This is a genomic window from Flavobacterium sp. MMS24-S5 (assembly GCF_050320125.1).
In the GTDB taxonomy this organism is placed as follows: Bacteria; Bacteroidota; Bacteroidia; order Flavobacteriales; family Flavobacteriaceae; genus Flavobacterium; species Flavobacterium tyrosinilyticum.
The window spans coordinates 3,751,182-3,866,524 of the sequence record NZ_CP190016.1 but is presented as its reverse complement, the minus strand read 5'-3'; the positions used below and the strand labels follow the sequence as shown (position 1 = coordinate 3,866,524).

The 115,343-nt window shown below is 33.1% G+C and carries 109 protein-coding genes, 2 tRNA genes and 10 pseudogenes (2 of these 121 cut by a window edge); 50 read left to right on the top strand and 71 right to left on the bottom strand.

Translation table 11 applies throughout. The annotated features are described in order from the left end of the window. Positions 1-658, bottom strand: partial view of a formylglycine-generating enzyme family protein gene (locus ACPWTF_RS17920; protein WP_427872383.1) — the 5' portion only. 5 nt of this gene lie to the left of the window's left edge; 658 of the gene's 663 nt are visible here — the first part of the coding sequence; it begins with the start codon at positions 656-658; the stop codon falls past the left edge of the window. Positions 659-1,026: 368 nt separating this feature from the next. On the opposite strand from ACPWTF_RS17920, the gene ACPWTF_RS17915 reads away from it, so the two are divergent. From ACPWTF_RS17915 to ACPWTF_RS17870, 10 genes are all read left to right on the top strand, one after another. After that, positions 1,027-1,359: a hypothetical protein gene (locus tag ACPWTF_RS17915; RefSeq protein WP_427872382.1), complete on the top strand. Its 333-nt coding sequence runs from the start codon at positions 1,027-1,029 to the stop codon at positions 1,357-1,359. A 275-nt stretch (positions 1,360-1,634) separates the two neighbouring features. Next, positions 1,635-2,165 (top strand): helix-turn-helix domain-containing protein, encoded by a 531-nt coding sequence (locus ACPWTF_RS17910; protein ID WP_427872381.1) that lies wholly within the window; start codon positions 1,635-1,637, stop codon positions 2,163-2,165. An 88-nt stretch (positions 2,166-2,253) separates the two neighbouring features. Beyond that, a complete protein-coding gene (locus tag ACPWTF_RS17905; RefSeq protein ID WP_427872380.1) occupies positions 2,254-2,808 on the top strand; it encodes a porin family protein in 555 nt (184 codons plus the stop codon). 233 nt (positions 2,809-3,041) lie between these two features. Beyond that, positions 3,042-3,581 carry a DUF3575 domain-containing protein gene (locus ACPWTF_RS17900; protein WP_427872379.1) on the top strand — a complete coding sequence of 180 codons (540 nt, stop codon included), beginning with the start codon at positions 3,042-3,044 and terminating at the stop codon, positions 3,579-3,581. Between the two features lie 270 nt (positions 3,582-3,851). Next, positions 3,852-4,949 carry an exopolyphosphatase gene (locus ACPWTF_RS17895; RefSeq protein ID WP_379799018.1) on the top strand — a complete coding sequence of 366 codons (1,098 nt, stop codon included), beginning with the start codon at positions 3,852-3,854 and terminating at the stop codon, positions 4,947-4,949. Between the two features lie 226 nt (positions 4,950-5,175). Then, positions 5,176-6,576, top strand: coding sequence for a DUF1254 domain-containing protein (locus ACPWTF_RS17890; RefSeq protein ID WP_427872378.1), 1,401 nt, complete (start codon positions 5,176-5,178; stop codon positions 6,574-6,576). A 58-nt stretch (positions 6,577-6,634) separates the two neighbouring features. Then, positions 6,635-7,735 carry a DUF1254 domain-containing protein gene (locus tag ACPWTF_RS17885; RefSeq protein ID WP_427872377.1) on the top strand — a complete coding sequence of 367 codons (1,101 nt, stop codon included), beginning with the start codon at positions 6,635-6,637 and terminating at the stop codon, positions 7,733-7,735. A 123-nt stretch (positions 7,736-7,858) separates the two neighbouring features. Next, on the top strand, positions 7,859-8,185 hold the full coding sequence (locus tag ACPWTF_RS17880) for an ArsR/SmtB family transcription factor (protein WP_111362835.1): 327 nt from the start codon (positions 7,859-7,861) through the stop codon (positions 8,183-8,185). A 59-nt stretch (positions 8,186-8,244) separates the two neighbouring features. Next, positions 8,245-8,718, top strand: a complete 474-nt coding sequence (locus ACPWTF_RS17875) for a DUF6428 family protein (protein ID WP_427872376.1) — start codon at positions 8,245-8,247, stop codon at positions 8,716-8,718. 131 nt (positions 8,719-8,849) lie between these two features. Beyond that, positions 8,850-9,269: an arsenate reductase ArsC gene (locus ACPWTF_RS17870; RefSeq protein WP_427872375.1), complete on the top strand. Its 420-nt coding sequence runs from the start codon at positions 8,850-8,852 to the stop codon at positions 9,267-9,269. Between the two features lie 203 nt (positions 9,270-9,472). On the opposite strand, the gene ACPWTF_RS17865 is transcribed toward ACPWTF_RS17870, so the two are convergent. The 11 genes from ACPWTF_RS17865 to ACPWTF_RS17815 all read right to left on the bottom strand — a co-directional run bounded on the left by ACPWTF_RS17865 (position 9,473) and on the right by ACPWTF_RS17815 (position 19,807). Continuing rightward, the gene (locus ACPWTF_RS17865; protein ID WP_427872374.1) at positions 9,473-9,778 is read right to left on the bottom strand and encodes a hypothetical protein; all 306 of its coding nucleotides are present in this window, start codon (positions 9,776-9,778) and stop codon (positions 9,473-9,475) included. Between the two features lie 425 nt (positions 9,779-10,203). Then, a complete protein-coding gene (locus tag ACPWTF_RS17860; protein WP_427872373.1) occupies positions 10,204-11,268 on the bottom strand; it encodes a hypothetical protein in 1,065 nt (354 codons plus the stop codon). Positions 11,269-11,344: 76 nt separating this feature from the next. Continuing rightward, positions 11,345-11,824 (bottom strand): hypothetical protein, encoded by a 480-nt coding sequence (locus tag ACPWTF_RS17855; protein WP_427872372.1) that lies wholly within the window; start codon positions 11,822-11,824, stop codon positions 11,345-11,347. Between the two features lie 54 nt (positions 11,825-11,878). Next, on the bottom strand, positions 11,879-12,358 hold the full coding sequence (locus ACPWTF_RS17850) for a YybH family protein (protein ID WP_427872371.1): 480 nt from the start codon (positions 12,356-12,358) through the stop codon (positions 11,879-11,881). Positions 12,359-12,441: 83 nt separating this feature from the next. Then, on the bottom strand, positions 12,442-13,137 hold the full coding sequence (locus ACPWTF_RS17845) for a hypothetical protein (RefSeq protein ID WP_427872370.1): 696 nt from the start codon (positions 13,135-13,137) through the stop codon (positions 12,442-12,444). 249 nt (positions 13,138-13,386) lie between these two features. Next, the gene (locus ACPWTF_RS17840; RefSeq protein WP_427872369.1) at positions 13,387-13,731 is read right to left on the bottom strand and encodes a hypothetical protein; all 345 of its coding nucleotides are present in this window, start codon (positions 13,729-13,731) and stop codon (positions 13,387-13,389) included. 50 nt (positions 13,732-13,781) lie between these two features. Beyond that, a complete protein-coding gene (locus ACPWTF_RS17835; RefSeq protein WP_427872368.1) occupies positions 13,782-14,921 on the bottom strand; it encodes an amidohydrolase family protein in 1,140 nt (379 codons plus the stop codon). Positions 14,922-14,933: 12 nt separating this feature from the next. Then, complete coding sequence (gene glsA, locus ACPWTF_RS17830; RefSeq protein WP_379798994.1) at positions 14,934-15,947, bottom strand: glutaminase A; 1,014 nt, start codon at positions 15,945-15,947, stop codon at positions 14,934-14,936. Positions 15,948-16,002: 55 nt separating this feature from the next. After that, positions 16,003-17,025 carry a type II asparaginase gene (locus ACPWTF_RS17825; RefSeq protein WP_427872367.1) on the bottom strand — a complete coding sequence of 341 codons (1,023 nt, stop codon included), beginning with the start codon at positions 17,023-17,025 and terminating at the stop codon, positions 16,003-16,005. Positions 17,026-17,095: 70 nt separating this feature from the next. Further along, positions 17,096-18,544, bottom strand: coding sequence for an aspartate ammonia-lyase (locus ACPWTF_RS17820; protein WP_427872366.1), 1,449 nt, complete (start codon positions 18,542-18,544; stop codon positions 17,096-17,098). Positions 18,545-18,583: 39 nt separating this feature from the next. Beyond that, positions 18,584-19,807, bottom strand: a complete 1,224-nt coding sequence (locus tag ACPWTF_RS17815; RefSeq protein ID WP_427872365.1) for a DcaP family trimeric outer membrane transporter — start codon at positions 19,805-19,807, stop codon at positions 18,584-18,586. A gap of 428 nt (positions 19,808-20,235) precedes the next feature. Here ACPWTF_RS17815 and ACPWTF_RS17810 point away from each other — a divergent pair, with 428 nt between their 5' ends. Both ACPWTF_RS17810 and ACPWTF_RS17805 read left to right on the top strand, forming a co-directional pair. Next, complete coding sequence (locus ACPWTF_RS17810) at positions 20,236-21,288, top strand: hypothetical protein (RefSeq protein ID WP_427872364.1); 1,053 nt, start codon at positions 20,236-20,238, stop codon at positions 21,286-21,288. Between the two features lie 104 nt (positions 21,289-21,392). Beyond that, entirely contained in the window at positions 21,393-21,815 is a 423-nt protein-coding gene (locus tag ACPWTF_RS17805; protein ID WP_427872363.1) for a hypothetical protein, read from the top strand. A gap of 84 nt (positions 21,816-21,899) precedes the next feature. Here the strand turns inward: ACPWTF_RS17805 and ACPWTF_RS17800 are convergent, their stop codons facing one another. Next, a complete protein-coding gene (locus ACPWTF_RS17800) occupies positions 21,900-22,145 on the bottom strand; it encodes a hypothetical protein (protein ID WP_250833938.1) in 246 nt (81 codons plus the stop codon). A gap of 295 nt (positions 22,146-22,440) precedes the next feature. On the opposite strand from ACPWTF_RS17800, the gene ACPWTF_RS17795 reads away from it, so the two are divergent. The 3 genes from ACPWTF_RS17795 to ACPWTF_RS17785 are packed head-to-tail and all read left to right on the top strand — an operon-like array spanning position 22,441 to position 24,478. After that, on the top strand, positions 22,441-23,697 hold the full coding sequence (locus ACPWTF_RS17795) for a putative DNA modification/repair radical SAM protein (RefSeq protein WP_427872362.1): 1,257 nt from the start codon (positions 22,441-22,443) through the stop codon (positions 23,695-23,697). A 5-nt stretch (positions 23,698-23,702) separates the two neighbouring features. Beyond that, positions 23,703-24,062: a hypothetical protein gene (locus ACPWTF_RS17790; RefSeq protein WP_427872361.1), complete on the top strand. Its 360-nt coding sequence runs from the start codon at positions 23,703-23,705 to the stop codon at positions 24,060-24,062. Between the two features lie 20 nt (positions 24,063-24,082). After that, the gene (locus tag ACPWTF_RS17785; RefSeq protein ID WP_427872360.1) at positions 24,083-24,478 is read left to right on the top strand and encodes a TIGR03915 family putative DNA repair protein; all 396 of its coding nucleotides are present in this window, start codon (positions 24,083-24,085) and stop codon (positions 24,476-24,478) included. A 149-nt stretch (positions 24,479-24,627) separates the two neighbouring features. Here the strand turns inward: ACPWTF_RS17785 and ACPWTF_RS17780 are convergent, their stop codons facing one another. Next, a complete protein-coding gene (locus ACPWTF_RS17780; protein WP_427872359.1) occupies positions 24,628-26,094 on the bottom strand; it encodes a glycoside hydrolase family 130 protein in 1,467 nt (488 codons plus the stop codon). A gap of 177 nt (positions 26,095-26,271) precedes the next feature. On the opposite strand from ACPWTF_RS17780, the gene ACPWTF_RS17775 reads away from it, so the two are divergent. Next, positions 26,272-26,811, top strand: a complete 540-nt coding sequence (locus ACPWTF_RS17775) for a helix-turn-helix domain-containing protein (protein WP_427872358.1) — start codon at positions 26,272-26,274, stop codon at positions 26,809-26,811. Positions 26,812-26,899: 88 nt separating this feature from the next. Beyond that, entirely contained in the window at positions 26,900-27,838 is a 939-nt protein-coding gene (locus tag ACPWTF_RS17770; RefSeq protein ID WP_427872357.1) for a hypothetical protein, read from the top strand. Positions 27,839-27,849: 11 nt separating this feature from the next. On the opposite strand, the gene ACPWTF_RS17765 is transcribed toward ACPWTF_RS17770, so the two are convergent. Next, positions 27,850-28,107: a hypothetical protein gene (locus ACPWTF_RS17765; RefSeq protein WP_379798974.1), complete on the bottom strand. Its 258-nt coding sequence runs from the start codon at positions 28,105-28,107 to the stop codon at positions 27,850-27,852. Between the two features lie 421 nt (positions 28,108-28,528). On the opposite strand from ACPWTF_RS17765, the gene ACPWTF_RS17760 reads away from it, so the two are divergent. Continuing rightward, positions 28,529-29,077, top strand: coding sequence for a DUF4494 domain-containing protein (locus ACPWTF_RS17760; RefSeq protein WP_250833945.1), 549 nt, complete (start codon positions 28,529-28,531; stop codon positions 29,075-29,077). 67 nt (positions 29,078-29,144) lie between these two features. Here the strand turns inward: ACPWTF_RS17760 and ACPWTF_RS17755 are convergent, their stop codons facing one another. Beyond that, positions 29,145-29,564 carry a hypothetical protein gene (locus tag ACPWTF_RS17755; protein ID WP_427872356.1) on the bottom strand — a complete coding sequence of 140 codons (420 nt, stop codon included), beginning with the start codon at positions 29,562-29,564 and terminating at the stop codon, positions 29,145-29,147. 230 nt (positions 29,565-29,794) lie between these two features. Here ACPWTF_RS17755 and ACPWTF_RS17750 point away from each other — a divergent pair, with 230 nt between their 5' ends. From ACPWTF_RS17750 to ACPWTF_RS17740, 3 genes and pseudogenes are all read left to right on the top strand, one after another. Next, positions 29,795-31,327: a glycosyltransferase family 39 protein gene (locus ACPWTF_RS17750; RefSeq protein WP_427872355.1), complete on the top strand. Its 1,533-nt coding sequence runs from the start codon at positions 29,795-29,797 to the stop codon at positions 31,325-31,327. Positions 31,328-31,390: 63 nt separating this feature from the next. Further along, a pseudogene (locus ACPWTF_RS17745) lies at positions 31,391-31,846 on the top strand (DUF4269 domain-containing protein). A gap of 91 nt (positions 31,847-31,937) precedes the next feature. After that, positions 31,938-32,010, top strand: a tRNA-Met gene (locus ACPWTF_RS17740). Positions 32,011-32,352: 342 nt separating this feature from the next. Here the strand turns inward: ACPWTF_RS17740 and ACPWTF_RS17735 are convergent. The 5 genes from ACPWTF_RS17735 to ACPWTF_RS17715 form a co-directional block, all read right to left on the bottom strand. Beyond that, entirely contained in the window at positions 32,353-33,525 is a 1,173-nt protein-coding gene (locus tag ACPWTF_RS17735; protein WP_427872354.1) for a recombinase family protein, read from the bottom strand. Further along, complete coding sequence (locus ACPWTF_RS17730) at positions 33,482-33,754, bottom strand: hypothetical protein (RefSeq protein WP_427872353.1); 273 nt, start codon at positions 33,752-33,754, stop codon at positions 33,482-33,484. The genes ACPWTF_RS17735 and ACPWTF_RS17730 overlap by 44 nt, the downstream gene beginning before the upstream one ends. Before the next feature lie 219 nt (positions 33,755-33,973). After that, on the bottom strand, positions 33,974-34,291 hold the full coding sequence (locus tag ACPWTF_RS17725) for a hypothetical protein (protein WP_427872352.1): 318 nt from the start codon (positions 34,289-34,291) through the stop codon (positions 33,974-33,976). An 18-nt stretch (positions 34,292-34,309) separates the two neighbouring features. Further along, a complete protein-coding gene (locus ACPWTF_RS17720; RefSeq protein WP_427872351.1) occupies positions 34,310-34,564 on the bottom strand; it encodes a hypothetical protein in 255 nt (84 codons plus the stop codon). Between the two features lie 103 nt (positions 34,565-34,667). After that, on the bottom strand, positions 34,668-35,525 hold the full coding sequence (locus ACPWTF_RS17715; RefSeq protein ID WP_427872350.1) for a hypothetical protein: 858 nt from the start codon (positions 35,523-35,525) through the stop codon (positions 34,668-34,670). A 173-nt stretch (positions 35,526-35,698) separates the two neighbouring features. Here ACPWTF_RS17715 and ACPWTF_RS17710 point away from each other — a divergent pair, with 173 nt between their 5' ends. From ACPWTF_RS17710 to ACPWTF_RS17695, 4 genes are all read left to right on the top strand, one after another. After that, positions 35,699-36,106, top strand: coding sequence for a helix-turn-helix domain-containing protein (locus ACPWTF_RS17710; RefSeq protein ID WP_427872349.1), 408 nt, complete (start codon positions 35,699-35,701; stop codon positions 36,104-36,106). 93 nt (positions 36,107-36,199) lie between these two features. Continuing rightward, complete coding sequence (locus ACPWTF_RS17705) at positions 36,200-36,481, top strand: hypothetical protein (protein ID WP_427872348.1); 282 nt, start codon at positions 36,200-36,202, stop codon at positions 36,479-36,481. 404 nt (positions 36,482-36,885) lie between these two features. Then, positions 36,886-37,281, top strand: coding sequence for a plasmid mobilization protein (locus ACPWTF_RS17700; RefSeq protein WP_427872347.1), 396 nt, complete (start codon positions 36,886-36,888; stop codon positions 37,279-37,281). Next, entirely contained in the window at positions 37,266-38,510 is a 1,245-nt protein-coding gene (locus ACPWTF_RS17695) for a relaxase/mobilization nuclease domain-containing protein (RefSeq protein ID WP_427872346.1), read from the top strand. The genes ACPWTF_RS17700 and ACPWTF_RS17695 overlap by 16 nt, the downstream gene beginning before the upstream one ends. A 100-nt stretch (positions 38,511-38,610) precedes the next feature. On the opposite strand, the gene ACPWTF_RS17690 is transcribed toward ACPWTF_RS17695, so the two are convergent. Further along, the gene (locus ACPWTF_RS17690) at positions 38,611-39,489 is read right to left on the bottom strand and encodes a S1 family peptidase (protein WP_427872345.1); all 879 of its coding nucleotides are present in this window, start codon (positions 39,487-39,489) and stop codon (positions 38,611-38,613) included. Positions 39,490-39,796: 307 nt separating this feature from the next. Between ACPWTF_RS17690 and ACPWTF_RS17685 the strand changes: the two genes are divergently transcribed. After that, positions 39,797-40,666: a hypothetical protein gene (locus ACPWTF_RS17685; RefSeq protein WP_427872344.1), complete on the top strand. Its 870-nt coding sequence runs from the start codon at positions 39,797-39,799 to the stop codon at positions 40,664-40,666. Positions 40,667-40,792: 126 nt separating this feature from the next. Here the strand turns inward: ACPWTF_RS17685 and ACPWTF_RS17680 are convergent, their stop codons facing one another. From ACPWTF_RS17680 to ACPWTF_RS17650, 7 genes and pseudogenes are all read right to left on the bottom strand, one after another. Then, positions 40,793-41,407 (bottom strand): hypothetical protein, encoded by a 615-nt coding sequence (locus tag ACPWTF_RS17680; protein WP_427872343.1) that lies wholly within the window; start codon positions 41,405-41,407, stop codon positions 40,793-40,795. A 9-nt stretch (positions 41,408-41,416) separates the two neighbouring features. Further along, positions 41,417-41,689 carry a DUF2188 domain-containing protein gene (locus ACPWTF_RS17675; protein ID WP_427872342.1) on the bottom strand — a complete coding sequence of 91 codons (273 nt, stop codon included), beginning with the start codon at positions 41,687-41,689 and terminating at the stop codon, positions 41,417-41,419. 23 nt (positions 41,690-41,712) lie between these two features. Then, positions 41,713-41,838, bottom strand: a pseudogene (locus ACPWTF_RS17670) (hypothetical protein); the annotation flags it as partial. A gap of 150 nt (positions 41,839-41,988) precedes the next feature. Next, complete coding sequence (locus tag ACPWTF_RS17665; protein WP_427872341.1) at positions 41,989-43,317, bottom strand: hypothetical protein; 1,329 nt, start codon at positions 43,315-43,317, stop codon at positions 41,989-41,991. Between the two features lie 92 nt (positions 43,318-43,409). Next, the gene (locus ACPWTF_RS17660; RefSeq protein WP_427872340.1) at positions 43,410-44,363 is read right to left on the bottom strand and encodes a hypothetical protein; all 954 of its coding nucleotides are present in this window, start codon (positions 44,361-44,363) and stop codon (positions 43,410-43,412) included. Between the two features lie 25 nt (positions 44,364-44,388). Beyond that, positions 44,389-45,525, bottom strand: a complete 1,137-nt coding sequence (locus ACPWTF_RS17655) for an HNH endonuclease (protein ID WP_427872339.1) — start codon at positions 45,523-45,525, stop codon at positions 44,389-44,391. A 14-nt stretch (positions 45,526-45,539) separates the two neighbouring features. Then, complete coding sequence (locus tag ACPWTF_RS17650; protein ID WP_427872338.1) at positions 45,540-46,829, bottom strand: hypothetical protein; 1,290 nt, start codon at positions 46,827-46,829, stop codon at positions 45,540-45,542. Positions 46,830-47,511: 682 nt separating this feature from the next. On the opposite strand from ACPWTF_RS17650, the gene ACPWTF_RS17645 reads away from it, so the two are divergent. Both ACPWTF_RS17645 and ACPWTF_RS17640 read left to right on the top strand, forming a co-directional pair. Then, positions 47,512-48,249 (top strand): trypsin-like serine protease, encoded by a 738-nt coding sequence (locus ACPWTF_RS17645; protein WP_427872337.1) that lies wholly within the window; start codon positions 47,512-47,514, stop codon positions 48,247-48,249. A gap of 160 nt (positions 48,250-48,409) precedes the next feature. Further along, on the top strand, positions 48,410-49,303 hold the full coding sequence (locus tag ACPWTF_RS17640; RefSeq protein WP_427872336.1) for a hypothetical protein: 894 nt from the start codon (positions 48,410-48,412) through the stop codon (positions 49,301-49,303). 812 nt (positions 49,304-50,115) lie between these two features. Here the strand turns inward: ACPWTF_RS17640 and ACPWTF_RS17635 are convergent. Then, a complete protein-coding gene (locus tag ACPWTF_RS17635; RefSeq protein ID WP_427872335.1) occupies positions 50,116-50,553 on the bottom strand; it encodes a hypothetical protein in 438 nt (145 codons plus the stop codon). Between the two features lie 1,015 nt (positions 50,554-51,568). Next, the gene (locus tag ACPWTF_RS17630; RefSeq protein ID WP_427872334.1) at positions 51,569-52,168 is read right to left on the bottom strand and encodes an REP-associated tyrosine transposase; all 600 of its coding nucleotides are present in this window, start codon (positions 52,166-52,168) and stop codon (positions 51,569-51,571) included. A 219-nt stretch (positions 52,169-52,387) separates the two neighbouring features. Between ACPWTF_RS17630 and ACPWTF_RS17625 the strand changes: the two genes are divergently transcribed. Beyond that, a complete protein-coding gene (locus tag ACPWTF_RS17625; RefSeq protein WP_427872333.1) occupies positions 52,388-52,657 on the top strand; it encodes a helix-turn-helix domain-containing protein in 270 nt (89 codons plus the stop codon). 183 nt (positions 52,658-52,840) lie between these two features. Here ACPWTF_RS17625 and ACPWTF_RS17620 read toward each other — a convergent pair whose 3' ends face one another. The 7 genes from ACPWTF_RS17620 to ACPWTF_RS17590 form a co-directional block, all read right to left on the bottom strand. Then, entirely contained in the window at positions 52,841-53,374 is a 534-nt protein-coding gene (locus ACPWTF_RS17620; RefSeq protein ID WP_427872332.1) for a hypothetical protein, read from the bottom strand. Continuing rightward, complete coding sequence (locus tag ACPWTF_RS17615; RefSeq protein ID WP_427872331.1) at positions 53,352-56,585, bottom strand: DUF6443 domain-containing protein; 3,234 nt, start codon at positions 56,583-56,585, stop codon at positions 53,352-53,354. The genes ACPWTF_RS17620 and ACPWTF_RS17615 overlap by 23 nt, the downstream gene beginning before the upstream one ends. A gap of 395 nt (positions 56,586-56,980) precedes the next feature. Further along, positions 56,981-57,580 (bottom strand): hypothetical protein, encoded by a 600-nt coding sequence (locus ACPWTF_RS17610; protein ID WP_427872330.1) that lies wholly within the window; start codon positions 57,578-57,580, stop codon positions 56,981-56,983. Positions 57,581-57,732: 152 nt separating this feature from the next. Further along, complete coding sequence (locus ACPWTF_RS17605) at positions 57,733-58,110, bottom strand: nuclear transport factor 2 family protein (protein ID WP_427872329.1); 378 nt, start codon at positions 58,108-58,110, stop codon at positions 57,733-57,735. A gap of 242 nt (positions 58,111-58,352) precedes the next feature. Continuing rightward, the gene (locus ACPWTF_RS17600) at positions 58,353-58,541 is read right to left on the bottom strand and encodes a bacteriocin (RefSeq protein ID WP_427872328.1); all 189 of its coding nucleotides are present in this window, start codon (positions 58,539-58,541) and stop codon (positions 58,353-58,355) included. 241 nt (positions 58,542-58,782) lie between these two features. Next, positions 58,783-59,484, bottom strand: a complete 702-nt coding sequence (locus ACPWTF_RS17595; RefSeq protein ID WP_427872327.1) for a M23 family metallopeptidase — start codon at positions 59,482-59,484, stop codon at positions 58,783-58,785. Between the two features lie 3 nt (positions 59,485-59,487). Next, a complete protein-coding gene (locus ACPWTF_RS17590) occupies positions 59,488-60,192 on the bottom strand; it encodes a hypothetical protein (protein ID WP_427872326.1) in 705 nt (234 codons plus the stop codon). A gap of 365 nt (positions 60,193-60,557) precedes the next feature. On the opposite strand from ACPWTF_RS17590, the gene ACPWTF_RS17585 reads away from it, so the two are divergent. The 5 genes from ACPWTF_RS17585 (at position 60,558) to ACPWTF_RS17565 (ending at position 64,737) form a co-directional block, all read left to right on the top strand. After that, positions 60,558-61,712, top strand: coding sequence for a helix-turn-helix domain-containing protein (locus ACPWTF_RS17585; protein WP_427872325.1), 1,155 nt, complete (start codon positions 60,558-60,560; stop codon positions 61,710-61,712). Between the two features lie 74 nt (positions 61,713-61,786). Then, on the top strand, positions 61,787-62,329 hold the full coding sequence (locus ACPWTF_RS17580; RefSeq protein WP_427872324.1) for a DUF3575 domain-containing protein: 543 nt from the start codon (positions 61,787-61,789) through the stop codon (positions 62,327-62,329). Positions 62,330-62,483: 154 nt separating this feature from the next. Then, positions 62,484-62,888, top strand: coding sequence for a helix-turn-helix domain-containing protein (locus tag ACPWTF_RS17575; protein WP_427875766.1), 405 nt, complete (start codon positions 62,484-62,486; stop codon positions 62,886-62,888). Positions 62,889-63,241: 353 nt separating this feature from the next. Beyond that, positions 63,242-63,313, top strand: a tRNA-Glu gene (locus ACPWTF_RS17570). A 167-nt stretch (positions 63,314-63,480) separates the two neighbouring features. Beyond that, positions 63,481-64,737 carry a PQQ-binding-like beta-propeller repeat protein gene (locus ACPWTF_RS17565; protein ID WP_427872323.1) on the top strand — a complete coding sequence of 419 codons (1,257 nt, stop codon included), beginning with the start codon at positions 63,481-63,483 and terminating at the stop codon, positions 64,735-64,737. A 73-nt stretch (positions 64,738-64,810) separates the two neighbouring features. On the opposite strand, the gene ACPWTF_RS17560 is transcribed toward ACPWTF_RS17565, so the two are convergent. Together ACPWTF_RS17560 and ACPWTF_RS17555 are read right to left on the bottom strand one after the other, a co-directional pair. Then, positions 64,811-65,116: a hypothetical protein gene (locus ACPWTF_RS17560; protein ID WP_248729545.1), complete on the bottom strand. Its 306-nt coding sequence runs from the start codon at positions 65,114-65,116 to the stop codon at positions 64,811-64,813. Between the two features lie 260 nt (positions 65,117-65,376). Continuing rightward, entirely contained in the window at positions 65,377-66,219 is an 843-nt protein-coding gene (locus ACPWTF_RS17555) for a leucine-rich repeat domain-containing protein (protein WP_427872322.1), read from the bottom strand. Positions 66,220-66,397: 178 nt separating this feature from the next. Here ACPWTF_RS17555 and ACPWTF_RS17550 point away from each other — a divergent pair. Together ACPWTF_RS17550 and ACPWTF_RS17545 are read left to right on the top strand one after the other, a co-directional pair. Further along, positions 66,398-66,885: pseudogene (locus ACPWTF_RS17550) on the top strand (DUF1761 domain-containing protein). Positions 66,886-67,004: 119 nt separating this feature from the next. Next, positions 67,005-68,149, top strand: a pseudogene (locus tag ACPWTF_RS17545) (GNAT family N-acetyltransferase). Between the two features lie 238 nt (positions 68,150-68,387). On the opposite strand, the gene ACPWTF_RS17540 reads toward ACPWTF_RS17545, so the two are convergent. Beyond that, complete coding sequence (locus ACPWTF_RS17540) at positions 68,388-69,257, bottom strand: diacylglycerol/lipid kinase family protein (RefSeq protein WP_427872321.1); 870 nt, start codon at positions 69,255-69,257, stop codon at positions 68,388-68,390. A 61-nt stretch (positions 69,258-69,318) separates the two neighbouring features. Between ACPWTF_RS17540 and ACPWTF_RS17535 the strand changes: the two genes are divergently transcribed. Beyond that, positions 69,319-70,281, top strand: coding sequence for an App1 family protein (locus ACPWTF_RS17535; RefSeq protein WP_427872320.1), 963 nt, complete (start codon positions 69,319-69,321; stop codon positions 70,279-70,281). A 344-nt stretch (positions 70,282-70,625) separates the two neighbouring features. Here ACPWTF_RS17535 and ACPWTF_RS17530 read toward each other — a convergent pair whose 3' ends face one another. From ACPWTF_RS17530 to ACPWTF_RS17445, 18 genes are all read right to left on the bottom strand, one after another. Continuing rightward, positions 70,626-72,548 (bottom strand): ABC-F family ATP-binding cassette domain-containing protein, encoded by a 1,923-nt coding sequence (locus ACPWTF_RS17530; RefSeq protein WP_427872319.1) that lies wholly within the window; start codon positions 72,546-72,548, stop codon positions 70,626-70,628. Positions 72,549-72,778: 230 nt separating this feature from the next. Beyond that, positions 72,779-73,777 (bottom strand): TerC/Alx family metal homeostasis membrane protein, encoded by a 999-nt coding sequence (locus ACPWTF_RS17525; protein ID WP_379796441.1) that lies wholly within the window; start codon positions 73,775-73,777, stop codon positions 72,779-72,781. 30 nt (positions 73,778-73,807) lie between these two features. Beyond that, complete coding sequence (locus ACPWTF_RS17520) at positions 73,808-75,319, bottom strand: helix-hairpin-helix domain-containing protein (RefSeq protein ID WP_427872318.1); 1,512 nt, start codon at positions 75,317-75,319, stop codon at positions 73,808-73,810. Between the two features lie 2 nt (positions 75,320-75,321). Next, positions 75,322-76,731, bottom strand: a complete 1,410-nt coding sequence (locus ACPWTF_RS17515; RefSeq protein WP_427872317.1) for a PP2C family serine/threonine-protein phosphatase — start codon at positions 76,729-76,731, stop codon at positions 75,322-75,324. 5 nt (positions 76,732-76,736) lie between these two features. After that, a complete protein-coding gene (locus tag ACPWTF_RS17510) occupies positions 76,737-77,606 on the bottom strand; it encodes a TerY-C metal binding domain-containing protein (RefSeq protein WP_427872316.1) in 870 nt (289 codons plus the stop codon). Further along, positions 77,575-77,790, bottom strand: a complete 216-nt coding sequence (locus ACPWTF_RS17505; protein WP_427872315.1) for a vWA domain-containing protein — start codon at positions 77,788-77,790, stop codon at positions 77,575-77,577. The genes ACPWTF_RS17510 and ACPWTF_RS17505 overlap by 32 nt, the downstream gene beginning before the upstream one ends. Positions 77,791-78,042: 252 nt before the next feature. Then, positions 78,043-78,501: a hypothetical protein gene (locus tag ACPWTF_RS17500; protein ID WP_427872314.1), complete on the bottom strand. Its 459-nt coding sequence runs from the start codon at positions 78,499-78,501 to the stop codon at positions 78,043-78,045. A gap of 9 nt (positions 78,502-78,510) precedes the next feature. Then, a complete protein-coding gene (locus tag ACPWTF_RS17495; protein WP_427872313.1) occupies positions 78,511-79,146 on the bottom strand; it encodes a vWA domain-containing protein in 636 nt (211 codons plus the stop codon). 81 nt (positions 79,147-79,227) lie between these two features. Continuing rightward, complete coding sequence (locus ACPWTF_RS17490) at positions 79,228-79,866, bottom strand: vWA domain-containing protein (RefSeq protein WP_095928646.1); 639 nt, start codon at positions 79,864-79,866, stop codon at positions 79,228-79,230. A gap of 177 nt (positions 79,867-80,043) precedes the next feature. Then, positions 80,044-80,703, bottom strand: a complete 660-nt coding sequence (locus ACPWTF_RS17485) for a TerD family protein (protein ID WP_427872312.1) — start codon at positions 80,701-80,703, stop codon at positions 80,044-80,046. Between the two features lie 19 nt (positions 80,704-80,722). Next, the gene (locus tag ACPWTF_RS17480) at positions 80,723-81,274 is read right to left on the bottom strand and encodes a TerD family protein (RefSeq protein WP_379796429.1); all 552 of its coding nucleotides are present in this window, start codon (positions 81,272-81,274) and stop codon (positions 80,723-80,725) included. A 7-nt stretch (positions 81,275-81,281) separates the two neighbouring features. Continuing rightward, positions 81,282-82,247, bottom strand: a complete 966-nt coding sequence (locus tag ACPWTF_RS17475; protein WP_427872311.1) for a hypothetical protein — start codon at positions 82,245-82,247, stop codon at positions 81,282-81,284. Positions 82,248-82,282: 35 nt separating this feature from the next. Next, positions 82,283-83,368 carry a toxic anion resistance protein gene (locus ACPWTF_RS17470; RefSeq protein WP_250833968.1) on the bottom strand — a complete coding sequence of 362 codons (1,086 nt, stop codon included), beginning with the start codon at positions 83,366-83,368 and terminating at the stop codon, positions 82,283-82,285. A gap of 5 nt (positions 83,369-83,373) precedes the next feature. Continuing rightward, a complete protein-coding gene (locus tag ACPWTF_RS17465; RefSeq protein ID WP_095928641.1) occupies positions 83,374-83,982 on the bottom strand; it encodes a TerD family protein in 609 nt (202 codons plus the stop codon). 3 nt (positions 83,983-83,985) lie between these two features. Beyond that, the gene (locus ACPWTF_RS17460; protein WP_095928640.1) at positions 83,986-84,540 is read right to left on the bottom strand and encodes a TerD family protein; all 555 of its coding nucleotides are present in this window, start codon (positions 84,538-84,540) and stop codon (positions 83,986-83,988) included. 3 nt (positions 84,541-84,543) lie between these two features. Then, complete coding sequence (locus tag ACPWTF_RS17455; protein ID WP_427872310.1) at positions 84,544-85,350, bottom strand: phosphoribosyltransferase family protein; 807 nt, start codon at positions 85,348-85,350, stop codon at positions 84,544-84,546. Between the two features lie 2 nt (positions 85,351-85,352). After that, positions 85,353-86,018 (bottom strand): HAD family hydrolase, encoded by a 666-nt coding sequence (locus ACPWTF_RS17450; RefSeq protein ID WP_427872309.1) that lies wholly within the window; start codon positions 86,016-86,018, stop codon positions 85,353-85,355. 9 nt (positions 86,019-86,027) lie between these two features. Continuing rightward, a complete protein-coding gene (locus tag ACPWTF_RS17445; protein ID WP_427872308.1) occupies positions 86,028-86,603 on the bottom strand; it encodes a TerD family protein in 576 nt (191 codons plus the stop codon). 338 nt (positions 86,604-86,941) lie between these two features. Here ACPWTF_RS17445 and ACPWTF_RS17440 point away from each other — a divergent pair, with 338 nt between their 5' ends. Continuing rightward, positions 86,942-87,325 carry a DUF983 domain-containing protein gene (locus ACPWTF_RS17440; protein WP_095928636.1) on the top strand — a complete coding sequence of 128 codons (384 nt, stop codon included), beginning with the start codon at positions 86,942-86,944 and terminating at the stop codon, positions 87,323-87,325. Here ACPWTF_RS17440 and ACPWTF_RS17435 read toward each other — a convergent pair. From ACPWTF_RS17435 to topA, 8 genes and pseudogenes are all read right to left on the bottom strand, one after another. Further along, positions 87,306-88,379 (bottom strand): NAD(P)/FAD-dependent oxidoreductase, encoded by a 1,074-nt coding sequence (locus ACPWTF_RS17435; protein WP_427872307.1) that lies wholly within the window; start codon positions 88,377-88,379, stop codon positions 87,306-87,308. The two genes, ACPWTF_RS17440 and ACPWTF_RS17435, sit on opposite strands and share 20 nt — an antisense overlap. Positions 88,380-88,457: 78 nt before the next feature. Then, positions 88,458-89,448 (bottom strand): annotated as a pseudogene (gene gldN / locus ACPWTF_RS17430) (gliding motility protein GldN). 181 nt (positions 89,449-89,629) lie between these two features. Beyond that, positions 89,630-90,620, bottom strand: a pseudogene (gene gldN, locus ACPWTF_RS17425) (gliding motility protein GldN). Positions 90,621-90,664: 44 nt separating this feature from the next. Further along, positions 90,665-92,204: pseudogene (gene gldM, locus ACPWTF_RS17420) on the bottom strand (gliding motility protein GldM). A gap of 51 nt (positions 92,205-92,255) precedes the next feature. Further along, positions 92,256-92,903: pseudogene (gene gldL / locus ACPWTF_RS17415) on the bottom strand (gliding motility protein GldL). A 56-nt stretch (positions 92,904-92,959) separates the two neighbouring features. After that, positions 92,960-94,355 (bottom strand): annotated as a pseudogene (gene gldK, locus ACPWTF_RS17410) (gliding motility lipoprotein GldK). Between the two features lie 261 nt (positions 94,356-94,616). Beyond that, positions 94,617-95,768: a formimidoylglutamase gene (locus ACPWTF_RS17405; protein WP_427872306.1), complete on the bottom strand. Its 1,152-nt coding sequence runs from the start codon at positions 95,766-95,768 to the stop codon at positions 94,617-94,619. 6 nt (positions 95,769-95,774) lie between these two features. After that, a pseudogene (gene topA / locus ACPWTF_RS17400) lies at positions 95,775-98,293 on the bottom strand (type I DNA topoisomerase). A gap of 551 nt (positions 98,294-98,844) precedes the next feature. On the opposite strand from topA, the gene miaB reads away from it, so the two are divergent. The 9 genes from miaB to ACPWTF_RS17355 all read left to right on the top strand — a co-directional run bounded on the left by miaB (position 98,845) and on the right by ACPWTF_RS17355 (position 108,595). Beyond that, positions 98,845-100,290 (top strand): tRNA (N6-isopentenyl adenosine(37)-C2)-methylthiotransferase MiaB, encoded by a 1,446-nt coding sequence (gene miaB / locus ACPWTF_RS17395; protein ID WP_427872305.1) that lies wholly within the window; start codon positions 98,845-98,847, stop codon positions 100,288-100,290. Positions 100,291-100,377: 87 nt separating this feature from the next. Next, positions 100,378-100,749: a GxxExxY protein gene (locus ACPWTF_RS17390; RefSeq protein ID WP_320492851.1), complete on the top strand. Its 372-nt coding sequence runs from the start codon at positions 100,378-100,380 to the stop codon at positions 100,747-100,749. Between the two features lie 52 nt (positions 100,750-100,801). Continuing rightward, the gene (locus ACPWTF_RS17385; RefSeq protein ID WP_095928623.1) at positions 100,802-102,061 is read left to right on the top strand and encodes a sigma-54 interaction domain-containing protein; all 1,260 of its coding nucleotides are present in this window, start codon (positions 100,802-100,804) and stop codon (positions 102,059-102,061) included. Between the two features lie 81 nt (positions 102,062-102,142). Next, positions 102,143-102,646 (top strand): LptE family protein, encoded by a 504-nt coding sequence (locus ACPWTF_RS17380; RefSeq protein WP_095928622.1) that lies wholly within the window; start codon positions 102,143-102,145, stop codon positions 102,644-102,646. Between the two features lie 99 nt (positions 102,647-102,745). Next, the gene (locus ACPWTF_RS17375) at positions 102,746-104,575 is read left to right on the top strand and encodes a hypothetical protein (protein WP_427872304.1); all 1,830 of its coding nucleotides are present in this window, start codon (positions 102,746-102,748) and stop codon (positions 104,573-104,575) included. A gap of 3 nt (positions 104,576-104,578) precedes the next feature. After that, a complete protein-coding gene (gene secG / locus ACPWTF_RS17370) occupies positions 104,579-104,923 on the top strand; it encodes a preprotein translocase subunit SecG (protein ID WP_095928621.1) in 345 nt (114 codons plus the stop codon). A gap of 144 nt (positions 104,924-105,067) precedes the next feature. Then, positions 105,068-105,343: a co-chaperone GroES gene (locus tag ACPWTF_RS17365; protein WP_008467105.1), complete on the top strand. Its 276-nt coding sequence runs from the start codon at positions 105,068-105,070 to the stop codon at positions 105,341-105,343. Between the two features lie 76 nt (positions 105,344-105,419). Next, positions 105,420-107,051 carry a chaperonin GroEL gene (groL, locus tag ACPWTF_RS17360; protein ID WP_427872303.1) on the top strand — a complete coding sequence of 544 codons (1,632 nt, stop codon included), beginning with the start codon at positions 105,420-105,422 and terminating at the stop codon, positions 107,049-107,051. A 344-nt stretch (positions 107,052-107,395) separates the two neighbouring features. Then, positions 107,396-108,595, top strand: a complete 1,200-nt coding sequence (locus ACPWTF_RS17355) for an ectonucleotide pyrophosphatase/phosphodiesterase (RefSeq protein ID WP_427872302.1) — start codon at positions 107,396-107,398, stop codon at positions 108,593-108,595. 386 nt (positions 108,596-108,981) lie between these two features. Here ACPWTF_RS17355 and ACPWTF_RS17350 read toward each other — a convergent pair whose 3' ends face one another. The 4 genes from ACPWTF_RS17350 to ACPWTF_RS17335 form a co-directional block, all read right to left on the bottom strand. Next, a complete protein-coding gene (locus ACPWTF_RS17350) occupies positions 108,982-109,821 on the bottom strand; it encodes an oxidoreductase (RefSeq protein WP_427872301.1) in 840 nt (279 codons plus the stop codon). A gap of 93 nt (positions 109,822-109,914) precedes the next feature. Continuing rightward, positions 109,915-110,823, bottom strand: coding sequence for a helix-turn-helix transcriptional regulator (locus ACPWTF_RS17345; RefSeq protein WP_320492846.1), 909 nt, complete (start codon positions 110,821-110,823; stop codon positions 109,915-109,917). Positions 110,824-111,167: 344 nt separating this feature from the next. Then, positions 111,168-112,697 (bottom strand): SulP family inorganic anion transporter, encoded by a 1,530-nt coding sequence (locus tag ACPWTF_RS17340; protein ID WP_427872300.1) that lies wholly within the window; start codon positions 112,695-112,697, stop codon positions 111,168-111,170. A gap of 247 nt (positions 112,698-112,944) precedes the next feature. After that, positions 112,945-113,190 carry a hypothetical protein gene (locus tag ACPWTF_RS17335; RefSeq protein ID WP_427872299.1) on the bottom strand — a complete coding sequence of 82 codons (246 nt, stop codon included), beginning with the start codon at positions 113,188-113,190 and terminating at the stop codon, positions 112,945-112,947. A gap of 83 nt (positions 113,191-113,273) precedes the next feature. Here ACPWTF_RS17335 and ACPWTF_RS17330 point away from each other — a divergent pair, with 83 nt between their 5' ends. The 3 genes from ACPWTF_RS17330 to ACPWTF_RS17320 all read left to right on the top strand — a co-directional run. Further along, complete coding sequence (locus tag ACPWTF_RS17330) at positions 113,274-114,356, top strand: sensor histidine kinase (protein ID WP_427872298.1); 1,083 nt, start codon at positions 113,274-113,276, stop codon at positions 114,354-114,356. Continuing rightward, entirely contained in the window at positions 114,332-115,045 is a 714-nt protein-coding gene (locus ACPWTF_RS17325; RefSeq protein ID WP_427872297.1) for a LytR/AlgR family response regulator transcription factor, read from the top strand. The genes ACPWTF_RS17330 and ACPWTF_RS17325 overlap by 25 nt, the downstream gene beginning before the upstream one ends. 204 nt (positions 115,046-115,249) lie before the next feature. Continuing rightward, positions 115,250-115,343, top strand: partial view of a hypothetical protein gene (locus ACPWTF_RS17320; RefSeq protein ID WP_427872296.1) — the beginning only. It continues 419 nt past the right edge of the window; 94 of the gene's 513 nt are visible here — the first part of the coding sequence; the start codon lies at positions 115,250-115,252; the stop codon falls past the right edge of the window.

The window sequence follows — 115,343 nt, the reverse complement described above, 5'->3', positions numbered from 1 at the left end:
TGATCCTTCTCCTTCTGGTGGTCACTTGAGGATTTTGTTTGCTTACTAAACTATCCTTTTCAGGATTATACCAATCAGAAACCCATTCCCCAACATTTCCAGTCATATCGTAAATTCCTAGTTCATTAGGTTTAAGAAGTCCCACTTTATGAAAAATACTATCTGAGTTTTCTTTTACCCAACCAATTTCAATTGGATTATTACTGCCGCTATACTTGTAGTTTTTAGTTTTCTTTCCACCTTTAGCAGCGTACTCCCACTCTGCTTCTGTTGGTAATCTTCCTCCTGCCCATTTTGCATAATCATTTGCTTCATCCCAAGTGGCAAGCATCGGATTTTCGTCTATCCATTTATAATATACTTTTACTCCATGTGCATTTTCTGTAGGTGCGTCTGGCATTTTTCTTCCCGTTTTTTCACAAAACTCCCTAAACTGTTTAACCGTTATTTCATATTTACTTATATAAAAATCATCCAGTTCAACCATTCTGTGCGGACTCGTAAAACCATTTATGGTGTCTCCTTTGGGGCTAATGACCATTTGGTTTTTGCCTTGTTCAAAAGTGCCCCCCTCTACGAAAATCCACTCAACATTGTCTTCTTCACAGGAAGTAAACACCAAAAGTCCAAGAAAGATTATAAGTAATTGTGTTTTCATATGGTTTGCTTAAAATTACTGTCACTATATCTGACAACTACACAAATCTATCCAAATTTTTATAATACGACGATACTTTAAAGAAACAAAATTCGTTGCGACAAAGACAAAATCTCTTAAAAAAATCCTAAACTTTTTTGCCTTTTCCAAATAAAAATTTCCCAATAAACCTCCATGTCGCCCTAGACCAAAATATCTTATAATTCTTTCATAATTTTAGTTAATCATTTCTTAATCTGCTAAGAAAACAATTTGCATTACTATAAATTCGTCCTGTGATTTAGTATGAAATTAGCTATCTTTTAGAAATTAGCGTCATTCAAATTACAATCCAAAAGCAAAACTTAAAAACAACTAAATACCAAAACGTGATTTATACCACACTTTTAAATATTGCGGTTTTTCAGGGAATCGTTTTAGGCTTTATTATTTTAAAGTCTTCCATTTTCAATAGTAATTCAAATAAATATCTGGCAGGTTTGCTTTTTACACTTTCCATTATTTTACTGAATCATGTTTTTGAGGTTGAAGATGCATTTATCCCATATCCTTTCCTTCGCTTTATTGATCATATCGAATGGACATTTCTAATACCCGCTTTTATATTCCTATTTATTATAAACAGAATTGATGATTCTGTAAAAAAGCAAGCAAAAATCTTATTTGTGTTTTATTCCCTTTGCGTATACCGTGATACTTAATATTGCTTGCGATCTGGATCGTGTTGCAGGACTTTATACTATTCCTGAATCGGGTTCTGGTTTACTCAAAATACTGGGTCTGATTCATCTTGTGTTAGCCATTACATTCATGCCTTTTTTGCTGTGTTACTCTTATTTTATGCTAAGACATTTAAAAGATCCTCAGGAAAAAAAATTGGATCTTTATTCTTTTAACAATTGTTTCTTCATCGCTATTTGCTTTTCTTATTATTGCTTTAGCTAACAAATTTATTCCATTTGACCTTTCTGCAACAATGAGCATTTTGGCTTTTTTTGCCACATTCATAATTCATTGGACTGCTTATATCGGTATTTATAAATACAAACTGGCCAAAGACCACGAAGCTGTTTACAATTTTTTAAACAGAGATTTAGCCATTTCGTCCGCCCATGTTCAAATTATAGAAAATGACACTCAAGAAGAGTATTGCGAATCTATCACCGCAGATAATCTTTACTTTCAAGAACTAGAACTTTTTTGCAAGGAACAGCACATTTATACTGACAGTACATTAAACAGAGAAAAAGTTGCCGAAAAATTAGGTATAAGCCCAGGATATGTTTCTTTAATTGTAAACACCATAACAGAAGATAACTTTGCCAACTACATCAACAAATATCGGGTTGAAGCGGTTAAGGAAATGATTTCAAATTCTGAATATGAAAACTATAATTTGCTTGCAATGGGTCTAGAATCTGGCTTTACTTCCAAAACCACTTTTTACAAAGCTTTTAAAAAAGTTACTGGTCAAACACCAAATGAATATAAAAACAACCTCAAATAAGTACCAATTTATCCACTTTTAAGCTTTTGAAACCTCTGCTAATTTTGCTTTTTTGAATTTTGGCATCAAATAATTCAAAACACTTTTTATGAAAAAAAATTTATTGTTAGCTGTTTTTACAGTTTTAGGATTTGTGAATATAAATGCCCAAGAAATTAAATTTGGAGCTAAAGCGGGTTTAAACTTTGCAACTATCAGTGAAGATAATACCGAAAATGCTGATTTTGTAACATCGTATAACATTGGTGTTATGTCAGAAATTCCAATTTCTGAAAAATTTTCTTTTCAACCCGAAATAATGTATTCTCGCCAGGGATATAGTTTCAGTAATGACATAGTTGCCTTAAATTATTTAAACATTCCTTTAATGGGAAAATATTATGTAACAAAAGGGTTAAGTATTGAAGCTGAACCGCAGATAGGTTTTTTGCTTTCTGCTAAAAATGAAAAGATAGATGTAAAAGATTCGTTTAATACTTTTGATTTTGGCGTTAATTTTGGCTTAGGCTACAAACTAGAAAATGGACTAAATTTTGGTGTAAGATATAATTTGGGTCTAACTAATATTAATAATTTGGAGAACTCGTCTGATAAAAATAAAAACGGAGTATTTCAAGTATCTGTTGGTTACTTCTTTTTCTAAAACATCATAATCTTAAAAAAGACACCGCTTTCGAGTGGTGTCTTTTTTGTTTATTAAAGTCAGAAAAGCAAAAAATGCATTCTAATAATACTTCGTAAATATCTCTGGATTTGTTCTTTACTATCAAATATAATTTCATAAATAAGTGCCGATTTATCCAATTTCGAGTTTTTGAAACCCTTCCTAATTTTTCTTATATGATTTTTGGAATCAAATAATTCAAATCTCTTTTTATGAAAAAAAACTATTTACTCCTTATCATTTTGTTTGCTTTTTATTCGGTCAATGCCCAAAATGAAATCGATCCTTATCAGAAAAATAATGAAATCAAATTAAATGCACTTGCTCCTCTATGGCAATCTTTTCAGGCCACTTACGAAAGACATTTAAATCATAATTCATCATTAGGACTTTCTTTTTATTATGTGTTTGATAATACAAAAAATGAAAAGGATTTAAATTATGCAATATCTCCATACTACAGAAGATATTTTGGCGAAAAATACGCGTCGGGCTGGTTTGTTGAAGGATTTGGAATGCTGGCTTCAACAGATGGCAAAAAAATATACGCTTCAGAAGATCACTCGATATATACCGAGAATCCCGACGCTATTAATTTTGCTCTCGGTGCTGGCGGAGGCTGGAAATGGGTCAGTAAAAGCGGATTTCTTTTGGAAGCCAATCTTGGCTATGGCGGTATATTAATCAATGCTGATAAAACAGATCATACTATTGTTGCAAAATTTGGCTTGAGTGCTGGATATAGGTTTTAATAAAATATAAACCTACTAAAAGCTTCGGAGAAATCTGGAGCTTTTTTATAAATATACTTTATCTATATAAAACCCGTTATTTCTTTACAATAATTTAATATCATGTTTTCTTAATAACTGATTTTATATTATTAAATGTTTTCTTAAATTTGCAATTCCGTAATGAAACGATTAGTTTTTATTCCAAAATTGTGATTTTCATATCAATACCACAAAAACAACTTTAAAATTTCTTAAAAACAAATTATATTATAATTACAATTCAACACAATGCAAAACAAACACAACCCCAAATTCTTATTTTTTGCCGTTTTAGCCTTATTTTTTTCTGTCAATTTATTTTCTCAAAAAAGTGTTTACGCTGGAATCGAAATTGGACGTAGAGCCATAAAAGTTTCTGTAATTGATGTAAATAACATCAGAAAAGCTGATTATAAAATTCTTTCTTTCTGGACAGAAAGAATTCCGTTTGCTGACCATATTACTGCTAACGGCGAACTTACACAAGAAGATATCACTAGAACTAGTGTTATCGTTACTAACCAATTGCAAAGAATTAAAGCTGAAAACAAAATTCTTGAGGAAAACATTTTTGTTGTAGCGGCTCCTGTTTTTGCTTCTGCACGTAACTTAGATGTTTTAAAAAATAAAATTGCGATTTTAACTGGAAAACAATTAGAAGTATTAGATGTTAACGAAGAAGCAAAAACACTTGTAAAAGGTGCTATACCGCCTGTTGACTTTGCTAATGCTTTCCTTCTAGATATTGGTGCTCAAACTACAAAAGGAGGTTATATTGACGAACTTAAAGACGGTAAATTAGAATTTATTCCTTTAGAGCTTAGTTTTGGTACGATGACACTTACTGATGCTGTAGAAAAAACGGTGGTAAACAAAAGTCAGGTAAACGATATGTCGACTTACCAAGAGAAATCTTTTGATTATAATGTAATTCTACGTAAAAAGACAAAAGAATTATTTGATGCGAATCCTCCTTTGGCTAAAAAGGATAAATTATACTTATCTGGTGGCGCTGTTTGGGCGTTTTCAACTCTTTTCTATGACGAAAATGTGAATAAAGAGCATTATGTTGCCTTAACTCTTCAAGATGTTATCGATTATGATGCTATTCTTAAAAACAACTTTAACAAGTTTACTAATCTTGCCAAAACAAATAAAGAAGCTGCGAGAGTTTTAAGCACTTACGACCAAAAATACTTGATTTCGGCAAACAACATCCTTGTAACTTGTCTTGAAAGTATTCCAGACTATGCAACAAAGAAAATTTTCTTTGTAAAAGAAGGACAGGTAATCTGGTTAATCTCTTACATTGCAGATCGTTCTAAAAAAATAAATACTAATTTCTAAAAAGTATTTTTTCAATATTATAAAGCCTCAGAGAAATCTGGGGCTTTTTTTATTGCTTCACATTTCAATTTAAAACATACCAGTATTTTTAACTTCTACTATTTCAAAATGGTTGCAACTTATAATTTGCAACCACATTTACCATTCAAAAAAGCATAATTTTTCTTTTAAACTCTAATTTTAAAAATCAGGAAAAAATCTTATACAACATAAAAATCTCCCGATTATGAAAAATTTAACCGCTTTTTTTATCGTCACACTTTTAGCAGTAACTGCCTGTAAAAAAGAACCATCAAAAGATAATCAAGAAACAGCAAATGCATTGTCTACTGACTCCATAACTGCTATTGCAAAAGAAGCTTGGATATACGGCTATCCAATATTTTATAATTACAAAGCCATTTACTCCAGTGCAATCAACAAAGAAGCGAAAGAATATTCAGGATTTAACAAATTCAAAAGCGTCGCTGCAAGCGCAACTCCCGCAGATACTTTAATCATAACCATCAATAATGATACTCCGTATTCAATGGCACCAATTAATGTTTCAGACGAACCTGTTATTCTTGAAGTGCCAAAAATAGAAAACGATCGATATTATGTAATGCAGTTTGTAGACCTCTACACCTTCAATTTTGAATATGTAGGATCGCGAGCCACTGGCAATAATGCAGGTAAATATCTCATTGCAGGGCCAGATTGGAAAGGAGAAACTCCTAAAGGCATTGATAAAGTTTTACATTCTGAAACCAATTTAATATATCTCGTAGGCCGTACTCAGTTACACGATCCTGCCGATGTATCAAATCTTAAAAAAATACAGGCACAATATAAATTAATTCCTTTGCATGAATATACAAAACAGCCTGCTCCTCCTATAAAAAAATACAATCTCCCTCTGCCAGTCTGGAAAGAAAGTGATTACAACTCGCTTCAATTTATCAGTGCGCTAAATGCTTTATTACAATATGCAAACGAAGACAGCAGCGAAAAAGAACTGAGAAAACGTTTTGCCAAAATTGGAATTGTGCCTGGAGAATCTTTTGACAGTTCAAAATACTCGCCTGAAACGATAAAAGCAATTGAAAAAGGAATTGCCGAAGCCAAACAAGAACTGAACTCTAAAATAGATAATGTCAAAGATGCGGGAAGTCTTTTTGGTACACGTGCAGAACTTAAAAACAATTTTCTGAACCGTGCAATTGCCGCAGCTGCCGGAATTTATGGAAACACTAAAGAAGAAGCCGTTTATACCGGAAGCAGTGTCGATAAAAATAATCAGCAGCTTTTAGGAAACAATAAATATGTATTAAAATTTACTAAAGATCAGTTGCCTGAAGCCAAATACTTTTGGAGCATCACGATGTACAATCTTCCAAAACGTTTTCTGATTCCAAACCCAATAAACAGATATTCTATTGGCAATAAAACCAAAGGTTTAAAATATGAGTCAAATGGAGATTTAGTTATTTATCTCCAAAGTACTTCGCCTGGAAAAGACAAAGAAAGCAACTGGCTTCCGACACCTAAAGATGAAAAATTCATGTTTGTAATGAGAATTTACGGTCCGCAGCCAAACGTTATTAATAATATCTGGAAAATGCCTCTTCCAGAAATTGCAAAATGAAAATCATAATTTCAGAAATAAAATCATAACCATTTTTCTAATTTTAATTTCAAATAATATGAAAAATTACAAATTACTATCGGGAATATTTCTAGTTACGATATCATTACTAATTTCTTCCTGCAAACAGAATAATGACAAATCAGAAACCGATTCTTCAACATTAAAAGATTCAACTGCTGTAAATGAGGATTCAGTCGCACAAAAAAACAGTGTTCCAGTAACTGCGGCAAATTTCAATCGTGCAGAAACAGATCTTTATTTTACGACTTCGGTTAAAGATGCTGGTGGTATTGGTAATATACATCATTATAGAACTTTAATGCCAATTGACAAACAAACTGTAATTCGCGCTAACAGAGATGTATTGTATTCTTCTGGAGTTTATGATCTCGATGCTGAACCAATAACCGTTACACTGCCAGATCCAGGAAAACGTTTTATGTCCATGCAGACTATCGACGAAGATCACTATTCTGAAACGTATTACGCTCCCGGAACTTTTACTTTTACAAAGGAAAAAATCGGGACACGCTATCTGATGTTAGGAATAAGAACTTTTATTGATCCGAATGATCCGAATGATTTACCGAAAGTTACAGCATTGCAAGATGCAATTAAAATTAGCCAAAAAGATAAAGGAACTTTTTCGGTTCCAAATTGGGATCTAGTGAGTCAAAAGAAAGTTAGAGATTCTTTAATTGATGTTTCTAAAAAATTATCTGATACAAAAGGAATGTTTGGAGTAAAAGGTAAAGTCGATGAAACACGCCATTTATTAGGAAGCGCAACAGGATGGGGCGGAAATCCAGAAAAAGATGCACTTTATCTTTCTGTTTATCCTAAAAAAAATGACGGAAAAACGGTCTATAAACTTAAAGTTAAAAATGTTCCTGTTGATGGATTTTGGTCTATAAGCGTATACAATAAAGAAGGTTACTTTGAAAAAAACGATCTCAATATGTATACCTTAAATAACATTACCGCGAAAAAAGATGCTGACGGATCGATCACTATCCAGTTTGGAGGTTGTGACGGAAAAACCCCAAATTGTATTCCTGTTGCTGCAGGCTGGAATTACTGGGTTAGACTATATCGTCCGCACAAAGAAATACTTAATGGCTCATGGAAATTTCCTGAAGCGGTTGAAGTTAAATAAATACCAGCATCAATAAAATTAAGGCTTCAGAGAAATCTGGAGCTTTTTTATTTAAATTTATCTGTTAAAAATTTCATCACGTCAAAACTATATCGTAATATTGCAATATTAATATAATTCAATATGGGAGCAACTAAGACTGAACATTTTACAGACGCACAAAATCAAATTGCTACAATTGCTAAAGCCTTGGGGCATCCTGCAAGAATTGCCATAATCGAATATTTATTGAAAGTAAATGAATGTATTTGCGGTGATATTGTAAACGAGCTGCCTCTTGCCCAGCCTACCGTTTCTCAGCATCTAAAAGAGTTGAAAAATGCTGGAATCATTAAAGGAAATATTTCTGGAAATGCAATTTGCTATTGTATTGACGAAAAAACAATTGATATTTTAAACTCCTATTTTTTAAACATCACACAAACCATTTCAAAATCAAAATGTTGCTAAAACATTTTTTTTGATTAACTATATCGCAATATTGCAATTAACAAATAAATAAAAACAAGATGAAATTATCAGAAATAAAACAGATTTTACCAACATTAGATAATGTGGAATTTCAATTAGAAAACGGAACTTTTGTGCCAGAACATTTTCATGTAACAGAAGTTGGAGTAGTTACCAAACATTTTATTGATTGCGGCGGAGTAATCAGAAATGAAAAAGCAGTAAACTTTCAGCTTTGGGATGCTAACGATTTTGAACATCGTTTAAAACCTAATAAACTATTGAACATCATTCAATTGTCTGAAGATAAACTAAACATTGAAGACTTAGAAATTGAAGTGGAATACCAAAGCAATACAATTGGCAAATATGATTTAGAATTTAATGGAAAAACTTTTGTCCTAAAAAACAAAACCACAGCTTGTTTAGCCCAAGATGCGTGTGGTATTCCAGCTGAGAAACAAAAGATCAATCTTACTCAACTAACCAATGACAATGCTTCATGCTGTACTCCAAATTCAGGATGTTGCTAAAAAATGAAAGAACAAATCTTTAAATACAAGAAACCAATTATAATAACCTCATCTGTTATTTTACTGCAGCTCATTTTCGGTTTTGAACCCAAATTCTGCATCATAAATATCATTTGGTTATTTGTTTAATTATGAAAAAGAAAATATTAATACTTTGTACAGGAAATAGCTGCAGAAGCCAAATTGCCGAAGGCTACATGAAATTCTTTGCAGGAAATAAAGCTGAGGTTTACAGCGCGGGTGTAGAAACTCATGGCGTTAATCCAAAAGCGATTTCGATAATGAAAGAGGATGGAATAGACATTTCGAATCATACATCGAATAATATTGATGAATATACTCATATCGATTTTGATTTTGTGATTACAGTCTGTGATAATGCTAAAGAGCGATGCCCGTTTTTTCCAACAAAAGCAGTCAAATTTCATTATAATTTTCCAGATCCAGCAAAAGCAACAGGAACAGATTCTGAAATCATGGAACAATTTAGAGCCGTGCGAGAACAGATAAAAGAGTATTGCAGAAATTTTGCTACAGAACACGTAAATTAGCATTATTGAATATTCCGTTAGGAATATCTCGTCGGTAGAAAAAAAATAATATCGTTTTGCATTGTGTCTTGTACGGACACCTAATTTGCGAAAATTTTACCAACGAGACGTTCCTACGGAACGTGTAATCGTGATTTAAATTTCGTTTCTACCGACGAAACATTCCTACGGAATGAATAGCTCCAGGTTTCTTTGGAGCTTTTTTATTTAACCTCAGCATAAGATTCTTTAATCTGCATTTCATTAATTATATCCAACAATTCCATTTCATCGGTTGGAAATAATTGAAGCGCTTGTTCTAAAACCAATCCAACATCTATAGATAACTTTTTTCCATTATCTTGTTCTAATCCCAAAATACACAGTTTTAGCATATTTGTTATTACACAACCTAATTCGGAGTAATTTAAAACCTTGATTTCTGCGTTGTAACCTTTATCAGTCGATTTTAAAATATTTAAATATTGAGCTGATTGTTTTTTTAGATACTCTATTTCTACCGCTTCCATTCTTTGAATTTTATATTATTTTCAATAATTCAAATGTCATAATATATTTTCACTAATCGGTTATCTTATATGATAACAATGCTTAATATTCCGTTAGGAATATCTCGTCGGTAGAAAAAAAAATAATATCGTTTTACATTGTGTCCTGTAGGGACACCTGATTTGCTAAACAATTACCGATCAAACGTTCCTACGGAACGTATAATCATGGTTCATGCTAATTTTTACCAATGAGACGTTCCTAGGGAACGTATATTCATGATTCAAATCTCGTTTCTACCGATGAAACATTCCTACGGAATGAGTTGCTTCAAAAATCTTGTGTGCATTTTTAAACATGACTTCATTAGATATAAAAACCAAAAATGCGTAAATCCAAAAGGACTTACGCATTTTTTCTGATGAAACATTATAAAAAACGCCGTTTATCTTCTTCTTCCGCCGCCGCCACCGAAGCCACCGCCTCCCATACTACGAGAACCGCCTCCCATTTGGCCAGCGCTTGGTCGTGACGAAGCACCTCCTCCTCTATTAAAATTGGATCCTGAAGAGCTTCCTCTATTTAGATTTGAAGTCCCTGCACTTGGTGATGCACTTTGTCTCGTTCTTCCAGATGCACTAGTATTTCCTGCCCGATTTGTATTTCCTGTTGATGGTCGTGTGCTTGCAGAATTACGCGAACCTTCACGATTGGTATTATATCGGTTATTAACAGAATTGTCTCGCACTGTATTAGATCTCATTTTATTATTGTTGTAATTATTGAAGTTGTTTCTGTTATTAATATACACATTGTTACCGCCATGATAATGTCCGCCATGATACCCATGATGATGGTAATAATGGTTGTGACGATAAATACCAACCGCCATTACGGTAAAAGCAGCGAAGTAAGGCGGATAAAATCCGTAATGATATGGTGGATAGTACGGCACATAAGCTGGTGAATATACATATTGTACAATGGGCACCGTTTCTACTACAACCGCTGTTACGGCTGGCGCGCTTTGTACGGGTTCATCTCCTGTATAGGCAGGATTTGCTGTTTTTGCTGGTGAAGATTTAGCAACTGGCTCAATGACATAATCTTTTCCATACAGCAGCTCATCGCCGACAATCTGCATTTTTACCTTTCCATTTTTGTCTTTATCAACCAAAATAACGGCAACATCTTGATTTTCTTTTTTGTTTACAGCAACTTGAAGAATAAAAGTAAACGAATTTCCGTTTTTCTTTGTGACTACTTTTATAAAGTCCACTTTTTTATCCAGATTCAAATCCAGATTATTGATTCCTGTTTTCTCCAGATTCAGATTTTTTTCAAATTCTTCAATGGTTTTTGATTTCTGAAACAAGCTCATCACAGCATAAAGATCAAGATTGTCTCCAGGAAGCCCAAGTTCTGGTCCATCATTATCGGCTTGACAAAAAATCAACTGGGCAGACATGATTAATGCAACTGTCAAATATTTTGTAAATATCTTTATCATAGTAAGAGTATAAAATATTAATAAGAAGAGTAGAAAATCATTCTTTTAAACTTTCTATTCTGTACCCAGAAATTTTCTAATGTACTTTGGTTTTATCCAATTCGCCAATAAAAGGAATGGCATTCTGAATTTCGGCTCGTATGGTTACTTGCAGATACTGTTCGAGCTGTACAAATTTTGCAGCATTGATTCCGCCAATAGCTTTAACCAATTTAGAATGTGTTTTAGCAAGCAGTTTTTCAGAATCTTGATTGTACTTTAAATTGGATGAGGTTAATTCTGTGGCTTTAGCATCGCTCAAAGTGGCATAATTTTTCGCATAATCTTCTAGAATTTGAATCTTCTTCTGACTTAAAGCTTTACGTTCTGTTTCGTATTTGTCGTAAATAGGCTGAAATGCAACTGCCTGTACATCGGTCAAACCCAAATATTCTTTAACCACTTCTGCCTTAGATTTTCCGTAAAGGTCTTGTATTAATTTAATCTCATCAACAGAACCTTGCGCATTGGCATTTAATCCAAAAGCCAACAAGAGTATAAATAGTATCTTTTTCATAATTTTTATTTTATAGTTTATTATGCAGAATGTTGTTATAAAGGAAATCCTTAATTATTCTACTAATCCATCAGAAGCACTCATGTCTCTTACGCACACATATTTGCCATCTCTTTTTTCAAAATAACTCATATAATTTCCCGTATTAATTGGTGTTTTGGTAGAATCTGTCACTTTATAATAGCCTACTTCTAAAACCATATTACCATCGCGAGAGACAAAAACTTCTTTGGTTTCAAATGATATTACATTGGTATTATTGGCCAAATCTGATTTTAAAAATTCGTATCTCGCTTCTTTACCAATTAGTGGAGGTCTGTTTTGATAAAATGTAATAGCATCATCTGCATAGTAACCAATCTCTTTTAGCTGGCCAGCGTTGTATGTTGCCGCATATTCATTTTCTTTTGCCTGAATTTCTTTCTTGACCTGTTTTAAGTCGATCACAACATTCTCTTCTTTTTTTGTATTGCAGGAAACCAATAAAAAACAGAACCCTGCTAAAACCGCTCTTGTTATTATTTTATTTTTCATATGCATGTAAATTTTCAAGTTGATATAAATTTTATTTTCCATTACAAGCCACTTAAAAAAATAGGTTTGTAAATACAGTCTTTTTAATAATTCAATTCGACATTCAGCATCCCAATTACTCCTTTTGATCCCACTTGAGTAGGATAACTTAAATACCCTACTGGCGAATGACTTTCGTACATTACTTCTGGGTTTATGCGGAAAAATTTGGTTTTAAACGGAAACCAGTTTAGTCCGCAGGTTACTTCCCACGGTTTACCGTAATCTCCATTTATATAAGAATAAGTGCTGTACAATTGCAGTTTTTTATCCACAAGCATTGCAGAACCCTGAAGCGAAAAACCAGAATCATAGAGTTTGGTTACCGGAATTTGTCCAGATGTTTCAAAATCTGACAGCCAGCGCATAAACAATTCTACATCAAAAGAAAAACCGTTGTATTTAACTCCAGTATTAAAAGATGCCATCTGATACTTTGCATTGATTACCTGCGTATTTGGAGCAAAAGCATTTAAAGAAAAAATACCTGTACCATCAGATAATCTTATTTGGGAGTTTTCGGGTGCGTCTGTATCAGGCTGAGACTGGCGATTTTCGGTGCTTCGCGTAAAAGCTCCTCCAAGAATAGTGGCCACTTTATCGTGTTTTTCGTAATCGCCATAGGTTGGTATTTTCCCGAAATTATGGGTTGTCCACCAGATGGCTCCACTCCAAGTATCTAATTTATTGTCTAACTGACCAGCATCTACACCTAACTGGCTAAGGTTGTTGCCTAACATTACTTTATAATAAACATTTTTTGCAATTTCTCCCTGCGCATAAATACCAGTTGTAAAAGAACCTCTGAAATATTCATCAGCAATTGGTCTGGCATCAGATCGGAGCCATTCTGGCCATTGACCTAAAATAGAACGAACAGACGGCAGACCATTAATGCCAATTCCTAATTCAAAATATTTATTAAACTTATATTGTAAATTTCCTGCTACAACAACCTGTGCGCCTTGCCCTAAAGTTGCGTTTGAGGTTCAGACGAAAACCGTATATCTTATTTTTGGATCGGCAACCCAGCCTCGAAAATAAAGGTTGGCCTTTTGAAACTGCATGTCTTGACGTCTATCAATAGCAATAACGTCTCCATTATGATTGGTATAACTGTCATCTATACCCATCTGATTTAGATATCGGCCTAAAACATAAAAAGAAAGGGTCATTGAACCATATTTGCCGTCTGCGATCTTAAAACCAGTGCCTCCGCGATGTCCTTCATCGGATTCTTTTACAATAGTACTATCTGGCATGGTGGTATTCATAATTTGTCCCCACGAAAAATGGTATACAAATAATACTATTAGAATATATCTTGATTTCATATTAATGGCTTTTAATTATTTTTAAGAACACTTAACTTTACAAATAAAAATTACTGCTTAACATTGGCCGCTTCCCAGGCACGTACTTTTTTACGCGCGGCATCAAAAAGTTTTATATAATTCTGTTTTCTAATTTTTTCGCTTGTTTCAGGTTTGAGAGCTTTCCAAAGTGGCTGATACTTCTCGTAAACCGCCATGTAAAATTTTTGATCTGGTGGTGCAACGACATCTGTTCCAAATAAAAATCGGTCGGGATATTGATCCATTAACTCGGCGCATTTTTTAATGATTTCTGGCGATGATACGATGTATTTGGCAACCTCATCCCAAGAAATATCAAAATAAACGTTTGAATACGCTGGGTCGTCCAGTATGCTTTTCACAATATCCGTATGATTTGGCGGTCTGTCGGTTGAGGAATCAGATCCGTAACCTGCAGGATAAACAATTCTTCCGAGCCCGATGTGCGCCCAGATTATGGTGGTTTTAGAATGACGTTTGAGCAAATCTCTCATATCATTCAAATAAACCGGCTCTGTTTTTTGTTTCGCCATCGGCATATCCATATCGTTATGCAGAATAACTACCAGACCAACTTTTCCAGCAAAATCCATAATGCTGTCTAAAGCAGGATTTGTTAAGCTGGCAACTTCGCCCGATACTTTTGCAGATACAAATTCTTTGTGTATCGAAAATTCTCCAATTCCTGTAAAAACCCCTGGAAAAGTTTTCAGCACACGCTCAATATGTTTGTACGCATACATATCTGACGGATTAAATCCTGTAATCATCGGATCAAATCGAGCCTGTTTCTCTTTACTTAACGATTTATACTGCATGGCAATAAAGGCATCAGTAAAAGAATAATAGTACAAAGGAGCATCGGTCTGCAAATAATACGTCGGACTATAATTACCCGAATTTTGGTAAGACCATTGCTGCTGCAACGGAATACCGAATAAAGTAGAACGCCCAACTTTATTTCCCATAATTACCAAGAACTTATCAATAGAAATTCCTTCTTGTATATAATTGGTCAAATGAAAATGACTGTCATTAAATAAATAGTCCTCTTTTTTTGTCCAAACAAGACGATAGACTGTATGCATAAAAGAAACAGCGTCAAAATCAGTTTTATTTTCGTCTGCATACTTATTCGGGTTTTGATTTAACTTAAGTTGTGATTCCAAATCTCAAAAGGCTTATTTTTTGGGAGTAACGATATACGGGTTTACACCAAGATCTTTTGCTATATCAAAAATGGCTTTTTGAGCTTTTACACTATTTCCTGCTGCATTAAGCGGAGGCGAAATAACTGCAATTCCGAATTTACCCGGACAGACCGCAATAAGGCCACCACCAACACCACTTTTTGCGGGCAGACCTACAGCGTAGAGCCATTGTCCAGAATCGTCATAAAGTCCAGCTGTAGACATAATTCCCATTGTAAATGCACAAGTTTCTGGCGAAACCACTTTCTCTTTCGTAATCGGGTTTACACCTCCATTGGCCAAAGTTGCTGCCATAACCGCAAGTTCTTTTGCATTAACATTAATAGCGCATTGTTTGGTGTAGATATCGGTAGATTGAACGGGGTCAAAATACATTCGACCATACGCCAATAATAAGTGCGCAATAGCTTGATTTCGCAAATTGTCTCCTGCTTCACTAATATAAACAGGCATATTCAATTTCAGTTTGGTTCCTGCAAAAGCATTATGTGTATCTAAGATGTTTTTCCATTTGGCAAGAGAATCATTTCCTTTTATAAGACTCACCGCTGCAATTGCTCCCGGATTTACCAAAGGATTAATTTCTTTTCCTTTCTGAAGTTCAACGGCTACAATCGAATTAAAACGAAGACCAGTTGCATCAACTCCAATTTTGTCTGCCACAACTCTTGCCCCTTGTTCTTCTATAAGACGCGCGAGCGTAAATACTTTTGAAATAGATTGGATAGAAACACGCTGGTTTAGATCGCCTTTACTATACACTTTACCTTCAGCTGTAACAATAGCAATTCCAAAAATGTTCGGATCTACATTGGCCAATTCTTTTATATAATCTGCATTTTTACCTTCTTTCAGATCTTTGAATTTATCATAAGCGCGATCGATAACGGCCTGATAGGATAATTCTTTCTGAGCAGCTGCTTTAAACGATGGGTTTATCAGCATCAAGAGTATTAGGATTACTAATTTTAGATTTGTTTTCATTTTGTTTTTTTTAATTGGTTTGTTTTTTTAATCCTTTCAGAATTAAAAACAATGCTTAATATTCTTCAAATATCTTTTGAAGTTCAGCAAGACTTCTCTGTTTCAGCAATGCTATTGACAATAAGATTCTAGATTTCTGCGGATTCAAAGCGTATGAAGCAATTAATCCAAGTTCATCATCATTGCATTCCACATTACGACTTACAAGTCCAGTCGCAACGCGTGTGCTTCGAACTACAATAATTCCTTTTTTACTGGCTCGTGCGCAAGCATCTAGAGAAGCTTTGTTCATATTTCCATTTCCTACACCCGCTATAACAATTCCTTTAGCCCCTCGTTCTATCGAAGCATCAATTAAATCTGGTTTCATATCTGCATCGGCATAAATAATATCGACGCGTGGAAAAGTGCTAACGCCTTTCACATCAAACTCTGAAGATTTCCCAAATTTTTGACTAGGATAATTAAAGAAATCATTGGTTCCGTAAGAAGTAATACCGATAAGTCCGCGAAGCGGAGACATGAAAGTCTGAACGGCTGTTGTGCTCACCTTTGTTAAAGATTGTGCCGAATGAATCCAATCGTTCATTACTAAAAGCACTCCGCGTCCTTTTGCTTTAGGATCACCAGCCACCGCGATAGCATTATAAAGATTCAAAGGTTCGTCTGCACTAATGGCTGTTGATGGGCGCATCGACCCTACAAGTACTATTGGTTTATCTGTTTTTGTAGTTAGATTTAAAAAATAGGCCGTTTCTTCCATTGTATCGGTTCCGTGTGTAATTACAAAACCGTTTACATCATTGCTATTGGCCAATTCGTTAATTCTATTGGCTACTTTCATCATAATTTCAAACGACATGTCTTGAGATCCGACATTTGCAATTTGTTCACCTTTTATATCTGCCACTTTTAAAGCATCTGGAATTGCATTTACCATTGCATCAATGGTAACTTGACCCGAAGTATATCCTGACTGTACTCCAGTTTTAGCAGAACCCGCAATTGTTCCTCCTGTTGCCAAGATTAGAACTTTAGGTTTAGTCTGCCCGAACATACTAATACTAAGTGACAACATTATCACTAAAAATATTTTACTACAAAAGTTTATATTTAATTTCATGGGTATTTTAGTTTAAGTTTGATGGTTATTTTTGACCTGTTAAGGTTGCTGGATCAAGAAGTTTCTTAATCTGATCTTCTGTCAGCAATTTCTTTTCGCGTATCAGCTCCAAGATTCCCTTATTGGTTGCCAGTGCTTCTTTGGCCAGTTCAGTTGTTTTTTCATATCCTAAAATAGGATTCAGTGCCGTTACAACACCAACGCTTCTGTCCATATAATGCGCTAAAATGTCTTTGTTTACTGTAATACCATCGATACAGTTTTTTCTAAAGAGGGGCATTGCTTTAAAAAACAATCCTTGCGATTCCATCATGGCAATGGCTTCAACAGGTTCAAAAGCATTTAATTGCAGTAATCCAGATTGGGCAGCCATTGTTACCGTCAGATCATTTCCTATCACTTTAAAGCACAACTGATTCATAAGTTCTGGCATAACCGGATTTACTTTCCCTGGCATAATCGAAGATCCTGGCTGAAGTGCTGGCAAATTGATTTCGAAAAATCCTGTACGTGGTCCAGAAGCCAAAATGATCAAATCGCTGCTTATTTTTGCCAATGCAACGGCCATACTTTTAAGTGTCGAAGAATACATTACAAAACCTTGTTGGCTAGTTGTTGCGGCAATAAGATCTTTGCTCATTACGATTGGTTTTCCTGTAATTTTTGCCAGATACGTAGCAACTTTCTCAGCATAACCTGGAGAAGCAGTAATTCCTGTCCCAATAGCAGTAGCCCCCATATTTTGTTCGCACAGATAAACTTCCGATTTTTTTAAAGCGCTAATCTCCGCATCTAGTTGATTCCCAAAAGCATGAAATTCCTGACCTACCGTCATTGGTACAGCATCTTGCCCTTCGGTTCTTCCCATTTTTAGGATGTCTTTAAATTCATCACCTTTTTTATGGAAAGCTTTAGCCAAAAGGTCGGCCTCTTTAAGCAGTTTATCATTATGAAGCAGTAAGGCTACTTTTATAGCTGTTGGGTACACATCGTTTGTAGATTGCCCCATATTAAGATCATCATGAGGTTCGATGTATTGATATTCTCCTTTTTTATGACCGCTTAGTTCAAGCGCGATATTGGCCAAAACTTCGTTCACATTCATATTGGCAGAAGTACCGGCTCCACCTTGATACAAATCAACTAAAAACTGATCATGATATTTGCCGTCGATTACCGCTTGACAAGCTTTTTCGATAGCAGCCAACCTGTCTTTTTTAAGTCGGCCTACATCAGCATTGGCACGTGCAGCGGCCAGTTTAACCATTGCAAAAGCTTTTACATAGTCAGGATAAGATTGCGTAGTCAAGCTACTTATCTGAAAATTTTCTAAAGCACGGGCAGTTTGCACACCGTAATAAGCATTTGCTGGGATTTGTTTTTCTCCTAGAAGATCTTTTTCAGTTCGAGTCTGAGCATTCAAAGTACTTACAGACAATCCGAACAGTATCAGGTATTGTACAGTTTTATACATAATTTCTTTTTTTAATGATTCAAAAGCAGGAGGCTTTTATTAATTCTTTTTATAAAATGATTGTGAGAAGTTATATTTGAAAGAAAACTGCAGCTTGTTTATAGAAGTGCTCCATCCATCGTTAAAATTTTCACGATTACCCCACTGAAACTCCACTCCTACCATACAGTTTTTAACGGGCGTATATAAAAGGTTTCCTAATATATATTGTCCCTTTTTAAAAGCATCGTCTGTCTGTCCGTCTGAATTATCGATATCAATCATAGAATATCCTATTGCGGTACTAAATTTTTCGCTCCAAGTATGATCTAAAAAAGCTACAACACCAATTAAAGGGAGCGTAACACCTTTTACAGGCGTTACCGGATTACCAAAATTGTTTTGAATACCAATATCGACTGGAGCGTCGTTCATGTAGTTTTGTATTCCTTCTCCGTACACAACCTGTCCTCTAAAAACATCATTTTTACTAAAATTAATGTTCGTGCTTAAATTAAGCCCCCAGCCTACAGCATCTCCAGACAAATCATACTGATCATTATTCAGATCTTTCCATTCAATTTTTCTTACGATACCTGCCAACTCCACATATCCCCATTTTGTTCCAACGTGATATTCTGCTGAAAGGTCTGGCAGCGGAAATCGCGCTTTTACATCTTGCAGTTCCACACGATTGGCATAATCTCCCTGATCGGCACTTGCTCCGGGTCTTTCTAATGCAATGGTTAAACGGGTATCGCCTTGAATTGGCATATAGCGTATTTGTATATTTCTAAAAAACACCATTCCAGTTGGTCCCCAATATTCTAGCGAATTTGGGAATACGCCAATATCCATAAAAGGGCTCCAGGTTTGTCCTGCTCCAAATTTTCCTAACTCCGCATAGGCATGACGCAAACGAAAAGTAGTTTGTCCAGCATCGACACCCGTACCGAACAATTCAAATTCAAAATGAGTTTTTAATTCGCCAATCCCTGTATCAAAATAATTTTTGAAACCTAATCTGGTCTGGCGCACAGAAGCGTAGTAACTGCCATCTGGTCCGTATTCGTCTTTAAAAGCGGGCAATTTTGTAGGTCTCACTACATCGTACCAATCTGGCTGTATCTGATTAAAATTATAACCAATATCAGTCATAATAAAACCGTAAATTTCCATGCTCTTATTTCCTTCATCTTGAGCTTGGGCAAAAGTTGTTATGAGAAAACAAATTATAATGGCCAGATGCTTCATCTTCGCCATTTGCAAAAACTTTTTTTTCATAATGATTATAGTTTGTTTAGTATGGGATACAACCTTAATCTGATTTTTGCAGTCCTGGCTTAAAATAAAAATCACATTATTTTAAAAAATCGATAATGTCAGTACAATTTTTTTTCGCCTCAAAATCTTTTATCTGATCCTAAAAGTTTTAACGTAGAATGCAAAAACTCCAACCTTAATAATACAGTCTTTTTTTGTTAAAAAAAGAGAACAAACGCAGTTACTACCTGATTGTCAAACAAATGTAATTAATACAAATGCACCATTAGAGTTATTAACGGTTACATTTAACGGTTAAATTATCAGATAAATAATACTAACATGTTAAATATTTTCATAAATTTATAACTTCATAACTATTAGGTCTTTAACATTTTTATACGCCTCAGTGACTTTTTTTTGACATTAATAATTTTTAATAATTTATTATGGAGTCTATAAAAAAAATCCCCACGGATAAAATCTATAATGAGCTGGAAAATGTTTTAAAATTTTATTCTTTTAAGAACTCTACACTTTTAAGCAATTTTCTACGCTATATTGTCACAGAAACTGTAGATGAAAGGCAGAAGCATATTAAAGAATATTCTATAGCTGTAAATGCATTAAGCAGACCTTCCCATTTTAATCCTCATGATGATGCAATGGTTCGCATTCATGCAGGCCGATTACGAAAACTACTTAATGAATATTATTCTTCTGAAGGAAAAGATAATTCGGTTATTATACATGTCCCAAAAGGCGGCTATATTCCTGAATTTATTCATAACGACAAAAAGAAACACGTTGAGGTTCCTATCAGCATTAATAAAACAAATCCAGTTATTACGGTTTTCCCTTTTAAATCATCTGTTGAGAGACCCGATTTACAAACTTTTGCCAAAATTCTATCTGACGAAATAAGCGCAGAACTCTCAAGATTTCAGGATATATCAGTAATTGGTCATTTTTCTTCCGATGTCATTTCGAAAATTAATGAAAATGTTCTTGAAGCGGCCAGTCTACTTGGAGCCGATTTTATTATTACCGGTCACGTTCAGGTTATTGGCAGCAAACTGCAGCTACGTGTAAATCTAGTAGATTCATCTTCTGGAAAATACTTATTAACTCAATTGTTTACACCAGCCACTGTCGATGATGGCATTAAAATTCAAAATGAAATTGTAAAAGATATTGTATCTGCTATAGGTGGTTATTATGGCAGTATTTTTAAAGAAATTGCGAAGACTGCACCTTCCAAAATATCAAACAACGCTGCTATTTTAAAAGCGATTTGCAGCTATCATGAGTATCAATGTTCTTTTTCTATAGAAAATTATGCTAATGCATTATCCAGTTTAACTGATGCAGTAGAATTAGCTCCAAACCATGCTCTTACCTGGGCCATGCTGGGCGAAATTCATCTGGCTTCTTTAGGTCTAGGAATAGACAATTCGAAAAAAAATATTGAAAAAGCAGCCATTGTGTCTCGAAGGCTTTAAATATAGATCCGCACTGTCAGCAGGCTTGGTATGCGCAGGCTCTAATATATTGTTTTAGAAAAGATCAGGACAATTGTCTTTATGCAGCAGAGCAATGTATCAAGATGAATCCGAATTCATCGGGTATTGCTTCAGGAATAGGCTGTATGCTAATTTTTGCCGGTTATTTTGAAAAAGGCTTTAATTTATTAGAGAATGCCAGTCGGCTAAATCTTTCACATCCATGGTGGATTAATATTGGCTATTGGTATTACTGCATGCATAAAAAAGAGTATCAAAAAATGCTGTACTGGGCAGAGAAAATGGATTTTAACGAAACCATTTGGGATCCTTTGCTAAAAGCAGTTTCTCTATCGCTGCTCAATGAAGAAGTTGCCGCAAAAATACATTTAAACAACCTTGTAGAACTACAACCTCTAATTGCGACTGAAATAAAGGAAATCCTTTCCAACTTTATGTTCTCTGATGAAATCGTATTCAGGATTGTAAACAGCTTGAAAAGAATTGGTTTAAAAGATGAGGTTTGATTTTTTTATAAAACAAAGCCACTTTATAGTAATAAAGTCCTATAAATTGCAATAGAAAAAACGCCTCATTATTGCGCTTTATCGTTAAGCCGCTTTCTTTGCTGCTCGTTTTTTCTTTTCTAATAATTTAAGATGATTTTCGGCACACAAAATTTTCTCGGTCGTGCCGTTCTTTTGTATTTCGATGAGATAATGAAAATCTCTTTCTTTTGAAGTAGATTTTATTATAAGCCCCTTTTTAAAATCCATTTTTCTTTCGATAATGGTTCCCTTGTAAGATCTCCCACTCAATGCTGTGTAGGAAACATCTTGTCCTTTTACAAATTTCATTGTTTTAGCCTTTTGTTCCTAATATTTGCTAACACTTCTAAATTTGAAAAACCAATGTTAAGGGGGGAAATCAGTTTTTCTATTTCGGCGAATGTATAAAGTTTTGACAATTTACAACCCCGTATTTATACCTGTTTTTTGAATTTTAAATATAATTAATTTTTTAATGTAAAAATTACCTTCCAAAAAAAAAATTGATACAATTTAGAACAGCTTCTTTTGCTTCTTTTTTAGCTTGAATTCCTAGTTTTGAAAGAATGAATTTTTGTTTCAAAAACAACTAAAAAAGAGCAAAATGGTACAAGAAAGAGTGATGGAGAAGTTGGCAATTTTAGCAGATGCCGCAAAATATGATGTTTCTTGCTCATCGGGACAAAGCACGCGCAAAAATAAAAATAAGGGATTAGGAGATACTGGGGGCGGAATCTGCCATGCCTTTACGGAAGACGGACGCTGTGTTTCGCTTCTAAAAATTCTTCTTACCAATCATTGCATTTTTGATTGTGCTTATTGTGTAAGCCGAAAAAGCAACGACATCAAACGGGCTGCTTTTACCGTACAAGAAGTTGTAGACTTAACAATTGGTTTTTACAGAAGAAATTATATTGAAGGACTGTTTCTTAGTTCTGGAATTTTTGACAATGCAGATTATACAATGGAGCGTTTGGTTAGAATTGTCAAAAAACTAAGATTAGAAGAAAATTTTAATGGCTATATTCATCTAAAAGCAATTCCAGGTGCCAGCGAAGAATTACTAAAAGAAGCTGGATTATACGCCGACCGTTTGAGCGTAAATGTCGAAATGCCGACAGAACAAAGCCTCAAATTACTTGCTCCAGACAAAAACCATAAAGATGTGATTAAACCAATGCAATATCTAAAAAATGAGATTATTGGTTATCAGGAAGAGAAAAAAACGAATTATAAAACACCGCTTTTTGCTCCTGCAGGACAAAGCACGCAAATGGTAATTGGCGCAACAAAAGAAAATGATCTGGAAATTCTTGGAATGGCCAATTACTTTTACGAACAAATGAAAATGCGTCGGGTCTATTATTCTGGCTATGTACCAATAAGTTATGACAACAGGCTTCCTGCAATTGGAACTCCAGTACCTATGATTCGCGAAAACCGTTTATACCAAGCCGATTGGCTCATTCGCTATTATGGATTTAATGTAAATGAAATTGTTGGTTTTGACCAGCCGAATCTTGACTTGGATATTGATCCAAAATTAGGATGGGCTTTGCGAAATCTTCATCAGTTTCCTGTTGATATTAATACGGCCGATTTAGAAATGATTCAACGTATTCCGGGAATAGGATTTTTGGGCGCGAAAAAGATTGTTGCTGCTAGAACTTTCAAAAAATTACAGCCTGATGATTTAAAGAAACTTGGCATTTCGTACAGCAGATCCAAGTATTTTTTAGCTTTTTCTTCACCTTTTTATTTACAAAAAGATTTGACTCCGATTCAAATAAAAAATCAGATTTTGAATTTGCAAAACAGTAAATACAAGAATAATTTTTCGAATCAGCTTGCTTTATTTTAATTCAAATGACACAAATTCTTTATGATGGAAGTTATGAAGGCTGGCTTACAGCTATTTTTGAAATCTACGAGTACAAACTTAAAGATGTTGTTTTTGCCAAAGAAGAGATTTCAAACACTTTGCTTTTCTCCAATACACATTCTGTAACAACTGATGAGGTAAAAGCCAATCGGGTTTTGAATGGTTTGCAGGAACGTCTTTCTCATCATGGCTTCAACAATCTTTATTTTGCTTTTTTATCTGAATTGGATCAGATTGAAGAAATTTTGTTCCGATTTATCGAATATGTTTTTGCAAGTAAAATTAATATTGAAGGAGATTTAAGCCGAAGCGAAGTATTAAACGTAAAAAAGCAGCACACTTAACAGGAAAAGAAAGTCATAGAATGAAAGCTTTTGTTCGTTTTAAACTAACAAAAGACGGATTATATTATGCCATAATAGAACCAGATTGCGACGTTTTACCACTTATCGAACAGCATTTTAAAAACCGTTACGCCGACCAGCGCTGGCTCATTTACGATTCTAAACGCAAGTACGGAATTTATTACGACCTTGAAAATGTTTCTACGGTCGAAATGCAATTTGAGTCAAATCCGTCCTCTAGTTTTCTAGCGGAAATCAACGATGAAAATGAAGAATTTTTCGAGAATTTATGGCGTAATTATTTCAAAAGTGTAAATATCGAATCTAGAAAAAACACCAAACTTCATATCAAACACATGCCAAAACGATATTGGAAAAACCTGACGGAGAAAATACCAAACCTCAACAAAAGATAATGTCGCCTAAGCTATTAGTCAAAATCAAAAAATTACTCTTTAACACATAGAAACATAGATAAACTGTGCATTTAAATTAGTGAAGCGCCTTTTTTTTAAGTCTCCAAAAACTATGTTTCTATGTATTAAATACTTCAAATAGAGTGTTATTATTTGCTTTTCTTAAGCGCGTCCAACAACTCTACCATATCTACCACAGCATAAGTTGAGCAATAATCTGATACGGCATAAGGCAAAATTAAGCTGTTGTTATGAATAATCGCTCCACAAGAATATACTACATTAGGAACATAACCTTCCCTCTCGTCTTCCAAAGGAGAAAGCAACGGTTCTGTCAATCTTCCTATTTCTTTAGACGGATCATCCAGATCAAACAACGAAGCGCCAATACAATAGCGTCGCATTGTACCCACTCCATGCGTGATAACAAGCCAGCCTTCTTCTGTCCATAATGGAGAACCGCAATTTCCTATTTGAGTCAATTCCCAAGTAAATTTAGGTTTTTGCAATAAGATTGGTGTATTCCATTGTGTGACACGCTCAGAATACATAATGTAATTATTAACGCCATCAATTCTTGCCAGCATAGCATACTTTCCTTTTATTTTTCGAGGAAATAATGCCAGATTTTTGTTCTGTGCGCCTTCTCCATGCAATGGCATAACTCTAAAACTATAAAAATCTTCGGTAGAAATTAATTTAGGAAGAATGGTGTGTCCGTTATAAGCCGTATAGGTTGCCATAACTCTAGCCGAACCATTGTCGTCAACAAAACGTACAAAACGGGCATCTTCTATTCCGCGGCTCTCAGAATCAGAAATTGGGAATATTACTCGTTCTGTAATATCAGAGTCATGTTTAAACTGCAAATCGTAAAAAGAATTGGCCAGCCACAAAATTTCTTCCAGTGCCACTTTTCTTTCTTCGCGAATTAAAGGATCTTTTAAAGCTTCAACCAGCATATTTTTAAGAATAGCAAATTCAAATTCTTCTGGAAGATCTTGCATAATCTGAGCGATATATTTATCAGTAGTATGCATTTCATACAATTTGCTCAAAAATCGCTCTTTATTAAACAGCGTTTTATGCTCAATTTCTGCCTTATCAATATGATTTCCTATTTTCATGATATGCAGATTATTATCGCGATCTAAAATTGCTCTTCTAAAAACAATCGACGAAATATGTCCTTCTCCAGTTGCACGAAAAGAAATAATAACGCGTTTCTCTCCTGCCTCTAATCCCGTTTGATCAAAATCTTCTACAATTGAAGGATTAAAAATCGCCGCCGATTCTATGGCATATTCCATTGTGCAATACGAACCAATGAGCATTTTTCGATCTAGCGACATCGCTTCATAATCGATTTGCATTCCTTCTATTATAGGTCTGATTCTTTCGCAGTGTCTAAAGAATACTGCCGAAATATTTCGATGTCTTCGGGCAAATTCCCTAAGCGTCTGTTCCAAAGTCTGCAACACCTCCTTTTCGTCTAGCATCATAATCCGAAGTACCATTTGTTGGGTTCTTTCCTGCCCATTCATAAAATATCGGGCAACAACTCTTTTGGAATCTGGTAATAGTTTTATATTTTTTCGGACTACGGATACTCGCATAATTGGAAATTTTATGATAAAGAATTATTTATTTCCAACAAGTTAGTGATTTTTGTTAAAGTAAAAAACTTAATTTTTTATTAAAACTTAGAATTAGCCTATAATACTAGGTTCTTTTATACCGATTTCATCAAAAGTTTTTTCATAAATTCGTCTCTGGACATCCAACTTAAAACAATGAAGAATAAAGTTAAATTTTTGAGAGAAGAGAAAAACATGACTCAAAATGAACTTGCCGAAAAATCGGGTCTTTCATTGCGAACCATTCAGCGAATTGAAGCTGGAAATATTCTGAAAGGCTTTACCTTAAAAACAATTGCCGAAGCTCTAGAAACCAATCCAGAAAATCTCATCATCAAAAAGGAAAATATCCAAATCGAAAGAGCCAAACTCATTAACCTTTCTGTTTTATCTGGACTTATTATTCCGTTTGGAAGCGTTATTTTTCCTTTAGTTTTAACCTATAAAACACAAGATGCAACAAATAAAGAAATAGGAAAACAAATTGTAAGCCTTCAAATTGTTTTAAGTCTTATTCTTTCGGTTTTAATGATTGTGAGTCCGTTTATTCAACGTTTATTTACTTTCAAATTTCCGCTTTTCATCATTCCTTTAATTGCCTTTCTTAGCATAAAATTTCTGATCGTTATTTTGAACGGAATCAGTTTAAACCAAAAACAAGAATTAGCTATAAAACTGAAAAACAAATTCTTATAATACAAGTCATAAAAATGGCGTAAAACTGTCGTATTGTTTTTGCAAGAAAATCGGAATCGAAACCCGAATCTTGCAGAAAAAATAAACCATGAAAGTATTTAAGAAAATTGCAACCGTATTTTTAATCGTTATTGTTTTATTCTTGTTGGGAGGATATTTTTATTTTCAAAAGAAATTCACTCCGCCAGAGAACTATTTGAAGGTTTCGGGAATTATAGAAAATATTCCGACAAAATGGATTTCGAGCGACGGAAACCCCCATTCTGCTTTGCTTTTGCCCATAAAAGTAAACGGAGTAAACCACACTTTTTACATGCAATTTGATTCAGGTTCTGCTGTTACTGTGTTCTATAAAAAATCATTGGAATCTATTGCTCAAAAATTTCACAATCAGATTACAATTGATGCTGCAAACAATTTCATTTCGACTGCTTTTACAATCGGAAATATGAAAGTTGCATCCAATACTTTTGAAGTTTTAAATTATGGCGAAAAAATCAATTTTGATGATCCAAAAGCTGAAAATATAATCGGAACAATTGGAACCGATTTATTAGAAAAACGAATTACGATTTTAGATTTCAAAACCAATCAATGTTCCTTCATCAAAAAAATTAAAGAAGATGATTTTTCCAATTTTGAATTTAAAAAACGTAAAATTTTAATTCCATCAAATATCGAAAATGAAAAACTAAAACTGCTTTACGATTCTGGATCGAGCGGTTACGAATTGATTACGACAAAAGAAATCTGGCAGCAATACCGTAATAAAAACAGTGCTGTAAAAACCGAAAAAGGAAATTCGTGGGGAAATACTTTGAGCATTTACTCTGCTTCTGCGAAAAAGAAAATACAATTTGACAAAGTGATTTTAGACCTCTCTGAAGTTACGCATATAGAGGGCACTTCTGACCTTCAAAAATTCTTAATGAAGCGTTCGGGAATGCAAGGAATGATTGGCAACAAACTATTCCTGAACCACAAATTGATTCTAGATTGCAGAAACGAAAAATTTAAATTGAAATAAAAAGTAAAAATCTACAATAAAAAATGGTTTAAAGAATTGATTTTGATGATATTTTTGACATTTTCGATAAAAGTTTCCGTGTCTTTGATTTCTTGTTTTATCAATTGATGATGATCAGATAAATCGTGCTGTTCCATCATATCTTTTTTTAAATATTTAATCATTGATTCTAAACTTCGCGTATCGCTTTGATTTTGTTTTTTTAATTCGCGCTGTTTGCTTTCCAAGTATTTTAAAGTCTCTTTTAACTTCTGAACGTTTAATTTCACCAACCTATTCTTTTAATAATTATAAAAACAATAGCTGGAAATGCGACAAAATTCAATATGCTCCAAAAACCAATACCATTTGAATTCAACTCCGTTCCCAGCCATTGTTATTGGTACTTACGAACAAATTGATTTTTTGGATTTAGAAATTTTCTTATTTTTTTACTAATTTTTAAATCAAGAAAATAAACAATTGAATTACAAATATTTAAATTAAAAATATGAATGAATTATTTTTAATTTTAATCAAAACAGAAAAGAATGAATGTGATTACAAATCATTTTTACCATTAAAAAACACAACTTTCAGAATCTCAAAACATTAGAAAAAATCATCTAAAATTGTGAATATCTATTTAAAGATTTAACTATTTATTTTGCAGTAAGATTTATCTTTGGCATCCTTAAAATTTAAAAAGAGATGAGCGCAACTTGGTACGAATGCAAAGTAAAATATAGAAAGACAGATGAAACTGGAGGACAAAAAGTTTTAACAGAGCCTTATTTGGTTGATGCTTTGTCTTATACAGAAGCTGAAAAAAGAATGACTGAAGAAATGGCCGCGTATACGAGTGAAGAATTTAAAATCACGGCTATCAAAGTGGCAAATTATGCCGAAATTCATCCTTTTGAGAATGCAGACAGATGGTTTAAATCTAAAATCACCTTAATTGCTTATGATGAAGAAAGCGGTAAGGAAAGAAAAACAAGCATGTATATGCTGGTTCAGGCAAATGATGTTCGCGAAGCCTTTGACAATACCCTTCACATCATGAAAAATACAATGGGCGAATATTCTATTCCGGCCATTTCAGAAACGGCAATTATGGATGTTTTTCCTTATTTCAGCGGTGAGGAAGGCGAATCAGAAATGCTGGAAAGATTCAATGCTTTGAAAGCGTCTAAGCCAGAAAAACCTGAGGCAGAAATGATCGATCACATGGAATTTGAAACGGCTGTAGAGGAGTAATATCCTAAAATGCATAAAAAACGAAAAGCTTCAGAATGGTCTGAAGCTTTTTTTATTTTAGACTATTTCAATAAAGCATTTTGGCCAATGGCGTTACTGCCGAAGCCGATTTTGGCAGTAAAGACGTAAGTGCATCAAATTGTGTTGGACTTATATTCTTTTTCATTTTGGCTATAAAAGACTCTCTAGTGTTGGTCATTTTAGAAGTATAACCTGCTTTGTCAGTAGCCATTGTAGGTAAAATGTTTTTCTTTTTATTTAGCGTTTCATTTACCAACGAATTTACAATCGGTTTTTGAGCATCGGTTAATTTCAATTTTGGAGACAGTACGCCCATAACCTGATTTGCAACACTAGCAACATCAAAAGCAGGCACTGCTGTTGTCGATGCCTTACTGGCTGCTTTTGTCACGTCTCCTATGCTTTGTGCATTTGCAAATGAAATTGTCCCTAAAAAGAGAGCTAAAATCAATAATTTCTTTTTCATGGTATTTTCTTTTAAAGTTATTTGCTTGATACTAAAGGTAATAAAAATGTAAACTCATCTGACATTTTAAAACCATAAACATCTAAAAACCTGTACTTTATACCATTTCAGGAAGAAACATTGCAAATCTTCATAAACCAAAATAAGTCCTATCTTAGCTACAGAATTGCGCGTTGATTTAAAACCACTTACAGCACCAAAGCCCAAAAACCTAAGAAACCAAAATCTATATGACCAGAAAGAACCTGATTTTAGTCGGATTTATAATTTTAAAATTCATTTTGCAATATGTATTAATTAGTCCTGAATACGATTTACAGCGTGATGAATATCTGCATCTGGATCAAGCAAATCATTTGGCTTGGGGCTATCTATCTGTTCCACCACTTACCTCTTGGTTTTCGTATATCATTTTACTGCTTGGAAATTCGGTTTTTTGGGTTAAGTTCTTCCCTGCCCTATTTGGCGCTTTAACACTTTTGATTGTCTGGAAAGCTATCGAACTTTTAAAAGGCAATCTTTACGCGTTAATTCTTGGGGCTTTATGCGTTTTGTTTTCATGTTTACTGCGTTTAAATATGCTTTATCAGCCAAACTCATTTGATGTTTTATGTTGGACTGCATTTTATTATGTTTTACTGCAATACCTGACTTCAGAAAATAAAAAATGGTTTTATTGGGCAGGCGTAATTTTCGCTTTGGGTTTCTTGAACAAATACAATATCGTGTTTTTATTACTCGGATTAATTCCTGCTATTTTAATTTCTAAACAGCGAAAAATACTCGCAAAAAAAGAGTTTTACTTTGCTCTGATTTTAGGATTAGTTCTAATTCTTCCTAACCTTTATTGGCAATACAGCAACCATTTTCCAATTGTCCATCACATGAAGGAATTGGCCGAAACGCAATTGGTTAATGTTGATTTAGGTGATTTTGTAAAAGATCAAATTCTATTTTTTATTGGCGGATTATTGGTTATTTTGACTGGACTTTTTGCCGTTTTATTGTATAAACCTTTTCAAAAATACAGACTCTTTTTTACCTCTTTCGTTTTTACAATGCTGATCTTTATTTACTTTAAAGCAAAATCGTATTATGTAATTGGCTTATATCCTATTTATATTGCTTTTGGCTCTGTTTTTCTATCTCAAATTTTAAACAACGGATGGAAACGATATTTAAAACCTGTATTTATAGCGCTGCCCTTATTGTTTTTTATTCCGATGTACGAAATGGCTTTTCCAAATAAAAGTCCAGAATATATGGTGGCACATTCGGAGAAATATAAAAAAATGGGAATGCTGCGCTGGGAAGACGGAAAAGATCATCATCTGCCTCAAGATTTTGCCGATATGCTGGGTTGGAAAGAATTGGCCAGAAAAACAGATTCGCTTTACGCTTTACTGCCTAATCAGAAAGAAACTATTGTACTCTGCGATAATTACGGACAAGCCGGAGCTATTAATTATTATTCTAAAAAAGGAATCAAAGCCGTTTCTTTCAATGCCGATTATTTGAATTGGTTTGATCTCAGCATTAAATACAAAAACTTGATCCGTATTAAGGATTTTGAAGAAAATGACGAAGAAATGAAAGAAACAAGTCCGTATTTTGAATCTGCGGTTATAGGCGGTGAGGTTACAAATCAATATGCTAGAGGATACCGTGCTACGATTTTTGTTTTCACGAATGCCAAAATCGATATCAATAAAAGGTTAGAACAGGAAATCAACGAGGAAAAAAGCGCTATTATAAATGATTAATTTCAAGCGAACTTATCGTATTTAAAAACTGGAAATCTTAAACAGCAAGCTGCATTTCATCTTTTGACTAAAAATCAAGTTTTGGAAAACCTTTCTGAATTTGATCCTATTTTGGTTGGTACGATTCCGATAAATATTGATGTTGAAAATAGCGATTTGGATATTGCCTGTTACTGGAAAAGCAAAGCTGATTTTATTGAAAGAATTAAATCTTTATTTGAAAAAGAAAACAATTTTACCATTCAAGAAATCGTGATTGATAACCAGGAATCTGTTGTGGCAAACTTTTTTATTGAGACTTTCTAAATAGAAATCTTTGGACAAAATATCCCCACCGAACTTCAAAATGGTTACAGACATATGCTCATTGAGCACCAAATTCTAAGCTCAAAAGACGAAAACTTTAGATTAGCCATCATAAAACTGAAAGAAAAAGGCATAAAAACCGAACCAGCATTTGGCTTGCTATTAGGCTTAAACGGAAACGTTTACCAAGAATTACTGGATTTTAAATTATAAGAAAAATCGTCTTTTCTAAAAATTATAAAAAATAAAGTACTAAAATTGTTTGCATAACCGCATTTAGTGTGTATCTTTGCACCCGAAACATCGCGGGATAGAGCAGTAGGCAGCTCGTCGGGCTCATAACCCGAAGGTCACAGGTTCGAGTCCTGTTCCCGCTACTAATTGGGACAAAGAAGAAAATTTCTTCTTTGTCCCTTTTTTATTTAGCCCTATAAGCCTGTTAATACTGTAGATCAGATGCACTACTTCGTTTACCCTAGCGGTTCGAAACCCGTTTTCTGAGATCGTAAAATTCTCAGGAAAAATCGAACCTAATAAATCTCTCGATTCAATCCAGTTGCCATTTTCATAATATTCGTTAAGCTTCATCAGGTTGTCTACTCCTGCTTTTAAAAGCTCTTCGATATCTTTATTCTCATCATCGATACCAGATAATTTTAATTCAAGTCTCCTCACCATCTCTCCGTAATCTGACTTCATATCTCGGTAGTCTGAAGCATCTATCTGTTTTGTTGCAAGAGATCCCTTGCATTTGAGATTCTGGTTTCATAATCTTTGATCTGGCTTATGATTTTAGTTTTTTCCTCCAACACATCCTTAATCTGTTCTTTATAACAGTCGCCTATAACATTGGCATAGATATTTTTGATTTCGGGAATCGGAACATACTTTTTAAGGTTCTGTATAAATATCTCATTGGCTGTTTCCGAATTTATCCTGTATCTGCATCCTGAACTGCAGTGGTAATAAGGATAATATTTATGGCGTCCTTTAGATATGCTCCCTGTCAGTATTTTTCCGCAGTCGGGACATATAAAAAATCCTCTCAGCGGAAAAGGCTTCGCTGAAAGAGTTTTTGGAAGATATTTGCGGGATCTTCCGTCAAGCACATCCTGAACTTTATAGAAAAGTATTTCCGAAATTAAAGCTTCGTGCTGTCCTCTCACTAAAGTGCGTTCCTCATCCTTATATTTAGGAACTTCTATCTTTCCACAGTAAAGAGGATTGCGGATCGCTCTCCAAAAATGGTTCTTGCCTGCTTTAAGTCCCTTTTCTTTTGCCATTTGAAGCACCTGTTCCGTATTGAAAATTCCTTTGGAAAGTTCTTCAAAAGCCCATTTTAAAATAGAGGCTTCTGGCTGGTCGAATGCAATATATTTTGTGCCATCTTCTTTTACTCGGTTAACATATCCAATGGGAGCAATTCCCATGTATCTTCCCTCTTTTCTAGCTCTTCTCATTCCGTGAAAGGTATTCAGGGCTCTACGGTCATTCTCCACCTCGGGAGCAGCCAGATAAAAAGCCAGCATCATTTTATTCTCAGGTATTGATAGATCCAAAGGCTGTTCTATTGCCTGAGGTTCAACTCCCAATTTTCTGAGGATACTGATCATCTGGTATGCATCTCCCGCATTTCTGCTGAACCTGTCCCATTTGGTAAACAGGAGAAGATCGGTTTTATTCTTATTCTTCTTTAAATCCGCAAGCAGTTTCTTCCACTGCGGACGGTTAAATGTCTTTGCCGAATGGTCTTCATAAATAACGTGTCTTATTTCAACTGCATTTATTTCGCAGTACTTGCGAAGCATTTCTTCCTGATTTCTCTGTGAGTAGCCCCTGTCTGCCTGCTCATCGGTACTCACTCTCACGTATAGGTCTGCTATTTTTCTCATCTTTTCTCTTTAAATAGTTTGAAACTGCCAAATTTGCCAGTTTTCTTAAAAATTCTAAAATCATTCCCGCCTGTTCCAGCGTCACTTCCACTCCTTCATCTTTCAGCATTTTTCTGGTCTTTTCTGCCGTCATTTTTCCTCTTTCTTCTCTTCCATCTTTCTCCATTTGAAATTCCTCTTCATTAAAAAAAGACCGAGCCTCGGTCTTTTTTGTTCCACAATCATTCATCGCTATAAAGTTAAAACACTTTTTTCATTTTATCCTGCGTAAAATTTGGGTAGGATAACACAAATATAAAACCTAATCTATTGTGTATCATAGGCAAAATTTACTTATCATCACTCCATCCAATTTTAGATTCTAACAAAGATAAAATGCTTTTCTCTCACTGTCATGGACATAATATGTACGTGAAAGCGGTACTTAAACCATTGATATGCACAGTATTCATTTATCTTCTTTCTTTTCATTGAGCATTCTGTATATTTCATCCAGAACCTCTATTTCTGCGCTTGGAATAAGCTGAAGGGCAAGCTCCAGAACAGAACCCATGTATATTTCTCTGTTATCAATTTCATCCGAATAGATGATATTCAAACACATGCGGATTAGATTCACTGCCAGACATGTCATATCTGCATAACCATAAAATCTTATCTCACGTATTGATTCCCCGTCTTTGTCTTTGGCAGGCTTCAGAAGCTTAAAATGATAGGATGCAAAATCTTTAAATTCTTCCAGTGTTTTTATTTTATCAGTTTCCATAATTTTGAAATATTAAATTTACTCTTGCTGTTCTATTTCTTCCTTATTTTCTGAAAACAGATCCGTAATCTCATTTAAAAATTCAAGTTCGTCAACTGGAAACAGCTGAAGTGCAATTCCCAGTATAAGCCCAACATCAATGTATTGGTTTTGAATCGTAGGCGGAACTTCTGCGCTGTCCTGATCTAAAGCGATAATGCACAGCTTCATCAGGTTTCTGACAACAGAACCAAGTTCGCAATAGCCATAAACCCTGATCTGTGCATTATACATCCCTCTTTTATCCTCTGCTTTTTCAGGGTATTAAGCAGTTTTCCGCTTAACACCCTGATGTCTTTCAGTTTTTTGATTTCATCGGTTTCCATAACTTCTGTTTTTATGCTGATAAAGCTTCCTGCTGATGAATTCCCTCAAGCCTCTCCAGTTCCTTCTGAATCAGGACTTCCGCTTCTTTCATAAAATCACGGCATCTGCCTTCCATTATTCCATAGTAATCGTAACCAAAACTGTTGTTTCTGCTGAATCGAAGCGTGTTTGGATTCTTTTTCAAAATCTTGAACATGTTTTTTTCATCACTGCTGTTTCGGGGAAAATACTCCGAAGTCAAGCTTGTGAAATATTCGCAAAGCTCAAATAAGTAGCCCAGTGAGAAGTGATTCGGGGTATATCCCAGAAATACCCTTATAAGGGAAAGGCAGGTCTGTTCCACTATCTGGTGAAGGGAACACATTCTTACTTCATAGGAAAAATACTGGTCGTTATTGTAGATAAGATCCCAGATCGATTCGCTGACATTTCTTCTGTCTCCTGCGTATGCTGAAGTGCTTTTCACATATCTTCTTTCTGGATTTTTTGCCCAGATTATCGGCGACTTGTAAGCATCTATATGAATTCTCTGCGCATTCTTAAAAATGTTCCAGAAAAAATACTGCTGGTCTCCGTATAATTTTACGATATTTCTAAGGCTGTGCATGAGAATGGTTACCGTTATCTGTCCTCTTGATCTGCTTTTTATTTTATCGGTGAGGTCGTTGCCGATATTATCCTCGAACTCTTCGGCTATGACCAGCAGATAAAGATGTACATGCTTTTCTTTTTGGACGGGCTTCTGAAAAGGCTCATTAAAAGTATAACTGCTTTTCTTCTCTGCAAAACAGTAAATGCCTATCGGATCGATGTTCTGTGAAATAACTCGATAAATCAAGTCGGATGCGGTGTTTTGAATTGCTTTCATAATTTTACTCATTTTAGTTAATACTTGTCTGAAAAATTGTATTTTTGCTAAACACACTGGCAAGTAAGTGATTACCTGTATGGTACGCTATCAAATTGTTCCGTACCGTACATGAGAAAATATGTATCATACATAAATCTGGCTTTTTTATCCTTAATTATTATCTTTGAACTATGAGTACACTAACAAAACCAAACCACATGGGGCGCAAAATCAGCCGTATCCGTGAACTGAAAGACATGAAACAGGAAGCACTCGCACAGGCTATGGGCACGAACCAGCAGGCTGTTTCTATTTTGGAAAACAGTGAAACCATTGATGATGATAAATTAAAAGAAGTGGCAAAAGCTCTAGAGGTAAGTGTGGAAGCAATTAAAAACTTTTCGGAAGAAGCGGTCTTTAATTATTTCAATAGTTTTTACGATAATAGTCAGGGAACAGTAGGTAACTACCACTGTACTTTTAATCCCTTAGATAAACTTATAGAAGCCCACGAACAGCAGATCAAATTATTTGAACGTTTGGTTCAAGCAGAAAAAGACAAAGTCGAATATTTGGAAAAACTTCTAAAAGCCAAATAAGCTTTTATAAAAAGATATATTAATTCCAAAAAGAGGCTTTCAAGTCTCTTTTTTGTTTTCCAAACACCCACAAAATACGAAAATACGCAAACCATGAATAAAACTGTACATCTTAGAGTTAAAAAGGAAATTGACAGAATGAGTGAGGTTAAGGTGTTAAAACTTAAAGGCTCTTTAATTGCAAAAGGCTACACTGAAATTATCCATATCAAAGACGAAAACGAAGATTTCTATCTCAATACATTTTCAACTGATCCAGACAGGAAAAAAGAAGCTGAAAATTATGTACTGGAATTCATTTCTTCTAACAAACTAAATGAAAGCGTATCGTTGATCGATAATCCACAAAGTAATTTTACACTGCTTTCTTTCTAAGACCATTTCTAAAAGAAAAAAAAAAGAAAAGCAAGGTATTGGACACAGCCAGAGAAGTGCGCATAACGAATTTTTCTCGTTCCTCAAAAATCCGCCCTTCGGGACTTATAGCACTTCAACTGTCTGACTGTCCAATTAAGGACTGCTTTCTTTTTTCCCTTTTTCTTTTTTAAGTATTTCATTGTCACATTCTACAGCCATCATGCACATATTTTGCGCATGATACATATAAATATTTTCCCTAAATTAGAAGCCTGCTTTTAAAAATCTCCAGAGATCACCTCGTTCCTGTGATCAGCAAGATGTACGGTTGTCTGACAACCGCCTATCTTGCCACCTATGGCCTCGGAACTCGGCGGTGGAGAAACTTAAAAGAAGAGAGTTTGAAACAATGAAAAGGAAAAATGATGGAGAGAGAAAATTCAAACAGATCACGCAGGATAACCCTGCGTCTGACAGAGAAAGAGTATGCAAAAATTGAAAGCCAGTTCAAGGCAAGCACCTGCAGAAAACTAAGCGACTATATCCGTAGGCACATATTCGGCAGACCAATCACAACCACTTACCGCAACCAGTCATTGGATGATTTAATGGAAGAAACCGTCGTGCTTTCTTCAGAACTCCGTTCAATTGGAAACAACATCAACCAGATTGCCAGAAAAATAAGTACGGTGAAAATGATTCCCGAGTTTAAGACACAGCTGTTTTTATTTGATCTGGAAAGAAAAGCACTTTCCAATAAATTAGAAGCAATCAGCAGTCACACCCAGAAAATGTCGGAACAATGGTTGCAGTCATAAAAACCAGCCGTTCGATAAACAGCATTCTCAACTATAACGAAAATAAAGTTAAGGAAGGAGTGGCTGAGTGCATTAACGCCATGAACTATCCTCTTGAATTAGAGAAATTAAACTTTACCCATAAGCTGAACCGTTTTTTAAAACTGTCTTCGTTGAATGAAAATGCAAAACGGAACAGCGTTCACATATCGCTCAATTTTGATCCTTCAGAAAATCATTCTAAAGAAAAGCTGATTGAAATTGCAGACACATATATGGAGAAAATAGGTTTTGGAAAACAGCCGTATTTGGTCTATCAGCATCATGATGCAGGGCATCCGCACCTGCATCTGGTCACAAACAATATTCAGAGAGACGGTAAAAGAATTGATCTGCATCTGATAGGCGTTAAAAAATCAGAACCAGCCCGAAAAGAAATTGAAGAAATATTCGGACTGGTAAAAGCCGAAGGAAGAAAACAGAAAGAAGATTTCTCTTTAAAACCGATAAATGTTGCCAGAGTCCAATACGGAAAAGCAGAGTCCAGAAAGGCGATAAATTCAGTTTTAAACAAGGTTTTATTTGACTATAAATATTCGAGCCTGCCTGAACTCAACGCGGTTTTAAACCTCTATAATGTCCACGCTGACAGAGGAAGCGAGGATTCGAGAGTTTTTAAAAACAACGGACTACTTTACAAGATACTTGACCAGAATTCAAAACCGATAGGCGTGCCGATAAAAGCCAGCGAATTCTACAGCAGACCTACCTTAAAATTTCTGGAAGAGAAATTTAAAACTAATGACACAGAAAAAGAGTCTTTCAAAAAATATGTGAAGAATGCCATAAAACTGGCTTTATTTCGTGAAACGATAATTTCTCCAGAAAAATTATCCAAGATATTGGAACGAGAAAGCATTCACATAATACTAAGAAAAAGCAAAGAAGGACAGCTTTACGGAATAACATACGTTGACCATAAAACCAGATCCGTTTTCAACGGAAGCAGTCTGGGAAAAGAATTCAGTGCAAAAGGAATTCAGGAAAGCTGTGCCTTCAACATTCTTGCATTTGAAAGAAAGAATCAAAACTCTATTACAGCAGATTCAGAGTACTTTCAAGATCCTGAATCAAGAGAGTATGTAAAAGAAAATCTTGCTAATATACTGCTTCGTGGGGAAAAAATAAATGATTATGTTTCTAAACAATTTAAACAAAAAAAGAAAAGGAGGTTTTACAAAGGTATTTAAATTGTTAAGGATGCAAACGGCACCCTTAACTTTATAGACAATTTTTCTTTGCATGTACTTAATTAGAATGCATCTTTATCAAGGATCAAATTCTAATCCATTATCTCCCATTTAGCAAAGCTTCAAATGCTAATATCTCACTAGCTTTAATAACATATCCTAAATTCATAGGTATTTGAGACTCTGTCTTATCCGCTTGAGAGCCAGGTTGAGATTTTGTTACAGTCCCATTTATTGAATATTGTGGTCCTGAATATAATACCCCTAATAAATACAATCTGGAACCACCTACATTTATACCTCCTGATTTATCAGAGTAACCGGAGTTATTATACATAAAAACTGGTGAACCACTAAATCCACCAAAAGCTGCTATGTCAATTAAAAATTCTCTACTTCCATTATAGTCTAAATAAGGAGAAGTTGCTGTAATTCCTTCACGTACAATTGGCATGTTATTAATTTCATCCCATAATCCTCTTGGATAGCCAATCATATAAATTTCTTCAAATGCTTTAAATTCTTTTTTTTGAAATTCATCAGAGGGGACTTCTTTTTCAGTAAAACCAACTGTAAAAGGGACTACTCCATTGATAGCTAATTGATTTATAATGGATGCTATTGGAATAGCTACTAAATCAATTTTAGGATTCGGATGTGCAATAACATTTTTCACCGTATTATGTATCTCAACTACAAATGCTGAACCGTTTTCAGGCTGACCATTTATAGATTTTCTAAAATAAAGAAAAATCTTATTCGCTCCATTAATCACATGTCTATTAGTAATTATAGTCGGGATATGCATTTTAGAGAGAGAATCATTTTTAACTTTAAAGTTGAAAAAAAAACCTGTACCTGTAGCGATTTCAGTTGAAATTCGTATCGTGTTATATGTCAGCATTTCTGTTAAATGTAAATTTTGACAAAAACATACTTTTGTAATAAGAAAAAATAAAATGACCTTAATTGTTTTCATAAAATTGTTTTTTATTATATAGAGAGCTTTTAGATTGAAAAGGTTGGATTAGTATTATTATTTTATCAAGATTGAATTTATAAGCTTACTTGATTAATTCTACTTCGGTGTAATTAAATTGTAAATATAATCTATTTTGAATTAATTTTACAGATTTTTCTTATTTTTTTATTTATAATAAAGTATATAATATTGTCTAACAAATATTAAATGAAAGTCCATTTTATGTAAATCCGTAAAATTATATAAAATTAGTTTTTTAATATAGCAACAATATTCATACTTTTTAAACTTAGATCTTATCTGAATGGAACAAAAATTTTTTACAATAAATAGTTTGTTTTTTGTATTAATTATCGCAGTACTGACTTTTTGGTTAACTATGGTTACCGCGAAAGGAGGGTTAACTAATAACAGATTTCGTAGCTGGTGGAAAAAATATACCAAAAGGGGATGGCAAGCTATTGCAATTGGAACATTAATTGGGCTAGTTTTAACTTTACAGGAAGTAAACAATCAACGTATTTCAAAGAATAACGAATTTCTACTAAAAAAAGAACAGAATTCTAGAGATAGTGTAATTACAATCGGTATAAGTAAAGGTGTTGATCGATCTACCGAAAAACTTTTTAATAATCTCTCAATTGCATTTAAAAAACAAGGATTGCAATATGACACGATTAAGAATCAAGTTTTAAAATTAAAAGACTCAATAAGAATTACACAAATTAATAATGAAACTCCTTTAATTTCATTAACAAGATTAGAAATAAAGGACAGTACATATTTTGAAAGAAAAACTTACAAGGTAGAATACGATATTAATTCGCATGACGCCAAAAGTCTTAATATAGATCTCAGATTTGATATTTTTGCCTTTATACCCAATGGAGATATTAGAACTATTGAAAAAAATTATCGAGTATTTTATAAAGGGGAAACAATAAGAAAGGAGGAAAAGCAAACGAATACATTGTCTATCCCTAAAGATAATTCCTATTATCTTATGTATGCATTTAGATTAAAAGGGTCATATTATTCGAGTGATAATAAAAAAATTTTTATAGATAAATTTTATCTTTTAACTCCACGAAAGAAAACGAATTATTTTGGATATCCAATCCAATCTCATGAAGATCTATTAAGAGCGCATTTGGCTAAGTTTTATATCGATTAAAAAAACAAATTTACCATGATATTAATAAAATAAAGTATAACCTTTATAATTTGTTTTGATTTTTAAACGTTCAACGCTACGAATAAAGAACTAAAGCCACAGTTATGACAAAAGACTACGAATAGTTTAATTATTTTTAAAACTTGGAATCCAGTCTTTGACAAATTTAATATAATCACCAATTGGCATATCTTCTATATCTTCAGGTGTATGAGTTGCGAGAAGAGTAATTTGTAAATCCTCCGTGAATTGATTAAAAGCAATCCAAATTTCTGTATAAGGAGAAACTGTGTTTGTCGTATTAGCAGACATCCAATTACGTACTTTTTTAATTAGTGTTTTAGGATCATCATCATGATTTGAAATATCTTGTCCTGCAATGTCAGAGATAACTTTTTGATAATGGTAACGTTCTGTTTCTAAAATGAGTATTTTTTTTGTTCTCAATAATTTATTGCCATATTCACTTGCGCCAATATCTAATCCCAATTCGTATGGCATATTGAATCTTGGTAATTCTCCTTTAACCATTGCTTTACTTCTTGATAAATCATGGATTCCATATTTACAAGACTTGATATGATGCTTAATTTGATTTATCCGAATGTTAGAAGACGAAAGAGTTTGAGATAAAAAAGGTTGTAGTTCAAGATAAAGAGTTGAAAAAACTAAAGCCCGCAATAAGGGGCTATATTCACTATCAAATGGACAATTTATAAAAACATTATTTTCAAAAGCCATAGCGTAGCACTATTTATTATGACTGTAAGAAATGCGGTCTTTAATTTGACCAGTATTTGCATGCACCACAACTTCACCTGTTTTTTCTGAAGCTTTTTCTTTAGCAAAATCTACAGCTTGCTCAACGGTTCTAAAAGAACGTGTAGCTCTTACATTTCCTTCTGATACTACTGACCAATTTGAGTCAATAGAAATCACATGATACTTCGCAATACCCAAGGAATGAGCTTTTGAAGCTACAGACTGACCAAGTTTTTTTGTATAAATTGACTTCCTTTTCATATACCAAAGATATTAAATAATTTTCAATTATTTAGGGATATAAATTGTTTGCCTTTCAACTGCACAAAAAAATTCATACCTGTAACAGCTTTATCAATTACTACTTCACAATTTAAATCAGTTCCATAATCTAACTGTAACTTATTTACAACCCAATTTACAGGAACTTGGTTATTAAAAAATCTTTCCTATAAAGTTTCAATCTCGTGATTTCTATGTCTTTTAGATAGATCTTTCAAGGTTATTTATTTTAAAGCTATTTAACAGCTGTAATATTAAAACAGTATTAATTTAAAAAATTACTTTAAGGTGATCTCACACCTAGGGATAGACAGAAAACCTAATGCTTGAAAAGCGTGTGGAAAAAGATTAAAATAGTAAATGGTAAAATAATCATCATTAAAACTAAATTCCATATTATAAAAATATTCAAATTTTGAATATTCATGCAACATTTTTTTTGCCTCATCATCAGCATGCTTATCTATCATTTTTTCCAGAAAATCTTCCAAATTTTTGTAGCCACTATAGTCAATTATATCGTACAGTGTAATTTTTCTATCGGGATTGAACTCAAAATTTAATGTATATATGTAATGATTTGGATGAAAACTACCTAAAAAATCTTGTCTATTAATTATTAAACTCAAATATTTATCATTATTAGTTTCAATTACGTAACTTACATCCAAAGAAAATTGCATCTCATTACTACGTGTAACTGCATAACCTTCATCCTGTGCTATAAAAACTCTTATGTCGTTAATAATTGAAAAACCTAATTGCTGTACAAAAGCATTGATAAATTGGGAGTTAAAAATTTTATTCTCATTAAAAAAAGGGATTTCGAAACTGCTTTCAATTTTAACATCAGTATTTAAATCTAAAGGAATTTGCAAAACAGTTATGATTTTTTCTTCTTCACTTTTCTTAAGGTTAAAAAAATAAGCTCCTCCATTATCCCCTGAACTTGCTAAAGCTCCGTATGCAGGCGTCTGCTTAGTGGTAGAATTAAAGCTCAATATTAAATTTTCAGCTAGTGTATTAAATGAAAGACTTTCTAATTTATTTTCAAGTAATATTTTTTTTAGAGTAACATTAAACAAACTATTCTTCCCCATTTCTCCATCAAGAACTTTCTCAATCCCGCCAGATGTTAATGCTTGCCTAGACCTTTTATTTTCTAAAGCATTTAAACCTCCCCCTCTACTTATCTCAAATATAGCCCCAGAAAAACAACTATCCGAAATTAGCGCAATATGATTTGCCTCTGAAGCATCAAAGAAGCTTAATAAATCGCTTAGATTAAACCATGTAGTAACACTATTCTTATCTGAATCTGAGCATAACCAATAGGATTTTTTAAGCCTTGAATTAAATTCTCCATGGCCAGCAAACAAAATTAGAATTTTATCTTCTTCTAAAGCATTAATTAATTCGTTTTGAATCTCATTATACAAGAATGATAGAGTTGTTTGTTGAGGCTTCGCATATAATTCTACTTCGTCAAATTGATACGCTCTAGTCAAAACATCAATCAAGGAATTTAAATCTCTTACACAATTACTTAAGTTCGTAATTTTTGGATCGTTATATTCATCTATGGCAATTGCAATTATTTTATTCATTACTACTTAGAGAATTAGCATATTAAAGTAGAATCGTTTTTATTTCAGCACTCAATTTTTCAAATATTATTACATTTTTATCCGACAAATCCTTACACTATCCTATCTTTTGTGTCTTTGTAAAATAAGTCTTTAACTTGATAAAATAAATCAGTTACTTCATTTTGATAATCATATCCTGAATTATAGTCTGAAATAATTTTACTTAATATCTTCCATTCCCAATTTATTTCCTCTTCATTTTTATTCTCATTTATAAATTTTTGATAGGAAAAAACAACTTTAGATGTTCCCAAAATAACACTTTCATAATCATCAATAATTGAATCAGTCCTAACTTGCATTACACCAAGAGTATGACTTTTATTAGAAAACTTATGTTTTAAATTCTCAACAATCCTAATAACTTTTGGTCTATTGAAATTCTCATAAATTAAAATCGCAAAAACAACAGATTCAAGAATTTCATTTTTAGTGATTTCCCTAATCGATGCTCCATATAATTTATTAAAATATAAATATTGTGCTTTTAAATAATTAGCTCTCCTTTTTTCAGTTCCTTTTTCGGAGAATTTTATTTTATTAGATACCTGAAACAAGAAAACTAATATTATTATCCACAATTCATTGGCTATTGTAGTAAAATCAGGTAGGATATTTTCTTTAATTTTTATTATTTTTTCATAGAATAAATACGATAAAAAAATTATGAAAATCCAGTAAAGAAATTGTTCATACCAATTAAGCAATCTTCCTCTAAATGTTATAAGATTAACGATCAATCTAAAAACTAGATAATAAATATTTACTAAATAAATATTCTTAACAAAAACATCTAATCCTAAATAATACAAAATTGACGATATAATAATTATGTATACAATCGGTGATAATACCCTAATCAAAAAATTCAAAGCTGGTGCTTCTGTTGATTTTGTAAAAATTGTTATCCCAATATAACCAATTGAGTATGAATGTTTACCTATCCAATTAATAATAAGAAAAAGTATAATTGCAAAAAAGATATGCGCTAAAAAAACTTCCATAATAATACTTAGATACTTAATTAAATTATATAAATTCTTTATAATCGATTTGCTCTATTAAATGTTTTTCTGAAAGCTTCGTGAGAATGCTTGTAAATCCAAAACCAAGAGTTCCTGTTGTTGCTCTGACCCAGCCTCTAACAAATATTTCCTCAACTCCATCATTATTAAAATCTGCCCTAAACTGCTCTAGTAAAGATGTTTCGATTCCTTCAAATTCTAGACTTATTTTAAAATTACCTGATGAATTGACTTTTACAATTCCATTATTAACTAAATCTTTAATTGACAACCCCATTTTAGTATATTCTATTAATCTTCCTTCAAAGTCAATTAAAATATTAGGAGACAGAAATTCAAGCATATCGATATCAATCCATGGATTATTTATAAAAGATATCTTTGGCATTCTTGCATTTTTTAAAGCATGAATTAATTCCCCAAAAAATGTAAATGTTGCTGATGTTTTGATTGCATAAGTGGTAAATGGATAAAAATTATTTTTGGTGGCATCTTTCCACTCATTCAATGTTGATACATTTATTTTTTCATCCTTATCATTAACTAATTCTAAGAATTGTTCATCATTACCAAGTAATAGTTTCTTATTAAGCAAAGTAGAAAAGTCACTATTAAGATAAAAAACATCATAAACTTCATCAATAAAATGCATTCCAATTGGTAGGGTTATCTTTTTAATATCCCAATCATTTTTTTCAATTTCGATTAATACCTTTTTTAGATCTTTAACACTTAATGTATTTTCAGAAATTGCACATTGTAATTTTGCAAGAATTTGACCTTTGCTCTTGTTTTTTCGTAGTCTTTCAATTTCTATTTCAATTTTTGAGACCTTTTGAGTAGTAATTGAAAGATAAAACAAAGTGGTACTTTTACTAAACAAATTATCGCTCTTTCTATGATTACATTTACTATGTGATGGCACTAAATTGTGTAAATCATTTAGAGAAAACTCTTCATTGAGTTCAAAATCTTTTTTAACTTTTACAAATACTTCTATTTTTTTTGAGATAGATTCAGGAATTATATGATCAATATGCAAATCTCCCCAGTCCAATGGTCGATTACAGTAAAAACAAGTATTCTTGTAAGTTGTCCAAATTGCACTTCTTACTAAATTATCAAATGTTGTTTTTGCCATTGCATTTTTAAAAATTACTGAAGTCCATCTGGAATCGTTAAATCATCAGAGACTTCTTCTCTATTACAATTTTTAATAAAAAAATAAAAAGTTGAATCAATAACCTTTACAGAACTTGTACTATTATCATAATCAAAAATAGGGGGAGAAATACCTTTTAAAACTTGACTAGACACTATGTTTTTTAGAAAGTATCCCATATCAGATGGTCTTACATCATCAGGTCTGTGATGTAATGCTTTTATCTGTTCCTGAAGTGGTTTCCTTTTAAGTCCTTGAATTATGTTCTCAATTGACTCCCTAAATAAAACCTTAACAAAATAGTAAGGAATGTAGAGAGGAATTTCTTGTGAACTACGTGCCTTTTGTTCTATAAAACTTTCTAGACATCTAGAATGTCTACTTGAATAATCTTCTAATTTCTTTTTAATTGCAAGATCAACATGATATTGCGTTATTTCTATCAGTACTTCTTGTGTTTGATGTACACCTGCTGAATAACATGCTTCTTTACAAATTTCTTGAAATACACCAACACTATCAAAACAACTTTCAATAATATAATCAACTATATTTCGTAAGTCAACATTTAATAATACCAAACCCTCATTTACAATTCTTTTTAAATCATCTTTTTCCCATGGCTCTACAGGTACTTCAATTACTCGATCTACAAGATCTCCATTAAATTGAGCTAATCTGTTTTTTTCTCTCCAGATTCCTAAAATGATAAACAGTATATTATAATCTTCAAAGATTCTCAAATCGATAGCAAGCTGTTTCTGAACTTCCTCACTTAAATAATGAAAATTTTCTAAAATTATTCTTTTTTTAAAATTTATCTTTCTCAACAACTCTGATAGATCTTGAGCTAAAGCTAAATTGTAATCAATAATTTTATAAGACTTTGCATTTTCATTTTCTCTGGTAATAGCTGCTTCACTTTCAGCGTCTGCGCCTCCAAAAAAGGGAAAACGTATTTTCGCTTTTAAACCAATTTTCGCTTCGCCTCCAATAGTTGTAGTTACTTCATAAGACTCCACTATATCGACGTTTAATTGTCTAGCAATAGAATTATAAATATCAAGTGTTGAAGAAGTAGGAGAACAATTTACCTTGATATAAGAGTTCTCATCTAAATGCTTATTAGTTAGAGATGTTTTCCCTTGCTTTGAAGCCCCATAAACTATGATATGCTTATTTTTTTGCAAACCTTTCGTAAAAGCCTCATCTACACTTTCTCTCTCAATATAAGTATCAATCAATTCATTTGACACTCCATATACTTGATTAGTTAATCTCATTTTCTCTTGATTAAAAGTTCCTTTAATCTTACTTAAATTTTATTTTTAATAATTCTTGCTAATGTGTCTTTTTTTACACTTATTCTACTAACACCATAAAATTTAAATCTTGATTTATCTTTATCAAAAATATAAATTATTAATCTATAAATTGTCAGGTATATATACCTAATTATTTAACGATAGGGTTATAATAGAAATGATTACTATGATACAGTACAACTATAAAGAAAGGTTTTAGTCCCATTAATCAATTCTTATTAACTAAATGTTGACTAAAATCTTTAAAAACCCTTTAAAACAATGCTTTTTGTGACCTTGACGGTACAGAATTCGAACCATTTAATGGAAGATTTGAAAATTTTAAATGATGTTTATTTTTTTGATTCGACGTTAATATTATTATTGAAAAACCGAGTTAACGTTGATTCTATTAAACAGCAAGTCCATTGAATTTTATACACTGTCATTACCAAAAGCATTCAACGAACTAAAAGTTCTTTTGATTATTTATAAGTTTATTATTATATATTTGATAATAAATAAACCCTGACCCTTGTCAGACATATCTACCGAATTTTGGGATGATAAGTCTGATGTTGTCAGTAGTATATACAAGTTGTCAGCAATGACCGCACAGAGCTGGAGAATTCAAGAATCTAATGCAATTTTCAATCAAAAAATGAAAAAGTATATATTATCAATAATTTTAATAATTTATTTTATGACTAATGCTGAGGCACAAATAGACAATTCAGTTTTTGCAGTTGTCAAGATTTCATACAATACACCTGGAGAAACGCCTGTAACAGGTGGTATTTGCGGTACAGCTTTTTTAATAAAAGACTCAATAGCTCTAACGGCAAATCACGTACTAAATGCAATTAATTACCAACCAAATCCTGGTTACAAATTTGTGCAGTTCTGGTTACTTAAAAGGGGTACAAAATTAATTATACCTCTTTCAGCAGACTATCTAGAATCAATGGAAGAAATAGAATCCACTATTATTAAATTACCGGAATTACAAAAATGTAATTTACTAATATCTGAAACTAACGCTAAACAAAACGATGCCGTTGAAAATTTTGGACATTTAATTAATATGCCAATAACTAATGCACATTGGGAAAATAATATTTTAATAATTGACGATTACAATTTAGAGAACAGTAAATCTGATGCATCAGGACAGATTGTTGAAATTAGAAAAATTTCAGTAAATGCAAATGATGTAAAATTAAATAATATAACAGTAATTCAGCCATCCTTTAAAGCAAATGTTGGAATGTCAGGTGGCCCATTAATTTGCAATAATAAAGTCATAGGACTGATGTCATTTGGACTTCCAGCTGATTCAGATATTAAAGATGTTGTTTTTGCAATTTCAATTGACCAAATAATTGCAAAACTAAAATAAACAAAGCTGCCAACACACGCTACAAGCAAATTGGGGATTTGGTTTGATTTAAATATGGTTTTGTATTTGGAAGATTAGGCAAATCAGAATAATGGGTTTAATTTAGTTCAAAACCTCTGTAGTGCTTGAAGTGCACAGTAAATAACAGAAACGCCAAACAATGGAAATTCTCATAATATTATTAAGTATAATTGCAGGATTAATAATTTTGTATTTTGGATTAGCATTTATTTTAATTCAAATCCGCAGACCAAAATTCAATAGAAAAGGTTATACGAAACTCGAAAAAAAACTTTTGGATATTTTTATATCTATGTTTGATCCTGATTTAGCTGAAAAAATCAAGAAGCAAATTGAATACTTCGAAAATAAGCGTAAATGGAGGCAGTACTGGGAGAAGAGTATGTCAATAGAACTATATGGAGATAAAAAAATGTCGCCTGACTTAAAATACTCAAGACAAGATGATAGTAAAATTGTAACGATTAGATTTAAAGTAAATGAAGAAAAATACAGCATTGAATTTAATAGTTATGACGGTAGGATTTGGGGATGGAAAATAAGACCAAATCCCAAGCGAATTCAAAAAACCGACAATATAGAAGTAATTAGTAAAAAGATTAACAATGATCCAAATGAGAAAGTTGTAATTAGTATCGAAAAAACAGAATTCAAGACGATTCCAAATTTTAATGGCGTGATTGGAGAGATTGCAAAAGTGAAACCAATTAAAACTGCGTATAATCCGTTAATTCCACAGCAAATTGAGATATTTAAACGGAAAATTGACTCATTCCTTCCACATGGTTACATACAAATCATTGAGCAAACCGAGGGCTTGGAATTTCAGGAATTTCGAATTTCAGGTATCTCTGAAATACAGAGAACAGGATTGGATGATGGAGATTATTTTCATTTAGCGGAATTTGACGATGGTATAATTTCCATAAAAGAAAATGATAAAAACGGCGAACTTTATTTTTGCCATTTTTCGGGGTTGATTGATAAAGTGGGAACAGATTTCGACAAAATATTAAAAGAAAGAACTACATAACTGCACACCAAAATAACTATTATAACGTTAATTATGATTTTGAATTTGAAATAAGCTGGAGGCGAATTTAAAAATTATATTATCCGTATAATTAATGTAAAAAATAAATCCTTGATGGGCTTCGAACCAAAATTCCCTGTAAATATAGGCATTTTCAAAACTAGGAAAAAGATCATATAAATTTTAGAACCAAAAAAAGCCTGCAAAATATACACTTTGCAGGCTTTTAAATTTTATAGTGACCTACATGAGATTTGAACCGAATAATTTAATATTGCTTGATATTTATTTTATTTAAATCATCTGTAAAATGGTTCGAGAATTGTCCCGTTAGGGCTACTAAGTAAAACACCACTTGAAAAAGTTGGTGTTTTTTTTATTCAAAATTTTAACCGCTCGTCGGACTCATATCCGCCGCGGCGGACACAGGTTCGAGTCCTGTTCCCGCTACTAAGACAAAAGCTTCAGAGAAATCTGGAGCTTTTTTTGTTTACATACCTTTCTGATTCTCTGTGCGGGTTTTTACTCATTTTAGCTTATTTAAATTATTTTTACTGATTTTTATTCTATTTCAATACATTAGAAATCTAAAATCTCATATCACTAAATTTGAAATACTACCCGCGCTAGCAGAGGAGTATGTAAAAGAAAATCTTGCAGATATTCTACTCCGTGGAGAAAAAGTAAATGATTATGTTTCGAAACAATTTAAACCAAAAAAGAAAAAGAGACTTTACAAAAGGATTTAAAAATAATTTCGGGTTCAAAAATGCACCCGTAATTATTTTGATATTTGCTTTTCAAGCTAACGTCTAATTAAACTTGTCATCAATAATCTTTGTAATCATTATATATTCACAAGTATCAGTTTTATATGATTTTTTTAAACCATCATATTTATACTTTTTAAGTTCATTATCAGACAAATTAATTTCATCCCATTTATCAATCTGTTTCTGTAGTGCTATTGATTTAACACTATTGTTAAATAAGACTACAATTATTTTTTTTGAGATTGGGCTTTCGCCTTTTGGTTTTTCAATCTCAATTAAATAAAACTCATTATACGGATCATTATACTCAGATTTTTGCATAAACATAAAAAAATTCTCTCTGTGGAAAAAATCAATTTTAGCATTAATAAAATGTTGCAAATTACTATCCTTTAATGTTTCGTCATTAAATTTGACCCAACTCGTATTTCTGAAAAATAAACCTATATTATATTTTTCATTTTTATCCTTATCCATTTTACAACTAATGCACATTACTAGTGCAAAAAATAATATATATCTATGTCTCATTTTAATTGGTTATTTGTGGAATCGCTCTTTCCTTAGCCCCTTTCTCATTTCTTATTGGATTATCTATATTTTTCATAACATCTAGTTCATCCCCCGCTCCGCATAGTCTTATTAATTAGTACTGCTGCGCAAATGTCTCTGACTTTGCGCTACTCAAAACAAATATATCTAAAAAACATAAGCGTCTCAAAGTCTCCGACTTTAGAACAAAACTCCTAACAAGAGACAAACAAAAAAAGTCAGCAGACTTTTGAGACGTTTTTGTATTCAATATGAGGAAAAAAATGCGCAAAGTCAGAGACATTTGCGCAGCTTTTTATGAGGAACTCTTCGGAGATTGGACTAGCTATTTCATTAGCAATTTATATTTTAATTTAGCATCATTGTCTTCTGGCTCTTTTTCAATGTATAACTTTAGATATTCAATCGCTTGCTTTTTTTGACCTGAAAACCTATATGCCTCACTTATATAATAATAGCCATAGGTGGAGTCTGGAAAAAGGTGATTATTTAGCTTAAATAAATCTATTGCCTGATTCGTCTTTTTTTCGAACAATAGCTTACAACCATATCTTTCAATAAGATTTTCCCTGCTCCGCATAATCTTCTTCATTAGTACTGCGCAAATGTCTCTGACTTTGCGCTACTCAAAACAAATATATCTAAAAAACATAAGCGTCTAAAAGTCTCCGACTTTATAACAAAACTCCTAACAAGAGATAAACAAAAAAAGTCAGCAGACTTTTGAGACGTTTTTGTATTCAATATGACAAAAAAATGCGCAAAGTCAGAGACATTTGCGCAGCTTTTTATGAGTACCTCTTTGGAGATTGGACTAGCTATCTCCTGCTCCGCAAAGTGTTCTTCACTAGCGCTGCGCAAATGTCTCTGACTTTGCGCCACCTCATCTTCGTCTTAAAAACCGTAAACTTCTAAAAGGTCTCCGACTTTAAAGCTAAACTTAATACAAGTTATAAAGATTTACCGATTTTGAATCTAATACATCAATTACTGGATTATCAGCTTTCACAATTTCTAATAATCCCGAATCATTTACATAACTACTTGCACTTGAATAAATGTAATCTGAAGCTTTTGCCACCAATCCAGCTCTAACAGGATTCAAATGTATATAATGGAGCTTTGACCACATAAAATTTATTGAATAAATTTCTTCTGCATGATTTCCGTATTGCCAAAATTGATATTTTTTATTTCGCTGATGGCTTTGCGTGGCAAGTTCAAATCGCTGTAGCATCCATTCTCGTCTGCTTTCAGGACTGCTTTGAATTTTTTCTAAGATACTTTTTGCTATAAACTTTTTAAAATCTCTAATTAAATCTGACAATTTTCCATTCTCCGATTGTATTACCAAATGCATATGATTACTCATAATCACATAACCATATAAAATCATTCCCTTATTTTTAATGCAGTAATCTAGACATTCAATAACTATGTCGCGATAACATTTACGCGTAAAAATATCAATCCAGTCTACAACTGTTGGGGTAATAAAATGGGGCAAGTTTTGATCTCGAATAATATAACCTTCTTTCATTTCTTTTTTGCTTAAAAGTAATAATTTTCTTTCTTATTTTATTTTTAAGAAACAATCGTAAAAAGTCGGAGACTTTTATCACGTTTACAATTTCTAAGGCAAAAAAATTGCGCAAAGTCAGAGACATTTGCGCAGCTTTTCATATGGAACTCTTCGGAGAGCGGGGGTTACATAATTTAAAGACATTTAATTGATTTGCTCTATAAAAAGAGTAGTAATATGGCTTTAAAAAAAGGTGATAATAGTAAGGGAAAAACAGAAAATGATGAATCTCTATATCTCAAAAAAATTGGTGCTAGATTAAGACATTTCAGAAAAAAAGCTGGTTATACGAATTCAGAAAATTTTGCATACGAAAATAATATCAGCAGACCTCAATATGGAAAATATGAAGCTGGAGCAAATATTCAGTTAAATACGCTTATTAAGATTCTCAAAGCAATGAATGTTACATTAGAAGAATTCTTTACTGGTTTCAATGAATATTAGAAGGCGTATAATAATTAACATTAGTTAAAAAACAAAAGCCACTCCGTACGGAGTGGCTTCGTTTTACTAAACTTACACAACAAAATTAGAGCAAATATTCATACATGTAATTCTCTTCTTGTAATTGATAGATTGAAAAATATATTCAAAATATAATTTGGCAGTAGCAAATAATTTTAATCACTATTCTATTTGTTCAAAAAAATTAATAAAGAAAAGTTCTTTTTTAATTAAATTAGAATCAATATTTTTTACTTGGTTATTAGCCGTAAATGTCATGACAATCTTATTTTCTTTCTTTACAAAAAATCTATATAGATAATTTTGAGATTTTTTACTACTACAATTTATTAATGATTTAATTTCATTACATTCCAAAAAAGCTTCTTGTAATTGCTTTGAATTTAATTTTACTTCGTGAATAGTTTTGTTGTCTTCAATTATAAATACCTTGTCATCTTCGATAAAAATCCTTTTAAAGTTCTCCTTATATTCATATCCTGTTGTACTAGATACACGTATTATATCTAGTGTTTTATTAGATTTTGAATTAAAATCAGAAAAATTATTTAAAATAATTTGACTATTTCCACTGTATTCATTCTCGGATTCAATATTAACTTTTTTACAAATATCGTTTTGAGATTGTTTTTGCGTGGAGCATCCGATAAAAATTATTGCAATAAATAATATCTTACTTCTTTTTATAATAGTCATAACTTTCATTTTTAACGTTGATAGTTTTATTTTTAACTCCAGCCTTACCAGAAAAAGGGCTGATATATTGTACTTCCAAAGTATATGTTTCTCGTAAAGGAACTGTAACTCCCCTTGAATTACTTACTTCTCCTCTTACAATGTTTTCAGTATGAGATGCGCTTCTCTCATTGACTTCTTTGTTTTGATTATTAGTGTCAAATGTTTTTTGAACTACATCATTAGGGTTATCCTTTATAGATACACTAGGCATTTCAATTGGAGAATCTACTCCGTTATCAATATCTACTCCATGACCGACTTCGTGAGCAACAACAAATTCATTTTCTGAACCTTTCTGACTCAAGTCAATATTCATATTTGTTCCATTTCCTCCATTTCGATTTATATCCCCTACAGTTTCCGTTACTGAACCACCACTTCTACTAAAAGTAATATTATGTACGTTTTTCGAGTCTTTTAATTGATTAAAATTATCCCGATGGGTTTTTGAATCTTTCATGAGTTGTCGATTCTCTCTCTTAAATTCCCTTTTCATCTCTCGGAATTCTTTTCGAGTTTGTCCTTCTTGGCGCACATATTTAACCTCCATACCATTTGGGTCAAATAATTCAATTGGATTATTAAAAACATATGCATATGGATTAATTCCATAATATCTTTCTGCTAGTGGGTCAATGTTCATCCAGCGACCAAGTGCAGGGTCATAATTACGTGCCCCATAATCGTACATGTTAAGTCCTAGCTCGTCTTGCAATTCTTTTCCATTATACTTGAACTTATTTGCTGTCGGCAGATAATCATTATATCCCTTATGCTTTAATCCGAAAGGATAATAGTTATTCTCTTCAATAATTTCAAGATTCTGCGTTGCGGGGTCTTTAGCATAGCTTAATCGAACGTTTCCTAAATGGTCTTTGTACTGGAAAACGTAAGAGAGGACTCCTGCCGCATTCTTTACATATCCTTCTGCTGTCGGGAAAAATTCCAAAACATTATCTTTGTACTGATAGCCACCCAAATAATCTGTCGCTGCTGCAACAGTTCCTTCAGTCACAATTTTACTCAGCTTCTGTCCTGCCGAGTTGTAAATATACTCAATGCTTCCAGTTGTTCCAAATGTTATTTTCTTTGGCAGATTTAAATGATTATATGAAATGGCTGTGATGTTCTTGTTCTTATCGGTAATCATATTTCCGTTGCCATCATAGCTGTAGTCATCGTCTGTTTTATTAAAATCATTAAATCCGCTGATGTTATTTGAATTGTCAGCCACTTTATTCAGCTGGTTCGAATTGTTTGCATAGGTGTACACCAGATCATCGATGTCTATATTTCCCACCTGCTGGTCATAATCTCCTTTACGGCTTAATGTTTTGATATTGCCGTTTTTATCATAGGTCAGGTTTTCATCGTAAGCACCCGTTGTCAGGCCATTCTTTTGGTACACCGCGTTTTTAAGACGGTTTAAGTTGTCATATTTATAGCCATATGTTCTTACATTTACATCTGAAATCGTTTGCCAGAATGTCTCCGAAATATTTCCGTTATAAAGCGGCATTGCTCCCGCGACATCGCTTTGCAACGTATCATAATTAATTTTAAATGCAAAGAAATCAGGTGGATATATACCCTGATGCAAGTTGTTTATTTTATTAATTTCTTTAAGCCACCCCCTTATATTGTATTGGAAGTCTACTTTCTGAAGTGGATTTCCTATATCGCCGCCTGTTTTTTTACTCATCAGTTGCCCTAAAGCATCGTAGCTATTATCTGCCAAAAGCTCAGCTGTTCCTCCATTTATCTGGTGCGTGTGTGTCAGCAGTCGGTCTTGTGGCGAATACGTAAATTCTTCTCGCACAACAATTTCAGCATCGCCAGATGTTCTCTTGTGTTTGGTAATGATGTACAATGTTTTTCCTGCAAAATCAATTTTGCTTTCGCTTGAAGTGTACCCGCCCAAATGATTCTGAAGATAGTTTTTTATGGGTCTTGCCTTATCATCATAAAATATTGTGCTGGTTTCTCCTGCTGTTGAAGATGCTGTAGTGATAGCTCTTGTCCAGCTACCTGTAGTTAGTGTTTTTACATTGCTTAAAACATCTTGCCCTTCAATAGAAGTCGGTACAGGCTGCGCGTTTGGAAATGCATAGCCATCATAGTAATTAACGGTTAAAAGCTTAAAGTTTACCGGTTCAATAGTGTTGCTGTAATACGCTTCTATCCCGTCAATAGTGCCTGAAGTCTGTTTCGTTTCAAATATCACAGTCTTACTGTTTTGAGCATCCTGCAGCGATTTTCGTATTGCCGAATTTGAAGCCTGATTGCTCCATCCTGTATAAATTGGTCTGCCAAATGCATCGTATTTGGTAATGATCCAGCCTTCTGTGTTTTCATCTTTAAAAGGAGAAAATGCAGGTCCTGTTGCTACAGGACGGTCTAATTTATCGTAAACAATAAATTCCCATTGTTTGCCAGGAAGTTTTTTCTCTGCCAAACGGTTTTTATTGTCATATTTGTATTGGTAGCACAAACCATTCAAGATATCTTGATTAATACTTCCTTCTGCTTTTGGCGGAATCACATAGGTAAGATTTCCGTAAAGATCATAAACGTAATACGTATCATGTTTTTCTCCTGCATCGTAGGTTCTCTTTAATACAACCTGGCCTTCTTTGTTTTTAAATTCTTCTGTACCAGCATTTGACCCAGATGCTGTATTCTCGTCATAAGTAACGGTTTTAAACAACTCGCCTGCCTGATAAGTTCCAGCATCAGAAAAACTAATTTCGTACAAACCTGAACCAGCATCCCAAGTGGCTGTCGCTTTGTATAATTTAACTTCGTTTGCTGTATTAGCCTGATAGTTTAATTTAATTTCATGACCACCATTCATAGCCCAAGGATTTCCTGGTGCTGCCTGTCTTAAAACTCTGTTTAAAGGGGATGATTCCAATTCCTTCTGTGAAAAGGGATTTGAGGTGTTTTCGTATTTTTCTGTATTGTAAAAACCCTTTGTTGCCATTTCTGCATCTGTCGCATACGACATATCTATAGAAGAAGCCTCATAGGGAAGATATTCTTGCACCTGCCTTCCAAAACTATCATAAGCCATATGTGTAATAATGTCTTTACCTGTAGATGACTGCCCTCCTGAGATTTTTTGTATTGGGTACTGCTGCGCAAATGTCTCTGACTTTGCGCTACTCAAAACAAACATATCTAAAAAACATAAGCTTCTCAAAGTCTCCGACTTTAGAACAAAACTCCTAACAAGAGACAAACAAAAAAAGTTAGCAGACTTTTGAAACGTTTTTGTATTCAATATGACAAAAAAAATGCGCAAAGTCAGAGACATTTGCGCAGCTTTTCATGAAGAACTCTTCAGAGAGCGGGGGTAAAAATAGATGGAAAGGTTATGTATTGGGCAGGTTTTTCTTCAGATGTATGCGTGAGTATATAAATACACTCTATGTATTTTTTAAGTAAAGGATTTAAAGGGGAATAAACTTTTATTTTCATAGTTTATAAAAATTGGATTCACCACCTGTCAACGAGACTTTAATTTGTTGTATTGCCACTTTTATAAAATCTATTTTAAAAATTTTATCTATCAAAACCAATCTTTCCAATTTTAGGCGCATAAAGCAATTTAAGATCGGAATGATATTTATTAAATTCTTGATTTGAAATTGCTTCAATATTTCTTAACCACTTCAAATCATTCAATTGAGTTTCGTAACTCAAATTAGAATCTAAACTTAGATATTGTTCTCTTAAATACTTATCTCGTTCAGTAAATAATTTTAATATAAATTCGTTTACAGTATTCTCATTAGGACTTTTCTTTAATAAAAAGAGAAAACCATTACTATAAGTTCTTATTCTCCACGAATTCTCATTCACAAAAACATAAATAGCAAATAAAACTATTCCAAGTAATAAAAATGCAATCCACATTTCAGGATCTAAACCTTTATCATTTCGAAAAGAAAAAGACATTCCTCCAAGCATGAAAAAAAACAAAGACATTAGTAAAATGATATTATTTGTTGCTTTATGAGTAGTTTTTTCTTTTGACAAATTCTCAAAAGCAACCAAACCTTCACTTTCACCTCCTAGGTAGGATGTTTTATAATGTAATTTATTTTCAAGGATATTGTATTCTATTTTTTTAAACAATCTGCGTTGTCTTATTGTCTGCATTTTTTTTAAGTTTATCTTACGCATTATTATCAAATATAATAATTCTAGATTGTCCTGAAAAAGTTACTAAATAAAAAAAAGCCCCAGATTTCTCTGAAGCTTTTTTTAGGTTTCTATATTTTTTACATCAACAATTGTGATGCTTCAGACAACTAATTCTTTTCCAATTCTGTTTCAGTATGCATCAGGCATAACCACTTGCTGTTTTCTTTAATCCAGGTAGAAGTGCAAACACACTTTATAGGTTCTTTTTGACTTTGATCTACTATCTCAAAATCGAGACGATATCCTATTACCGCAGTATTTTCGGCAATTAGTTTTTCTTTTACATCATAGATGTTCAGCACTTTTATTTTATTGGTTTGCCCAGAATCGAACATTTTTTTAAACTCGGTCTCGCTAATACTCTGAACACCATTTTTTCCTGCCACTATGCAAGGAAACATCGTCAGATTTTTTACCGTCTCATAATCATGATTTTGAACACCTTCCCAGTATTTTTTTTCCAATTCTATAATTTGACCTTCCATATTATCTCGTTGTTAATTAGACATTTCACAAATTTCAAATTAATATTGACATGAAGTTGCTCTTTTAACATAGATTTAATTTTAGCAAGAAGTTAGTTAATACTTTATTCTTTCGATTATAAAAAAAGAGAGAACACAAGTTTCTCTCTTCTTAAGAATATAAATCTATTATCTAAGATTGCATATCATTTACACAATCAACAGAGTAAGAGCATTAGTTTTTTTTTTTATAAAATGAACTACTACAATGAGAAGCAACAACCTCCACCTGCTAGAGGATATTCTGGAGGGCACGCCGCTCCATTTTTCAAGATTGCTTCTCCACTTATAAGTGCTTTAGCGCAAACTTCTGTCACTCCCCCTTTTACTGCTTTTAGCTCATTTTTAGTTAATTCTTGAGCTCCTTCCAATTTTAAAATTTTCTTAAACATAATGATAAAGTTTTTAAGATTCAGTTAATACCCCAATCATTTAAAGACACTTGAGATTTTTGTCTATCCTCGCGCAGAATGTTTTCTATATTTAATAATAAATAAATGTAAAATCGAAAAACAATGTACGAATATACTTTATTTTAAGATTGATTTTTTACGGTTTACCTCATTTTTTCAACTTTTATTTAATTATTAACTTTAAATTCCAAGAATACTTTAATTTATTGAATGGTAGTTCTCAATTTTTCCTTACTGTCTGACCTGTACGAGGTTCGCCTCTTTCTGTAAAAACATCGTTAGTATAGTAGTTCACAAATTGCATCGGAATACCAACACCTGTTGCCAGCGATGGAGTTGTCTGCAAATGATAATGCAAATGTGGCCCAGTAGAATAACCGCTGTTTCCCGCCAAGCCTACTTGCTGTCCTCTCACTACAGTATCTCCTACTGCAACTATTATGGAGTTCTTTTTAAAATGAAGCATAAAGGAATATTCTCCATTCAAATGATCAATTACAATGTAATTGCCCAATGTTTGTTTTGTGTTTTTAACTCCAGGAACATTGTCTTCTATGGCATTCTCCATCGCAATAATTTTTCCGTCACCAGGAGCATTCAAGCGTTTGCCAAAACAATAATAATCTTCATTTTTGGTTCCGTCTCCTGTTCTACCGCTATTGTTTATTACTTGAACTATATCAAGAGCATATCTCTGGTGGCGATTAGGCGTAAAATGATGATTTTCTTCTAGCGATTTTCCGCCTGCAGCAATATACCAGTCGTCTTCAAAAGGCAGTTCTAATACGGTTTTGGTTTTGTAATTTAAATAGATTTCTTCATCGTTTTTTCCCTCGTCTCCCATTAGCATATCTGCACAAGATAGCAGCGAAAAAGAAGATGTGAACATAAAAACGTAAACTGCAGTTTTAATATATTTCATGATTTAGAATTTATAGTTAATGCCAAGATTTAATTGATGCTGTAATTCTCTATAAGCACTTGGAATTTGAAGTCGAGAATAATTAAAGTTATAAGTTGCCTTTACGTCAAAATGATTGGAAAGTTTGTAACCATATTCTAAATCCCAAAACACACTCTGATAATTATCTAAAGTGTAAAATTTACCTTCGGCATTGGTAACACGAAAAAGCACAACAGGAAGGGTTAATTTTGAAGATAAATAGTGTTTTTCATTTATCTGATAACTGAATCTGCCTGCAATTCCAAATTCCTGATGAAACGTAATGTAATCTCCATCATGATAAGCAGCCAAAGAAGTTCGCGATTGTAATCCTGCATGTATTGTAAATCTATTTCTGTCGTACACTCTTTTTAGATACGAAAAGTTGATTCCGCCTTTGTAATAATCTGTGTTGAGATTGGACAGCCTATCTGTTTTTAGGTTTGATGATAGATAATCTAGATTTACTTCAAACAAATTATCATTTTTACTGGTACGCGTATAGTTTAATTTATACACCAAACCCTCATAATCATACGTTGCTACAGGAGCAAATTCGAGATTTTTCAAATACCCCCAATTATTTCCAACAGAAAACTCGAGCTGATTCCTTTTTTGCGTGGTTTGAGATTGAACAGATACCGCAGACAAAATCGCGGCACTAAACAAGAGACGATTTAATTTCATAAAATTTGAGATGAATAAGTTGATTATTGCCCAAAACTATATGAATTGAAGAGCGACAAGGTTTCAATACCTTAACACTGGAGAAATCCGAACTCATGAACCTTCAGTTTTAGAAGACGGAAATTCAAAATATCTCTCAAAAATTCTTTCTAAATCAGCTAATTATAGAAAATTTTTTCGGTTGATTTGTACAGAAATCATTTTAGTTAATCATTTCTTAATCCATTTAGAAAATCATTTTCATTGCTATAAATTCGCTCTGTCAATTCATATGAAATAAGCTATATTTTTATTAATAACCGCTTATCGCAATTGTCTAGAATAACTGAAAAGCCAGATCTTAAAAACAACTTTATACTAAAAAATTGATTTATACGACACTTCTAAATATTGCGATTTTTCAAGGAATAGTATTAGGATTAATTATTATAAAGTCTTCCTTATTCAATAGTCAATCAAACAAATATCTGGCCTATTCGATATTCACACTTTCGTTGCTTTTACTGAATCTGGTATTCGAGATTGAAGATGCTTATTCAGCCTTTCCTTTTTTGCGCTTTATAGACGATGTTGAAACTGCTTTTCTGCTGCCCGTTTTCCTATTTCTATTTATTATAAACCGAGTTGATGATGCTGTGAAAAGCAGACAAAAGATAATTTTATTTTTCATTCCGTTTGCTTATTCGGCTGTTCTTAATATTACATACGATCTCGATGCTGTAGCAGGATTATATAAAATTCCTCAATTAGGCCTCGATATAATAGATGTATTAAATCAGATTGCACTTATTTTGGCGCTTACATTTATTCCATTTGTTCTGATTTATTCTTATTTTATGATAAAACACTTAAAAGATAAGCAGGAAACAAAATGGATAATTATATTATTAAGCCTCGTTTCTACATTATTATTTTCGTGGGTTATTACCATTCTCATAGCTTTGTTTCTTCAATTTGACATTTCGGCTATGATGAGAATTTTAGCTTTATTCGGAGCATTTTTAATCCATTGGACTGCTTATTTCGGCATTTACAAATACAAACTGGCTAAAGACAAAAACAGTATTTACAACTTTCTAAATACAGATTTAGCCATTGCAGATAACACCACATTTTCCATTTCAGAAAATAATTGTAAAGAAGAAAACAGAGAACTAATAACGGCTGATAATCTTTATTTTCAAAAACTGGAACTTCTTTGCAAACAAGATCATATTTATACTGACAGTACATTAAACCGAGAAAAAGTTGCTGAAAGACTGGGTATAAGTACAGGATATCTTTCGCAAATTGTAAACGCGATAACGGGAGATAATTTTGCCAATTACATCAATCAATATCGTGTGGAAGCTGTAAAAGAAATGATTTTAAATGCTGAATTTGAAAATTACAATCTCTTAACAATGGGGTTAGAATCTGGATTTACTTCTAAAACGACTTTCTACAACGCTTTTAAAAAAGTTACCGGCCAGACGCCAAACGAATATAGAAATACTCAAAAAATAAGTTCCATTTTGTAAAGTTTTAAGCTTTTGAAACCTCATAAAATCTTTATTATTTGATTTTTGACATTCAATAAATCAAATTCCTTTTTATGAAAAAAAATCATTTACTACTTATTATTCTTTTTGCTTTTTCTTGTGCGAAAGCTCAAAACGAAATCGAATCAAATCCTTATCAGAAAAACAATGACATTACCATAAATGCAATTGCAGCATTTAACGAGTCTCTGAATATAAGTTACGAAAGACATCTAAATGCAAAATCATCAATCGGAATTTATTATTATCAAGTGTTAACCACAGACACTAGTAACGATATGAATTACTCTGTTTCTCCTTATTACAGAAGGTATTTCGGCAAAAAATATGCTTCTGGATGGTTTGCCGAAGGATTTGGAATGCTGACTTCAATAGATGGTAAAAAAGTATATACATCTGAAAATCCTTCTACATATACAGAAAATTCGGATGTCATTGATTTTGCTCTTGGAGTAAACGGAGGCTGGAAGTGGGTCAGCAAAAGCGGATTTTTACTTGAAGCTAATATTGGTTATGGTGCTTTGCTCTTTAATGCAAATAAAACCGATCATAATATGGTTATGAAATTTGGTTTGAGTGCGGGATATCGATTTTAAAGAAGTTCCATTAAAAAAAAAGAAAACTATTCCATATTATATATAATATCTGACAAAAAAGACGTTTTATGGGATATTTTTTTATCTTTGAAATTCAGATTTTTTAATCGAAATGGCTTTATCTTTGAGCCTTAAAGAAAATCAAGATTCATTTATGGAACAGAAAATTCATCAGGGAAGAAACGTAAAACGATTCAGAGAAATGCTTGGCATCAAACAAGAAGCATTGGCTTATGATCTGGGCGAAGATTGGAACCAGAAGAAAATTTCTATGCTAGAGCAGAAAGATATAATCGAGGATTCTCTACTTAAACAAATCTCAAATTCTTTAAAAATTCCTGTTGAAGCTTTTCAGAATTTTGATGAAGAGCAGGCTATAAATGTAATTGCAAATACTTTTGGAGATAATGCTTGTGTCGGAAATCCTAATTCTACATTTAATTTCAATCCCATTGAAGAATTAAAAAAACTTCACGAAGAAAAAATCACTTTGTATGAAAGAATGCTGAAAGAGAAAGATGAAATGATGGCAAGGCTGGAGAAGTTAATTAATAAATAAAACGCTATTATTATTTTTTAATCAGAATAAAAAAAGCTTCAGAGAAATCTGGAGCTTTTTTATTTATATCACATGTTTAAAAACCTTAAGAATATTCCTTAAAAAATGAAAATCGTAATATTTTTAAAAAATATTTTCTTCTCAAAAAGAAACCAAAAACCAGTCTTATTTCGCCTCCTAAACTCAAAACAAACAATTATTAATCAAAACAATACAAAAACATTAACTTTACGTATTCATAAATAAAAACCAACTAAATTGGTTCTTATTTAAAAAATTTTCAAAAAGTTTTTTCAAAAAAGCTTTGTACATCTCAAAAATAGTTGCACTTTTGCACCCGCAATAGCAAAGCAGGTCCGTTCGTCTATCGGTTAGGACGCCAGGTTTTCATCCTGGTAAGGGGGGTTCGATTCCCCCACGGACTACTTACTAAGACAAAAGCTTCAGAGAAATCTGGAGCTTTTTTTGTTTATATTTACTTCCTTAAATGTTTGAGGATTTGAGAACAGTATTAAAGCGCACAAAACCTACAAATTGGCAATTAATAAAGACACAAATACAGCAAACACAATAACAAAGCAAACAAGAAGTTATGAATGAAGTAATTTCAGATTACAAACACAATCAAAAAATCAACCCAAATCTTAAAATGAAACACAAATTAATAGCCCTTTTATTTGTATTCGCCTTTGCAAATATGTCTGGACAAGCACCAGCCAGCAAAACCAACTACACCAACAGCAAATTACCTGCCGAAGAAGCTGTTACGAATAAGTCTCTAAAACCGCTTAAAAAGATTTCGCTAGACGATACTTCAATTTTAATTTACGATTACGATGGTTCGCTTTTTTCATGGGATTTAGAAGTCGAAAGCATTGTTTGGACGGTAAAAGCTTCAGACGCCCACACAGAGATGTGCGCCAACAAAATAACCATTCATGACGGAGTTGTGTATATTCCGTTTATTAATGGAGAAATTTACGCAGTAGATAATGGAACAGGAACTATTTTCTGGAAATCTAGAATAGGAAACATTACAGACCAGATTGTCTTAAAAGACCAGACTCCGATTATAGCTAACGGAAAATTATTTATTACGGCTCAAAATCAAAATCAGAGCAGTAATTTATATGCTTTGGATCTAAAAGATGGCAGCTTGGCTTGGAACTACAAATTAGACACTCCTAACAACGATATTGAGCCACTTTTTTTCGATAATAAGATATTTACCCAAAGCGCAAACAATGTGTATTGTTTTGAAGCTAATACAGGGAAATTACTTTACCAAAAAAGCTTTGATGAAACCATGACTGGAAAACCAGTTACAGATGGCGAAAGTATTTTTATAGCAGGCGATAAAAATTGGCTGTATGCTTTAAAACCAAACAGTCTTGATGTTTTGTGGCAGTTTAAAATAGAAGAAAACCAGAATAACGTTAAGGAACGCATAGTATGCCACGACAAAAAGCTATATTTTGCAGCGCAATGGCCAGAAGTTTCTTCTATCTATGCTGTTGATTCCAAAACAGGAACTCAGCTTTGGAAAACAGATTTTAAAGGAGACAATGTAGAATACATTGTTAAAGAAGTGGACAATCTTTGGGGATATACCCGTAAAAAGAAACTTTTTGAACTAGACTTATCAAACGGAGAAATCGCTTTTGAAGAAAAATTAACTACACTGCCAATTTCCAATATAGAATTTCCTGCTGACGAAAACTTACTTTATTATTATTGCGACGCAGGCTTAATTCAATTTGATTTAAAAGAAAAAGACGAAAACGTATACTATATGCGTACTTCTCTTAAAGACGATCCTTACAGCGCTTATTTAAAGATAATTCGATAATAGCTTAATGCTTTTTAAAATAAAAAAAAGACCATTTTTTCAAATGGTCTTTTTTTATTCTCTTGAGAAAAATCTATGCTCTAAACAAAGCATATTTATTATAGTTGTACAAAACTTTATCATAAGCAACATAAAGCGAAACTATTTTCTCTGATGATTCATTGAATGTGATTCCGTTATGTTTTCTAAACAAGTAAATTTCTTTTAAACAATTAGAAAGACTTTGGTGAATTTCGCTTGTAAAAGTCGGCAGTTTTTTATCTCCTACCAAAAGATCAATCTGATAGTTTGAACTACTTTTTGATAAGTTATTACCAATAATTCTAATTGTAAAAGTGGTTGGTTTTCCGTACTGTTCTCCTTGATATTGCAGTGTCATAATTTCTTCTTATTAAGTGATTAGTAATGCCGTTGGTTAATCGGTTTTTGGTTCTCCGGATACTTATATTAAAGTTATAAAAATTTAGGCAAACATAAAGAATTCAATTCTAAATTAAATGTTATTTTTTCAAAAAGACGAAACCTATAGAAACCAGAAAACCGTAACGAATTACGGTTTTGGCAATTAACTAAATATATTTAATCAACTTGTTTAACGAGTGTAAAATTCATTCATAAGCATCGATTAATTTTGGGTAATTATTGTAATTTATTTTCTTGGTTTATTTCTAATAAAAACGGATTTCCATTTTCGTCCATCATGGTCATATTCAAAGCATCTAATAATGCTGTCTTTTTTGAAACTTCGCCTGTAAATTTATTATACGAAAGATTCAATTCTTCTAGCTTGTTAAGCTTTTCAATTTCTTGCGGAATTGCGCCTGAAAATTCATTGTCAAATAAACTAAAATTTTCTAATACATTCCAATTAATAATTTCATTTGTCAAATTTCCCGACAGCTTATTATTATTCAGCAGCAATACTTTTAGACCAGAAATTTTATAAATCGAAACAGGCAGTTTTCCGTTTAATTCATTATTGCAAACCGCTAAAATTTCTAACTGATTTAATTTTCCAATTTCCGACGGAAGTTCTCCAGAGATCTTATTCATAAAAAGCTCCAAATCTTTCAATTTAGTCAACTGGCAAATCGAAGATGGAATTGTACCTGATAATTTATTATCGGCAATATTAAGCATTTCCAATTCTTTCAGATTAAAAATGGCAGAAGACAAAGTTCCTTCAATTTTATTCTTTTCCAGATTCAGCGATTCTAAATTTACAAGATCGTAAAAAGCTTCAGGCAATTCTCCCTGCAGATTATTATCTGCCAAATTGAGCGCGACCACTTTTCCGTTTTCGGCTTTAACACCGTACCAAGTAGAAACAGACAGACTTAAGTCCCATTTGTTTTTCCATTGCAAACCATTTGTTGCATGATACAATTTTATAAGCGCTTCTTTTTCTTTATCCGAAATGGTATCTGCCAAAACGTTTAGCGAAAAAGCAAATAATAAAGAAAGAGTAATTAAAATTTTCATAACAGATTTGGGATTTGTTACTCGCGTAAAATTATGCAATTCACAGTTATAATACACCAAATATCGGCAAACTGTTGAAAAAAATTTTAACCGTAAGATTTAAGCTGCTTTTATTATTTTTCAGAATCTGCATTTTTTTTGATTACATTTGATCAACTAATTCTAATAACCTCACATTATGCAAATTAACTTCGTTGCTTTATTCCTTGCAGCAATTGTCACACTCGTAACTGGTTTTATCTGGTATAGCCCAAAAGTATTCGGAACAATCTGGATGAAAGAAAATAATCTTACTCAAGAAGAGTTAAAAAAGGGAAATATGCTTAAAATCTTCGGACTAACGTATATTTTTTCTCTCATGATTACAATGACTTTAATGTCTCTGACCATTCATCAGTCTGGCGCAATCGGAATGGTTGGCGACCACCATTAATTGACAGTGCAAAACCTTCATTTGCTGCTTTTATGGCAGATTACGGAATGGCTTACAGGACTTTTAAACATGGGGCACTTCACGGATTTATGTCGGGACTATTTTTTGCTTTTCCATTAATTGGAATCAACGGTTTGTTTGAAAGAAAATCTTGGAAATATATTTTCATCCATAGCGGATACTGGATTCTTACTCTGACTCTTATGGGCGGAATCATCTGCGGATTTGCTTAATATCATTTATAAAAAACCCGTTTGAAAAATTTATTTCAAATGGGTTTTTCTTAATAATAACTTAAACCCCATTAGTTATTATAAATATTATCTAATTTTGAAGAAATTAGCTCACTCTTTTGAATACAACATATTCTTTCCAGATTTACAAAAGCGCATCATTACTGCCTTTAGAATGGAACTCGCTTGCAGCAAATAACATTTTTTTGACACGAGAATATCTCGAAGTACTGGAAAATTCTTGTCCAGTAAATATGACTTGCCATTTTATCGGGCTTTTTGAAGAAAAAAACTAATCGGAATTGTGCTAACGCAATTCTTATTTGCAGAAAAACTTGAATCTTTTGGAGAGCGTGATAAATGCTTAAAAACTTCGGTGCGTAATTTTGCATTAAAGAATTTTGCTTCACACGTTCTATTTATTGGAAACAATATGCTTACAGGACAAAATGCTTTTATTTTTGACAAGAACATTAAAGAATCCAAAGCGATTAAAACACTTCATAAGGCTATCAATCAGCTTAAAAAAGATTTGAAAGAAAGCGGAAAAAAAGTTCATATAACGAGCATAAAAGATTTTACAGCAAAAGAAATCGAACCGCTTCAGGCAGAATTCAAAAACAACTACACGTTTTCGACACAACCGAATATGATTTTTGAAATCAATGAAAATTGGAAAACCGAACAAGATTACATTGATGCTTTATTAAAAAAATATCGCGACCAATATAAACGTGCGCGGAAAAAATCGGAAGGAATTGTAAAACAGCAAATGACTCTTTCCGACATTAAACAATATGAAGATGTGATTTACGATTTGTATTTTCATGTTGCAAAAAATGCACCTTTCAATACCTTTTTTCTGGCGAGAAATCATTTCAGCTTTTTCAAAGAAATCATGGGAGACAACTTTCTACTCTATGGCTATTTTTTAAATGAAAAACTAATCGGTTTCAACACTTTAATCAAAAATGGCGATGTAATGGATACGTATTTTTTAGGCTATGACGAAAGTGTTCAACGCGAAAAAATGCTGTACTTAAATATGCTCTACGACATGATCGCTTATTCTATTAAGAAAGGTTTCAAAGAAATTGTTTTTGCCAGAACAGCTCTTGAAATTAAAAGTTCCGTTGGAGCAAAACCAGTTAAAATGTATGGTTTAATCACACATAGCAATGCATTGATTAACCATAACATTTCAAGGTTTTTCAATTATTTAGAACCAAAAACAGAATGGCAGGAACGCAATCCGTTTAAATAAAAAATGTGTCGCTCCACTGGAGCTTTTCATTTGCATGTTCAATTTAAACTATAAATATTTCACTCCTCGGGAGCTTGCTTTGGAAGAGCAAAATATTATAGACTAATTTTTCTATATATACTTTGCTCCTCAAGAAGCTTTTTTTTGAGCTCTGGAAGAGCGAAATATTTATAGAAATGTTTGCCCTAAAGTGCTAAAAGCTCCAGCGGAGCGACACCAATATTTCTTTAATCAAAATCTACGGAACCGCAATTTTCATTTGCTTGTGCAGGATATGAATTTCTAACGAAGTCTGTGCACCGCAATATTCACCATCAATTTGGAAATTTACAGGATAATCCGTTTTTATTTCAGCCTTATCGGTTGAAATAATTACAATATCATCAGAATCAATTGGCATATTTCCGGTAATTATTTTTCCGATCAAAAGCAGATCGAGACTCTTTAAAATTACGAGCTCAAACTTACCGTCATTCATAGCTCCATTTGGATTAATTACAACTCCAGTTCCGTATTTCTGCGAATTGGCTATCACAATCATTCTTGCTACATGCTCTACCGTTTTATTATTTGCCGAAATGGTAGCAACAAAAGGTTCCTCAGATTCTTTGAGTGTTGTGAAAGCTTGCAATGCATATCCCCAAAAACCACGCACATCACTTTCTTCATAATTTTTAACCAAATTGGCATTTAATCCGATATCGCTTAAATGGATACTTTTTTTTCCGTTAATACAAATCATATCCATTTCAATATAATGGTGTAGAAACGCTATTTTAAGGTTCTCCTCTATTCCATTAGGAAGATTCAAGTCTACCGAGAGTCCGTTTGCAGAACCTGCAGGCAAAATCCCGATTACAACATCTTGCTCTTCTACCGCTTCGGCCACCATTTTTATCGTTCCGTCGCCTCCTGCAACAATAATGCGCTCCGGCTTAGATTCATTATATAAAGATTGTATCGCTCTTAGATCATTTTTTCCCGTAGTTTCGTAGACTTCCAAATCGAAATGATTGGTTGCTGCAAACTCTTCAACAGCATCAATCAGATCTGATTTATCCAAATCTCCCGAGATAGGATTTACAACAAATAGAATATTCTTTTTCAAAATTTTATTTTTAAAACCAATTAAATTAAGTAATTTACAGTTACATAAATATACGTAATTAATGAAACCAATTCTACAATTATATCGCGGTTATGCAAATGAGCAAGAGTTAATTGTAATGGGGCATGTTTTAAAAAGAGAAAACAAATACGATTTTGAGAAAAGAAAATTAAAAAATGCCACCTCGATACTCCGATTGTTCAGAATAAAAACCATTAAAAATTTTGATGTTTATCTTCACTACAATGGCGAAGTCATCCACACTAAAACATTAGATGATGGCTTTTTCAATTTTTGCATTCCATTAGAAAAAGAAACCCATTTTGGATGGATGCCTTACGAAGTGAGCTTAAAATATAAAGACGAAACCACAACTTGCAAAGGCAGTTTTATTAGACCTCATAAAGGAAAACTCGGAATCATCTCTGATATTGATGACACTTTTCTAATCTCTCATACTAAAAATTTATTCCTTAAAATTTACATCTTACTTTTTAAAAATGTAAACGACCGAAAAGTTTTTAAAGATGTAGTTTCACATTATCAAGCATTGAGCCAGTCCGGAAGAGAAAACCCTGAAGAAGGAAATGCTTTTTTCTACATCTCTAGCAGCGAATGGAATTTATACCGATTTATTGCTAAATTCACCCGAATTCACAAACTCCCTAAAGCAGTTTTTCTCTTAAAAGACATCAAAAGAGGAGTCACAGATTTCTTCATGAGCGGAAGAGGAAATCATGATCATAAATACGAAAAAATAAAGCATGTTGTGGAGTTCTACCCAACTTTAAAATATGTTTTAATGGGCGATGACTCGCAGCACGATCCAATGCTTTACGAAAGAATTTGCAAAATTTTCCCTGTTACTGTAATTGCAGTTTACATTAGACAAACTGGTAAAGCTCCAAAAAAAGAAGTAAATAAAATTTTGAAGAATTTAGAAAGCCTGAATGTCTCGGTTTGTTATTTTAAAGATAGCAGTAAAGCGATTGAACATTCTAGATCGATAGGGATCATTAAGTAGTTTCTAAAACTTAAATAATTTGGGCGAGACAACATTAGAAAAAGTGGGCCAACATACTTTGTCTTTATTTGCCCACTTTCTCTAATGCTGTCGGGCTGTCTGCTCCGCCGTGGCGGATTGCTCCCATCCCTCTCGCAACCAATCTTTGTCGAGCTACTTACGGAGATCCCTCGTTCCTCGGGATGACATACTTTGTAGAAAATTAGCAATTTTCATTAGCTCAAACTGAACCGGAAAACTAGATTTGCACCTGGAAATTAAAAAAAGCCTTTGTCAAAGTTTGAAACTTTGACAAAGGCTTACATGTTTTTTTTGAGTACTGTGACTGTGACCGAGACTAAAGACTAGGCATTCAACCCATCAATCTCTTCTGAAACAACTTCCCAGTCAATTAATAATTGCTCCAAATCTTCTTTCTTTTTATTGTAAGCAGTAAAGAATGAAGCGTCTTCGATATGTTTGTCATAATTGGTTTCCAACATTTTATCGTCGTGCTGAATTTGCTTTTCTAGTTGCTGAATCTGGCTTTCGATTTTACTTAATTTGTTCTGAAGGGATTTTCCTTTCTTCTGATCTTCATAAGATAATTTACTCGCTTCTTTTTCTTTTGCAGCTGGAGCATTTTTCACCACATCTTTTTTCTCAACCTCACGCATGTTTTCCAAATTACGCTGCTCTAAGAAAAAGTTGATATCACCTAAATATTCTTTAATCTTCTGATCTTTAAATTCGTAAACAATATTTGACATTCCTTGAAGGAAATCCCTGTCGTGAGAAACTAATAATAAAGTTCCGCCAAATTTTTGAAGTGCTGCTTTTAAAACGTTTTTAGATTTAATATCTAAGTGATTCGTAGGCTCATCCATTAGCAAGACGTTAATTGGCTGTAACAACAATTTACAAAGTGCCAAACGGTTACGTTCACCTCCAGAAAGTACTTTCACTTTTTTCTCCACATCATCTCCACGAAATAAAAACGAGCCTAACATATCACGTACTTTCATACGATTTGTGTCAGTTGCAGCATCTTCCATTGTTTGAAGCAAAGTAATTTCTCCGTCTAAATATTCAGCCTGATTTTGAGCAAAATATCCTAATTGCACATTGTGTCCTAATTTGATATTTCCTTCATATTCAAATTCATTTACAAGAGCCTTGATGAAAGTCGATTTACCTTGTCCGTTTTGTCCAACAAAAGCAATCTTACTTCCTCTTTCAACCAGTAAACTTATATCTTTAAGAATCGTTTTGTCTCCATAAGATTTTGTTACGTGTTCAGCTTCAATAACAACTTTTCCCGGCTCTTTAGAAACTGGGAAAGAGATATTCATTACCGAATTATCATCTTCATCAACTTCGATTCTTTCTACTTTATCTAACTTTTTAATCAGCGATTGCGCCATCGAAGCTTTTGAAGCCTTTGCCCGAAATTTCTCGATTAATTTTTCTGTTTCCTCAATCTTTTTCTGCTGATTCTTTTGAGTCGCCAATTGCTTTTCGCGAATTTCATGACGTAACTCTAAATATTGAGAATATGGCTTATTAAAATCGTATGCTTTTCCTAACGAAATTTCGATTGTTCTATTCGTTACATTATCCAAGAACATTTTATCGTGCGATACAATTACGACAACTCCAGGATAATTACGAAGGAAATTCTCTAACCAGATGATACTTTCGATATCTAAGTGGTTGGTTGGCTCATCGAGAAGCAATACATCATTGGATTGTAATAATAATTTAGCCAACTCGATACGCATTCTCCATCCTCCAGAGAATGTTTCTGTTTGGTTATTAAAAACTTCTCTTTTAAAACCAAGACCTAAAAGAATTTTCTCTGTGTCTCCCACATAATTATAACCTCCAAGAAGTTCAAAACGATGTGTATAATCAGATAGATCTTCTATAATCTGTCCGTATTCTTCACTTTCATAATCGGTTCTAGTAACCAATTGATGATTGATTTCTTCCAGTTTTTTCTCTACAACTTTAATCTCTGTAAAAGCTTCATAGGCTTCTTCCAAAACGGTTCTTCCTTGTTCAAAATCAATATCCTGACGTAGAAAACCCATTCTGATATCTTTCTCTTGCGAAATAACTCCTGAGTCTGGTTTAAAATCTCCTGCCAGCATTTTTAGCATTGTAGATTTACCAGCTCCGTTTTTACCAACAAGACCTACGCGGTCGCCGGCGCCTAAACGAAAAGTAACTTCTTCAAATAAATAGGTTCCTCCAAAAGAAACGGAAAGATTGTGTATATTAAGCATAATTTGAGTAAAAACTAAAGGCTGTGAAAAACCTTTATTTTATTAATAAAAAACAAACTGTAAATAAACCTTTGGCATTTACAATTTTGAAAGTGCAAAAGTATAACTTTTAATTGAAGTTTTTATACTGAAAAACAATCGCTTTTACCATATTCTAAAACAAAAAACGGATTGAAAATTCAATGTGATTTTCAATCCGTTTTTTAAAATTTAAATTATTGAATGCTTTTTTAAGCTTCTTTAGGCTCTGGCATTAAGATCGAAGCTAAAACAGAAATTAAAAGTACACCTCCAATTACTAATAAAGAATAAATAGATTCAATATGGTAGAATGGAGAAATAATCATTTTTATTCCGATAAATGACAAGATAATAGCTAGACCATATTGCAATTTACTAAACAAGTGAATAAAGTTGTCTAACAAGAAAAACAATGCTCTAAGCCCTAAAATTGCAAAAATGTTAGAGGTATAAAGAATAAACGGGTCGTTTGAAATGGCGAAAATCGCAGGAATAGAGTCTACTGCAAACAGTAAATCTGTAAATTCAATTACGGCTACAACTACTAAAAGCGGAGTTGCTAATTTTTTACCATTTTCGTATGTAAAGAATTTATCTCCGTCATACTTATCGCTAACTTTAAAAAACTTTCTAATCAATCTTGCTCCTCTAGTATTGTTGTAATCTTCATCATCGTCATCGTCTCCAGAAGACCAAGATTTAACCCCAGCATATACCAAGAACAATCCAAAAGCTGTCATGATTAAGTTAATGTCATATTTAAATCCTTCTAATCCTGCAAGTCCTAAAAGTTTGTTTAAATACGTTAATTCGATTAAGAAAGCACCAGAGAAAATAAAGATTGCTCTTAAAACTAATGCTCCGATGATTCCCCAAAACAACACTTTATGTTTGTTGTCATTGGCAACATCAAAAAATTTAAATACTAATATGAATACAAAAAGGTTATCAACAGAAAGCGCTTTCTCGATCCAATATGCCGATTGAAATTCATAGAATTTAGCTGCACCTGCAAAATAATACACTAGACCACTAAAGATCATGGCTAAACTGATCCAAACTAATGACCAAGTTATAGCTTCTTTATTTGTTACGACGTGACTTTTTTTGTTGAAGATTCCTAAATCTAGCAACAGCATAATCACTACTGCAACCGCAAAAACAATAATTAAACCGGGATGTTCCGAAAAGATTGGGTGTTGATTCATTTTTAGATATTAATTAGGTTAATTTTTAAATTATGTATTGGCCATTGTTACCACAATGATTCTTCCGCCCTCTTCGTTAGAAAGCAGTATTTTTTTTCCGTGTGTAAGCTCTACCATTGTACCAATTGGAACTTCTTTGTCTTCGGTTAAATCTTTTAGCGAAGTCAGTTTTTGATTGACCAAAACCCACTTCCCATTAAAAAAAGTAAAGTAACCAACAGGCACTTTTTGCTGCGGTGTTAATTTCTCATTTCTGGCAATATTACGATTAACATGCCATTGAAACAAATATTGATCATTATAAACCATTAATCGATGATTCTCGGGCTTCCAGGTCGTTTCTTGAAACTGATAATACAGATCTAAAACAGGCAGTGTTCCTTGATGCGGAGTACCGCAAAAAGGGCATTTTGGAGTATTTGTATTATCAAAAACATACCATTTTTGGTCGCATGTCGGATTATGACATTTCTGCATTAAATCGGTTGTTTTTAACAATGCTATTTCCCATTCTTCTGCGTTTGGTCGCTGCATCGGATTATGCAATCCGTCTATAAAAACTTTATCAAACAGGGTCTTCAAATAAGGTCCCGTTATGGTGTATGGCAATTTTGTTATATCTGCCCAAGGCAAATCCCATTTAGAAACTTGGTTTAATTTTGGCCTATTTGTAGCATCAGTTGGATGTTCGATAAACATCGCTTTCTCGCCCATTGACAATAAATCGTCTTTTTCTGTATCTAAGTCATGGACTTTTCCTCCTTTTAACGGATGCCTATGCAATAGAAACATATAAATCAAAACTGGAAGCGCATGCAAATCAGTTAATCTGTTTGGCAATTTTCTGTTCGGATCATTTTTATCTAAATGTTTGCTCGAAAGTACTTCTGGCGCAATAAATTCGGCTGTACCAATTACTTCTGCAGGAAATAATCCTGGCACAACCAATCCATCCAAATCTATCATACAAGCCGATCTTTCTATCGGATCTATCAACACATTATTGTATGATAAATCAGAATGAGCCAATCCCATAGCATGCATTTTTTTAACGCCTCTAGAAAGATTTACACAAACCTGAAAATAGCTTAACCAATCGCCCAATTCAGAACTTGCCACACGTAACGGAAAATGCGGATTTCTAAATTTTGGTCCCGCAAACCATTTTCCGTTCTTTTCTTTTCCTTGAATTAATTCACTGGTTTGATATCCTTTTTTAAAGAAGAATTTTGGCTTATAAACAGGGACAATAATTCCCGTTAAACCATTGTATTCAATAACGTCCGTTGGCCATCTGAAAACTTCATTTAAATAATAATCTCCAGCTTCTCCATTTTGAATTTGAGAATAGTATTTATTGGTAATTTTTTGAAGTCTTTCTTTCTGATTGAAGTCTAATTTATCTCTAAAAATGGCGACTACATATTTTCTGTCGGGACTAAAATAAACGTCTTTTACACCACCGCGCATCGGCTCTCCGTTATCAACAAATTGATATGTTTTAGTAGAGTCGTTTATTGATTTTACTGTAACTGTACTCATATTTAGTAAATTATAGCAAGCGTTCTGTCATCATGATTTCCTGGACTCCAAAAGTCCATCCAAGTTGAAAGCTGTGTCGCAATATCTGCATTTTCATCTTCAAAATCAACTTTAGATCCGTCTTCATTTTTGCCATTTAAATCAAAAAGAAATTCATTCCATTTTTCTATTTTTTCTAAATTGGCTTCGACCACAAATTTAGGATCGTAAATTCCGTCTGTCATCAGCATTAAATAAGAGAAATCATCTACTAATTTAAAGCCGAAACGTGAAGAAAGTTTATCGCTTTGAAAAATTTCAGGCATGGTAATAAAACGTGTTCCACCTCCAAATTCGCCGACATCGATAACATTCATCAATGTAATTTCGGTTAAATCTTTATTTAGCAAACCAATGGGACAATCGCCAACTCCAAAAGTTAAGATGGCATATCCGAAATCATATTTTTTAACTAAAGCAAAAATTAAAGTTGCATGAAATTTTTTCGGTTCTTCGTTATTCGTCTTCGCAAATTCTTCAATCTTTTGATTAACAAAATGAGCCGCTTTTGATAATGTATTGTAACCAAAATGACTTATTTTTTTGGATGAATCTGAATCTGTTTTATGGTAATGATGAAGTAAAATCTCGTCAAATTCTTTTAAATTTTCTTTATCTAGATTTTCTTCAAAATACTCAATTAAAGTATCGCAAGCTAATTTTGAACCTTTTCTCGACAAAGCTGCCGAGCCTGCTCCATCTGAAACAGCTAAAACACTCCAGCCATTTGTATGAAAATTTTTGAATGCAAAATCGTCTTCTCTAAAAGAGCCTACATTGGCATGACTTCTTCCTCTTTTGGAAGCGACAACAATTTTTTTATCTAAAAAAGTACCAGCAATCGCTACATTATCTTCTTTAGCAAAAGGAGCATTTTTATCACTTTCGATATTTTTCCAAAGTGATTTCGGGTCAGGATTTATAATTATGGTAAAAACTTTTTCGTTTAAAGGCGTTTCTTCCGATTCGCCATCAATTTTAAAAAGCATTTTTATTTTTAAATCTCCGCTTATTTTCGGATTTCCCGAAAGCACTTCATTTTCACGATTAAATGAAAGTCCAGTTTCTTCTAAATTTTCCATTTCGTACGCAATAATATCATCCCAAGCCAATTGCATAAAATCAATTTTTGCTTGGTATGCTTTATTTACGGTACCGTTTGGCAGAAAAACAGATTGATTCGTAATATCATCTATTCGATTTATTAAGTTCCAATTTTGCATAATGATCTGCTGTTTTTCTTTTATTATTTTTACTGCTGCAATATTGTTTTCACTAGAGATAAAATCTTCAAAAAGCGATTGTTTGCCTTTTGGAATATCGATTTTATTCTGGAATAAAAAAGACTGAAGATATCTTTTGGTCTCTTCCATACGTATTATCCTTGCGTTCTGTTTACATCAAAACCACCTTCGCCATAACCGTAAGATCCTTGATTGTTACACCAAGGGCATGTACTAATTTGCTCGTCGCCAATACAATGTATTTTTTCGCAAACACAAACTGCAAATGCAATTTGATTGCCGCAACATGGACAAGTTGGTGCACCAAACAATTCTTCTGTATTTACTTTTATATTGAAATTACTAGTATCAGCCAATTCAAAATAATTATTGTCAACTTGATAAGCGCCAACTAATTTGTAATTTTTTGACGCCAATTCGATTCCAGCATAAATAGATGGCGCAATATTTTTGCGGTATTTCATCAAATATGGCCTCTTGGTATTTTGACATTTTCCGCTTAAAACCACATAATTATCATCTACATATTGTTTGTTTGGCTCTTCTTTTGTCAAATCAATTTTAGAAAGCGTTTCTCCATCTAATTTTGCCAATTCAAAACCAGATGAATTATTTTCTACACTAATACTACTGGTTTTAATAGAATCTGTAACCCATTTAAAAAATTCTTTGTACGATTGTACATTTGTGTTTTTAAAGTGAAGTACGTTTTCTGTCAACTGCCCTAATAATTTTGTATCCGTTTCGTTTCCAAATGAAACCGCAATTAAATTTGCAGTTCGCTGCCAATTATTTTTCCATTCGTTTATTGCTGCCTGCGTATCGTCTGTCGGAACTCCGTCAGTAAATAAAAAAACGATTGGTTTCCAATCTCCTTTTACTTCATAAGTCGTTTTAACAATATTATTTCTTAATTCATACATTAAATGCCCTAAACCTTTACTAAGCGATGTCCCGCTTCCAATTGGAAATTTAGGCGGATAAAAACTCACTATTTCCTGCAACGGCACTAAAGTTTTTGGCTGTCCTGCAAAAACGATGATAGAAACATAAACCGTTTCTAAAGCATGCGGATTCTGTTTTTAATGCCTGAATAATAGTTGCTAAACCTTCTTCAACTTGCTGAATAGGTTCTCCAACCATTGATTCTGAAATATCAATTAAAAAATATATTGGTAATCTTCTCATTTTAAAGGAATTTTAATAGCATTAAAAAAATAAATAAAAGGATAATTTGTGTCATATCAACTGCCAATCCAACGCCGACTTGAGCAGGTTTTACAAATGTTTTCAGGAAATTTAATATGGGGGAAAATATACTATTGAAAAAATCAAAATACGATTTAAACTGAGGATGAAGCTTATCTTTATATGGCAATAATTTGGAATAAAAAAATAATGCAATAATCAGAATTTCAATAAGAATTTTAATTGTATACATTATGAAAGTGCCTTGATTATCTCACTCGCTATTTCCTTAAAAGCCTCTCTTTCTGCGGTATTTTTGGTTGGATAGCCGTAAACTGCTATTCCGTTATTTGGTTGCATATAATTTATAGAGAAACAAGCGCCATAACATTTATTTCCTCCATTTAAAGGTATATCATGTTTCACTTTTAAATAAGCACAACTTTTTCTAACAATTACATCGTGGATAATAAAATCCTTTTTAGTGTAATTCTGCTTTAAGATCTGCTCTACATTTTTAATATTGAAATCTTCAATACCTGTTGTCCCGTAACACATATTGATATTATCTATATTCATGGTATCTAATATCTCATCTGAAGTTTGCTCTAAATTTTCAAGCTCATTTTCTTTTCCTTCATAATAAGCTTCATCCACTGCTGTGGCAACATGTATAAGCACTTTTGAAAATGTAAATAGCATATCAAGCATTTTTTTTAATTAAATCACAACTGTTATTTCGCTTGGCGGCGGCGGAAGCGTTACACTTTCTCCTGTTCCTTGGCTTTTATTTCCTTGTTCGATGGTTTCAGAAACCCATTTGAAAAATTGCTTTAAAGTAGAACTATCAGCAGAATCTAAACGGACAACATTGTCTGTAAGTTCCTTTAAAATACTATCGTTTGCCATATGTCCGGCCGCACAACCTACAACTGCACCAAAATTTAAGGCCTTAATTTCTTGAATTTTTTCTCTGTAGAATTGAATATCTGATGGTTTTCCGTCTGTAAAAACAAATAATAATGGTTTCCAGTCGCCTTTTAAAGTTGCAGATCCTTTTATAACTTCTGTTTTTACTTTCTGAATTACAAAATCTAAACCTGCTCCCGTATTGGTCGGGCCACTTTGCGGACAAGTTATTTCAGGAAGCTGAAAATGAACCAATTCAGTTAAGGGTACGATTTCTTTTACTTCTCTGTCGTAGGTTATAATACTAATCCAAAGAGAATCTAATGCTTGCGCGTCTGAACGCAATGTATTAATCATACCACTCAAAGCATTATTCAAAGCTTGAATTGGCTCTCCGTACATTGAACCCGAAGTGTCTAGCAAAAAATATACTGGTAGTCTTCTCATAATAATTTTTAAAAACTAGTAAAACAATGAATTCTGAACTATCAATTAAAACGGTATTGTAACTCCGTCTTTTTACTGAATTTAAACCACAATGTTTAATTCAGATGGTGGCGGAGGTAATTCTTTTACATTTGTAAATTCTCTGCCTAAATCTTCAATTTTTGTAGAAGTTACACCAATTGAAGCTGTTACCCATTGAAAAAACTTGCCAATACTAGCGCTATCTGCGTTTTCTAAACTTACTACAGTATCGGTAATTTGTTTTAGAACGTTGGTATCTGCACCGCCTCCCGCTGCACAAGCAACCGTAAAAGCTGTTTTTACTTTTTTAAATTCTGCCAGACCGTTTTCCCAATTATCTGTCGGAATTCCGTCAGTCATAATAAATACTAATGGTTTCCAATCGCCTTTTTGCTCTGTGGTTGTTTTTGCAACTTCAGTTTCTATTTTCTGTGCAGTCAATTTTAAAGCATCGCCTAAAGCCGTAACTCCAGTCGCTTTTAAATCAACCATTTGAAAAGATGCCAAATCGGTTAATGGAATAATCTGCTGTGCCGTGCTGTCAAAAGTAATGACACTCAAAAAAGCAGTTTCTATGGCTTGCGGATTTTGTCGCAACGAACTGATCATCATTTGCACACCGTTTTTAACGGCTTCAATAGGTTCGCCAGTCATTGAACCAGATGTGTCTAAAAGTAAATATACAGGCAGTCTTCTCATGATATAACGATTTATACAGGAATATTATAGGTTGAAGTTTCAAAAGCGCTATAAATATTAGAGCTTCTTTTTAAAGTCGCTACTAAAAATGAAATAATGCATGAAAATATTACAAGTTTCTCAGCTTGATAAACAGATCTATCACCTGAGAAACTCTAATACATTAATGTTTTCAATTTATAGGTAAGATTCAACTATTTTATGAATAGTCTGTCCTAAAAAAGTATCGTCTGTTGGATCTCCAATTGCGCTGAATTTCCATTCTCCATTACGTTTGTACAATTTACCCATAATGATAGAACGCTTGTTTACATATTGACGGTCTGCGGCTACATTATACGAAGCAAATTCAGAAACTACTTTTGTTGGAGTTCCTTCATACATTCTAATTTTTGCATAAGGAATTTGAGAAAAGTCTTCTTTTCCTGCATTATTCAAAAAGAAAAATATCTGATTTACTTTGGCATCAACTTTAGAAAGGTCAACTGTAATAATTTCATTATCCAAACCATCGTCACCACCCGTATCACCTGCAAGGTCATCACCAGTATGTTTCAATGCACCATCTACACTTATCAATTTACCTTTTGGCAAACCAAATTGTTGTAAAACCTCTACTCTGTAAAGTGGGGAATACAAATGATCGCATAGTTTGTTTTGATCATCGATTAATACACAGCTTAAATCTAAATCAATATCCACTACATTTTTTGATAATCCTAAAAAGCCTTTTGTTTCAATAGCTCCCCAGTTTACTCCAACACAGAAGTTGGTTAATGTTTCACCACTAGTTTTTCTTAAATCAATTTTTTGACCTTTGGTTAAGTTAATTGCCATTTGAGTTAATGTTTTAAAATTAATTATATTTATTTAAGTAATCTTGTAAACCGCCTTTCATTCCAATACCAACAGCTTCAAATTTCCACTCTTCGTTTCTTTTGTAAATTCTACCAAATTCTACGGCCGTTTCTATAGAAAAATCTTCGTCAAGTTCATACTTCACTAACTCAACATTAGCCTGATCTAAAATTCTAATAAATGAATTTCTAATTTGTCCAAAATTTTGTCTTTTTGTATCAGCATGGTGAATGGTAACCACAAAACAGATTTCGTGAACTTCTGGAGAAATTTTAGATAGGTCGATGTAGACTTTTTCATCGTCGCCATCGCCGTCTCCTGTTAAGTTATCACCTGCATGCGTAACTGCTTGATCTGGAGATTTTAAATTATTGTAATAAATAAAATGATTGTCATTTGGAATTTTTCCATTTGCACCAACTAAAAAAACTGAAGCATCCAAATCAAAACTTGATCCTGTGTTGCTTGAATTACTATCCCATCCTAATCCAACAGTAAATTTTGGAGCATCGATACTTTGTCTTTGTCCCTTTTCTAAGTTAATTGCCATTTTATTTTTAATTAATATTAATATTCAACATTGTTTTTAAAATATTAGTCTGCTCATCAACATTTTGTAATTCATCCAGAAAATCGACAGACGAAATTTTTTCTAGATATTCATTTAGCACTTCTAAAACACTTTCAGGCAGTGTTGTTTTTATTGTACTAAGTTCCTTTTTTAGGTTCGCATTTTTATTTTTCAGCCCTTTTATAATAACTTGTTTAGAAGAATCATTTTTAGAAAGATCAATTCCTTTTACAGCTTCTTCATTTAAGAAATAGAATGATTTCTCGTTAGCAACAAAAACAAATTTGTCATTAGAATCTCTGAATTCATAAACTTCTATAATCTCATTATTACAAACTAATCCGCAACAAAATTTGATCTTAAAACCTAAAATATTTAGTCGACCTAAAAGCTTTCTTTCAAATCGTGCGTGTGCATTTTCATATACACTTTTATTAAACTGCGAAAGCTTCTCGTACTGATCAATAGTAATTTCTCTATAATATTCTGCCTGAATGCTTTGTGAGAAAGTCAACAAATCATTCCAATTAAAAAAAACATCTTTTTCGGTGACAAACAATTGATAGAGTTCTTCTATCTTTCTTGACATATTTTGAGCATGAAGCTGCAGTTGTTTTGCAAGCTTTGTCTCCCCGATTTCCGATTTTAATTTTGCTAAAATATCTTCGTTAATGTAAATCTCATCTGAAATTAAAACATACTGTTGTTCTTTTGATTTTTTTAGTTTTTGAAACAAATCAATTAAACTGTTAGTATATTGAATATGAAAAAGTTCCAGTTTATTAATATCTAAAATTCTATTTTTTTCGAAGAGTTTGTGAATGATTTTTGTTCGTACCAAAACTCCAACAAGATCCTTGTGATTGAAGAAATTGGCTAACAATTCTAAAACCACTAATTTTCTATTACTCTCTTTTATTATTTCAAGATATCTTTCCTCTTCCTCCTGCATTTATTTAATTTCCAAACATTCAATTTTTATTAATCTTAGCTTACAACACCTTTTTTCAATTCTTGTTCTAGACTTTGTAAACCGGCATCAAGTTGTCTTCTGGTTTCTGCACCTTGCTCATGAATTTGCTTCACTTCTGTCAAAGTATCAATCAAAGATTTCGTTGTCATCTTAAGTGTTTCAAGAGAAACGACTGTATTTTCGTTTTCTTTAGCCACTTCAATACTATTTTGTTTCAACATTTCAGCATTTTTCTGTAAAATAGTATTTGTTGTTTCTGATACTTTTCTTTGTACTTCTATATTTTGTTTTTGTCTTTGAAGTGCTACCGCAAGTGTAAGCTGGTTTTTCCAAACTGGCATTGTTGTAGTCAATATAGACTGTGCTTTTTCTGCAATAGAAGTGTTATTGTTTTGCACCACTCTAATTTGTGCCAAAGACTGAAGCATGATAAAACGCACAATCTTCATATCAGCAAGACGTTTGTCTAAACGATTGATGAAAGTTCTTTTATCTGAGATTTGATAATCCTGATATTGCGCGCTATTTGCTTCCATTACAGCAAGCTCTTCGTTTAATTCTTTAAAACGAATTTGTCCTGCAATAATGTGTTTTTCCATTTCTTTGATAAGATTCACATTGCCATCAAACATCGTTTGAAGTGCGCTGTTATCTTTCACAGAATTAATCATTCCTGCTTTTACCTTATTACTGATTTTATCAATATTTACAGTAATTCTGTCGTATTCTTGGAATAACTTTTTTACATCAATAATAAACTTATTAAGCAACGGAATTTTTGAAATGAATCTTTTAAACGGACTTTGATTTAACTGTTCAACGTCTATATAATTCAGTTCAGTTAATAAATCATTAATCAAACCTCCTACTTCGCCAGAATTATAAGTTCTTACATTCGTTAAGAAATTATCACTTTGTTTAGCAATAGAATTTTGAATTTCGGCGCCATAATTCAGAATCGAATTGGCGTCATTTTCATTCAATTGATTCGAAATGCTTTTATAACTATTTACTTCTGCTTCTGTAATTGAAGCTAAGTTCACATTTCCATCTTTATCAATCAAAGCAGTATTCTCCTGAGTAACTAATTGATTTTCCATGATTTTTATAAGTGATTCTGTTGAATTGTAACAATAGTTTGTTCTAATTTTTTATCGCTTGTTGGTACTCCAACTGCATTAAATTTCCATTCGTCATTTCTTTTATAAAAAACACCTAAAATCATGGATACGTTACCAGCAAAGGAAGCATCATTTGCAACATCGTAACGCGCAAATTCTTGAGTTACTCTAGTTGGAGTACCTTCGTATATTCTGATCGATGCGAAAGGAATATCTTTAAAATCCTGACCTCTAAAACTGTTTATAAAAAATGCAACATGACTTGCAGAAGGCGTTAACTGAGAAAAATCTAAAGTAATAACTTCATTATCCAATCCGTCGTCACCATTTAAATCTCCTGTTAAATCATCTCCACTGTGTTTAATTGCACGATCATTAGAAATTAATTTTCTAAAGTTTACCGAATCAATATGATTTTTCTTGTCGTCATAAACAGCACAGCTAGCATCTAGATCTACTGCTTCTTTTTTTGTGCCAAAAAATCCTTTTTTCTCGATTGCTCCCCAATTCACACCTACACAAATGTTTACTAGTTTTGAGCCATTGCTTTTTTCAAGATTAATACGTTGTCCTTTTTCTAAATTAATTGCCATATCTTAGTTATATTTATTTAAATAATCTTCCAATCCGCCTTTCATTCCAACACCCATTGCCTCAAATTTCCACTGTCCATCTTTATTGTAAATTCTTCCAAATTCAACTGCAGTTTCGATAGAGAAATCTTCTTCCAATTCGTATTTAACCATTTCTGTATTGTTAGAATCATCTACAATACGAATGAATGAATTACGCACTTGTCCAAAATTCTGTCTTCTTTCTTGAGCATCATGAATTGTAACCACGATACAAACTTCTTTTACAGCGGGATTTATTTTAGTTAAATCTATTTTAATTTGCTCATCATCACCGTCTCCATCCCCTGTTAAATTATCACCTGTGTGAATAACAGATTCGTCTGGAGCTTTTAGATTATTATAAAAGATAAAATGAGAATCGGATAATATTTTTCCGTTAGCACCAACAATAAAAGCCGAAGCATCAAGATCGAAACTAGAACCTGTACTACTGTTGTTTGTATCCCATCCTAGACCAATTGTAAATTTTGGTGCATTAATATTTTCTCTTTGTCCTTTCTGTAAATTAATAGCCATAATCTAATCTATTTTTATTACGTTAATATTGTTTTGATATTCTAAAATCTGATGATAGTTATTACTAATTGCAAGATGAAATAATTCGTTACTTTTCTTTCTAGAAATATTAGAAATTAAATAAGCAAATTGTTTGTCATCCAGGCTTAATATATATTTTACGATTCTCGTATTGTATTGAAAATCTTCACTATTTACAATAGAGACAATATCTTCTACGTTTTTAACCGCAAAATAATTGTAATGATTTTCTATTTTCGGATGAATCTCTTTATTAGTCAATTCTGCGTAGTAAACAAATAGAAAATCTCCTTTGACATTATACTGATCCAAAATTTTATTTACTGTATGCTCGTGGCTGCCTGTTATTTTAATATCGTCTACAAAAATGCATAGTTTGCCCTCAATAAAATTACGATCGATGTAATACGTATCATTCGATATTAATTTTACTCTTTGTTCAAAATCTAAATTTCCGTAATCTGTTACGTAAGTTTGATTTCTATAAATTTTAGATTCAATACAAGCTTTTTTCCCATTTTTAAACAAATAGCTGTTTAGCTCTTTTTTAAAATAATAGCACAAAAAGTTGGATGCAGTTGGAATAGACAAATAAGGACTTGGTAAAATAACAATGTCTTTATTTGATAAAATTAAATCTTTATGTTGAGCAACAAATCCGTCGAAAAGATCTTCTGCAAATTTCTCTGCAAAATACTTATCTCCAAATTTAAATCGGCTGTATTCTGCCTCTTTAAAAGGACAGATTTCTTCTTCAGCAATTTTGTGTAAACTATAGCTTATATTCACTTTTATATCTTTATTAGATGTGCATCAAAACCAAATTTTAATGCTCCATTATAATCAGCAATATTATTATCGCCAATATGCAAAACATCCTTTTTTTCTATTTTTTTATATTTATTAACTTCATCAAATACCAATTTAAAAATTTCAGTGTTTGGTTTTGAAAATCCGACTTCATCAGAATATATCTGAAATTTTAAATATTCGGCCAGATCATAATGTTCTAATATTTTTCTTAAAACCTTCCCCTTAATAAATGCTGTATTGCTCAAAATATTTATCGATTTACCTTGATTGGTCACTTCTTTAAACATCTTTTCAATATCAGAATAAATTAAAACTGGCTTATATTTTATAAATAGCTCTTCTGTATGGCTGTAAAACTCCTGTAAGCGATCTGTACCATTTTTATCAAAATCAACATTTAAAGCTCCTAAAATTAAATAATAAATTTCGTACGTATCAATATTTAATCCTGTTTTTTCGTTAATGTTATTGCATAAAACATCATAATACCTTACGACTTCATTTACCCTTTCAATTCCATGCTCTATTTCAAAAAAATCCTTAAATAATAGATTTCTTTTTTGTTTAAATTCTGGATTTGATTTTATTAATGTCAGCCACAAATCAAAAGAAAGATGGCTGTAATTTTCATGATTTATTTTCAAGAATCTCCTTTATTTAATTATTTCTCCCGAATAATATTTCTCTAAGAAGAAACCTAAATCGGCTCTGTAGCCAATTCCTGAAGCCTCAAATCTCCAGTTACCGTTTCTCTTATATAATCTTCCGAATTCGACACCTGTTTCAATAGAAAAATCTTCTCCTAATTCATATTTAGCAATCTCCTGACCATTGGCATCATCAACAATTCTAATATAAGAATTTCGAGCCTGCCCAAAGTTTTGCTTTCTGCGCTCAAAATCTTCAATTGTAACTATAAAAAGAATTTCTTCTATTGCATCGTTAATTTTAGCTAAATCAACCTTTATCGCTTCATCATCGTCTCCATCACTATTTCCTCCAGTTGGATCGTCACCTGTATGCAATAAAGCTCCATCTGGAGATGATAAATTATTATAAAAAACAAAATAGCTTTCACCTAAAAGTTTTCTATCAGCATTAATCATAATGGCTGAAGCATCCAAATCAAAATCATGGCCCGTCCCTTCATTTGGATCCCATCCTAAACCAACAGTAATATTAGAGAGGCCTATATCAATTTTTTGTCCTTTTTGTAAATTTATTGCCATTATTCTATTTTATATTAAAAAAATTAACTTGCACAATAATACGAAAAAGAAGACCATTAATAATGAGGAAAACCGTAAAAGCAAAAAAATTATCAACAAATTAAAGTACAATTCTATTAAAATTGCGTTGATTTAATTTTTACATAATAAATTATTTACCAACAAAAAATTACGGCAAAGATTTATCTTAAACTAATGAGAATACAAGACCGAGTAAAAAACAAACATTATTGCTATATTTACATTTTATTCTAAAAACTCAAAATTGAAATTATAAGTGCTTTTATTAAAGATCAATTCTTAGTTTACAATATTTCTAAAATTACATCAGCATTAAAATGTTTAAAAGAGGTTCCAAATTAAATAGCATTATAACAGGAAGTTGTCCAAAATGCCAAAAAGAAAGCATGTATGAAGACAAAAATCCGCTTCATTTGAGCAAAGTTCTCAAAATGAACGAGCATTGCAGCCATTGCGGATTCAAATACCAAATTGAACCTTCTTTCTTTTATGGCGCAATGTATGTTAGTTACGGATTAAATGTTGCGGTAGGAATTGCAGCTTTTATTGTTTCGTTTGTCTTTTTTGGAGCCACAATCGAACAAGCCTTTATTGCAATTATCTTGACATTAGTTGCATTGTTTCCTTTTGTACTTCGTCTTTCGAGAAACTTATACATTAATATGTTTGTTTCGTACGATCCTAAGGCCGGTCAGGAGTAAGAGATTTTAAATATCTTTTATGGAAGCGTTTTATATCTGCTTCTTTATCTATTGGAGTTCCGCTTTCAATATTATCATACAACATTTTCGCTAAAGCCGGTCCGAGCATTACACCACGTGTCCCTAGTCCGTTAAGAAGATGAATAGATTCGTATGCTTCATGAGTACCTACCAAAGGTCTTCTGTCGGCAACTGTTGGTCTAACTCCAGCAAAATGCTTTACAATTTCAAAATCGCAGGTAATAATTTCTTTAATGCGATCTAGAAGCTCTTGTTTTCCCTCTTCGGTAGGAAGATCTGTTTTATCATGCCAATTGTAAGTAGCTCCAACTTTAAATAAATTGCCACCTACTGGTAAAATAAAAACACTGGTATTAACAATTAAATCCAATTTCAAATCTGGCGCTTTTATTAAAAACAGTTCCCCTTTTGTTCCATCTAAAGGAAGATAATTAAAATAAGGGTTTTTATGCAACCCAAAACCCTCTGCAAAAATGATATGGCGCGCTTTAATATTTTTATACTGAATTCCTAAATCAAGAATCTCCAGGAAGGAACTATGGAAAGATTCTTCAAGAAGTAAATCGTTTTCCTTTAAATAGGTTTTATAACTTTCCAATAGCTGTCCAGTTTTGACATAACCCGTATGTAGAACTTCTCCATAATCATAAGGAGAATCAATACCTTGATACTTCTTAGTAATTAGTTTCGTTGATAAAAAAGGAGCCAAGTTTATTTTATCTGAAGCTGCAAACCAATTATTCTGTTCTTCAATTGAAAAAAACTTTCTAAGAATTGGCATTTTAAAATTGAATTTCTCGTTCAGTTTACCTTCAACCTGTTCGTAAAATTCATTCATTAAAACCAAATGTTCTTTAGCATTCCAGACTTCACTAAATCGCTTCAGAATAACGGGATTGTACAAACCTCCAGCAATTCTCGAAGAATTCTGAGATTTGTCATCAACAACTAAAATAGATTTATTGTTTTTTAAGGCGATTTCGGCAAAAGAAATTCCAGCCAAACCAAATCCGACGATTAAATAATCAAGCATTGTGAAGTGTATAGATAAAATAAAAAAAACTCTAACTACAAAGGTAGCAAGAGTTTTTCTTATTATGAGTTTATGAACTTAGTAATTCCACATATCTTGTTCAAAATTACGAATCTTCTCTTTTACCCTTTCAGACTCTAGCAATTGGCTTTGTGCATTATCTCTAATATAATCTTTAATCTCACGATCACCATAGACATTTTCTTCCTTATATATAACAGCATTGAAACGTCTTGAGTTTAAAATCTGATCAAAGGAAATTGGTAAGGCAGAATTCTGATCATTAAAAGCTTTTCCTTCATGTAGTACTTCTCTAGCGTTGGGAAAGAAAACCCAGAATAGTTCAATATAATCTTTTTCATCACTATTCATGGTATAAACATCGGGCGTTACAGGGCAAATGCCAAGCAGACGATATTTCAAATCGCTCTGTCTTTTATCAAAATACCAAAACCCTTTAATTTTATATTGACTTACATCAGCAGCCGTAAGATCTTGCTTCAAAATATATTCAGCAGGAACTGTTCTAGTTGGTTCCTACTGTCTGGTCAACATAAGTTACTTTCTTATTTTTTCCTGTGCCTGTAACTACTTTCTTCTTAACCACACGCGTTCTATAGTCATCAGGATATTGATTAATAAGCTCTCTACCCGCATCTGTTGTATCAACACGAGATAAAGATCCTTGAATGTCTTTTAAAGTCTTTTTTGTATTAAAATAACTATCTGTATAAACTTCTGTTATTTTACCGTTTCTCATTGCTTTGGTTAATATATCATAAAGCGAACGTCTATCTGGGCCAATATTGGCCGTATCCACAGGAAAATATAACGGAAAATTAATTTTTTCATTTAAATCAATAATTTCCCAAACCATCTTTCCCATCAAAACATCTCGATCATCAACATAACCATACGCTAGAGGCTTATCATTATCAGATATCATTTGAGCGGGTGTCTTATACCCTATCTGATCGGCAGTTTTGGCATTAAGTAAATTAGACTGAGCATTAGAAGATATGCCTCCTAGAACAGTAACAATAGCGATTAATAAATTTCTTACTTTCATCATGATAATTTTTACAAGACATTAAACGAAATTTTATTACAAATATTGTTATTTTTCTTACATAAATATAAAATAATATATTCAACCTATAGCAGACAGCTTATAATAATATATTGACATAAAAAAAAACTCTTACTACAAAGGTAGTAAGAGTTTTTTAATTATCATGCTATGTATCAACTTAGTAGTTCCACATATCTTGTTCAAAGTTGCGAATTTTTTCTTTCACTCTTTCAGATTCCAACAACTGATTTTGTGCGTTGTCTTTCATATAATCGCTAATTGCTCTGTCTCCATAAAGGTTTTCCTCTTTGTAAACAACCGCATTAAAACGTCTTGAATTTAAAATCTGATCAAATGAAATCGGAAGAGCTGAGTTGTTGTCATTGAACGCTTTTGCTTCATGCAATGCTTCTCTGGCATTTGGGAAGAATACCCAAAACAATTCAATATAATCCTTTTCATCACTATTCATTGTATAAACGTCTGGAGTTACAGGACAAATTCCTAGTAAACGATATTTTAATTCACTTTGACGTTTATCAAAATACCAGTATCCTTTAATTTTATACTGTGTAACATCTGCAGCAGTAAGATCTTGTTTTAAGATATATTCAGCAGGAACCGTTCTTGTTGGTTCAGACTGTCTCTTCAACATAAGAAACTGATTTATTTTTACCTTTACCTGAAACAACTTTTTTCTTCACAACACGTGATTTGTAGTCATCTGGATATTGGTTAATTAACTCTCTACCTGCATCTGTTGTATCAATACGAGATAATGAGCCCTCGATGTCTTTCATAGATTTTTTAGTATTGAAATAACTGTCAGTATAAACTTCAGTAACTTTTCCACCTTTAATAGCTTTAGTTAAAACGTCATAAAGAGAACGTCTGTTACGACCAATATTAGCTGTATCTACTGGAAAATATAAAGGAAAGTTGATTTTTTCATTTAAGTCAATGATCTCCCATGTTGTTTTTCCCATCAAGATATCTCTATCATCTACGTAACCATAAGCCAATGGCTTATCATTATCAGATATTAATTGAGCAGGAGTTTTAAGTCCAATCTGAGCAGGAGTTTTAGCGTTTAGCAAATTAGATTGCGCATTAGAAGCAAAACCTCCAGCGATAGAAACAATAGCTATTAAAAAATTTCTTACTTTCATCGTGGTATCGTTATAAGATATTGAATGTAGCTTACACTACTTTATTATTGTATTTCGTAAATTACAGGAGCAGTTCTTGGCAATAAATAACTACCAGCTCCAACAAGTTTAGTTTTAATTTCAGAAATAGTAACTTGGTCTCCTTTACCTGCTCTTGAAAGTACTTGTTTACATTGTGCATTCATTTTGTTTCCTGTAACAACAACTGTAGGCTGTCCAGCAATTTTCATATTGAATCCAACAACATCTAAACCAACTTCAAAATCAAAATCAAGAAGTTTTGCACCAATAGTAGCAATCTCTAAGTTAGATTTAGGCCTTTAACAACTCCCATCTCACCTCTAATTGTTCCTGTTGAGCAGGAATACCTTTAATTCTGAATGTTTTCTTATCAGTTACTTTATCACCGTTTGGTAAAGTACCTGTTACAGAAATTGTAGTTTCAGTACCTTGACCTGGGCTCATGTTATATTTTCCTGGTTTTCCAGCAGAAGCTAAACCTGGAGCACTTGCAACAATTTTATTTGCATCAACACCAGCAAAAGATACAGAGATTGGGTTAACAACTCCTCTATATACTACGTTCATTTTGTCTGCAGAAATTGTAGCAGCGTTTGGTCTTGGAACTACAACATATTTTCCAGAGAATTTTAAAGGAATATTTTTTCCATCCTCTAAGAACGTAAATTGTCCGTTGATGTCTTGTTCTCCAACTCCACCAGCAGTTAAAGAGATAACAGCTTGTCCGTTTACGATTTGTCCTGAACCTTGGAAAGAAGTTGGTGTTGTGTTTTCATCGTAACGACCTAAAACAACTTTACCAGTAACTTTTTCTCCTTGGAAATAAGCATTTTTATCTAAAACAACGATTGCTTGGTAGTTGCTATAAGAAGCAGCAGCAACTGCAGCTTTACCTAAAGCACTGTTGTAAACGTCTGTTTCAACTTTTTTAACGTCATTCTGCCAAGCTGAAAGTTTTGCAGCTGTAGCGATTGCAGGAAATCCTTTAAAGTGGTACGCTAAGTATTTTTCTTTAATTCCCTCTTTGTTTTTAACATCAGAAACATCAAATTTCTTTTCAACCTCAGCAATAATTGATGCGTACTTTTTGTCTGTTCCTAAAGCTGCTTTAATATCAGCTTTATATTTTTCGATTTTAGATATAATTTCGTTACCTTTTTTAGTGTAACCGTCTCCTGTAAACCAGTCGTCGATATTATCTCCTCTATCCATAGCCTCATAAGGCATTTTTCCTGTTGCTTTATCAACTTCGAAACCTTTAACTGCCTGAGCTTTTAGAGTAGCTATATAATCATAAAAATCTTTTGTAATTGTTTCAACTTTGTGAGCTGTTACTGCAGCAATAGCAAATTCTCCTTTTGCTTCAGCAGCTTTTTGATCTAAAGAGCTTAATAAACCAGCGTTTGACTCTATAGAACTAGTGTTTGCACCTTCGAATTTTTCATTCATCAAACCAAAAGCAGAAATTACTTCTTTTGATACGTTCATTGCTAACATTGCGATGAAAACCAGGTACATCAGGTTAATCATCTTCTGTCTAGGGGTTAATTTTCCTCCTGCCATTTTTCTTTAATTAGTTCTTATTAATAAATTTAATATTTAGTTAAAAACTAATTATCCTTTGTTACTCATTGCAGAAAGCATACCACCGTAAACGCTGTTTAAAGAAGCAATGTTTGCTGTCATAGAAGCCATTTGTTCTTTTAATTTAGTAGCGTTATCAGCGATTTCTTTGTTAGCCTCAGCATTTCTAGAAGCACTTTCCAATTGTACTTTGTACAAACTGTTTAATGATTCCATTTGAGTAGCAGCCAAAGTTAATTCATCAGAATATTTCTTTTGCCCAGCGATTGAATCTACAGTTGGAGCAATTCCTTTAGCAGCAGATTCGAAATTTTTGATGCTGTTTCCTAAACTTGACATTAATTCACCGTCAATTTTAGCTTCTTTTAATAATGTGTCTAATTTTTGAGATAATAATCCTTGAGCATCAGTTGCAGATTCAGGTTTAGCTTTTTTCTCTCTTGCTTGTCCATTAGCTAATTCTGGGTAAACTAGAGTCCAATCTAGTTCTTCTTCAACTGGTTCGAAAGCAGAAAGCGCAAAAATTAACGCCTCAGTAACTAATCCTACTGAAAGCATAACTGTACCTGTTAATGGTCAAATCTCAAAGTGAGTAATTTTGAATAACGCTCCAACGATTACCACTGCCGCTCCCATACCATAAGCGAAATTCATTGCTTTTTTACTTAATAATGCCATAATACTTTTTTTTTAGGTTTAAAATAGATTTGTTGGATATTGATAAAATTATAAAATTACTTTTTTCTGTTTCCTGTAACTTGAGTACCCATGTAATCTTGTACAGTTCTGAATCCGATATAACTTCTAGCAGAATCAGCATATTCGTGGTCACGAGTACTTACCTGTAGGAAATAAGCAACGTCTTTCCAAGAACCTCCACGAACTACTTTTCTTTGATTTTTACCATCAATTACGTTTGGATTCATTGTAGAAACATATTCGTATGCGTTTGGATTGTAAGCTGAATCTGTCCACTCTGAAACGTTTCCTGCCATATTATATAATCCGTAACCATTTACGTCATATGATTTTGCTTCTACTGTATATAAAGCTTCATCAGCAGCATAATCTCCTCTACTTGGTTTAAAGTTTGCTAAGAAACAACCTCTATCACTTTTAGTATAAGCAACCTCCCCATGGGTAAGTAGCAGACTCCAGACCTCCTCTAGCAGCGTACTCCCACTCTGCCTCAGTTGGTAATCTGAAAGAGTTTACAAGATCACGTCCTTTTTTCTTAGATTTAATATAACTGTTTTTGTTTAAAGTTCTCCAAGCACAGAATGCTTTAGCTTGTTTCCAAGTAACACCAACTACAGGATAATCTCCATAAGCTTTATGCCAGAAATAATCGTTGTGCATTGGCTCATTATATGAATAAGCGAAGTCTTTAATCCAAACTGCAGTGTCAGGATAAACATTTACCTGCTCTGTTTTTACGAAGTCACTTCTTTTTCCAACTTTAGCTTTTGCAGCAGCTTGAATATCCATCCAAGAATAACGGAATTTCAATTTATTTACGTCAATTGTTCTTAAACCATTGTATGATTCTTCAATTGGTAAATACATAGAATCCATTACTTCAGCATAATACTCATCTGGATATGCTTTAGTATCTTTAATTAACTTAACTTTTCTGTTTAATTTTCTTCCAGCGTATGGATCATCTTTAGTACCAACACTATAGTAGTTGTCATACATGTATTTATCATAAGCTGTCATTTTTTCTGGATCAGAATCATTAAAAGCGTAATCAGCAATGCTTCCGCCTTTTTTACCTTTTCCATCAGTAGCTTTCTGTCCAGTTTCATCTGCTAAGATTGCTAAACGAACTCTCATTGTAGAATCTTTCACCCATTCTACGAATTGACGATATTCACTATTTGTAATTTCTGTTTCATCCATATAGAATGAACGCACGGTTACAGTTTTAGTTGGAGCATCTTCTACGTTAGCTAAATCAGCATCTGATTTACCCATAATAAAAGATCCGCCCGGAACTAATGTCATTCCATAAGGCTTCTCGGGATGCCATTTCCCTCCTGTAACACCAACTAATTCACCTTTGTCACCTGACTTACCACAGCCGATTACTAGTGTTAACATTGCTGCAAATGCAATAAACTTCTTCATATAAATTTGGGATTATCTATTCATTATTAAAAGTCCGTAAACGTATTTATTATTTATCTAAAAAACAATACTACTTGCGAATTTATTTTACCGTTCAAAAATAATGTTAAATAAAATAAAAAAAAATATTTTATCGATAAACTGTTCTAAAAAATCGATGTAAAACGTTAATTTTTATATATTACACGTATTTTCTTACTAATTAATTTTAACTATTTTAAACAAGTTTTAAAAATTTAAGATTTCGCTTAAATTTTCGAACTACAAAGCGTTTTTTCGTTGCGCTTTCCACCATCTTTCTGGCAATTCTTGATTGCAAGCTGACAAATATTCGTCGTAAGAACAGGGTAATAACGTATTTCTTTTCAATTTATTGTTGCCGTTTGATTCGAATGGAATTTCAATCCACCAACGATCTGTTTTGTCACTTTTATAGAATATCAATTCTTCATCATCTAACGGAACTATATACTTTAAATAGTTTGCTCGGCTTCCAAATGGATATTCTTTTGAACGATAGTGATAACCTTCAATAAAATACCAAACAATCTGAGCAATGATAGCCGACTCTGCCGTTGTACTGTTATGATTAAATATTCCAAATGAAGATACTTTATCACTAATACCAGCATATCTTGCTAAAGCACAAATTTCTTTTCCATTAAATCCGTTTGGCTCAAAAGTAACCATATTTGCTGAAGCAGAAGATTTTACAGAATTCAAATCAATACTAACCAAGTCTGCATCTCTAAAAACTGGCTCAGCCAAAGTGATTTTGTTTGAAATTTCGCCCAATCGATATGCATCAAAGAATAACTTTTCGATTAGATCAATTTCTTCTTGCGAATTATAATAGGTCTGATACCCTATATTACAGTAATTGAAAAGGTTATTTGGCTCATCAATAATAATTTTTGTCAAGTACGAATTAGCCGAAACTGATTCATTTTCCTTTCCAAAATCAAATCTATTATCAACTGCAACCAAATTCACCATCTGCTCTAAATCATCGTAAGCACGATACAAAGCATAGGTCAAATCCTGAGAACCTCCCAGGACTATAGGAATGACTTTATTCTTAATTAATGCAGCCGTAACCTTCTTTAATGCATAATAAGTATCCTCTACAGAATCGCCTGCAAGTATATCTCCAAGATCTGCGATTGAAGCATCCCAGTTACCAGGAAACATTCCGTAAAGCTTTTTGCGCACAGCAGTTAGATTAACTTCGTTAATCATATTGATATTTGTACGGTCTTCTAAAACCCCAATTATAGCAATATTAATCTGTGCAACATCAGGAAACTGATCTTGGGTATGAAAGACAACTTTACTTCCAAGCTCTTGTGAAGACAGTGCGCCGACGAATTTTACAATTGCGTCATTAACTGGTTCTAGAAAATCAAATTCCATCTATACTTATTTCTTTTTAGCAGCCGTTTTTTTAGCTGGAGCTTTTTTAGCCGTTGTTGTTTTTTTAGCAGCAGTTTTCTTTGCTGGTGTTTTTGCCGCGATCATTTCTTGAACTTGAGCCAATGTTAATTTTGTTGCATCAACATCTTTACTTAATTCAATTTTGATTTTTCCTTTCAGAATCACAGAGCGTCCCCAACGGGCTTTTTCTACTACAATTCCTTCTTCTTCCCAATTATGGATAACCTTATCAATGTTTTTCTGAAGTTTGTCCTCGATCAATTCTTCAACATCAGCTTGAGAAAGATTATCAAAATTGTATTTCTTGCTTACGTTTACAAAAAGTCCGTTCCATTTAATGAATCTGTCCAAAACGTCCCACTCCTTTTTGAACAGCTTCTCCTTTATAAACTGCAATTGGCGCATCAGCAAGTGCTTTTTCGTCAATTAATTCCTGAGCTCTTTCTTTAGAAACACTTAGAGGATCTTCTCCTCTAGGCAGTGAAATAAAAACGCTTCCGTGACGAACGTAATGGACCGTAACGGCCATTGCTCACTTCCACTTCTTCTCCTTTATATTCACCTAAACTTTTTGGAAGCAAGAATAAATTTAAAGCTTCTTCAAGTGTAATGTTCCCTATATTTTGGTCTGCCATTAAGCTAGCAAACTTTTTATCTTCATCATCTGCTTCTCCAATCTGCGCCATTGGCCCAAATTTTCCTAAACGAACAGAAACTTGTCTTCCGTCTGCATCTTTTCCTAAAATCCTTTCACCACTTTCACGTTCAGCATTTGCCTCAACTTCTTTTACATTTGGATGAAATTTATTGTAGAAATCCTGCATCATTTTTGCCCAGTCAATATTTCCTTCGGCAATTTCGTCAAAGTCCTGCTCAACTTTTGCAGTGAAATTATAATCTAGGATGTTTCCGAAATTCTTTACCAAGAAATCAGTAACAATAGTTCCGATATCTGTTGGAACCAATTTTCCTTTATCAGAACCTGTATTTTCTTTTAAAAGCTTCTCTCCTACTTTACTGTTTTGCAAAGTAAGCTGTGTATAATTACGCTCTACACCTTCAAGAGTTCCTTTTTCAACGTAATTTCTATTGATAATTGTTGAAATAGTTGGTGCGTATGTAGATGGACGCCCGATTCCAAGCTCCTCCAGTTTTTTAACCAAAGATGCCTCAGTGTAACGTGCAGGCGGTCTTGAATATCGTTCTGTGGCTGTAATATAGCTATTCGCCAGTTTTTCGTTTACTTTTAAAGCAGGAAGCATTCCTTCTTGCTCTTCTTCATCGTCATCATGACCTTCTAAGTAAACCTTTAAGAAACCTTCAAAAAGCAATACTTCTCCAGAAGCTGTAAAAATTTCGCTGTGATTATCTGCTTCGATTTTTACGTTTGTTCTTTCTAATTGTGCGTCGCTCATTTGCGAAGCCAAAGTTCTTTTCCAGATCAAATCGTATAAGCGAGCTTGGTCACGGTCGATATTTACGGTGTGACGAGACATATCAGTCGGACGAATTGCTTCGTGCGCTTCTTGTGCTCCTTTACTTTTATTAGCAAAAACTCTTGGTTTAGAAAATTCTTTCCCGTAAGATTTGATAATTTCTGCTTGTGCAGCATCCATTGCTTCTTTAGAAAGGTTTACCGAGTCGGTTCTCATATAAGTAATAAGTCCGGCTTCGTATAGACGCTGTGCTAATTGCATAGTAATTCCAACTGGCAAGTACAATTTTCTTGCTGCTTCTTGCTGCAATGTAGAAGTTGTAAAAGGTGCTGTTGGAGATTTTTTGGTAGGTTTAGTTTCTAAATCTGCTACCTTATATTTAGAACCGATGTTTTGATTTAAGAAATCTTCGGCTTCTTTTTTAGTGTTGAAGTTTTTTGGAAGTTTTGCTTTGAAAGCTTTTCCTGCTTCGTTTACAAATTCTGCAACAATAGAATATGTTGCAACTGCATTGAAGCTTTGTATTTCGCGTTCTCTTTCTACAATTAAACGTACAGAAACTGACTGTACACGACCAGCTGAAAGTCCGCCTTTAATTTTTCTCCATAAAACTGGAGATAATTCATAACCCACTAAACGGTCTAAAACACGACGTGCTTGTTGTGCGTTTACTAAATTATAATCAATTTCTCTTGGATTGTCGATTGCCTTAAGAATCGCAGATTTTGTGATCTCGTGAAAAACAATTCGTTTGGTCTTTTTTCTATCTAGCTTTAATTCTTCCGCCAAGTGCCATGAAATAGCCTCTCCCTCGCGGTCATCATCGGATGCTAACCAAACCGTTTCGGCATTTTTAGAAAGTGACTTCAGCTTCGTTACCAAGGCTTTTTTATCCGGAGAAACTTCATATTTAGGTTTAAAACCATTTTCTACATCTACTCCTATTTCCTTTGATGGTAAGTCTGCTATGTGTCCATAACTTGACTCCACCTGAAAATCACTCCCAAGAAATTTCTCGATCGTTTTCGCCTTTGCAGGTGACTCCACTATTACTAAATTCTTTGCCATTGCTCTATTTTTCTGCAACAAAAGTATTTATTTTTTTTAAATATTAACCTTACGAATGCATTTTTGAGGTATTTTGATATTATGAAACTTAAAATTGCAGATTTATCTGTAATAATCTCGATAATATATATAGGTATAACTTTTAGTGATTTTTAACCAAGAAATCCCTTTTAATTTTAGATTTCAGAGCTAAAATTTTAAATTGTAAAAAACATTTCTTAAAATCTACGATTTAATTTGCAACTTACTTTAGTTTAAGTTTTCTTTTAAAATCGAATTTCATAGCCCAGATTGCAGCGAAAAGCCCGGAGTAAAAAAAGCAAAAGTTTCTTGTTTTAAAAAAGCGACCAACGGAAGCTCTTTTTGAAACATTAGAAACTTTGCTTTTTTTATGAGGACTTGAAGTGGAAAGCTGGAAATAGCTCCTAATTACTCTTAAATTGAGCTCAAAGCATTAGGTATCAACATTTCTCAAAACATTGTTAATTCTTTATCTGACATCTTGTCATATTAGATTCAATTACGCTATCTTTGCACTTTGAATTTTTACAATGGAAAAGATTATTGAAGAAAGCAAACAGGGCGAAAGTCTTGTTTTGGAAAATAAACCTGAGAATACTAAAAAACTATTTATAGAAAGTTATGGCTGTGCGATGAATTTTTCGGACAGTGAAGTCGTAGCTTCCATCTTGTCTGACGGAGGCTATAACACTACTTCTGTTCTAGAAGAAGCCGATTTGGTTTTGGTGAACACTTGCTCTATTAGAGATAAAGCAGAACAGACTATTCGCAAGCGTTTAGAGAAATACAATGCAGTAAAACGCACGAATCCGAAAATGAAAGTGGGCGTTTTAGGTTGTATGGCAGAGCGTTTGAAAAGCCAATTTCTAGAAGAAGAAAAAATCGTTGACTTAGTTGTTGGTCCAGATGCTTATAAAGATCTTCCGAATTTATTGGCCGAAGTTGAAGAAGGACGTGATGCTATTAATGTAATTCTATCAAAAGAAGAAACGTATGGAGATATTTCACCTGTTCGTTTAATGAGCAACGGAATTACAGCTTTGGTTTCTATTACTCGTGGATGCGATAATATGTGTACGTTCTGCGTTGTGCCTTTTACAAGAGGACGCGAGCGCAGCCGTGAACCGCAGAGTATTATGACTGAAATTCAGGATTTATGGAACAAAGGCTATAAAGAAGTTACGCTTTTAGGCCAAAACGTTGACAGTTACCTTTGGTATGGCGGCGGTTTGAAAAAGGATTTCGTAAATGCTTCTGAAATGCAGAAAGCAACTGCGGTTGATTTTGATCAATTGCTAGAAATGGTTGCTGTTGGTTTTCCAAAAATGCGTATTCGATTTTCGACTTCTAATCCGCAGGATATGCACGAAAGCATTTTGCATGTTATTGCGAAATATCCAAACATTTGTAAGCATATTCACTTACCAGTTCAATCTGGAAGCAATAGAATTTTAAAAGAAATGAATCGTCTGCATTCTCGTGAAGAATATATGGCCTTAATTGATAAAATTAAAGCGATTGTTCCAGATGCTTCGATTTCGCAAGATATGATTGCTGGTTTCCCAACAGAAACCGAAGAAGACCACCAAGATACAATGAGCTTGATGGAATATGTAAAATATAATTTCGGTTATATGTATTCATATTCTGAACGTCCTGGAACTTTGGCTGGAAGAAAAATGAAAGATGATGTGGAGGAAGAAACTAAAGCCAGAAGATTACAAGAAATTGTCGATTTACAACAAAAACATGCTTGGTTTAGAAGCGAAGAATTTGTTGGAAAAACAGTTGAAGTTTTAGTCGAAAAAGTTTCTAAAAAATCCAAAGAAGAATTCTCAGGAAGAAACTCTCAAAGTATTACGGTAGTTTTCCCAAAAGAAAATTACAAAATCGGGGATTTCGTAAACGTAAAAATCACAAGCTGTACTAGCGGAACTTTAAAAGGTGAAGCAGTCGGTTTGAGTAGCATGAATTAATTTTTTTTTTTGCCACAGATTAAAAGGATTAGAAAGATTTTTTTAATATTTTTCTTACTTTTAAATTTTGATGAAAATTAAAAATTTATGCAACGTTATAGAGAAAAAGAAACTTACAAGATTATTGGTATTTGCATGGAAGTGCACAGAAATCTTGGCCCAGGCTTATTAGAAGTAGTTTATAAAGACGCTTTAGAATTAGAATTTAAAGAAAATAATATTTCTTTTGAAAGAGAAAAGGAATATTCAATTGAATATAAAGGAACTATTTTACCTCATAAATTTTATGCTGATTTCATTATTAATGAAGATATAGTTTTAGAGGTAAAAGCTATAAAAGAATTTTCAAGTGAACATATTGCTCAGATTTTAAATTATATTAAGTTATCTAATTCAGAAGTAGGATTACTGATTAATTTTCAAACAAAATCCCTCCAATATAAAAGATATATTTTATAATTTAGAGAATCTGTGTTAATCACTTTAATCTGTGGCAAAAGAAAAAATATACATGGAAACAGTTCAAGCAATAAAACAGCGATTTGAAATTATTGGAAATGATCCGAAATTAAATCGCGCTATCGAAAAAGCCATTCAGGTTGCTCCAACTGATATTTCGGTTATGGTAACTGGGGAAAGTGGTGTTGGTAAAGAAAATATTCCAAGAATTATACATTCGCTTTCGCACAGAAAGCATGGTAAATATATTGCCGTAAACTGTGGTGCAATTCCGGAAGGAACAATTGACAGTGAACTTTTTGGTCACGAAAAAGGAGCTTTTACAGGTGCAACAAGCACGCGTGAAGGTTATTTTGAAGTGGCTGATGGCGGAACAATATTTCTTGATGAAGTTGGAGAATTACCATTAACAACTCAAGTAAGATTACTTCGTGTTTTGGAAAATGGTGAATTTATAAAAGTAGGTTCTTCTCAGGTTCAAAAAACAAACGTCCGTATTGTTGCTGCAACAAACGTCAATTTATTCAATGCTATAGAAAAAGGTAAATTCCGTGAAGATTTGTATTATCGTTTAAGTACAGTCGAAATTACTTTACCTCCATTAAGAGAAAGAAACGACGATATTCATTTGTTGTTTAGAAAGTTTGTAGCCGATTTTGCTCATAAATATAAAATGCCTCCTTTAAGACTGGATGATGATGCTGTTCAGCTTTTACAAAAATTTAGATGGAGTGGAAATATTCGTCAGCTTCGAAATGTGGCAGAACAAATTTCAGTTTTAGAAACTAATCGTGATATTACCTTAGCTACTTTACAATCTTATTTGCCTGCCGAAGGAAGCAATTTGCCTTCAGTTATTAACGACAGCAAAAAAGAAAGTGATTTCAGTACCGAAAGAGATATTTTGTACAAAGTGCTTTTTGATATGAGAAGCGATTTGAACGACTTGAAAAAACTGACTCTAGAGTTGATGAAAAATGGGACTTCTAAAGTTCAAGACATTAACCCGAATTTAATCCAGAAAATTTACGGAAATCAGCAAAATGATAGCGAGATTGATTTTGAAGAAGAGCCAAGAACCGCTGTTGTGACCTCTCCTGTTGTTCGTGAAGATAATTATCAGATGCAAGACGATAATTATTTATTTGCTGAAACTATCGAGGAGGAAGAAATTTTACGTTTGGAGCAGAAAGAAATCGAAATGATCAAAAAATCATTAGAAAAAAATAAAGGAAAACGTAAAGCCGCTGCTGATGAATTAGGTATCTCTGAAAGAACTTTGTACCGTAAAATCAAGCAATTCGATCTATAATAAATCTCAATTTTTAAATCCCAAATCCCAAATTACTATATTTGGCGAAATTTGAAATTTGGAATTTGACTAATACACATTATGAAAAAAATATATTCTCTTTTCGCACTATTAAGCCTTTTTATGTTGAGTGGCTGTTCTGTTTACAACTTTACAGGAACTGGAAAAATCGATGCCAAAACATTTCAGGTTAACTTCTTTCAGAATAATGCCGATTTGATTGAACCAGGAATCGATAGAACTTTTACTTTGGCTTTGCAGGATTTGATTATGAATCAGACCAACTTAAACTTGGTTAGCAATAGTGGCGATTTGGTTTACGAAGGTGAAATTACAGATTACCGAATTACACCAATGACTGCAACTGCAGATCAGCAGGCAGCACAAAACCGTTTATCTATTCGTGTAAATGTACGTTTTACAAACAAAAAGAAAGAGACAGACGATTTTGAAAAATCTTTTGAATTCTATTATGATTTCCCTGGACGTGATCTTCCAACAGGATCTGTTTTAAACGAGGCAATCAGAGTAATTTTTGAAAGAATCACGCAAGATATCTTTAATCAATCATTGGCAAAATGGTAGTTTCACCTGTTTGTTTAGTCGTTAAACTATAAAACCGTTTAATCGATAAAACAAGCAAAAACAAATAAACAATTAACCGATCAAACAAAAAAACAAATAATGAACGTTAGCGATTATACCTACTTAATGAATAAACCCGATGCTATTACAGAAAAGCAGGCGGATGCATTAGGAAGTGTTTTGAACGAATTTCCGTATTTTCAAAGTGCGCGCGCATTGCGATTAAAAGGACTTTACAATCAAAATAGTTTTAAGTATAATTATGCTTTGAAAGTTACAGCAGCATACACGGCTGATCGTTCTGTTTTATTTGATTTTATTACATCTGAAGCTTTCACTTCTATTCAAAATGATTTTTACGAACAGAAGTTGAGAGATCTTCTCGAAATTACTGTTTTTGACAGTGAAATAATTTCACCAGAGCAGATTCAAAAAGCAATTGAAGTAAAAACCGATATTGAAGAACTTCCTGTTTCAGATACAATTAAAGAAACTCAAACTTCGGTTATTGAAACACCTTCGGTTGTACAGCCTGCAAAAGTTGAAGAATCTGCAAAAATTGAGGAACCTTTAAAAGAAGAACCTGTACAAGTTGAGGAAATAAAAGCTCAAGAATCAGTAATTATTGAAGAGCCTAAAAAATTTCCCGAAATAAATCCTTCTATTTTTCTTGCCATAAAAGAGGCTCAAACCATAACTTTTGAAAAGCCATCAATTAAGGAAGAAGAGCCAAAACCAATTCCAGAAATAGATTTTTCTATTTTTGCGATAAAAGAAGCACAAAATGTAACTTTTGAAAAACCTATAATAGAAGAGGAAAAACCAAAACCACTTCCGGAAATAGATTTATCTACTTTTACTGCAATAAAAGAAGCGCAAACTGTAACTTTTGAAAAACCTACAATAGAAGAAGAACAGAAAATTGATTCTGTTGAACTTACTATTTCAGATAATGCAGAAGAAGTTGAAACAGCTCCGTTTTCAGAATCAATACAAACTGAAGAACCTAAAATTGATCGTATAGAGAGTTCCATTTTAAGTTCGATAAAGGGCTCTGAAACACCTTCTCCACCAGAACCTATGAAAGTTGAAGAACCTAAAAATGAGCGTGTCGAAAACTCTATTTTAAGTTCGATTAAAGAAGCAGAAGCTAAAACTATTGAACAACCTGTAAAAGCTGAAGAAGCAAAAGCAGATCCTATTATAGAAGAACCTGTTCTAAATATTGTTGAAGAAGATGAAGACGACAGCGTAATTGAAGAAATGATTATTCCAGAATTTAAAATGAATTCTGTTGAACGATCTATTCTTTCTTCGATTAAAGAAGCTGAAACAAAAACACCTGAGGAACCAAAAGCAGAAATTCTAGAAGTTCTTCAATCTGAGGATAAAGAAGAAGAGCAAATTATAGAAGAAAATGAAGAGCCGATTGAAGAAATAATCGAAGAGGAAGAGCCTAATGAGCCTGCAAGAACAGCTGCAGAACATTTAGAAATTGGAAAACCTTTGGATTTTTCTCTTAGCGAAAAACATTCATTTCAAGAATGGCTTCAATTATCTCGAACAGAACCAATTGACCGCTCAAATGAAATTTCTCCAGAAGAACAAGCAAAAATTGAAGCTGCTAAAGAAGAAGAGAGACAAAAGAAGGCTGAAATTATCGATAAATTTATCGAAACCAATCCGAAAATCTCTCCAATTAAACCTGGAACAAGTGCTCCAGTAGTTCAAATTGAGCCTGTTATAGAAGACAATTCATATTTAATGACCGAGACTCTGGCCAGAGTTTATCTGGAACAAAAGAAATATACAAAAGCAATTCAAGCTTATGAAATATTAATTTTGAAATATCCAGAAAAAATTACTTTCTTTGCAGACCGCATATCGGATATAAAGATTTTACAACAAAATAACAATAACAATAATTAAGTAATGAGCACATTTTCAATTTTTTTAGTTTTAATTACAATAGTTTGTTTTCTATTGATCATCGTTATCATGGTACAAAACCCTAAAGGAGGCGGATTGTCTTCTACTATCAGCGGAACGCAGATGTTAGGTGGAGTACAAAAAACAACTGACTTTTTAGATAAAAGTACTTGGACTTTAGCTACTGTTTTAATTGTGCTAATTTTACTTTCTAGCTTAAGCTTCTCTGGATCTTTAAGCGACACAGATTCTAAAATCATTGATAAAACTGAAGCTCCTGTAAATGCACCTGCAGCTCCAGCACAAGGAACTACTCCTGCTCCTGCAACACCTGCACCAGCAAAATAAAAAGTAGCTCGATATACAATCTAATGCCAGCCTGTCAAAGCTGGCATTTTTTTTAAGAAATAATGTCAGTTTTTCTAGCATGGCACAGTTTCTGAAAGTTTATAGAACAGAAAAAAAACGTATAACTTATAATAATATAAAATCATGGCTTTAAACATTAAACCGCTTTCAGACCGCGTACTTATTGAGCCTGTTGCAGCCGAAACTAAAACTGCCTCAGGTATTTTTATTCCAGATACTGCCAAAGAGAAACCTCAAAAAGGAACTGTAGTTGCAGTAGGAAACGGAACTAAAGATCACACAATGACTGTAAAAGTTGGAGATACTGTTCTTTACGGTAAATATGCAGGAACCGAGTTAAAACTGGAAGGCACTGATTATCTAATCATGCGCGAGGATGATATTTTAGCGATTATCTAAAAAATATTGTATTAAGTACGAAGTATTAATAACTTCATTTAACTTGAAACAAATCAAACTTTAAACAAAAATTAAAATGGCAAAAGATATAAAATTTGATATTGAAGCACGTGACGGATTAAAACGTGGTGTTGATGCATTAGCAAATGCTGTAAAAGTAACTCTTGAACCAAAAGGTCGTAACGTAATTATCGGAAAATCATTTGGTGGACCAACTGTTACTAAAGATGGTGTTTCTGTTGCAAAAGAAATCGAATTAAAAGACGCACTAGAAAATATGGGTGCGCAAATGGTAAAAGAAGTTGCTTCTAAAACCAATGATTTAGCTGGAGACGGAACTACAACGGCTACAGTTTTAGCGCAAGCGATCGTAAAAGAAGGTCTTAAAAACGTTGCTGCAGGTGCAAATCCAATGGACTTGAAACGTGGTATCGACAAAGCTGTTGAAACTATCGTGGCTGACTTAGCAAAACAAGCTAAAGTTGTTGGAAGTGACTCAGATAAAATCAAACAAATTGCTTCTATCTCTGCTAACAATGACGAAGTTATTGGTGAATTAATCGCTACAGCTTTCGCTAAAGTTGGAAAAGAAGGTGTTATCACTGTAGAAGAAGCTAAAGGAACTGATACTTTCGTTGACGTTGTTGAAGGAATGCAGTTTGACAGAGGATACCTTTCTCCTTATTTCGTAACAAATCCAGAGAAAATGGAAGTTGAATTAGATTCTCCTTACATTTTATTATACGACAAAAAAGTATCTTCTTTAAAAGAATTACTTCCAGTTTTAGAGCCAGTTGCTCAATCAGGAAAACCATTATTGATTATTGCTGAAGATGTTGACGGAGAAGCTCTTTCTACTTTAGTAGTAAACAAATTAAGAGGTGCTCTTAAAATTGCCGCTGTAAAAGCTCCAGGTTTCGGAGACAGAAGAAAAGCAATGTTAGAAGATATCGCAATTTTAACTGGCGGAACTGTAATTTCTGAAGAAAGAGGTTATACTTTAGAAAACACAACTATCGAAATGTTAGGAAACGCAAAAAGAGTTTCTATCGATAAAGATAATACAACTATCGTAAGCGGTGCTGGCGAAGCTGATATCATCAAAAACAGAGTAAACCAAATTAAAGGTCAGATGGAAACTACTACATCTGATTATGATAAAGAAAAATTACAAGAGCGTTTAGCTAAATTAGCTGGAGGTGTTGCAGTTCTTTATGTTGGTGCAGCTTCTGAAGTTGAAATGAAAGAGAAAAAAGACAGAGTTGATGACGCTTTACACGCAACTCGTGCTGCTGTAGAAGAAGGAATCGTTGCTGGTGGTGGTGTGGCGCTATTAAGAGCTAAACTTGCTTTAGCAGACTTAAAAGCTGACAATGCTGACGAAGCTACAGGAATCCAAATCGTTTCTCGCGCGGTTGAAGCTCCATTAAGAACTATCGTTGAAAATGCTGGTCTTGAAGGTTCTGTTGTTGTGGCTAAAGTTTCTGAAGGTTCAGGTGATTTTGGATACAACGCAAAAACTGACGAATATGTAGACATGCTTACTGCTGGAATTATCGATCCTAAAAAAGTAACTCGTGTTGCATTAGAAAATGCTGCATCTGTTTCTGGAATGATCTTAACTACAGAATGTGCATTAATTGATATTAAAGAAGAAAATGCTGGAGGCGGAATGCCAATGGGAGGCGGAATGCCAGGAATGATGTAATTCATTCTCTTCTTAAAAATTAAAGCGCCAGATGAATATCTGGCGCTTTTTTATTTGCCACGACCCGACCGAAGGGAATAGACGAAGTAATTCACGAATTTATTTTTTATAATCTTTACGCATATTTATTAGCCACAGATTACACAAATTAAAAGGATTATAATCTGTGAAAATCATTTTAATCTGTGGCAAAAAAAATTAAAACATAAGGATTATAAAAAATAAATTCGTGAATTCGTGGCTATTCTCAATGGTCAAATCGTAGCTATCTTTTTTATTTAACATTCTCTTTTTCTTTAAAAAATCTGTTATATCTACCTTTGCAGGCATAATATATTCAAAAAATGAAAAAGTATTTTACTTCACTCCTATCTTTAGTTTTTCTTTCTCTTTCATTCGTTTTACAAGCCCAAAATAGCAAAGACAATTATGTTGTTTTAATTTCGATGGACGGATTTCGCTGGGATTATGGCAAAATGTATAATCTTCCGAATCTGAAGCAAATTGAAAAAGAAGGCGTTCATGCCAAATCAATGAAACCTTCTTACCCAAGTAAAACTTTTCCAAATCATTATTCGATTGTAACGGGACTTTACCCAGATCATCACGGAATAATCAATAATGTTTTTTATGATGCTTCTTTGAATCAATCTTTCTCATTATCTAGTAATGCTAAAAACGATTCGAGATTTTATGGCGGTAATCCCATTTGGAATTTAGCCGAACAGCAAGGTGTAAAAACCGCTTCTTTCTTTTGGCCAGGTTCTGATATTGACAAAAGAAATCCGAGTTATTTCAAGAACTACGATGGTAAAGTTCCATACGGCGCTAGAATCGATACGGTTATGAAATGGTTACAGCTTCCAGAAAAACAAAGGCCTCATTTGGTTACTTTATATTTTGACGAACCCGATCATACGGGCCATAATTTTGGTCCGCTTTCGCCAAAAACCGAAAAAACAGTAATCAAAATGGATTCGATTATGGGCGAAATATCGAGAAGATTAGATCAATTGCCTATTGGGAAACAAATCAATTTAATTATCGTTTCAGACCACGGAATGGCCACTATCAGTAACGATAAAAAAGTAGCGGTTTTAGATTATTTAAAACCAGAGTGGCTAGGATATAAAGATGTTGTCAATCCAATTATGAGTTTACAGGCAAAACCAGGCTATCAGGATTCTATTGCCAATGCTTTGAAAAAAGTGCCTCATATTAAATTTTGGAAATCAACAGAAGTCCCAAAAAGATTACATTACGGAACAAATCCACGTGTGCATGATTTTGTTATTGAAGCCGATAAAGGCTGGAGTTTAGTTGGCAAAGAAAGCACACATATAAATGGAGGAACGCATGGTTATGACAATGAAGAAAAAGACATGCACGCTATTTTTTACGCAAAAGGCCCTGCTTTTAAAGTTGATAAAACAGTAAAAACATTTCAGAATGTTTCGGTTTATCCTTTAATTGCTCATATTTTAGGTTTACAGATTGGAGAAATTGACGGGAAGTTAAGTGATGTCAAATCGATGCTTCGCTAATTAGAAAATTTGATAATGAACTGATTGTCACCCTGAGCGAAGTCGAAGGGAGCTCCAATTGGCACGTGGGCTTCGACTTCGCTCAGCCTGACAAAAACACAATCGCTGTAAAAAAATTAAACTTTATAAGAGAAAGGCTTTAGGCAAACTTTGTCGTTTGGCTAAAGCCTTTCTTCTATTCTAAATACTTACCTCCAGCTAAAGCTGGAGGCAATTCAAAAAAAACAAATTCGCACAGTATATATCTGTAGAGACGCACCGCAGTGCGCCTAGGTTACGTATATCAATCATTGTGGTTACGTTGCGTGAGACGCACTGCAGTGCGTCTCTACAGACATACATGAGGTCAAATCATTATCAAATTGACACATTATCAAATTGGCCCATTAAAAACCAGTCGAAACCGAAACCGATTTCCATCCTTCTAATTCTTTCTGAACACTTGCTATTTTTTGATTTGCAATATTAAAAGCATCTTCACCTAAAAATAAATGCAAAGGCGGATTTTGGTCTTGACTTACTTTTATTAAAGCTTCAGCCAATTTAATTGGATCTCCTGGCTGATTTTCATTGATATCGTCTTTATGAGCGCTTTCAGATTGTCTCACTTCTTTATACTCGGCAATTGGATTTTCTGGCACTAAAAGCGAGCTGTCTTTTAAGAAATCGGTTCTAAAATAACCTGGATAGACAATTGTAGCATGAACTCCAAAAGGCTTAATTTCTGCCGCTAAAGATTCCGTTAGACCTGCAACCGCAAATTTAGTCGAGCAGTAAATTCCCCAACCCGGAAATTCTCCATAATATCCTCCAACAGAAGAAATATTAAAAATATGCCCCGATTGATTGGCACGAAGAATAGGCATTGCATTTCTAATTACATTTAACAATCCGAAAACATTTACTTCGTAGTTTTTTCTAGCTTCTGCATCTGTTAATTCTTCTAAAGCTCCCAACAATCCGTAACCAGCATTATTGACTAAAACATCGATTGTTTTAAAATGGTTTACGACTCTATCAATTGCTGTTTTTACACTTTTTTCATCCACTAAATCCATCTCAAGAGGAAGAAAATTCTCTGATGCTTTTCCTAATGTTGCACTTAAAGAAGCTTCATTTCTTGACGTTGCAGCCACTTTAAAACCCTCTGCTAATAATTTTTTCGCTAACTCTAATCCAAGTCCTTTTGAAGCACCTGTAATAAACCAAACTTTGTTATTTCCCATGACTTTAAAATTTTTACGTTTATAATTACAGGACAAAGGTATTGCCAAAGGGCTTCTTAAAAATTAAAGCAATCAAGTAAGAAGTTGCAAAAATCAATCAATTTCTGCTAATCGATAGTTTTTAGGAGAAACCTGAACATTTTTTTTGAAGAAATTAATAAAATGAGACAATTCTTCAAAACCTAAACACCAAGCAATTTCATTAATATTCCAATTGGTTTGTTTTAAAAGAATCATGGCTTCCTGAACAATTCTTTCCGAAATGATCTGAGAAGTTGTTTTTCCTGTTGTTTCTTTTAACGCTTTATTTAAATGATTTACATGTACATTTAACTGATTGGCATATTCTGACGGCGAACGAAAATTAATTTGCTGTGAAATGGATTCTACAGGAAATTGTCTCTCTAATAATTCTAAAAACAAAGAAGAAACTCGAATTGTAGCGTTCGACTTACTATATAATGAAGCAGTTACGGTTTGTGTTTTTAATGCTAAATGAATAATTTCAAAAACCAGATTTCGAAGCACATCATATTTAAAGGCATAATCAGAATTGATTTCTTCGAACATTTTTAAATAAACTGTTTTTAGAGATTCTGCTAATGCTGCAGAAACAGGAACAACGGGATTTCCGCCTGGCTGAAATAATGGATATTCTTTTAAATTTCCAAACTGACTAAAAAATGCATCTGTAAAAATACAGAAAAAGCCCGTTTGATTTTCATCAATATGCTCCCAACTATACGGAATTTGCGGATTTGCAAAGAATAATGCCTGATCTTCAATCGCTACAACCTTATCTGCATAATGCACTTTGTTTTTACCAATGATTAAACTTATCTTATAAAAGTCTTTTCTGGTATAAGGCAATGGATTGCAAGTGCTTCCAACATAATCATCCAATTTAAAAACATTAAAATGTCCGATTTCCTTTTTAAGATTCTCGGGCATTCCTTTTATTTTTACTGTATAAAAGTCTTCTAGTGTTTCTGTCAGTTTCATTTGGCAAAGTTACGAAAATCAAATTATTCTAATTAGATAATTTGAGAATCTGTTAATTTGAGAATGTGTCAATTAGAAAATTTGATAATTTGATAATAAACTGATTGTCAACTTGAACGAAGTCAAAGGGTGCTCCAATTAGCACGCGGGCTTCGACTTCGCTCAGCCTGACAAAAACAGCAAACCCGACAGGTTTAAAAACCTGTCGGGTTTAATTTTTTGAGATACATTGCGTAGACGCACTGCAGTGCGTCTCTACAGATACACGTTTCCAAAATCATTATCTAATTATCTAATGGACAACTTCTTAAATTATCTAATTATCAAATTGCCAAATTATCTAATTAACCAACTACCTTATATGTCGGATCTTCAATAACATTCACATTTATAACAGCATCTGCATTTTTGAGTAATTGCCTGCAGTCTGGGCTTAAATGCTGCAACTCTACTGTTTTATTGAGCTGATTGTATTTTTTTGTCAGATTATTTAAAGCTTCTATTGCTGACATATCAGAAACTCGACTTTCTTTAAAATCTATTATAATGTGATCAGGATCGTTCTGAATATCAAATTTTTCTAAAAAAGCAGCAGTTGAGCCAAAGAATAATCGGCCGTAAATTTCGTAATGTTTTACTCCGTTTTCATCAATATAATGTCTTGCCCGAATTCGCTTAGCACTTTCCCAAGCAAAAACCAAAGCCGAAATAATTACGCCAATTAAAACCGCCAAAGCCAGATTATGCAATACAATCGTGATTAAAGCTACTAGAATTCCAACAAAAATATCATGTCTAGGCATTTTATTGATAATCTTAAAACTTGCCCATTCAAAAGTCGTAATCGCAACCATCATCATGACTCCAACTAAGGCCGCCATGGGCAGTTTTCCAATTACGGGTGCTCCAAAAAGTATGATAATCAAAATGGTCAGAGAAGCAATAATTCCCGAAAGTCGAGCTCTAGAACCAGCTCCAAGATTTACCAATGTTTGTGCAATCATTGGGCATCCACCCATTCCGTAAAAAAAGCCGTTTAAGATGTTCGAGCTTCCTTGAGCAATGCATTCTCTATTGCTGTTTCCTCTTGTTCCTGTAATTTCATCAACCAAATTCAGCGTAAGCAAACCTTCTGTTAAACCTACAGCGGCAACAATTACCGAGTACGGAAATATCACTTTTAAAGTTTCAAAAGAAAATGGAATATTCGGAATATGAAACGGAGGAAATCCTCCTTGAACCGAAGCAATATCTTCAACCGTTTTGGTTTCAATGTTAAAAACAATGACCAAAGCAAAAACGACCATAATGGCTACTAGAGATGCTGGAACTGCTTTTGTAATCTTTGGAAAAATCAAAACAATTGCAATGGTCAAAGCCACCAAACCTAACATAATGTAAAGCGGAGTTCCCTGAAGCCAAGAAACCTGACCGTTCACCATGGTTTTAAACTGTTCTAGCTGCGACATAAAAATCACAACCGCCAAACCGTTTACAAAACCAAACATTACGGGCTGCGGAACTAATCGAATAAATTTTCCAAGTTTAAAAAGTCCGATACAAATTTGAACCACACCGCCCAATGCGACTGCGGCAAAAACATATTCTATTCCATGCGATTTCATTAAGGCAATCAAAACAATTACCGTTGCCCCTGCACCGCCTGAAATCATTCCGGGTCTTCCGCCAAAAATAGCGGTAACCAATCCCGCAATAAAAGCAGCATACAAACCAACTAATGGCGGAAATCCAGCTAAAATAGCAAACGACAGCGATTCTGGAATCATAGTCATGGCTACAGTTAAGCCCGCTAAAATTTCGTTTTTGTAATTGACTTTCTGGCTAAAATCGAAGAGTTGGAATGCTTTTTTCATGGGCACAAAATTAGAAAAATAATATGCAAAAAAGCACAAACCTTTTCGTATTGAAAAAGCAGTAATGATAAGAGAATTTAAACAGCTTTATTAAGTGAGCTGTTCTAAAAGAAAAAGTAAAATCGAAAGTATAAAACCAATCATTTCTGTATTTAATCTTAAATTAAAATATTATGCAAAATACTTACAAAAAAAGGAAATACAGCTGCGTATTTTCACCCGATTTAATTTTGATGGTTTCAAAACATTATTCTAATCGTACGCAAGTATAACCTAAACCTGCAACATGACTCATGACATTATCATATTGCAAATCAAAGCCTTCTATTCTTAATATCTTATCACAATCTTCCAAATCAAAATTAATTTTGCATTCTGGAAACTGCTTCTGCATCATGGTTACTACATAGTCTCGATCAGATTCTTTCTGAACATTTGTTTTAAAAATCTCCACGACCATATCGGCATCTTTTAATTCTTTAAACTGGTACATTTTTATTTTTTATTAAAAAGAGATTAGAAATTCGAATTCAAAAATAAAGGAGAAGTCCCTATTTTAACAGCAATTTTATACCAATGGCGTATGATTTATACGAATGGCGTTGGTATAAATTATTCCTGATAAATACCTACAAACTATACGATTGTATTATTTTTGCCGCTATGACAATTGCAAAAATCTACCAGAACTTTTTTCTACGAAACCTAATCGTAAACACACTTGTTTATTTAGTTATTTTCGCCTGTATTTACGACGAAGTCAAACTCGACGGACATAGCTGGTCTTATATTCTTGGCAAAATTGCCATGGGTTATTTTCCTTGTATTGTCTGGATTACGATTTTTAATATTTGTATCATTAAGCCTTTTTTATTTCATAAAAGGTTTAAAATCTTTTTTACGCTTCTTGCCATCTATTGGACTTGTTTTTATTTCTTTATGAATTGGTTTCTTCCGCTTGTGGAATTAGGAAATTTAAAAGCGCTTCAGATTGTGTCGTTAATCATAAATGGCTGTTTTTTTTATTTCCTGCATATTGTTATTAGCAAAAAGATGAGTCAGGCCGATAAAGACATTATGAATTTTAAATCTGAACTTTCGTTTTTAAAACAGCAACTGAATCCGCATTTTTTACTGAATGCAATGAATAATCTTTACGGAGAAGCCCTTGCAGAACCCGACAAAGTTCCAGATCGAATCCTAAATCTTTCAGACATGCTGCGCTATCAAATTGAAGCTTCTAAAAAGGATTTTGTTTCTATGGAAGAAGAAATCGCCTTTATTAAAAAATATATCGAATATTATACGTTTAGAAACGAAAGACTCGCTGTAAAACAAAACATTGAAGGCCTGCACAGTCAAATCGAGATTCCGCCTTTGTTTTTTCTGCCTTTGGTTGAAAACGCTGTCAAGTTTTCTGCCGAAACAGTAGAACCGTTTATTAATCTGGATTTGAAAGTACAATGCCGAGGCGTTATTTTTACCTTAAAAAACAATTATCTCGATTCGGGTTCGCGACTTTCGAGCACAGGAATCGGAATTGAAAATCTAAAAAGACGTTTGGAAGTTTATGGCTTAAAACACAATTTGAGCTGTAAAAAAGATAAAAATATATTTACCGTAAAATTGACGATATGGCACTTACCTACCGCTGTCTGATAATTGATGACGAATCGCCGGCACATAAGGCCTTAATTTCGCACATCTCAAAATTTGACGAACTGGAACATTCTGGAAGCGCTTTTAACGGTATGGAAGCCATAAAACTGCTCAACGAAAACCAATACGATATTATTTTTCTCGACATTAATATGCCTGTAATTTCGGGTGTAGAATTAATGGAACTGCAGCCCAAACGCCCAATTACGATTGTAACAACGGCTTATTCTGATTTTGCGCTTTCGGCTTACCAAAACGATGCGATAGATTATTTAATGAAACCCATTTCGTTCGATAAATTCTCAAAGGCAATAGAAAAAGCCAAAACGTATCATTCTGGAAATAACCTTAAAAAAGAAAACAGCACCGACGAAAAAGTGCTTTCTTACCGCTCGAACGGACAAGTAATTGAAACGCCTCTTTCTGATATTTTATACATAGAAAGTCTTGGCAATTATATGAAATTGTACAACTGCAAATTAAAATCTCCGATTGTCATTTACGGTTCGCTTGCGAGTATAAGTGCCGAAATTGATTGTGCGCACTTCGTACAAGTCCACAGATCTTATATTGTAAATACAACCAAAATTTCTGCTGTTACCACCAAAAATCTTACGATGTCTAATGGTGATGTTATTCCTGTGGGAAGGAAGTATCAGATTCTGCTCAATAATTTGTCAATGAGATAATCTTTTTTCAATGAGATAATTTGTCAATTTGGATAATGAGATAATTTTTGAAAAGCTCAACTTTTTTAAGTTGGGCTTTTTTGTTTTTTAAGGGTTTGTAAAAATGCGTAAAAGTACTTGGTGATGAGTTTTTATTTATTGGTATAATTATATAGTTTTTAATAATCTTTGTTATAATAGCAAATTTAAATTTATCCTATATAAATGAATAGTAGCATCCTAAAATACAAATTTGACAAGTTAGCACAAGAAGTAATTAATGAAGCAGAAATTTTCACTTTTAATCTTAAAGACTTGC

Coding starts and splice junctions, on each gene's coding strand:
- ACPWTF_RS17605 (WP_427872329.1), bottom strand. CDS start 58,110: ATGGAAGGTCAAATTATAGAATTGGAAAAAAAATACTGGGAAGGTGTT.
- ACPWTF_RS17390 (WP_320492851.1), top strand. CDS start 100,378: ATGCAACGTTATAGAGAAAAAGAAACTTACAAGATTATTGGTATTTGC.
- ACPWTF_RS17750 (WP_427872355.1), top strand. CDS start 29,795: ATGACCAGAAAGAACCTGATTTTAGTCGGATTTATAATTTTAAAATTC.
- ACPWTF_RS17535 (WP_427872320.1), top strand. CDS start 69,319: ATGAAACCAATTCTACAATTATATCGCGGTTATGCAAATGAGCAAGAG.
- ACPWTF_RS17695 (WP_427872346.1), top strand. CDS start 37,266: ATGGTTGCAGTCATAAAAACCAGCCGTTCGATAAACAGCATTCTCAAC.
- ACPWTF_RS17485 (WP_427872312.1), bottom strand. CDS start 80,703: ATGGCAATTAACTTAACCAAAGGTCAAAAAATTGATTTAAGAAAAACT.
- ACPWTF_RS17825 (WP_427872367.1), bottom strand. CDS start 17,025: ATGTTGTCACTTAGTATTAGTATGTTCGGGCAGACTAAACCTAAAGTT.
- ACPWTF_RS17620 (WP_427872332.1), bottom strand. CDS start 53,374: ATGACTATTATAAAAAGAAGTAAGATATTATTTATTGCAATAATTTTT.
- ACPWTF_RS17815 (WP_427872365.1), bottom strand. CDS start 19,807: ATGAAAAAAAAGTTTTTGCAAATGGCGAAGATGAAGCATCTGGCCATT.
- ACPWTF_RS17380 (WP_095928622.1), top strand. CDS start 102,143: ATGAAAAAAATATATTCTCTTTTCGCACTATTAAGCCTTTTTATGTTG.
- ACPWTF_RS17715 (WP_427872350.1), bottom strand. CDS start 35,525: ATGAAAGCAATTCAAAACACCGCATCCGACTTGATTTATCGAGTTATT.
- ACPWTF_RS17720 (WP_427872351.1), bottom strand. CDS start 34,564: ATGTATAATGCACAGATCAGGGTTTATGGCTATTGCGAACTTGGTTCT.
- ACPWTF_RS17730 (WP_427872353.1), bottom strand. CDS start 33,754: ATGAATGATTGTGGAACAAAAAAGACCGAGGCTCGGTCTTTTTTTAAT.
- ACPWTF_RS17735 (WP_427872354.1), bottom strand. CDS start 33,525: ATGAGAAAAATAGCAGACCTATACGTGAGAGTGAGTACCGATGAGCAG.
- ACPWTF_RS17515 (WP_427872317.1), bottom strand. CDS start 76,731: ATGGAAGAGACCAAAAGATATCTTCAGTCTTTTTTATTCCAGAATAAA.
- ACPWTF_RS17655 (WP_427872339.1), bottom strand. CDS start 45,525: ATGGCAAAAACAACATTTGATAATTTAGTAAGAAGTGCAATTTGGACA.
- ACPWTF_RS17885 (WP_427872377.1), top strand. CDS start 6,635: ATGAAAAATTACAAATTACTATCGGGAATATTTCTAGTTACGATATCA.
- ACPWTF_RS17465 (WP_095928641.1), bottom strand. CDS start 83,982: ATGGCAATTAATTTAGAAAAAGGACAACGTATTAATCTTGAAAAAAGC.
- ACPWTF_RS17525 (WP_379796441.1), bottom strand. CDS start 73,777: ATGAATCAACACCCAATCTTTTCGGAACATCCCGGTTTAATTATTGTT.
- ACPWTF_RS17625 (WP_427872333.1), top strand. CDS start 52,388: ATGGCTTTAAAAAAAGGTGATAATAGTAAGGGAAAAACAGAAAATGAT.
- ACPWTF_RS17870 (WP_427872375.1), top strand. CDS start 8,850: ATGAAAAAGAAAATATTAATACTTTGTACAGGAAATAGCTGCAGAAGC.
- ACPWTF_RS17650 (WP_427872338.1), bottom strand. CDS start 46,829: ATGAGATTAACTAATCAAGTATATGGAGTGTCAAATGAATTGATTGAT.
- ACPWTF_RS17640 (WP_427872336.1), top strand. CDS start 48,410: ATGGAAATTCTCATAATATTATTAAGTATAATTGCAGGATTAATAATT.
- ACPWTF_RS17775 (WP_427872358.1), top strand. CDS start 26,272: ATGAAGAATAAAGTTAAATTTTTGAGAGAAGAGAAAAACATGACTCAA.
- ACPWTF_RS17325 (WP_427872297.1), top strand. CDS start 114,332: ATGGCACTTACCTACCGCTGTCTGATAATTGATGACGAATCGCCGGCA.
- ACPWTF_RS17330 (WP_427872298.1), top strand. CDS start 113,274: ATGGCGTATGATTTATACGAATGGCGTTGGTATAAATTATTCCTGATA.
- ACPWTF_RS17335 (WP_427872299.1), bottom strand. CDS start 113,190: ATGTACCAGTTTAAAGAATTAAAAGATGCCGATATGGTCGTGGAGATT.
- ACPWTF_RS17445 (WP_427872308.1), bottom strand. CDS start 86,603: ATGGCAATAAATTTACAAAAAGGACAAAAAATTGATATAGGCCTCTCT.
- ACPWTF_RS17405 (WP_427872306.1), bottom strand. CDS start 95,768: ATGGAATTTGATTTTCTAGAACCAGTTAATGACGCAATTGTAAAATTC.
- ACPWTF_RS17875 (WP_427872376.1), top strand. CDS start 8,245: ATGAAATTATCAGAAATAAAACAGATTTTACCAACATTAGATAATGTG.
- ACPWTF_RS17610 (WP_427872330.1), bottom strand. CDS start 57,580: ATGCAGACAATAAGACAACGCAGATTGTTTAAAAAAATAGAATACAAT.
- ACPWTF_RS17905 (WP_427872380.1), top strand. CDS start 2,254: ATGAAAAAAAATTTATTGTTAGCTGTTTTTACAGTTTTAGGATTTGTG.
- ACPWTF_RS17860 (WP_427872373.1), bottom strand. CDS start 11,268: ATGATAAAGATATTTACAAAATATTTGACAGTTGCATTAATCATGTCT.
- ACPWTF_RS17690 (WP_427872345.1), bottom strand. CDS start 39,489: ATGAAAACAATTAAGGTCATTTTATTTTTTCTTATTACAAAAGTATGT.
- ACPWTF_RS17790 (WP_427872361.1), top strand. CDS start 23,703: ATGACACAAATTCTTTATGATGGAAGTTATGAAGGCTGGCTTACAGCT.
- secG (WP_095928621.1), top strand. CDS start 104,579: ATGAGCACATTTTCAATTTTTTTAGTTTTAATTACAATAGTTTGTTTT.
- ACPWTF_RS17725 (WP_427872352.1), bottom strand. CDS start 34,291: ATGGAAACTGATAAAATAAAAACACTGGAAGAATTTAAAGATTTTGCA.
- ACPWTF_RS17660 (WP_427872340.1), bottom strand. CDS start 44,363: ATGGAAGTTTTTTTAGCGCATATCTTTTTTGCAATTATACTTTTTCTT.
- ACPWTF_RS17820 (WP_427872366.1), bottom strand. CDS start 18,544: ATGTATAAAACTGTACAATACCTGATACTGTTCGGATTGTCTGTAAGT.
- ACPWTF_RS17530 (WP_427872319.1), bottom strand. CDS start 72,548: ATGCTTAATATACACAATCTTTCCGTTTCTTTTGGAGGAACCTATTTA.
- ACPWTF_RS17340 (WP_427872300.1), bottom strand. CDS start 112,697: ATGAAAAAAGCATTCCAACTCTTCGATTTTAGCCAGAAAGTCAATTAC.
- ACPWTF_RS17665 (WP_427872341.1), bottom strand. CDS start 43,317: ATGAATAAAATAATTGCAATTGCCATAGATGAATATAACGATCCAAAA.
- ACPWTF_RS17900 (WP_427872379.1), top strand. CDS start 3,042: ATGAAAAAAAACTATTTACTCCTTATCATTTTGTTTGCTTTTTATTCG.
- ACPWTF_RS17635 (WP_427872335.1), bottom strand. CDS start 50,553: ATGGATAAGGATAAAAATGAAAAATATAATATAGGTTTATTTTTCAGA.
- ACPWTF_RS17680 (WP_427872343.1), bottom strand. CDS start 41,407: ATGGCTTTTGAAAATAATGTTTTTATAAATTGTCCATTTGATAGTGAA.
- ACPWTF_RS17350 (WP_427872301.1), bottom strand. CDS start 109,821: ATGGGAAATAACAAAGTTTGGTTTATTACAGGTGCTTCAAAAGGACTT.
- ACPWTF_RS17780 (WP_427872359.1), bottom strand. CDS start 26,094: ATGCGAGTATCCGTAGTCCGAAAAAATATAAAACTATTACCAGATTCC.
- ACPWTF_RS17895 (WP_379799018.1), top strand. CDS start 3,852: ATGCAAAACAAACACAACCCCAAATTCTTATTTTTTGCCGTTTTAGCC.
- ACPWTF_RS17345 (WP_320492846.1), bottom strand. CDS start 110,823: ATGAAACTGACAGAAACACTAGAAGACTTTTATACAGTAAAAATAAAA.
- miaB (WP_427872305.1), top strand. CDS start 98,845: ATGGAAAAGATTATTGAAGAAAGCAAACAGGGCGAAAGTCTTGTTTTG.
- ACPWTF_RS17520 (WP_427872318.1), bottom strand. CDS start 75,319: ATGAGTACAGTTACAGTAAAATCAATAAACGACTCTACTAAAACATAT.
- ACPWTF_RS17440 (WP_095928636.1), top strand. CDS start 86,942: ATGTTTAAAAGAGGTTCCAAATTAAATAGCATTATAACAGGAAGTTGT.
- ACPWTF_RS17840 (WP_427872369.1), bottom strand. CDS start 13,731: ATGAAATCAAGATATATTCTAATAGTATTATTTGTATACCATTTTTCG.
- ACPWTF_RS17435 (WP_427872307.1), bottom strand. CDS start 88,379: ATGCTTGATTATTTAATCGTCGGATTTGGTTTGGCTGGAATTTCTTTT.
- ACPWTF_RS17505 (WP_427872315.1), bottom strand. CDS start 77,790: ATGAGAAGATTACCAATATATTTTTTAATTGATATTTCAGAATCAATG.
- ACPWTF_RS17480 (WP_379796429.1), bottom strand. CDS start 81,274: ATGGCAATTAACTTAGAAAAGGGACAAAGACAAAGTATCGATGCTCCA.
- ACPWTF_RS17470 (WP_250833968.1), bottom strand. CDS start 83,368: ATGGAAAATCAATTAGTTACTCAGGAGAATACTGCTTTGATTGATAAA.
- ACPWTF_RS17845 (WP_427872370.1), bottom strand. CDS start 13,137: ATGTTAGGCAACAACCTTAGCCAGTTAGGTGTAGATGCTGGTCAGTTA.
- ACPWTF_RS17645 (WP_427872337.1), top strand. CDS start 47,512: ATGAAAAAGTATATATTATCAATAATTTTAATAATTTATTTTATGACT.
- ACPWTF_RS17910 (WP_427872381.1), top strand. CDS start 1,635: ATGAGCATTTTGGCTTTTTTTGCCACATTCATAATTCATTGGACTGCT.
- ACPWTF_RS17865 (WP_427872374.1), bottom strand. CDS start 9,778: ATGGAAGCGGTAGAAATAGAGTATCTAAAAAAACAATCAGCTCAATAT.
- ACPWTF_RS17375 (WP_427872304.1), top strand. CDS start 102,746: ATGAACGTTAGCGATTATACCTACTTAATGAATAAACCCGATGCTATT.
- ACPWTF_RS17850 (WP_427872371.1), bottom strand. CDS start 12,358: ATGAAAAATAAAATAATAACAAGAGCGGTTTTAGCAGGGTTCTGTTTT.
- ACPWTF_RS17555 (WP_427872322.1), bottom strand. CDS start 66,219: ATGAAAATTTTAATTACTCTTTCTTTATTATTTGCTTTTTCGCTAAAC.
- ACPWTF_RS17795 (WP_427872362.1), top strand. CDS start 22,441: ATGGTACAAGAAAGAGTGATGGAGAAGTTGGCAATTTTAGCAGATGCC.
- ACPWTF_RS17460 (WP_095928640.1), bottom strand. CDS start 84,540: ATGGCTATTAATTTACAGAAAGGACAAAGAGAAAATATTAATGCACCA.
- ACPWTF_RS17810 (WP_427872364.1), top strand. CDS start 20,236: ATGGAGTCTATAAAAAAAATCCCCACGGATAAAATCTATAATGAGCTG.
- ACPWTF_RS17475 (WP_427872311.1), bottom strand. CDS start 82,247: ATGCAGGAGGAAGAGGAAAGATATCTTGAAATAATAAAAGAGAGTAAT.
- ACPWTF_RS17575 (WP_427875766.1), top strand. CDS start 62,484: ATGGAACAGAAAATTCATCAGGGAAGAAACGTAAAACGATTCAGAGAA.
- ACPWTF_RS17580 (WP_427872324.1), top strand. CDS start 61,787: ATGAAAAAAAATCATTTACTACTTATTATTCTTTTTGCTTTTTCTTGT.
- ACPWTF_RS17600 (WP_427872328.1), bottom strand. CDS start 58,541: ATGTTTAAGAAAATTTTAAAATTGGAAGGAGCTCAAGAATTAACTAAA.
- ACPWTF_RS17770 (WP_427872357.1), top strand. CDS start 26,900: ATGAAAGTATTTAAGAAAATTGCAACCGTATTTTTAATCGTTATTGTT.
- ACPWTF_RS17365 (WP_008467105.1), top strand. CDS start 105,068: ATGGCTTTAAACATTAAACCGCTTTCAGACCGCGTACTTATTGAGCCT.
- ACPWTF_RS17785 (WP_427872360.1), top strand. CDS start 24,083: ATGAAAGCTTTTGTTCGTTTTAAACTAACAAAAGACGGATTATATTAT.
- groL (WP_427872303.1), top strand. CDS start 105,420: ATGGCAAAAGATATAAAATTTGATATTGAAGCACGTGACGGATTAAAA.
- ACPWTF_RS17560 (WP_248729545.1), bottom strand. CDS start 65,116: ATGACACTGCAATATCAAGGAGAACAGTACGGAAAACCAACCACTTTT.
- ACPWTF_RS17490 (WP_095928646.1), bottom strand. CDS start 79,866: ATGAGAAGACTGCCTGTATATTTACTTTTAGACACATCTGGTTCAATG.
- ACPWTF_RS17685 (WP_427872344.1), top strand. CDS start 39,797: ATGGAACAAAAATTTTTTACAATAAATAGTTTGTTTTTTGTATTAATT.
- glsA (WP_379798994.1), bottom strand. CDS start 15,947: ATGAAAACAAATCTAAAATTAGTAATCCTAATACTCTTGATGCTGATA.
- ACPWTF_RS17675 (WP_427872342.1), bottom strand. CDS start 41,689: ATGAAAAGGAAGTCAATTTATACAAAAAAACTTGGTCAGTCTGTAGCT.
- ACPWTF_RS17595 (WP_427872327.1), bottom strand. CDS start 59,484: ATGAAATATATTAAAACTGCAGTTTACGTTTTTATGTTCACATCTTCT.
- ACPWTF_RS17710 (WP_427872349.1), top strand. CDS start 35,699: ATGAGTACACTAACAAAACCAAACCACATGGGGCGCAAAATCAGCCGT.
- ACPWTF_RS17805 (WP_427872363.1), top strand. CDS start 21,393: ATGAATCCGAATTCATCGGGTATTGCTTCAGGAATAGGCTGTATGCTA.
- ACPWTF_RS17880 (WP_111362835.1), top strand. CDS start 7,859: ATGGGAGCAACTAAGACTGAACATTTTACAGACGCACAAAATCAAATT.
- ACPWTF_RS17565 (WP_427872323.1), top strand. CDS start 63,481: ATGAATGAAGTAATTTCAGATTACAAACACAATCAAAAAATCAACCCA.
- ACPWTF_RS17590 (WP_427872326.1), bottom strand. CDS start 60,192: ATGAAATTAAATCGTCTCTTGTTTAGTGCCGCGATTTTGTCTGCGGTA.
- ACPWTF_RS17755 (WP_427872356.1), bottom strand. CDS start 29,564: ATGAAAAAGAAATTATTGATTTTAGCTCTCTTTTTAGGGACAATTTCA.
- ACPWTF_RS17890 (WP_427872378.1), top strand. CDS start 5,176: ATGAAAAATTTAACCGCTTTTTTTATCGTCACACTTTTAGCAGTAACT.
- ACPWTF_RS17630 (WP_427872334.1), bottom strand. CDS start 52,168: ATGAAAGAAGGTTATATTATTCGAGATCAAAACTTGCCCCATTTTATT.
- ACPWTF_RS17500 (WP_427872314.1), bottom strand. CDS start 78,501: ATGCTTGATATGCTATTTACATTTTCAAAAGTGCTTATACATGTTGCC.
- ACPWTF_RS17700 (WP_427872347.1), top strand. CDS start 36,886: ATGATGGAGAGAGAAAATTCAAACAGATCACGCAGGATAACCCTGCGT.
- ACPWTF_RS17800 (WP_250833938.1), bottom strand. CDS start 22,145: ATGAAATTTGTAAAAGGACAAGATGTTTCCTACACAGCATTGAGTGGG.
- ACPWTF_RS17385 (WP_095928623.1), top strand. CDS start 100,802: ATGGAAACAGTTCAAGCAATAAAACAGCGATTTGAAATTATTGGAAAT.
- ACPWTF_RS17760 (WP_250833945.1), top strand. CDS start 28,529: ATGAGCGCAACTTGGTACGAATGCAAAGTAAAATATAGAAAGACAGAT.
- ACPWTF_RS17495 (WP_427872313.1), bottom strand. CDS start 79,146: ATGAGAAGACTACCAGTATATTTTTTGCTAGACACTTCGGGTTCAATG.
- ACPWTF_RS17705 (WP_427872348.1), top strand. CDS start 36,200: ATGAATAAAACTGTACATCTTAGAGTTAAAAAGGAAATTGACAGAATG.
- ACPWTF_RS17355 (WP_427872302.1), top strand. CDS start 107,396: ATGAAAAAGTATTTTACTTCACTCCTATCTTTAGTTTTTCTTTCTCTT.
- ACPWTF_RS17855 (WP_427872372.1), bottom strand. CDS start 11,824: ATGAAAAAGATACTATTTATACTCTTGTTGGCTTTTGGATTAAATGCC.